Here is a 115,343-nt window from a genome sequence, read left to right as displayed (position 1 = left end):
AAGTTGGCCGATGGGTTGAGTTCGATAAAATGGGGCGAATTTTACCCAAATTTTAGGTCAATTTTGTAGCAACAAACTACTGTGAGCCGTTCAATACAGATGGAATGATATTTGTCAAGAGAGGAGTGAATCTTTCACTCTCTCTCTCATCTGGCGACTGAATTTAAAAAGCTGGATGAACACCAGCCAATTTTCTTCCCATTTGTTTAGCGCTCTATTTTATCGGCTTGACTGGTATCCCATCTACAGGGAATCGATTTCTGATATTTTTCTTGTATTTTTTCCGCCCAGGGTTTTAGTCGAGTTTTTGAATTTGACAGAAGCCAAGAAACGTTTATGATTAAGACCCGAGTCCTGTTAAAAGAGTGACTTATTCCCCAAAGAGCGCTAACTCCAGGAACCCTTCCTAGGAGGGAAACGCAGCGAAAGGGTAGTTTTGATGAGAGAATCTGTAGTGATTTTTATCCGGAAAAAAACTGATAGAGCGAATCTACCCCTGTTCGCTCATTGCTGTAGGGTCTATCCCCCCAAGGGGTTACTCCCTCCCCTCTTGATCTAAAGGATTTAGAGGGACTATATCATAGAAAGAGCAGATCAATCGGAACGGAATAATCCTTAAAAACCAAAATTAGGATTAAGTTATCTCGCCTTGGCATTCCTCCTGGCCCAAATGGAGAGATTATTATCCAACCCGAGAAAATTCCCGGTCTGTTTATCCCCGATCGCCTGTGGTGGAATCCAGGTGAGTAGGTGATCTGGAACCCTCCTGAATTCCTAAAAAGAGAGGGTCTTTTATCGGTACAATAAGAACCGAATCTGTGAAGCGAAGTTGCCCCGGATCAAATTGGGGGATCAGGGATAGGGCGTTACTGCGTCAGGACAAAAAGTAGGTAACAAGGGGATTAGGAGTCCAACCCAAACCGATGAATCAGGGAATAGGAAAATAGGCATAAGATAGTTTGGGGTGGTCACTATGGTATTGATTTGGCTTTTGAATAGCGCACAACGACAAAAGTTATGACTGATCTCGATCCACCCATTGAATGTTCCCTCTATAATGAGCGTTCCTTACAGACGTTGGTCCGTGCGATCGCCCTATCTCAAGGAAATTTTTCCTTAATTTTAGTCCGGTGCAACTATGTAACATTGCAGCAGACGATGGTCCAACGTCTCGAATCTCTCTGTCAAAACCTATTCGAGGAAGGACATTCTGTACAGTCTCTGGTTCTCCCGAAAACGGTCAGCACCCTGTACAGCACCTTGGTTGACGCTCTGAATCAGCAGCAACCCCTGGCGGCGGTGATGATTTTTGGGTTGGATTGCACCAATGGCTTGGAACAGTTGCTGGTGTCGGCCAATCAGGTGCGCGATGAATTTCGCAACAGTTTTCCCTTTCCCCTGATTTGGTGGGTGACTGAAGAAGTGCTCGCTTCTTTGATTCGGTTTGCACCGGATTTGAAAAGTTGGGCCGCTACCTCCATTAAATTTGAGATGGAAACCGATAGCTTGCTGGACTTGCTGCACCAAGAGGCCGGAAGTCTGGTTCCGCAGCTCCTCGCCGGAGGAAGGAATGAAGGCGGATATGACTGGTGCATCCCCCATCCCCTAGAGTCGAACCGACGCAAAGAACTGGAATCGGCAATTAAAGATTGCTTCAATCGCGGCGTGACCTTGGATCTGGACCTCTGTGCCAGCGTCCAGTTTGTCCTCGGTCGCGATGAGTTTTGCCACGATCGCCTCGACAGAGCGATCGCCCATTATCACGAATGTTTGACCTTATGGCAGCATCTTGGTCCCGGTTCCCCCCTCACGGAGGCCATTTCCTCAGCGGATGTCGAACGCCTGGGTCTGTTGTGGTTTCATTTAGGATTGTTATATTGCCGCAAGGCCGAACTCTACCAGGCTCAAAGTCAGCAATACCTGATAGAAGCCGAATCCTATCTCGATCGCGCCTTGACCCTGTTTGAGTCCAGTTCCCGCTTAGATGTTGTCGCCCAATTTAGCCCCCTGTTATCCGAGGTCCTAGCAAAGTTACAGCGCTGGGACCGCTTGCTCGAACAAGTGGAAAAAACCCTAGATCTCCATCAAAACCACCCCGTGCAATTGGCTCGGGATTATGGATTTATGGCAGAAATCGCCCTGGCGCGCTTCCAGTGGGAACAGTCGAAAGAGTACGCCCAAAAGGCGATCGCCGCGATCGCCTTGAATCCGGTTACCGATCGCCAAGAACAGGGATTATATTTGTACTTACTCGCCCGGGCCACAGTTCCTGAATTGAGCCTTCAGGACGCCACCTCCGCCCCCAGGACCTTAAATGATGGAGCCCCTTCCTGGTATCAACAGTCCCAATCCGCAATCGAAATTCTCAATTTTGCCCAACAAGTCACCAAACCGGAACGAGACCCCCAGCTTTATATTTCCATCTTAAAACTGTTGCGATCGCTCTATTTTGAGCATCAAGAATATGTCGAAGCCTTTCGCCTCAAACAAGAACAACGCTCCATTGAAACCCTCTATGGATTCCGGGCTTTTGTCGGTGCCGGATTGCTGCAACCGCACACCAAAAATCCTACACCCCTCCTCAACCCAACGGCCGATCGCCCCTTAGATCCAAAGCATTCCGACTTTTTCGGTCTTCCCCAAGAAATCGCCGCCGCAGGCCGCCAAAGCCATATTGAATGTTTGCTCGAACGCATGACTCGCGCCGATAAAAAACTCACCATTCTCTATGGAGAATCCGGGGTGGGCAAATCCTCCTTAGTGAATGCCGGATTCGTTCCCGCATTAGCCGGACGGGCGATCGGCGATCGCCTAGCATTGCCCGTCGTCCTCCGGTCCTATACCGACTGGATGGCCACCCTCTCCAAACGCCTCAATGAAACCATCAGCCAAACCCTGGGAATCCCCCCAGAGCCCGCTATGGAGTGGGCCGAACTCAATGGAGACCAACAGCCGGATAAAAGCCCGACTGCACAAAAGTCGGCGGACTCAACCCCCCCAGAAGCCGCCTTATCCATGCTGCGGTCCAATGTCAATCGCAATCTGTTAACCGTGATTGTTTTTGACCAATTTGAAGAATTTTTCTTTGTTCATAAAACCCAGGAAAGCCGACAAGAATTCTATCGCTTTTTACAAATCTGCCTAGATATCCCTTTTGTTAAAATCATCCTATCCCTGAGAACCGATTTCTTACATTATTTATTAGACTGCGAACGATTATGCTATCTCGATGCCATTAATAACGATATTCTCAGTAAAGAAATCCGCTATCAACTCAGTGATTTTTCCGCAGCCCAGGCCGTAGAAGTGATTCAGCGCTTAACGGCCCGCTCCCAATTTTACTTGGAAGCGGAACTGATTGAGGCATTAGTTCGGGATTTGGCCAATGAAACAGGTCAAGTGCGCCCGATTGAATTGCAACTGGTGGGCGCTCAACTGCAAGATGATGAAGAAAAAATCACCACCTTAGCGCAGTATCAAAAGCTAGGCGATCGCCCCAAAGAAATCCTCATTGCCCGATCGCTCGTCCAAGTCATTCGCGACTGTGGACCGGATAATGAAAAACCGGCTTGGTCCGTCCTCTACCGTCTGACCAATCAAAACAATACCCGACCCCTGCGTACCCAAGACGAATTAAAAGCAGACGCCGAAATCACCCCGGCACAACTTGACTTAATTTTAAAAATTCTCGAAGGCGCAGGTTTAGTCTTTATTCACCGAGAAGAATCCGGCGATCGCTATCAACTCGTCCATGACTATCTCGTTCACCCCGTCCGCCAAAAATACGAAACCGATTTTGGTCCCGAGGCGCAGTTAGTCCAGGCCGAAGAAGCCAAAAAAATGACCCAGGCGCAACTGGAAAAAAGCAATAAAACCCTCAAATGTCAACGGGGATTTTTAGGCTTCTTAGCTGGTTTATTAGCCTTTGCCAGTGTATTCGCCCTCGCCCAAAAAGAACAAGCCTCCATCGGCGTGGAAAATGCTCAAATTACCGCCATTAGTGCCTCCAGTGAAGCCCTCTATGTCGCCGATCGCGAATTTGATGCCTTAGTCGAAAGTTTAAGAGCATGGAGAAAACTCTCGTTGGCTAAAAACCCAGACTCCGAAACGAAACTGCGGGTGGCAACCGCCTTGCAACAAGCAGTCTATGGAGTGCGAGAACGCAACCGCTTAGAAGAACATGGTGCAGAAGTCTGGAGTGTCGCCTTCTCTCCTGATGGTCAATTGTTGGCCTCCGGAAGCAATGACACTCAGGTATTGCTGTGGAATCGCAACGGCAGTCTCCATAAAAAATTGGTAGATTATAGCCTCGATGTGACAGGAGTCAGTCATGCCGATGCCGTCACCAGCGTCGCCTTTTCTCCCGATGGGAATTTAATTGCCTCCGCCTCCAAAGACAGGACGGTTAAACTCTGGAAGCGCGATGGCAGTCTCCATAAAACACTCACCGGCCATACTCTGAGCATTTATAGTGCTACTTTTTCCCCGGATAGTCAATTTGTCGCCACCGCAAGTCATGATCAAACCCTCAAATTATGGCGGGTCTCCGATGGCAGTTTAGTCAGAACCTTGACAGGTCATACCGATTCCGTGAATTGGGTCACCTTCAGTCCCGATGGTCAAACCCTCGCCTCCGCTTCCGATGACAAAACCGTTAAACTCTGGAGTCTGGAGGGTACCTTGGAAAAGACGTTTAGGGTTCATACGGATTGGGTGACGGCATTGGCGTTTAGTCCCGATGGTCGTCATCTGGTTTCCGCTGGGGTGGACCATACCATTTCCGTGACGAACCTGACTCAGAACTCCACCCAAACCTGGAAAGCACATGATGATATTGTCTTTAGCCTGAGTTTTAGTCCCGATGGTCGCTGGTTTGCATCCGCAGGGGATGATAATGCCATTAAAATTTGGAAATTAGATGGGACGCCGATTAAAACCCTTAAGGGTCATAGTGGCCGAGTCACCAGTGTGAATTTTAGTCCCGATGGCATGACTTTAGCTTCCGCCAGTTGGGATAAAACCATTCGCCTGTGGACTCTGAAAGATACGTTTTTGAAAGTGTTAGCTGGGGAGGTGGGTCATAAGGGGAGAGTGTCCAGTATCAGCTTGTCTCCTACGGGAAAACAGTTAGCATCGGCGAGTTGGGATAATACCGTGAAAATTTGGAGTCTGGAACCGGGTCGGACGACAGAAGCGGTGACCACGTTACAGGCTCCCGATGGACATGGCGATCGCGTGTTTGGGGTGAGTTTTTCTCATGATGGTCGGGCGATCGCCTCGGTCTCTCAAGATTGTACGGTCAAAATTTGGAATGCTGCCAAGGGTACCCTGCTCAAAACTTTAGTAGACCCGAATTTGACCGCCGACCCTGACAAACATTCCGATTGTCCCGTGGCTCGTAGTCACAGCGATCGCGCTTATGCGGTCAGTTTCTCTCCCGATGGTCAATTAATTGCCTCCGGTTCTCGGGATAAAACCGTCAAAATTTGGCGGATTGATGGCACGTTATTGAAAGTTTTGGAAGGACACTCGGAACGGGTGAATAGTGTCGCCTTTTCCCCCGATGGTCGTCTGATTGCCTCCGGTTCCGATGATAAAATGGTCAAACTCTGGACCAAGGACGGTGAACTCCTCCAAACCCTCGCCGGTCGCTATCCTCATCAGTCTTATGTCACCAGCGTCACCTTCTCTCCCGATGGTCAACGGGTTGCTTCCGCCAGTTGGGATAATACCGTGAAAATTTGGAATCTCGATGGAACCTTGGAAAAAACCCTGTTGCAAGGGTATAGCGATAGTGTGGAAAGTGTGCGCTTTTCCCCGGATGGTCGGCTGTTGGTTTCCGCCAGTTGGGATGGCACGGTTAAGCTTTGGAGTCTCAAAGATGGGACGTTATTAAAAACCCTGCAAGGTCATACGTCCGGGGTTTTAGATGTGGAATTCAGTCCCGATGGTGAAATTATTGCCTCGGCGGGCGATGATAATACGGTGATTTTGTGGAATTTGGATTTGGATGATTTAACTCGCCGTGCTTGTACTTGGCTCCATGATTATTTCAAGTATTCCAAAAATATCAGCGAGGGCGATCGGGCGCTTTGCCAGGAAGCGATTAAGGAACAACGATTTCCTAAATCTAGCCTTCCCTCTGTACAACGGTTGAGCCGGTCTCGATAAGTAAAAACCCCGCTGCCGCAGGCTAAAGCCTGGGACACTCGCGGACGAAGCCCCAGAAGCGCGGGCTAATACAGAAAATCGACTTTTAACAACCGGATTAGGTATGAACTCCTGATTACACGGATTTTCAGGGATTGGGGAGGATTATGATATGATTTTTTTGAAGTAATCCGGTTATTTATTTTCGGTCTTTCAAGGTTTATGTCTGAATTACCTCCCCTCAATTTTGATACGATTTGGGATATTCTCAATGATAAGATTGATGATTTAACGGTTAATCGCTTGGTTTGGCATTCTTTAGGGTATCGTTATGAGGAAATGACTCAAGTTTGGAATACGGATGCTGTTGATCCGCTGTGGCGGGACGAGTATCCAGAACCCCCGGATTTTATCGCCAGCCGACCGGCAACTGTTAAACTCACTCGTTCTATTCCTAAAGAAAATAAGCAACTGCTGAAGGAAAAGTTGGGGTTTTCGGGTTACAAGGTGGGTGAGTTGGTTCCCCGCTTAACCCGTCGCGCTACGATGGCGAATTGGTTATTAAGTTATTTAGAATCTCAGCCCTGATTGGGGGCGTCAAGTCTTTCTCTGGCTATTTTGGTTAACCCGTTGATTTAGGATTGATGATTAGTAAGGGGCCATTCCTCCCTCAATCTAGCCGGATTGAGGTTTTATAATTTTAATCCAAAAATTGCAAGTTGTCAATCTGTTTAATTATAAAATTAAACCGGAGGTAAATCTGCTGGAATTCTGATTGACGGCATTGGGTCGAGATGCTTAATATTAAGGGAAGGTAAAAACTGTAAACAAATATTAAGTTTATGAATGGCTCGGGGGTGGAGCCTGCTGTGATGGCACCCTGGTTGGATGAAAGAATGAAAACTCCTATAGAGACTGCAATGCAATCAACATTTCCGAAAAGACTTCTAATATCTGTCGCTGCCTTTTTCGTCGCTGTATCAGTTTGGGCGATCGCCCCGATTCCGGCTCAAGCTTATGACAATCCTGAGTTACTGCCGGAGATCCAAACCCCCATTATTGACCTCGCCAACTCCCTGACGAGCGTCCAGGAAGAGAACTTAGTCCAAGAGTTAGAGAATTTTGAAGCGGAAACCGGCTGGAAACTGAGGGTCCTGACCCAATACGATCGCACCCCGGGTCGGGCGGTTAAGGATTATTGGGACCTCAACGATAAGAGCGTCCTGCTGATTGCGGACCCTCGGGGGGGCAACCTCTTGGGATTCAATGTGGGGGATGAGCTCTACCCCTTACTCCCGAGAACCTTCTGGATCGAATTACAAACCCGGTACGGCAATCAATTTTTCGTGCGGGAGAATGGAGAGGACCAAGCAATTCTGAGCGCATTAAATAGCGTGGAAAATTGTCTGCGCCAAGGGGGATGCCTGGTGGTCCCCGGGTTGCCGAGGGAGCAATGGATCCTGACCCTGATTACCTCAACGTTGGGAGGCGTCATCTTTGGATTTGCCGCACATCCGAGGAAAGATCGACAAGCGTTTTCCTGGCAATGGGCCTTAATGTTTTCACCCCTATGGGGAATTTTATTTATTGCCTTTGGTTTGGGACCAGTGATCTCGCGGACCAGTGATTTTTTACCCTTACTGCGGAATATCCTCGGGTTTCTACTCGGTGCACTGGTTGCTTATTTAACGCCGATTATCAATGGGTCCTCGACTTCTGAAACTTAGGAAGTGGGTAGAGTTTTAGATCCGCAGCAGAAGAAACCGGGTTTCATCCCCCTGGCTTTGTTGGTACTCAGCACAGAGTGGGTCAAGACACCCGGTTTCTGCTCACTACGGTAGCGCCAGAACCTAGAATCAGTAAGGACTCGGCTGATTTGTCGGGTAATTTATTGCCATTGTCTGGGTTCTTCCCAACCGGGTTGGTAGTGACGCAATAAGCTGGTATCCAGGTTGGGTCCCTCGGAGTCGATCGCGAAGGTAATGGTGGGGTCTGGATGACCCGTCAGGGTTCGCAACAGATCGCCGGTGTCCACATTCCAGAGTTTAATGGTTTTTTCCAGGCTGCCACTGGCGAGGGTTTTGCCATCGTGACTGAGGGTGACGCCGCGAACGATGCCGGAATGAGCGGCGATCGCCCGAATCAAACAGCCGGATTCTAAATTCCAAATTTTAATGGTCCCATCCTGAGAACCACTGATTAACAATTGACCGTTGGGACTAATCGCCAGAGAAATTGCCACATCGGTATCAATATTAAAGGAGCGAATTAAAGCCCCAGTTTGGAGATTCCACAGATTAAGCTTTTTATCAATGCCTCCGGTGGCGAGTATGGTCCCATCAGGACTGAGGGAAATCGGGCGAACGGTTCCAGAATGACCACTGAGGGTCCGCAACCGTTGCCCTTGGAGGAGGTCCCAAATCTCGATAGTCCCATCGTAGCCGCCACTGACCAAAATTTTGCTATCTTCACTAATGGCAATGGCACTGACTCCGCTGGTATGTCCAGCTAGGGTGCGAATAAAATCCCCGCGACCCCGTTGCCACAGATTCAATTTTTTTTCTGTACTGCCACTGGCGAGAGATTGTCCCGCTTGACCCCCAGCGATGGGATAAAAGGACCAAGAATGTCCACAGAGGGCTTGAGTAATTTCGCGATCGCGCAGTTTCCAGAGTTTAATCGTACCATCGTAACTGCTGCTGGCAACGAGACCCCCATCGGCACTGATGGCAACGGGATAGACATAGTTGGAGGTGCCCGTGAGGATGCGTAACCATTCCGTAGAAACCGGGATAGAGCTCAGGGATTCCAGATAGAGATTCAGTCCACCCATATAAAAGAGGTCATTGAGGCAGAGGCGGGCGCGACCCTCGCTCATGGCGATTAAATGGGTGGGTAAAAATCCAGCTAAAATCGGGTGATATTCGGACTGGGACGGGGGAATCGGTTCGGGAATCAGGACAAAAATGATGGCCGATTGGTGCTTAATTTGGGAGAGTTCCAGATCCCAGACTAAGGGGGAAGTGGAACCCCAAATGGCCTGAACGGAAAGGGTGATCGCGGGATTCGCTTTGAGGGTAAAATCGCCCGGACTTGGGGATTGGGGCGGCTGATCTGGGTCAATTCGAGTCACCCGGTGATCTAAATAGGTGGCGACAGCTTCGACCCCTAGCTGATGGCGGAGGCGATCGCGAAACCGTTCCGAGATGGGGGTCGGGGATTGAGTCCAAGACAGTCTCTGTTCACAGGCGGAAAGAATTGCCCGGAAGCGTTCACCGGCGATCGTCACCTGTTCGCCATGCAAACCCGGAGACTGGCAATGCAGCAGTTCGGCACTCTGGTGATTGAGCCGTTTAATAAAATCCGCCTGTTGAAATTTTAGGGGGGTTGTCCAGTCCATTGGTTGCTGTTATCGTTCTTCCCAAGATTGTACATGGATTGTCTGAGTGGACCTGTGGCGACGGCCTAATCGGCGATCGCTTCGGAAACAAAGCACCCTAGAAATATGAACCCACAATCACCCACAGTCGATCTGTAACGGATAACTTCCTCGCTTACATCCAATCTAAACTATAAAATCTATACCAAAAAACCGGGTTTCTGGCTCCAATCTTCGATCTTAACCGAGATGAGTGTCAAGAAACCCGATTTTGAGAAACGGTGTTTCCTAGAATCAAACACCGCAAATTTTCCGGGGAGTCCCTAATCTAAATGTTCTTCATCCATCTCCTCTAGGGCGAGGGGTTCATTCCCTGGAGAACGGAGATTCTCCAACATTGTTTGGATTTCTAGGGGCGGGGGCGGCGTCAGGCGAGAGACAATCAAAGTCACCGCAAAATTAATGATCATGCCAATGGTCCCGATGCCTTCAGCGGAAATGCCAAATAACCAGGGTTCCATCCCGTAGAAATTCACCGCGATAATATAGTAGGCCGTGAACGCCAAGCCCGCAACCATCCCAGCAATGGCTCCTTCTCGATTGGTTCGGCCATCAAAGATGCCTAAAATAATCACGGGGAAAAAGCTGGCGGCGGCTAACCCAAAGGCAAACGCCACCACCTGGGCCACAAATCCTGGCGGGTTGATCCCGAAGTATCCGGCAATGGCAATGGCAAATCCCACCATAATCCGTCCCACCATCACCCGCTTGGTTTCCGAGGCGCGGGGATTGATTAGGCGGTAATAAATATCATGGGCAACGGAACTAGAAATTACCAACAATAAACCGGATGCGGTAGACAAGGCAGCGGCTAATCCTCCGGCAGCAACGAGGCCCACAACCCAGGGGGCCAGACTCGCAACTTCGGGAGTGGATAAGACGATGATATCCCGGTCAATGTTAATTTCATTCGTGTCCGGGTCTGGGGTCAGTTCCAAGACTCCATCAGCGTTTTTATCCTCAAAGGTTAACAGTCCGGTGTTTTCCCATTTGGTCGCCCAATCGAGTTGGCGGACCTGTTCGATGGTTTGCCCGTTTAAGTTGTTAATTAAGTTATAGCGGGCAAAGGTGGATAAGGCGGGGGCGGTGGTATAGAGAATGGCGATAAACAATAGGGCCCACCCTGCGGAGTAACGGGCGGCGCGAATATTGGTGACAGTATAAAATCTGACGATGACATGGGGCAACCCAGCGGTTCCCACCATCAGGGCGATGGTGATGAACAGGACATCCAGCATGGACTTTTCGGTAAAGGGTTGGGTATATTCGGCAAATCCGAGGTCTAGCTGAATTTGGTTGAGTTGGGGAACGATATCGCTGAAGGTAAAGGCAAGTTGGGGGATGGGGTTGCCGGTGAGTTGAAAGGACAGGGCGATCGCCGGGATCAAGTAGGCGACAATTAATACGGTATATTGGGCGACTTGGGTCCAGGTAATCCCTTTCATGCCTCCCAAGACGGCAAAAAAGCCGACAATAATCATGCCGATGATCACGCCTTGGTTGATATCGACTTGCAGGAATCGGCTGAAGACGATGCCGACGCCGCGCATCTGTCCGGCAACATAAGTGAGGGAAATGAAGATGGCGGCGACGACGGCGACTAGGCGGGCGGTGGTGGAGTAGTAGCGATCGCCCACAAAATCCGGGACGGTGTATTTTCCAAATTTCCGCAGATAGGGGGCTAAAAGCAGGGCGAGGAGAACATACCCTCCGGTCCATCCCATCAGATAAATGGATCCGTCATACCCAAGGACGGAGATCAGTCCTGCCATTGAGATAAAGGAGGCGGCAGACATCCAGTCGGCAGCGGTGGCGGCCCCATTGGCGACTGCGGGAATCCCCTGTCCGGCAACGAAGAATCCTTTACTATCTCGCACCCGCGATCGCCAGCCGATATAGGTGTACATAATAAAGGAGAGAATGACCAGGATCGTTGTCCATGCTTCTACTGACATCAGTTAGTCTCTCCGATTGCTGTCGTTGTATTTGCGATCGAGTTTATCCATTTGAATGGCATAGATAAAAATCAGGACCACGAAAATATAAATGGATCCTTGCTGGGCCATCCAAAAGCCGAAAGGTAACCCTCCAATCCGAATCAGGTTGAGGGGTTGCACGAATAAAATGCTGCACCCAATGGAGACAACCCCCCAGACAATCAGCAGATTGCGGATTAAAGCTTTGTTGGCCCGCCAATAAGCGTGACGATCTTCGTTGTTCATGATTTTTTATCCATGAGAGTTTTGGGAAAGAAGTTTAATCAGCATACAGTGGGATGCTTTGGCTACGCTAGAGGGAAAGATATTTTTCCCTGGGCAAAAAATAGCGTCCCTTTAGCGATCGCCTCTTGAGTAGAAGTGTGAGATATTATTGCTACAGATACCGATACAAATTTTTTATGGGGATCGCTGATCCCAAGTGAGGGGAAATCCTGGCGATCGCCTCACTCTGAGTCATTTTCGGCTGAGGCGCTACATAGGCCGATTCTTGATCCCCAGGGTTAAATCACGATGGTAATTTCTTTTTTAGGGTTCTACATCAGGGCCGGGTTTCGCAACTATTCTTGTCCTGTGCTCGTCCGGTGAAATTCCCCCCAAGAGAGAATTTTTTTCGGCTTTTTGTGGGTGAGTCCCCTGCATCTGTGCCGATTGAGGTAGAGTAGGAGGAGTCGTTGGTTAATCCGCTATTCCTATCAGGGGAGATTGTCCGCTTGTGATTTGTATCACACCTATGGTCAGAACTCAAACGCTATAAACCTTAGAGGACAGTCATTTAAAAATTTATTACGGAAGCCGTCCAAAAGTTTATGAAGAAATATTGCAGTTGCTTGATTTAACTGTTAAAGTATGCTCAAGGGCGACTTAAGTCCATACTCGTATCTAGGAGGCCAGCCCACCATGTACAAGAACCCAACGGATACAGTTCGGGACTAAGAATTAGGACCGAGGGGGAAATGGAACCGTGCTACCGCGTACCATTCAACATCAAAATGCGCGAAGGCGGATTGTCAATTTCAATCATCCTTGTGGATTGGGTTTCCCAAGCAGAATTGGCATCTGAGGCGTTGACTCCATCACCCTGATTAGGCTTTGAAGTATTTTCACCCGGCATTTTGTGGAAGGGGTCAGCAATTGTATAACATACCCATTCTGAACCCCCTACATTGAAATCGCTGATGCTACTGACTGCATTTAACTTATCCTTCTGATCGCCAAAACGGGTGACTCTGTGAAGTGCCGAAAAATATCAACAGACTTGGCATGGAATGGGTAGAGGGATAAGACCTCAACTATGGAGGCTTCATTTATGAACATTCAAGACAAGACGGCACTCATTACTGGCGCGTCCCGTGGAATTGGGCGGGCGATCGCCCTGGAGTTGGCACATCAAGGCATGAAACGGATCATAATCGTGGCCCGCGATCGCGACAAATTGGCGGAAGTGGAGGCGGAGATTGCTGCGATTGGAGTAGAGGTCGTGAGTCTCCCTTTAGATCTCACGCGACCTGTGGAAGTAGACATCGCGATCGCCAAAGCGTGGAAGCATCAGGGTCCAATTCACCTCTTGGTCAATTGTGCGGGGGTCGCACATCAGACCCCATTCTTGCAATCGAAATTTCCAAAAATTCAGGAAGAACTTTCCCTGAATATTATGGGAATGTATGAAATCACGCGCATGGTTGCCAAACGGATGGCAGCAAGGCAGGAAGGCACAATCGTCAACGTTTCCAGCTTAATGGGCAAAGTGGCCGCACCCACGATGTCCACCTATTCGGCAACGAAGTTCGCCATCCTCGGCTTCACCCAAGCCTTGCGGGGGGAACTCGCGGAACATAATATCAAAGTGGTCGCACTTCTGCCCACTTTGACCGATACCGACATGGCGAAAAACTTAGAATTGTTTCGCTGGGTTGTGCCGATGACACCGCAGCAGGTAGCAAAGGCACTGGTATCGGGACTCAACAAAGACTCCTCGGAGATCTTAGTGGGATGGCAAAGTCATTTAGCGGTTTTGTGCCAACGGATTGCACCCTGGCTATTGGATAAAATGCTATTGATGGCTTCCCCTTTATCTGGGGATTTGGTCAAGCGCAATGATCGCCGGAATCAAGCCAGCGATCGCCTTCTTAGGGAAGCTGCTGCCGCATCCCGTTAAGGGGTTTGTGAAAAACTAGGTTAGCACTATCGAGTAGGGGCGAGAAAGCGAATCGCCCCTACATTTGGCGTGAATTCTCAAAATGCTTAAGTCCTGTTCGGGAAACAGGGGCTAATCAAGTTTAGCATAATCGATTCAATCCGACGCATCTTACCAAAGGCATAAAAGAGCGAGTTTGGCCGCCCCGTGGCACTCTAGCCGCCCCCAAATTGCTCCCTGTCTTGATTCCGTGGCTTGTTGACCCGGGACACCTGGGAATTTTATGTCCGTAAATTTATAAAAAATGAATTCATTGATACAATAATCCGACGACTCATGCTAGACTCATACCAATTGGAGAATAAATTCACCGGGTAACCGAGTCAAAAGCATCAGCCAACTGTTTCGGCTGACCCGGGATCCAAATGCTCTATGCTGGGGCAATTATTTTTTTACGTTTCCAATTTCCAATATCTTCATTCCAGAAGAATTTAATTTTTTTGGAATGATTGTAATGACCGCTCATCATCTGTACAATACAAACCCAATAAACATTATTCGTCTAGCGGCGAGGAGGTTGATCCCATGTTAAATGCACAACACAATTCTAAGGGAAACTTCATGGTGGTTGATTTGGCTGAGGGAGTTTTAGTTGGTTCTCTCATGCCGAAAGATAACCTCCCCGCATTGCGATCAGGATTTGCTGGCTATCCGGCAAACCCCCGATGGAATGTGATTAAATATCGGGCCTGGAAAATGGGACGGCAGTTGCGGCAGTCTCTGGATGAAGGGGATTTGGTGGTCCGTTCCACGGATTTCATGTTAGTTCCGGCGCAAGAGAGTTCGGCAACTCAAATTGGGAAGGCGAAGCAACAAAGCGATCGCTTTCTAACAACTCCAATGGTCCTGGCTTAAGCTAAATTCATGAATTCAGAATCTTTCCCTAGAAGGAGCGATCGCTGTTCAGGCGATCGCTCCTTCTCATTTTATCCCAGCTTTTAACCCTGGGCTGTAATGCGATCGATTAAGGTTTGTTTTACCTGTTCCGCATTTTCATTCTCAACTTGACAAGTGCCTGCATTGGCATGACCCCCACCGCCATATTCCAACATCAATGCACCAATATTTAGATTCGAGGTGCGGTTCAAAATCGACTTACCCACGGCAAACACCGTATTTTGTTGTTTGAGTCCCCAGAGAACGTGCATGGAGATATTGCAGTCTGGATAAAGGGCATAGATGGTAAACCGATTCCCCGCATAAATGGTCTCTTCATCGCGCAAATCCAGAACCACTAGATTGCTATAAACCGTGGCACAGTCTTTCAGTTGCTGATTAAATTTATCTTGGTGTTCAAAGTACAGGTCAGACCGTTCTTTGACATCAGGAAGCTGCAAAATTTCCTCAATGCTATGATTTCTACAGTAATCAATTAATTCCATCATTAATTGATAGTTAGAAATGCGGAACTCTTTAAATCTTCCTAAGCCGGTTCGCGCATCCATCAGAAAGCTTAAGAGGACCCATCCTTGGGGGTCTAAAATTTCAGAACGCTCAAATTGAGCCGAATCTGACTTATCCACCGCTTCCATCATTTCGGTGGAAATGGTGGGAAATTTTTCCGGTCCGCCAAAGTAGTTGTACACGACTCGGGCGGCAGAGGGAGCCTTGGGATCGATAATATAGTTATCGTGAGCGTCTTGATTGCGGATGGTTTCGCTTTCGTGGTGATCGAAGACTAAATGAGCGGTTTTGACGTAAGGTAAATTGGTGGTAATATCCCGATCGCTGATTTCAATTTTGCCATCCTGCATATCTTTCGGATGGACGAATTTAATCTCATCGATGAGATTCAGTTCCTTTAACAGAACAGCACAGACCAACCCATCAAAATCACTACGGGTTACTAATCGGTACTTGTGGTCGTTACTTGACATATTTTCCCCAGTTGAAGCAGTATCGGTTTATTTTCGCTATGTTTCTCTATTGAAACCGATCTGTTCTCTGCTGTCTAGGATGCAGGGACTTCATGGGTTAGAAACCGGGTTTCTTATCCCAATTTTTGCCAATTATCACCCATTTGGGTCAGAAACCCGGTTTCTTGTCCCCTAGACTGTCTGAGGCGATCGCATCTTCATTCCGACCCATGCCACCCCGCCACAAGTTGACCATCCGGTCTAATCCGCCAGTCGCGAGGGTCAGTCCATCAGGATACCAGGCGATCGCCTGCGCCCAATCTGAGTCGGAGGAAATAAACCCCATCACCTCTCCTGTTTGCAGATTCCAGAAGCGAATTCCATCCCGAGATGCACTGGCAAACAGTTGACCATTCGGGTTAATTTTCAGCGACTTAATCCAACTGGGATGATCCACCAGGGTGTAAAGCAGTTCTCGGTCAACTAAATCCCAACATTTAATCGTGGCATCAAAACTACCGGAAATTAAACGATTGCCATCGGGGGTAAAATCTAAGGTGGTAATTCCGCGATCGTGTTGAAATGAAGTCGGGAGGGGATTGCCGACAATGGCGGTTCCTTTACCAGGAATTACCGGCCATAAAATAATATTACCCTGATGAGTTCCTGCGGCAATTAATTGTCCATCTCCGCGAAAAGCTACGGAATAAATGGGTTGTAAATTTAATAAGACCTGGATCAGTTGGCGATTTTCCAAATCCCAGAAGCGAATTCCATCTAAACCCCCACTGACTAAATTTCGGCCATCAGGGGAAATTGCCAAGGAGAGTACATTACTTCTATGTTCTAAAAATTGATGTAATAATTCACCTTTTTGGACATCCCAGACTTCGATCGCCCCGCCATCTGCGGAACTCACGAGGGTATTTCCATCAGGAGAAAAAGTCAGGGCAAGAACTCTATTTTGATAGGTTTTCCAGTGGCGAATCCGTTTTTCTTGTTGTAAATCCCAGATTTCAATTCTCGGATCATTTCTGCCTCCGCCTAGGGCAATAAAGCGGCCATCGGGACTAAAGGCCAGGGATTGAATCGTGGCGGATTCCCCTTCGATCGCCAACAATAATTCTGGATTGGTCCAAGTCGGGGCGATGGGGCGATCGCCTTGTCCTTGAAACGCTGAATTAGACCCTGTACCCTGGGATAATGGGGATTCTACAGCAAGGTCAGATATCCGGGGTTGAGGCGTCGCCAGAGTGACTTCCCCTAGGGAAAACAGGGCAGTTCCCAGCAGCAAGGGGAGGGTAGGAAGATAGGCAAGTAACCCAGCAATTAAACCCCGGGTTAGGACCGGGTTCTTTAATCTGAATCTCTCCATTCAGTTCACCAATAATCGATTCAGAACTTATAACTTAACCGTATTAATTAAAACACTACCCCGGTCATCGGATCCCAGATTTAGACTAGAAATCAGTCCTGATGATGATGACAGTCTGGCTGAAGATTAGGGCAAATCGTATGAGCAACTTGGTCCTCTGTGGGGTGTTCTTGCCATCCCTTAAGGATGCCTTTCAACTCGGAACGCAGAGTTTCTAAAGACCGAATTTGTTCATCAATAGCCGCAACTTTGGCCTCTAAATGCTGCCGAACTTCTCCACAAGGCAACTCGCCGCGATCGTGAACCTGCAAAATCTCTTTGATTTCCGTCAGACTTAATCCCAAAGATTGCGATCGCTTAATAAAGGCCAGCCGATTGAGAACCGTAGAATCAAAGATTCGATAACCCGAATCTGCCCGTTCTACGGTGGGTTCTAACAGACCAATTTCTTCATAGTAGCGAATCGTCTTCACTGGCAATCCCGAAGTTGCAGACACTTCGCCAATTTTTAGGGATTTTTCACCTACCAAAGTTTCCATCATCTTGCGGTTGAGGGGAACAGGATCACGGCCCCCGAAGGGTTATTGCGGGGGATATTTTTTAGAAGTCATCAATAAGGGGAGGGGTTGACGAGAAGAAGCCGGGGGGAGATAATGTTCCGGCACTCGTTCGAGATCTAAAGGCTGACTGCGCTGGAGTTGCCACCATCGTAAAGCCAAGGCCACGCTGACCAGGACGATGCCAAAACTAAACAGCGAAACGCTTTGGTCAATTCCTCCGAGGGCTGCATCGACGGCACCCACGATCACGATAAAGCTAGTAATAGGTTCTTGACGGTAGGCCGACTTTAGAAATCTAATCAATCCAGGATTCATCATAGTTACTGTTTTTTCTGCGCGGGTAATTTTTCTTTATGGTTAAGATTTAAAGTTGACCCCCAAGTTTAGGGCGAGGGCAATCCTCCCTCCCCTTGTTATTGTAACGTTTCAAGGGTTCATTGTACTCTACCGTTTAGAGGGTTTTGCTCAAAAAGGCGATCGCCTCTAAAAGCAATCGGTGGGTGGAATGGTCAGTCCAATGGGGTCAATCTACCTACAGATGGTTTCTGCCCCTAGGGAGCCAATTCCGGAGTTCTTTCAATTCCCCTGGGAGGTTTTAAACCCCAGTCGATTCCCCACTTGGAAGTCCCGGGGACGGGTGAGAATTGCCCACCCGCCCGCTTTCAGGAGATGACCTAATTGAGGCCCAACCAGGACAGCAGACCTTGTCCCGTGAGGTATTCGATCAGCAGAGTCAGGGCAAAACCAATCATCGCCGCCCGACCATTCAAGCGTTCAGCATACTTATTGAAGCCAAATTTTGGTTCTTCCAGCTTCGGGGTAACGGTAGGTCCGATAGGTTGGGGTTCTGTCATGGTGAGTCGGTTAATTTACAATTCTTAACGATTTATCATCTTCTATTGTAGGGACGCGGACTCATTCGTCAACAACAATCCTTCTAAAATTTCCTAAATTAAGGTATCACAACAGAACCACAAGAGGTTATTCATGGAAATTGGCGTCCCAAAAGAAACAAAAGATCGGGAATATCGGGTGGGGTTGAGTCCGAGTAGCGTCAGAGTCCTTACGGAACAGGGACATTCCGTGTTTATCGAAACCCATGCCGGGGTCGGTTCAGGATTCAGCGATCAAGAGTATCTGCATAGTGGGGGAAAAATTGTCCCCACGGCGAAAGAGGCATGGAGTCGGGAATTGGTGGTGAAGGTGAAAGAACCCTTACCGGGGGAATATGGGTATTTGCACAAAGAGCAACTGCTGTTTACCTACCTCCATTTAGCCGCCGATCGCCAATTAACCGAGACTCTGATGGAATCGGGCGTCTGTGCGATCGCCTATGAAACCGTCGAACTTCCAGATAAACGACTCCCCCTACTTACCCCCATGAGCATTATCGCCGGTCGTCTCTCCGTGCAGTTTGGCGCGAGATACCTCGAACGGCAACAAGGGGGACGGGGAGTGCTGTTGGGAGGCGTTCCTGGGGTCAAACCGGGTCATGTGGTCATCTTAGGCGGGGGTATTGTCGGGACAGAAGCAGCAAGGATGGCAGTCGGAATGGGCGCGCGAGTGCAAATTTTGGATATCAACGTCGATCGCCTCGCCTATCTGGAAACCTTGTTTGGGTCCCGGGTCGAACTGCTGTATAGTGAGTCCTTACAAATCGAGGCAGCCGTTCCCAATGCCGACTTACTGATTGGTGCCGTCCTCGTTCCCGGACGTCGTGCGCCGATTTTAGTCCCGCGTCAGTTGGTGGAAACCATGCGTCCCGGGTCAGTGATTATTGATGTGGCAGTGGATCAAGGCGGTTGTGTGGAAACCATGCGTCCCACTTCCCATACAAATCCTACTTATATTGAAGCCGGAGTTGTGCATTATGGCGTACCCAATATGCCCGGGGCCGTCCCTTGGACTGCCACGCAAGCCCTTAACAATAGTACCTTACCTTATGTGGTGAAATTAGCCAATAATGGCGTAAAAGCCTTAACATTTGATGCAGCTTTATCTAAGGGTCTGAACGTGAAAAACCATCAACTGTTGCATCCTGATGTTCAGCGTGATTTCCCCGATTTAGTGCCTTAGAAATCATCCCAGGACTGAGGTCATTTTTAATATTAGACCCTAAATGTAGAGGCGATGTGCGAATCGCCTCTACATTTAGCTTAGATTTTAAAATTTGTGGAAGTCTTAATCAGAAAAATCTGGATGATTTGTAGGGAGTCCTTTAGCAAAGAGGGTGAGAACCTTTAAATACGGTAGAAACCATGAAAACTTTTCTCGAAACTGACCGTTTAATCCTGCGTTATTTTAATGATAGTGATGTTAATCACCTTTTAGAATTAGACAGTGACCCGGCGGTGATGCGCTACATTAATGGCGGAATTCCCAGTAATTTAGCGGACATTGAAGCAGGGTTAGGCAAAATTTTAGACTATTATGAAAATTATGAAAACTTTGGGTTTTGGGCGACTCATGAGAAAGCTACCGGCGAATTTATTGGCTGGTTTCACTTTTACCCTGCCATCACCAGTTCCTTTGGGGTAGCGGCGAATCTCGTTCGAGAGGGGGAGATTACCCTGGGATATCGCTTGCGGCAGTCAAGTTGGGGGAAAGGATATGGCACTGAAGGGGGGCGATCGCTTCGAGATAAAGGGTTTAATGAGTGGGGGGTAACCAGAATCATTGCTTGGGCATTACAAGCCAATCAAGCCTCGATTCGAGTCATGGAAAAAGTTGGGTTACAATTTGAATGTGATTATCACTTGAAGCCTGAGCAGTTACCAGCCTTAAAACAACCCGAGGAACGGCTGATTCTCAAGTATGGGTGTGATAACCTTTAAGTTTGACTGAGAAAATAACCCAAATTTAGCTAAATTTAAGGCATTATTATACCCAAGGCAGTATGGCGCAGGGGAAGGATAATTTCAAAGGTCGTGCTAACTCCCGGTTCTGAATGACAACTTAGAGTACCGTGATGCTTTTGGACAATCATTTCATAACTAATATATAGCCCTAATCCGGTCCCTTGACCTACAGGTTTTGTGGTAAAAAATGGGTCAAAAATTTTAGTTTGAACTTCCGGAGGAATACCCCCGCCATTATCGGTAATCGCAATCCGAATTTTCTGGTCTTCGACTTCACTGGTCTGGATGTGAAGCCTTCCAGAATCAGCCGGTGCATGGGCTTCGATCGCATCAATCGCATTGGTGAGGAGATTCATAAACACTTGATTGAGTTCCCCCGCCAAACATTCTACTGGAGGGAGTTGACTATAGTCTTTGATGACTTCAATCCGGGGTGGTGAAGATTCAGAACCCTGGATGCGATGTTGGAGAATCAGCAGGGTACTTTCCAATCCTTCGTGAATATCGACCGCTTTCAACTGAGCTTCATCTAAGCGGGAAAAATTCCGGAGACTCAAGACAATCCGCTGGATGCGATCGGCCCCTGATTTCATAGAATTCAGGAGTTTAAATAAATCTTTTTTAACAAAGGGTAAATCAATCTGAGTTTCCAGTTCTACAATCTCAGGGTCGGGTTCTTGATATTTTTCCTGATAGAGGGATAATAAGTCTAAGATATCTTGAAAGTAGTCTGTAGCGGGAGAGAGATTGCTATAAATAAAACTGACAGGATTATTGATTTCATGGGCAATGCCTGCGACTAACTGCCCCAAACTAATCATTTTTTCATTGTGAATCAATTGGCCTTGGGTTTGCTTGACTTGACGTAAGGCATTGGAGAGAGACTCGGCTTTTTCTGTTAAATGAATCTCTTGGCGCATGAGTTGTTCGTTCGCTTGGGAGAGTTGCTGGGTGCGTTCGATGACCCTATATTCTAGTTCGGCTTTGGCTTGTTTTAAGCCTTCTAAAGCGTGGCGACGTTCTTGGAGGACGGCAATGAGAACCAGAGTGGTGACTGAGATGACGCCAATAAAGGATTCTAAGAAGAGGAGAGAGGCGTTGAGATTATCTCGGACAAAGGAACTGCGATTGAGAATGGTTCCGGCGATCGCCATTAATCCCGTCAAGGCGATCGCTAACGTGGTCCAGCGTTCCGAAAAGCGAAATGCCGCCCAACCTAACAAGGGAATCATTAAATATTCTACGGGATATGCGTACCAAAAGGCTAAACTAACCACGCCATCAAAGAGGAAAAACCAGCTCAAACTTTCGAGACGTAGAGAGTGCAATTCCTGTCCCACAATTTTTCGCAAGTGAGAAAAAATTCGAGTTTCCTTTCTCTGTTGCCAAATTGGACTTAAAAAGTGATGCCAACTCAACAAAACCGGGGTAAAAATGAGCACACCGGCCAGATTAGACACCCACCAAGTCACCCAAGACTGTGCAAAATTCGACCAATCTACCCATTGCGCCACACAAAGGGCCAAAATGCCCAGGGTGGCACTGATGGTTTGAGCGGCGATCGCCCCACAACCGACAAAAATAAACACCTCATTGACGCGATGAAACGGATAGCGGGTGTGAGTTAAGCGGCGAATTAAACCCGCCCCCCATAGAGGCGTCAGGGTATTTCCCACCGCAGTGACTGCCGCGATTGCCAGACTAACTAAGGAGGGGTCCACCACCACTGAAATGCCAAAAGAACCCAAAGTAATACTGGGCCAAATCCGGTTTCCCCAGATCAGAACTGCCGCCAAACCCACCCCTGCGGGAATCCAAACCGCTGTAACACCTCCGGGGAGAACCGCTAACTTGAGTCCCAGGATGCCTAAAACACAGTAAACAAAGGCGATCGCACCAATTAATCCGACATTTTGCCGCAACTGAACCTGGCCTAAACTTCTCTTCATCTGACACTCCGTAGGGGATTTTATCATCAAAGAATCATTACTAAACGCCTATTCTTTTGACCATTTCTGATAGTGCTAAGTCTGAATTAGCCGGAAATTACCTGGAGTTTTCTGCCCTAGTTCTTGAGTCTAGTTCAAGGGTGACCTCTTCATACACTTCAGCAAACGACCCGGTTAAATTTAAACTTTTAAGCGTAAATGTTGCTGTAGTGGAAGTATAAGTTTGAAATAGCCATCCCCCTTCCTCAGTTTTTCGGAAAACTTCCACTCGTTGATGTTTTGTATTGACCAAAACATACTCTTCCAGACTGCTTATGGTTTGGTAATCGTTGAATTTGTCCCCTCGGTCAAAAGCTTCGGTACTCGGAGAAAGCACTTCGATAATCAATTTAGGAAAGCGTTTATAGGTAGAAGTTTCTCGGTCTATAGGATCACAAGTAACCATTAAATCAGGATAATAAAAGCAATTACGTGGTTCGATATAAACTTTAACATCCGCAATATACAAGCGGCAACCTGTACCTCGAAGGTGGCTACGAATGAGCGCAAACAAATTTCCAGCGATCGTATTATGGGTGTCTGTTGTGCCTGCCATTGCTAGAACTTTTCCATCGATATATTCATGTTTGATGGGGCTTTTAATTTCCCGTTCTAGGTATTGTTCTGGGCTGATAAAATCAGCAAATTCAGAAAGAGCTATCATGTTTAGGGTTCCTCAAAATCACGTTATTGTCGAAGCGGATTTGGAACGAGTCACGCTAAAACTGGCAATAGTCCAATCCGCAGCTAACCGGCTATTTGGATCATAACAGGGGAGCGGCGGTAATCAAACAGGGGATTCATCAAACTGATCCGTCCTGTTTCTGAGGGGATAAGTTATGGTAAATGCCTGGTTTTGTTCTCTTGGTGCAATTATCCCGAGGCATTGAGGAGTGATCCTGGGCTTGTGGTGAAACCCTCGGGTTTGATAACGGACCGGATTGAGGGACTTGTTCTGAACCCTGAGTTTTCTGTTATCCTCGATTAAAACTTCCTGAAAACTGCCTACGGAATTCAAGTCAAATCCAGAAACAGTTTCCTCGCGAAAATTCTGATCTAACCCATTCGGTGCGATCGCCTAAATTTCCTGACTCGCAAAATGTTAAGTTTTGGTAATTTTAGGGCCAGCTCAGTGAATTAGCCTGAACTGGATTGTATGATTAGAGATAGGCCATTTCAATTTGGCTTTGTCCCTTAACCGCATAAAGGTTAAGTCAAATAAAAGGGGGTTTACCAGGCTTATACGTTAAACCAAACACTTGCAAATGATGGACAAAAAACATCTTGAAACCATAAAGATTAAAGAGTTTTCCCTGGGGAAACAGTCTTTTCAAGAAGGTCAAGAAAGCGTTGCGAGGCTCCCGGTTCGACGTTATCGGAGTCCTAAATCAGTTCGGGTAGGGATCCATTTTCAAATTTTTGTAGTGCCGCAGATCGTTAGCCATGCCGCAGGTTTTGCGCCTTGCTCCCTGGCTGTGTTACCAATCATTTAGGATACTTCGCTCTCGAAATCCCTATCGGATCTAATAGAGTTCTTGCTATTTTCCTCCCGATTCTCATTGAGCTTTCATATCCTGAATTTATACCTATAAAAACTCATAACTAAAGAACCATTAAAATCATGAAGATACTCGACACTTTACCCGGCTATCAAATTTATGAAACCTTGTATAAAGGTACAAAAACCCTAGTGTATCGGGGGATCAGGCTTAGTGATCAACAACCCGTTGTGATCAAAGTTTTACGAAATGAACACCCCAATTTCTATGAAGTGGTTCAGTTTCGGAATCAATATATTATTGCCAAAAACCTTAACTATCCTGGGATTATTAAACCTCTTTCCCTAGAAGTCTATCGAAATAGCTATGCTTTAGTGATGGAAGACTTTGGGGGGGTGTCTTTAGCTCATTATTTCCACCGAGCCAACGAGAACAATACCTTATCTCAACCTTTAACTTTATTAGAAATTGTCAAGATTGCTCTTAAAGTCACAGAAGTGATTCATAATTTACATCAAAATCAAGTTATTCATAAAGACATTAAACCCGCTAATATTTTAATTAATCGAAAAACCCAAGAAGTTAAATTGATTGATTTTAGCATTTCTTCGCTGTTGCCTAGAGAAATCCAGCAAATCGAAAACAGCAATGAGTTAGAAGGAACCCTCGCCTATCTATCGCCGGAACAAACGGGCAGAATGAATCGAGGGATAGACTATCGGAGTGACTTTTATTCTTGGGGAGTCACCTGTTATGAACTCTTCACCGGACAATTACCCTTTATTTCAGAAGATGCGATCGAGTTGGTCCATTGTCATCTAGCGAAACCCCCAATTCCCATCCATAAAATTAATCCAAGCATTCCTCTACCTTTATCTAAAATTGTCATGAAGATGATGGAGAAAAATGCAGAAGACCGATATCAGAGTGCATTAGGAATCAAGCATGATTTAGAGATTTGTTTAGCGCAATTAGAACAAACGGGTCAGATTCAGGATTTTGAAATTGGCGAGCAAGACATCAGCGATCGCTTTATGATTCCCGAAAAACTCTACGGCAGAGAAGCCGAAGTCACTCAACTTTTAAATGCCTTTGAGAGAGCCAGCCAGGGGGCCAGCGAAATGATGCTCGTCGCTGGATTTTCGGGGATAGGCAAAACCGCAGTCATTCATGAAGTTCATAAACCCATTGTTCGGAAACGGGGTTATTTTATCCAGGGAAAATATGAGCAATTTAACCGCAACATTCCGTTTGGGGCTTTTGTGCAAGCCTTTCAAGACTTAATTGAGCAGTTGCTATCGGAATCCGATACTCAACTGCAAACCTGGAAAACAAAACTGCTGGAAGCCGTGGGGGAAAATGGCCAAGTTTTAATTGAGGTAATTCCGGAGTTAGAAAACATCATCGGCAAACAGCGATCGGCCCCAGAATTATCAGGAACTGCCGCCCAAAATCGTTTTAATCTGCTCTTTCAAAAATTTGTCCAAGTCTTCACCCATCAAGACCATCCGCTCGTGATATTTTTAGATGACTTGCAATGGGCGGATTCTGCCTCGATTAATTTGCTAAAAATCTTGATGCAAGAGGGTGGATATTTATTAGTCTTGGGGGCTTACCGGGATAATGAGGTGTCTCCCATCCATCCTTTTATCTTAGCGGTGGATGAAATGGTGAAAAATGGAGACCAGGTCAATACAATTACCTTGTCCGCCTTAAGCCAAAATCACCTCAATCAGTTGGTATCAGAAACCTTAAATTCCCCGTTATCTATAACGGAATCTTTAACCGAATTAATTTATCAAAAAACTCAAGGTAATCCTTTCTTTGCCACGCGGTTCCTCAATGCCTTGTATGAAGATAATCTGATTACCTTGAAGCGCCATCACTCTCCCCTGAATTCAGGAAAAATTCAAGGGGGGTGGCAGTGCGATATGGCCCAAGTCAAAGCCCTAGCTATTACGGATGACGTGGTAGAGTTTATGGCATTGCAATTACAAAAGTTGCCGAGAGAAACCCAGGAAATTCTCAAACTAGCGGCTTGTATTGGAGCAGAGTTTGATTTGAATACCTTAGCCATTGTCAGTGAAAACTCCCAGGGGATGACGGCAACGGCTTTATGGCAAGCCTTGCAGAAAGGGTTGGTAATTCCCACCACAAAAATTTATAAGTTGTTTACTGAATCTGAGACTGAGGAAGTGGTCCAGGCTTCAGCCAATCCCACTTATCGATTTTTACATGATCGGGTTCAACAAGCCAGCTATTCCCTGATTCCTGAACCGCAAAAAAAGCAGATCCATTATCAGATTGGTAAACTCCTGCAACAAAACTTGTCGGAGGTAGAAAAAGAGGAGAACCTGTTTGATATTGTCGGGCATTTTAATTTAGGCCAAGAGTTAATCACTCTACCCCAGGAACGGGAAGGGTTAGTCCGCCTTAACTTGGCCGCTGCCCAAAAAGCTAGAAATTCCACAGCCTATTCCGCCGCAAAAACTTTTGTGCAAATTGGATTAGACTTGCTGGATGATAACTGTTGGCAAAGTCAGTATGAATTAACTCTAATCTGTTATGTAAATGCGGCAGAAATCGCTTATCTAAATGCGAATTTTGATGAGCTGGATTATTTTGGAGAACAGGTTTTAAAATGCGCGAGAACTTTACTCGATCAGGTGAAGATTTATCAAATTCAAATCAGCGCTAGGACTACCCAGAATCGGATGTTAGAGGCGATCGCGATCGGTCAAAAGGCGCTCAAACAATTGGGGGTGGAGTTCTCCTCTGAACCGGATCAAGCCTTGACCGACGAAGCGCTCAAAACCTTAGCGGTGCAACTTCAGGATACCCAGATTGAGGAGTTGGTTAATCTGCCGGTGATCAAGGATCCTCAGACGATCGCCGCAATGGAACTGTTAGCCTTATTATTTCCGCCGGTTTATCAAGCCAGTCCCGGGTTACAACCGCTGTTATGTTCCACCATTGTGAGTCTATCCCTAAAATTTGGAAATGCACCTGCATCAACCATTGGCTATGCCAGTTATGGCATGGTGCTCTGTGCTTTTTTGGGCGAGGTAGAAACAGGCTATCGATTTGGGTGTCTAGCACTAAGTTTACTGGAGCGGTTAAATGTGCGGGAATTCAAGCCGATGACTTTACTATGGTTTGGATTTTTTATCCAACATCGTTATGAAAATTTAAGAGCCACTCTCCCCAAGGTGAAAGAAGGTTATTTGGCGGGTATGGAAATCGGCGATTTTTTGACGGGTGGTTATAATATTGCAGTTTATTTTTATAATAATTTCTTCGCGGGGGTCGGACTGGAAAATTTGGAGGCAGAAATAGAGAATTACTGTGGGGTTTTAACTAAAGCCAAGCAGAATTCTCCCGTACTTTACCTCAAGATGACCCAACAGATGCTTCATAATTTGATGGGAACCGCCCCGCAAAAAGAGCTATTAATTGGAAACTTCTACAATGAGACCGTGATGATTAGCCAGTATCAGAAAGATAATGAAATCTCAGGCTTGGCTTATCTCTATACCTACAAGCTCATTCTGGATTATCTATTTCATCAGCCACAAAATGCCCTCACCTATATGGCCGAAGCTAACCAAGCTTTGCAAGCGGTTTTCGGCTCAATTCACACCCCTATTTTCCATTTTTATGCGGCGCTCATCTATTTAGCAGTAAGCAATACTCAGTCCGGAACTGAGCAAGCTAATACGCTCAAACTCTTAGCCAATCATCAAACCATTCTTGAGGAATGGGCGCATTATGCCCCCATGAATTACGGCCATAAGCTTAGTTTAGTCGAGGCAGAAAAATGTCGAGTATTAGGGAAAAAGTCCGAAGCGATAGACCTGTATGATCAGGCAATTGCTGGGGCTAAACAACATGAATATCTCCAAGAAGAAGCTTTAGCTAATGAACTGGCTGCTGAATTTTACCTAGGGTGGGGTAAAGAAAAAGTGGCCGCAAGTTATATTCAAGAAGCTTACTATTGTTATGCTCAATGGAGAGCTACAGCCAAGGTGGCTGATTTAGCACAACGTTATCCTGAATTCCTCTCGCCGCTTTTAGAACAACCGCACCAGACTGGCTTTGTGCCAGAACCCACTAAGGCAGAAATTATTCTATCTCAACATACCTCTAGCCGGATATCGGAGGCCCTAGATTTGGCAACCTTAGTCAAAGCCTCTCAAGCCATTTCTAGTGAAATGCAACTGGATAAACTTTTAACCGTTATCTTAGAAATTATCATTGCCAATGCGGGGGCAAATAAGGGGGTTCTGCTTCTTAAACAAGACCTGGATTTACAGGTAAGAGCTTTGATAGAATTTGGAAAATCTCCTGAAATTCTCTCTTCAATTCCTCTGGAATGCAGTTTAGATGTTCCGATTACTTTAGTGAATAGGGTCAAGCGGACTTTAAAACCTTTGGTCCTGGCCGATGCCCGCATTAATCCTCGGTTTATGGCGGATAGTTATATTCAAAAATACCAGCCGAAAAGTGTGCTTTGTAGTCCGCTGATTAATCAAGGACAGTTGTTTGGAGTTTTATATCTGGAAAATCATCTGACGGTGGGTGCATTTACGAGCGATCGCGTCGAAGTCCTCAGTCTAATTTGTGCTCAAGCTGCTATTTCTTTAGAAAATGCCCGTCTCTATCAAACCGCCCAACAAGCCTTAACTGAACTGAAAGAAGCACAACTCCAAATTGTCCAAAGCGAAAAAATGTCAGCCCTAGGAAACCTCGTTTCCGGCATCGCCCACGAAATCAATAATCCTGTTAACTTCTTAAGCGGAAATATTAATCCAGCCTTAGATTACATTACTGATTTATTCGATTTGCTCGCGTTATTTCAAGAAAAATATCCCAACTTAGACCCAGAACTTCAAAATAAAATAGAAGAAATTGAGCTAGATTATATTCAAGAAGACTTACCAAAATTAATCGATTCTATGCAGGAAGGCGTCAAGCGGATTAACGATATTAGTAATAGCCTGAGAACCTTCTCTCGTGCTGATACCGATCGCCCCGTAGCCTGCAATATTCACCACGGACTCGATAGTACCATTATGCTGCTCAAACATCGCCTTAAATCTAATGAAAATCGCCCGGAAATTAAAATCATCAAAGACTATAGTGATTTGCCGATGATCGAATGCTATGCGGGCCAACTCAATCAAGTTTTTATGAATCTTTTGAGCAATGCGATCGATGCCTTGGAAGAATCCAATCAAGGATGTGAGTATGGAGAAATTAATAATCAAATTATTGTCAAAACCGAGCTCTCCCGTGACCAACAACAGGTGATTATTCGGATTCAAGACAATGGAGTGGGAATGAGTGAAACGTTGCAAGCCAAAATTTTTGAGCATCTATTTACGACCAAAGAGGTGGGGAAAGGGACCGGATTAGGATTGGCGATCGCCCGCCAGATTATCGTAGAAAAACACTCCGGTTCCCTAGAGGTCCATTCAACTTTAGGCCAAGGAACAGAATTTACAATTTCCCTTCCCTATTCTCCTCAATCTAAGCAATAGTAAGGTTAAATTCGAGGACAAACTGCTCCTAAACCCATGAAAAACCGCAATTGAATTCAAAACAAAACCTGAAATCAACTCTCTTCTAAATCTGACTCAACCTTCACATCTTCCGATGAAAACTCAACTCTATCATACAAATCAAGCAGTTGTAAAGAGAAGTCAAAGGATTGAAATGAGACCGTTGCTTCTAAACCATCATACTCGCGGAACAACCAAGCCTGACCTTCAGTTTTGGTGTAATGTTCAATATGGGCGGTGTATTGGTCAATCAACAAATACTCGCTAAAACTGGGGATACTCCGATAAGCTGCAAATTTGTCATCTTTATCGTAACTGCGAGTGGACTGGGATAAAACTTCGGCAATGACAATCGGATTGGTCACCGTATCTTTGCGCCCTTCCTGCAATTCTACCGGCTGACCCCCAACCATCACATCCGGATAAGTATAAATTCGCCGGTCCGGAATCCATAGGCGTTGATCCGCGATAAAGACCCTATAGGGTTGGCGTCGCAAGGCAAAATTTAAGGACCCCGCTAAATTCAAGGTAATTTGATTGTGATTGGGAGTACCACCGGGCATCAGAACAAGTTCTCCATTGCGATATTCATGACGGTCCTGGGAGGCAATTTCTTGGGTTAAATATTCATCAACCGTATAGGTGCGTTGGCTGAGGGTGGAAGTCATAGCAACTCGCAGGTTAAGTTTGGTTTTATTCTAACCCAAATTATTCAAGGTTAGAGTTGGGGAGGAATTGAGAGTTAGCTGTAACAGGTTTTGCGTTTTCCTCCTCCCTGATCTGAGGATCAGCCTTCGGTTTTTTTCTGGGAGGCGATGTGCCCTCGAACTCGTTCTCTAAATCTTCGTTCTGCCTCCATTTCATCCTGCTGGGCTTGTTCTAAGAATTCATATAAATACTCTTTTTCAACCCAGGTAAAGGTAGGAGAGCGATCGCATTCCTGATAAATGCCTTCAATCAATTGATAAATTTTCAATTCCCGGCCATTGTAGCGCCAAAATTCCGGCACTCCCATCGCAGCATAAAGCCGATTTTTGTCGATATCCGTATGGGTTATATCGACTTCTACCACCAAATCGGGGGGTGGATCGGCGGTAAAATCTACGGTCCGCCCTGCGACTTGAGATTGATGTTGAATATAATAGGCACAATCGGGTTCTGAACCGCGATCTAACTCTTCTCGATCCATCGTGGTAGACCCCATTGTTTTAATCTTCAGCCCCATCTCAAAGATGAGAATAATGATAAAGCGTTCAATCAGTCGGAGGGCAAATTCGTGACTTTCTAAAGGCATAGTAATTTCTAAAATACCGCGATCATAAGTCAGACGGGCGGAACGACTTTGGGGTAAAGCATGAAGAATCTGCTGATAAGCTTGCCAAGTTAAGCCTCGCAGGGAGACGCGCTTTTCCCCGAGCAAATTGCGATAATTTTGAGGTGCTGTGACAATCATCTTAATTAAGGGTCAGATTGATTTTTGGTGTTTCTATATTTTATAGGGGCGTAATTAACCCGAATTAAACAAAAGGGCGCGTTATCTCATCGGCAACGCACCCCTCACTCATGGTTTAACTCTTTTTCTTCGCGGTGGAAGTTGTGGTTTTCTTCTTGGTTGTCCCGGTTTTAGATTTGGTACTACTGGTGGTTTTGGATTTGCTGCTAGTCTTACTCTTACTCTTAGAGGTGGATGCTTTTGCAGCCAGGAGTTCAACCGCTTGTGCCAGGGTGACATCTTCTACGGTGGTGCCTTCGGGTACCGAGGCATTGGTTTTCCCATGTTTGACGTAGGGTCCGTAGGGTCCGTCGTAAACGTTCACGGGTTCGTCATCTGCTGGATGTTTGCCGAGTTCGCGCAGGGGTTCTTTGGCTTTGCTGGTTTTGCTACTGCGTCCCTTTTTCGGTTCGGCGAGTAACTCTAAGGCGCGAGGGAGGGTGATGCTGAGAACATCATCTCCGGCTTTCAAGGACCGATATTCTTTGCCCTCTTCTTTCCCCCGATCGCAGACCACATAAGGTCCAAATCGCCCTAAACTCGCTTGGATTTTACCGCCGTTTTCGGGATGCACTCCCAAGGTTCGCGGCAACGCTAACAGTCCCACTGCTTGTTCTACAGTCAAGTTTTCCGCTGTCACCCCTTTGGGGAAAGAAGCCCGTTTCGGTTTTTTATTCTCTTCCGTAGCCTCTCCCAGTTGGACATAAGGGCCATATTTGCCAATCAGGATATAAATCGGCAGTCCGGTATTGGGGTCGGTACCGAGTTGGTCCGGTCCTTCGGTTTTTTGCTTGAGAATCAGTTGGACTTGTTCCGGGTCCAGGTCCGAGGGGGTAAGGTCCTTGGGAATGGAGGCGGTGACGACCCCGCTACCATTGTCGGCTTCGATATAGGGTCCATAGCGCCCGATGCGAACTTTGGCATCGAGGTTCTCCAATTCGACGCTACGGGCTTGGTTGGGGTCGATCGCACTTTCCTGTTGTTTGACTTGGGTTTCCAGTCCCGTTTCCCCGAGATAAAATTTCTGGAGATAGGGTAACCAGGCCGCTTCTCCGGTGGAAATATCATCCAGAGTGCGTTCCATTTTGGCCGTAAACCCGGGGTCTACCAATTCGGGGAAGTATTTTTCCAACAAATCGGTGACGGCAAAGGCGGTAAAGGTGGGGACTAGGGCATTCCCTTTGAGGATGGAATAGCCGCGATCAATAATGGTACTGATGATGCTGGCGTAGGTACTCGGACGGCCAATGCCTTCGCTTTCTAGGGTTTTGACTAGGGAGGCTTCCGTATATCGGGCCGGGGGTTGGGTTTCATGGCCCACTGCCTCGATGTTTTGGCAGTTGGGGCGATCGCCGACTTTCAACGCCGGTAAAATCACCTCTTGGTCCTCTAACGCCGCATCGGGATCATCCGACCCCTCCACATAAGCGCGTAAAAATCCGGGGAAATCAATCCGCTTGCCACTGGACCGAAATCCAGCATTCTCCACCTGCAAATCCACCGCTACGATGGTTTGACGGGCATCGGCCATTTGACTGGCAACCGTGCGTTTCCAAATCAAATCATAGAGTTGCAATTCCCGTCCCGAGAGGGGGGTTTGTTGGGGAGTGCGGAAGCTGCTTCCCGCCGGACGAATGGCTTCGTGAGCTTCCTGGGCCCCTTTGCTCTTGGTGGCATATTGCCTGGGTTTGGGACTGAGATACTCTTTCCCGTACATTTCTGCCACACAGGTCCGGGCTGCGGTGAGGGCCTGTTCTGACAGATGCACCGAGTCGGTTCTCATGTAGGTGATGTACCCATTTTCGTAGAGACTTTGGGCAATTTTCATCGTATCCCTGGCGGATAACCGCAGTTTGCGGTTGGCCTCCTGTTGGAGGGTGGAGGTGGTAAAGGGAGGGGAAGGTTTCCGGGTGGTGGGACGTTCCTCAACTTTGGCGACTTGCCAAGGTTTGCCCGTGAGTTGGGTGACCAAGGCCCTAGCTTGTTCTTCGTTGAGGAGAACGACGTTGCGACCGGCGATAATTTGGCCGGTGGATTCATCAAAGTCGCTGCCGGTGGCAACTTTGCGATCGCCCAGAGTCACCAGTTTGGTCTCAAAGGGGGTTTTGGCCTGGACTAAGCGGGCTTTTAAATCCCAATAAGACCCTTGACGGAAGGCGCGCCGCTGCCGTTCGCGTTGGACCAACAGGCGCACCGCCACGGACTGCACCCGACCGGCAGAGAGTCCCGAAGCGATTTTTTTCCACAATAGGGGCGAGAGGGTATAACCGACCAAGCGGTCTAAAATCCGCCTGGTTTCTTGGGCATGGACCAGTTGATAATCAATCGTGCGGCAATTGTTGAGGGCATCACGAATCGCCTCCCGGGTGATTTCGTGAAACACCATGCGCTTGATGGGCACCTTGGGTTTAAGCACTTCTTGCAGATGCCAACTAATACTTTCTCCTTCCCGGTCTTCGTCCGTTGCCAGAATCAGCTCATCGGCCTGTTTGAGGGCATCTTTGAGGGTTTTGACGACTTTTTGCTTGGTTTTGGGGATGACGTAGAGGGGCTCAAAATCGGCTTCTACATTGACCCCAAGCTGCGCCCATTTTTCCCCTTTGACTTGTTCGGGAATTTCATCGGCAGAGGAGGGCAGATCGCGCACGTGACCCATCGATGCCTCTACGCGATAATCGTTCGGCAGGAAGTTCCGAATCGTGCGGGCTTTGGTTGGAGATTCGACGATGACGAGGGTTGACATGGCACCTTTTGGGGATAGCAGCTTTGTAGAACGTCAGCTTTAGAGCTTTTTGAGGGAGATGTCAAGGGCGATCGGGAAAGGGGGCATCAGTCTAACTGGAGTCTAACGGCCCCGTTTTTGCAGTTGAGCGCTGCTGGTCGATCCGTGCCAATCTCTAGTTATATCTGATTTCGCTAACCCGACGGGGTTGCGGGATCAGGGGATGGGCGGTTCGGTGTTGGGGGCTTGAGGCTGAACGCTGAGACTGACTTCTACCCAGAGGACAGGAAAAAGCGGCGATCGCCTCGGTTCTGGATCGCCAGGGTTCCCGATCTCCTTTATATCTATATGGGGGTAATCAAGGGCGACTTAACATCCCACTCGGATCAGAGTTTTTTCCCTCTGAGGTCCATAGCATTGGGGAGAAGCTCCTTAAATTGACCCTAACACAAGCAGAGGAAACCGGAGGCAAAAATGGGGAAGGGGGTGAGCAAGTCTCGGATTGGACTTCCAGTTTTTCCCCGTTGACAATAGGTTTTAGGCGTTACTCTGAACGGAAACCCGTGGGTTGAGATCAATAACTGGGACCGGGGATCACCGAGTTTCCCTTAGAGGAGTCGAGGCGATTCGAGGGGTTCGGGCGGATATCAAGGTAAGATGCAAGATGTAAAGAATTGCTAATGCACACCCTGCACCAACTTGATGCTGGTGATTGTATTGTATCTGCCCACAACTTCCTATGAACTTTGCTAATCTTGCCGCCCAGTTAAATGCTGGAATAATTTTGCCAGAGGGAATTGTGATCATTACCCTCCTGGTGGTCCTGGTTTATGACCTGATCGTCGGACGGGAGTCGCTGAAGGTGACCCCCTACATGGCGATCGCGGGTCTACTGGCGTCCCTGGTGGCGCTGGTTTATCAATGGGGGGCCAGTGACCCGATTTCGTTCCTCGGTGGGTTCAATGGGGACTCCATGAGTGTGATCTTTCGCGGCATTATCGCCCTGTCTGCGGTGGTGACTGTTTTGATGTCGATCCGCTATGTGGAAAACTCTGGCACCGCAATGGGCGAGTTTCTGATGATTTTGCTCACCGCCACTCTGGGAGGAATGTTCCTCTCTGGCGCAGATGAGTTGGTGATGATTTTTGTCTCCCTGGAAACCCTGAGTATTTCATCGTATCTGCTCACGGGTTACATGAAGCTGGATCCTCGTTCCAATGAGGCGGCTTTAAAATATCTGCTGATTGGCGCTGCCTCTTCGGCAGTGTTTCTCTATGGAATGTCGTTGCTGTATGGACTTTCGGGAGGAGAAACTCGCTTAAGTGCGATCGCCTCCGGCATCACTGCTTCGGGCACAGGCCCCTCGATTGGTCTGGTGATTTCCCTGGTGTTTGTGATTGCCGGTATTTCGTTCAAAATCTCCGCAGTTCCCTTCCACCAATGGACTCCCGACGTTTACGAAGGTTCTCCCACCCCAGTGGTGGCGTTCCTCTCGGTGGGTTCTAAAGCAGCAGGGTTTGCCCTAGCAATCCGTCTGCTGACGACGGCATTCCCCATCGTCCAAGAAGAGTGGCATTTTGTGTTTACCGCCCTCGCCATCCTCAGTATGGTCCTGGGTAATGTGGTGGCCCTAGCTCAAACCAGTCTCAAACGGATGCTTGCCTATTCCTCCATCGGACAAGCGGGGTTTGTGATGATTGGTTTAATTGCCAATACCGATGCCGGATATGCCAGTATGATTTTCTATCTGCTGGTTTATCTGTTCATGAACTTAGGTGCATTCACCTGTTTGATTCTCTTCACCCTGCGCACGGGAACGGATCAAATTAGCGAATATGCGGGTCTGTATCAAAAAGACCCGTTGTTAACCTTGGGGTTAAGTATTTGTTTGCTTTCTCTGGGTGGAATTCCTCCCCTGGCTGGATTTTTTGGAAAGATTTATCTGTTCTGGGCCGGTTGGCAAGCGGGTCTTTATGGCTTAGTATTGCTGGGCTTATTAACCAGTGTGGTTTCCATTTACTACTACATCCGCGTCGTCAAGATGATGGTAGTCAAGGAACCGCAGGAAATGTCCGAGGCAGTCAGAAATTATCCAGAAATTCGCTGGAATTTGCGCGGAATGCGATCGCTGCAAGTGGGTTTAATCCTGACGGTGATTGCGACTTCCCTCGCTGGGATTCTGTCTAATCCTCTGTTTACCTTAGCGAATAATTCTGTTTCTCGGACCTCTATGTTGCAAGCTTCGATGGGGAAAACTGTCCCTGTTGCGACTTTAACCAGTCCAGCAGACTTAGACGCTTCCAAAACCCCTTAATAAAAGCCGGTTCAATCATCAACGGTAATATTTTGTAGAGGCAATCCCCGTGGGGTTGCCTCTCTCCTATTTTAGGGGTCTGCTCAAACCCCATTAAGGATCAATTTGGGTTAAGTCCAAATTAATTCCAGTAACCGAATCACCAGCCAAGTTAGTAATCCATAGACGGCGATCGCAATCAAAGCGTTGATTTCAAAAGCAGAATTTCCAAAAGTTGGCGTTGTAAACAGGGTTTCAAACGGCGTGACAAAGGGAGAGGATAAAGCATAAATAAATCCAGCAAACTGGTTGGCTGGATTTGCGCCTAAAAGTCGCAACACGGCTCTCAAAACCAACAAGACGCCCAATGCTCCCATCAGATAGTAAATCACTTGATTGGTCTTGCTTAAAGCCAGTCTGCGCCTAACTTCAGCAATGCGCCGTTCCTCTTCTTCTAATTGGATGCCTTCAATTCGGCGGTGGATATGTTCTTCTTGTTGTCGTAATTCCTGAATCTGTCGGCTTAATCGCGCCTCTTCTTGTCGTAGTTCCCCAAGGTTTTGAAGGTGACGTTCCTGTTCCCGTCGCAGGTCATCAATGGCCGGGTTCCGGGATTGTTCAGAGGGACTATAGGGGCGATCGCCTCTGGGAATGCCCGGATTTGGGGGTGTTAACGGTTGTTCTGGGATTCGGGCGGGGTATTCTTCCTCGGAATCCCAGGATGGGGGTTGGTTTGCGTTTTCGCGATCGGGTCGGCTATTATCTGGGTTCATCTTTATCCCTTCCTCAAAGATAGTATTATTCCTTATGCTATCAATCGGTTTATCTACTCAGAGCGATCGCCCGTAAAATCGCCGCCGATTTCAGCCTGGGGAAATTACGGGAAATCCGGAAGTGATACCGCCCTTATTTCTCACATTATTTCATATAGAGGCGATTCGCTTTCTCCCCTGTCAAGGTGATAAATTTCCTGACGCAAAAGCGTGATGGAATGTAGAGGCGATTCGCGAATCGCCCCTACAAATAAACCTTGACAAGGATAGGGATGAAGGCACACTGAGCAAATGGGGATGTCCCCCAACCGCCTCGGCGGGTTTACCTCAATTTGCTCTTATTTGCGACGAATGGCGACACCATGCATATCACTATGTTCCTTGCCTTGATATTCATGAGATCCGGCAAGGGCGGCGATCGCACTATCCGCTACATTAGAACTCCGCAGGACCGAGACCAAGCGACCCGATGCCCCATTTTCCGTGAGTTCAACCACACCGACCCCCGGACAACTCCCTTGGGAAGAGTGTCCCACAGAAACCGGAAGCGGTCCCCGGAAAGCGACAAACAAATACTTGCCATCAGGACTCGCTTCCATTAAGTCAGGCGCGGGATCATTAGTGGGTAAGTTAGAATCATCGGTGATAGAAGCAGCCGCACAAGCTCCTACACCATTCCCTTTCCCATCGGCTGAAGTGAGGTCATAGTCAGTCTGTTCTAAGGTTTGGCTGTTAAACACCTGAATCTGGTTCTGAATCCGGTCCGTGGTGTGGATATAAGTTCGAGAAACCGTAGCAGCCATGCCATGACTGTCATGACGAGTCGTCATCCCCGGGAACTGTCCTGTGGTATTCGTCGCCTCTCCACTTGTGTTACCATTTGTAGCCGTGTTGCTGGAGTCTTTATACACCACAACCGGGGCCGGACTGTTGGGCGGATTGGGACGATTACTAAATGCCCGATCATTGATAGTGTATAGACTAAAGGTGGACTGGGTTGCTCCTGCATCAGAGGCAGATACCCCAGCATTTAACCAGATGTTGCCGTCTACTTCGACCCCCCCACAACCGGCACCGTTAATGAGTTCCGAGCTATATTCCCCGATAATACTCATGGGAGTGGTTTTGGTATTAGCGACTAACAGACCCCCTGCGCCGAGGGTAATGTAGGCATGATCTAAGCTAGAGATAATGGGACAAATAATGAGGTTATTGGGTCGTCCCCCTTGGCTGGCGTTTTTCTCAGCAGTGCAGCCATTTTCTTTGCATTGACCACTGGGAGTCAAATCAGCGAGGGCTGTGGGGTTATAGTTGCCCACAACTTTTCCTAGTAAATCATGATTGTGGGCGTTTTTGCCCCGATACACTTTGGCGGAGTCGAGGACTTCCATTCCTTTCCCCACACCCAACGAGGCGGTTTTGTCGTAAATCGCATCAATAATTTTGCCTTCTCGATCGCGGACGATATCAATGCGTTCTAATAATTTACCGTTTAAGTTGGCTAGTAATAGAGCGCTGCCGTCAGAGTTCCAAAAGGACATATGCACCGAACGTTCTGGGCCACTGCCGTTAGTGGCAGTGGCACGGAATAGGGCGATCGCCTCTTTGGTTTCGCCATCGATAATGCCGACATAACCGCCCCCTGGCGCGAATAAGTTCACATTGAGATATTTATTTTGAGGGTCAGTTAACATCCCATGTAAACGACCAAAGCCCGGTAAGTCCCCTAGGGTTTTCCCTGTCGGGCGGTTTTGGTCGTATTCAGCCAAGTTGCGCGGAAAAACGACATTCAGATCACAAGGGCCATCTCCGGGGCGATTTTGGCCATCACAACCTAAAGGTTGAGCAGCAACCCCTGATTCAATTTGTTGTTCTAGGTCTTGACTATCCCAAATCCAAACTAATCCCCCTTGCAAGCCGAAATTTTCCACATTAGGGACTGAGTTGGACTGATCGGACCCCCAGATTTCATAATGGTTTTCATCGGGGGTGAAGGCTTGAGAAACGGTCATCTGAGAGATGACAAATAGGGTAGATGCGACCCCGATTAACACCAAATTAATCGGCTTTCGCAACCATTTCATTAGATTGAGCATGGGTGGGTTTGCAGAAAGAGTATAAATCACTGTAGCGGAAAACGGACTCTATTAAAATCTTTTATTTCTACTCACCAAGCTCATTTTCTCATCCCACTCCCTGAACTACCTTGATGACTCCTCCCCGGACCTCTTTTTGAGCAAAACTACGGGTTATGACTAGATTTAGGAGCAATCCTGCGATCGCTGGGATTTCCTGATTCCCTAGCGGCTGGGTTTTCTCTGGGGTACGCTGTTGTCTCTTTCATCTGCATCATAACCCGGACACAGGGGGACCACCGTTTATGAATCTGTTCGCGGGAGAAGGTTTGGCCCCTATGCCCCTCTCTCCTCTGGGATTCAATCCACCCCCTAATCCTCCATCCCGTTGTAAACCGTCAGTTTTCTCTCCAAATCGTCAAATTCCTAATAGAGTCGCTATAGAATCGTTGACAAAATTTTGCCAATTTATTGAGGTTCCAATTCAGTAAAAAGCGGGGATTGAAATCCCCGCTTTTATTTTAAGTCTCCCTTGTCAGTTCCTCAATTCGTTCCCGAGTTAACCCCGTTACGTTGATAATTTGTGCCCCTGGCATTCCACTGCGGAACAGATTCATGGCAACTTGTTCAAAACCTTGTTGACGACCCTGTTCGATACCCTTTTCTAACCCTTCGTCTAAAATGGATTGATACATGGACGACTCGCCCATGAGGTCCCTACTTAAAATCCGTTGAATGGATTCTTGATCCAATATTAACTCAGCCAGAATCGAGGAAGCGGCAGCAATATTAGCCTGTTCTTCTGGGTCCTCGATTTGTTCCACAGACTGCGCCACTTGCATTAACACCGCCAGGGGGTTATCGGTACGACTTAAGGCGGCAAAGGGGAGTAAACCCGGTGAATTTAAGAACAGTTCTGTCGGTTGTTCCCATAACCGAACCACCTCAAATTCATGGTGGAATTTATCCAAATTAAACTGATTTTGATAGACTAAGGGAGAGTCAGTGGGTTTGAGGTAAATCACCACCTGTCTCATTTCTTTTTCAGGGAAGCATCCGTAAACCCTCACACGATAGTCTGCCATCCGAAAGGGAATCTGGGGGTCCGGGTTGGTTGGGAATTCTAGGTGGAGAATAAAGTTTTCCGCTTGCAGTAAAATCAGGGAATCGTCGCGAATCGGTTCTAGGGAGAGTTCCCTAAGACTGAGTTCGGTTAATTCAATGGCTTGTCCCACAAACCATCGGGCAAAATCTAGGCTAAAATGTTCCGCTAGGAACTTACAGATGTTATCATACATGGTGACAGTTTATTTTGATGATGAATTGTTGATTTTTATTCATGTCTAAAATAACACAAAGCCCGCACTGGTGCGGGCTTTTTCCTAAGTAGTTGTCCCGATTAGGGTGAAGGGTTACACGGTGGCAGCGCGTTTATAGGCTTCATCCAGGACTTCGGAAAGAGTGGGGTGGGTATGGACGCTAAAGGCTAATTCATTGACGGATTCACGATTGGCGATCGCATTGGCAGCTTCTTGAATTAAATCAGCGGCATGATAGCCAAAAATATGGACGCCGAGAATTTCTCCGGTATCTTTGCGATAAATGACTTTAGCAATCCCATCGGTTTCTCCCTCGGCGATCGCCTTGGAATTACCTTTGAAATAAGTCCGCACTGCGGCAACTTCAAATCCCTCTTCTTTGCCTAATTCTTCGGCAGCGGGTTCGGTTAATCCCACAAAACTCATTTCGGGATGGGTAAAGGCAGCAGCAGGAATACTCCGATAATCAATGGTTCGTGGACGTCCACAAATATTTTCAATCACGGCAACCCCTTGTGCAGATGCAGCGTGTGCCAACATCATTTTACCCATTGCATCGCCGATCGCCCAAACATGAGGAACAGGTTCACCCCCAGCTAACAATTGCATCGCATCATTCACCGGCAGGAACCCTCGGCGATCGGTTTCTGCACCCACGGATTCCAATCCTAAGTTTTTAGTCGCCGGAATTCGTCCCGTTGCCACTAAACAGGCATCCACTTCTAAGACTTCTACAACTTCCTTAGTTTTGGGGTCCATTAATTCAATCACCACCGGAGCACCGGGAGTGACTTTTGCCGCTAAAACTCCCACGCGAGTTTCAATGTCCCGAGGTGCAATTAACACTCGTTGCGCTTGTTTGGCAATATCCGGATCGAAGGTTGGCATCAGTCTATCCAACGCTTCAATCATGGTGACTTCCGAACCCAAGGCAGTGTAAATATCAGCAAATTCTAACCCGATATAACCACTGCCAATAATGGCAATCCATTGGGGTAACCAGTCCAATTTAATCGCATGATCACTGGTAAAAACGGTTTTGCCATCGACTTCAATCCCAGGGGGAACCCAAGGCACGGAACCGGGTGCTAACATGATATCTTTAGCCGTAATTGTCTTTTCACCGTTAGCGGTTTCGACGACAACTTTTTGATTTCCGGCGAGTTTTCCCCACCCTTCAATCACATCCACATTCAGGCGTTTGAGACTATTGACCAATTCGCCACGCAATTTAGAAACGGTATTATCGGCATGATTGGCGATGGTTTCGCGATCGAAGGAGATGCCACCGAGTTGGATGCCGAGGGTCTTCAAGTGATGAGCATCCCGCAACTCTCGCACTCGTCCCGAGGCTGCAAGCAGGGCTTTTGAGGGAATACAGCCACGATTGACGCAGGTGCCTCCCATCACCCCAGCTTCGACGATCGCCGTTTTTAGGCCACATTTTACGGCGTGTAAGGCGGCACCATGTCCCCCCACTCCTGCGCCAATAATCACTAAATCGTAATCAAATCCTTGACTCACCGAAATTTCTCCTGATCCGCGTTGTTGATTGTTCTCATTGTTAAATGGCGGGGGGATATGAGGCAAGATTTTGGGGAGATGGGAAAGTTTGTAATACTGACATCTTGGACCCGTGGCACCAACCGGCGGGGGATAAATCCCCCGCCTAACAACTTAAGTCGGTTGAAACCGACTGAAAGTCTTATCCCGTGGGTTTTTTAGTCGGTTTTTAACCGACTTTAGCTATGAGGCGGGGGTTTGAACCCCCGCCGGAGTTGAGAATGGTGCTTTCCTCCCCATCTCCCGCCTCTCCCCTAACACCAAATCTCCACCACCCGTCCTGTAATCTCTCGTTCTAACCAAGGGGTGTTACTTGACAGGGATTTCAGACTCTCTCCCGTAACCCGCCAAGACTGTTGAGGGTCAAATAAAGTTAAGTCTGCCGCTGTACCGGGTGCGATCGCCACTGGGGTTTGTTGCAGGCATTTGGCAGGATTGCTACTCAACCCCCGCCATAATTCCACCGGCGATAACTTCTCTGTGGTTACTAAATGCTGCCACAATAACGGTAATGCCAATTCTAGTCCGATCGCACCGGGAGGGGATTCGGCAAAGGCGACGGTTTTTTCTTCGTAGCTGTAAGGGGTATGATCAACGGCGATCGCATCAATCACCCCAGATTTGACTCCGGCAATCAATGCCTGTTGGTCCTGGGGATTCCCAATAGGCGGTTCTAAGTGCAGACTGGGACAGTAGGGAGTAAAAATCTCTGGATTGTTAATCTGTGCAGCATTCACCAGCAAGTGCATCCAGGAGGTACTCGCAGTGATGGGTAATCCTTGCGCCTTGGCAGATTCAATCAGTTGCACACCGCGTTGGGTAGATACCCGCATGATATGAACCGGCGTTCCCGTTGCTGCAACAATTTCCAGCAATGCTGCTAATGCCGAGGTTTCTGCGATCGCTGGATTCCCTGGCAATCCCAAGCGAATCGAGGCAGTCCCTTCCCGCACTACCCCATCTCCTGCTAACTTACGACTACAAGCCCACAGTGCCACAGGTTTACCCAAGGGTTGCAAATATTCCAGAATCCGCCTCAGCAGTGCTAAATCAGCAATGGGTTGACCATCGGCAAATCCCACAATGCCAGATGCCTCTAATTCGGCTAATTCTGTCATTTGTTCTCCCTTCACCCCCAGGGTTAATGCACCCCAAAAATGCAGATTTGGCAGAGAAGGAGTGGGGAGAGGCAACAAGTCATTCAAGGTTTTAATCCCTTGGACTTTTTGTTGCAAAAATGCTAATCCCCCAGGATTGTCTACGGGTGGATGAGTATCTGGCAAAATTGCCACCTGAGTAAAGCCTCCACTTCTTGCCGATTGCATCAATGAAGTTAAGGTTTCGCGTTCCTCAAATCCGGGTTCGCCACTGTGACTATACAGATCCACTAAACCGGGACCTAAGATTAATCCCTGGCAATTCCGTACTTGAGTATCACTCCCCCAGTCAGCAATTTCTGGCGCTATTTGCGCGATCGCACCGTTGGCAATCCACACATCGGCGATCGTATCCTCTCCCGAAACCGGGTTAATTATCCGAACTTGTTGCAGCAGTTCATTCACAGTCAACACTCAACAGCAAACACTATCAATCTTTTCCTCTCCTGTTCCCTCCCCGGTGCATTGGGGAGGGATTGAAAACCCTAGATTGGTCCAAATTTAATCCAAGTTTTAGGATTACAATGCACCTGCCGCTGTCTTGTCCAAAATTCCACCAAAGTGCGTCGTAATATTAATCGCTTCTAACACTGGCGGGTGATCCGGTCCTAGGGTGTAGTCAATCACTGTAATTGCACCATTCCCTTGTTTAAAGTTCCAAAAATGCTCAGGACCCAGACCAAAGAAATGGCATAACAGCGCTTTATTAATCGCATCATGAGCAACGACTAATCCCGTTGTTCCAGGTTTAGCAGCTTTGACGATCGCATTCCATGCCTGAATACTCCGTTCCCACACCTGTTCCAAATTTTCCCCTTCCGGCATCTGCACCGATTCCGGGTTATCTTTCCATTGGTCTAACATTCCGGGAAAGTCGGTTTCGATTTCGGATTCAAACTTTCCTTCCCAAAGTCCATGACTGATTTCTCGCAACAAATCATCCACTTTTAATTCAACGTTGGGATGGTTTTGCAAGATAATTTCCGCTGTTTCTTTGGGACGCAACATGGAACTACTCACAGCAAAATCGATTTGCACATCTTGCAAATAGTCAGCGGCACATTTAGACTGGTCTCTACCATTATCATTCAGAGGAACATCAATTTGACCCTGGAAACGCTGTTGCCGGTTCCACTCGGTTTCCCCATGTCGAACTAATAACAGTCGGGGTCCAATATGTCCAGGTCTGGGTTTGGGCATTTTTTCCCCAACATGACTCGTTAAATTCATCGATTCGAGTTGGACGGGGAGTTTTCCTTTTGAGGAGGGTTTTGGGGTTCCAAAATTTAGGATACTAATCCCACAATTGGACTGTTGAATCGAATGATACCGTTCGGGAGAAATTCCCAAGGCGGTACTCAACAAACAGCGATTAATTCCATTATGACCCACGACTAAAATCGTTTGATTGGGATGGCGAGATAAGACTTCCTCCCAGAATTCTTTCGCCTGTTCATGCAGTGCTAAAACCGGAAAATGTTCCACAGTTCCGGTTTCTGTGGGAACATTCATCGAAAATTCATGGGGTCTTTCTTGCCAACAGCGATAATCTTCGGCAAACTTCTGCTGGACCTCTTCTCTGAGCATCCCTTCCCACAACCGCAAGTCCACTTCCATGAGTTTATCGTTGGGTTGGGGTGCGGGGGGTTTGGAGTCTCCCGCCAAATCAGCAACGATCGCCTCGGCGGTTTCTTTCGCCCGTTTCAGGGGACTACAGTAGACGGCATCAAAGGAAATGCCACTGAGGGCTGCCGCAACTTGACTCGCCGTCTCGCGACCCTTTTCGGTGAGGACGGATTGATCAAGGCGACCTTGGATTCGCCGTTCTTTGTTAAACGTGCTTTGACCATGACGGACAATAATTACGCGAGTAGTCAGGGTTCTATCCTCCAACAGAAATGGTGCAGACTCCCAAGGCGAGTGAAGCGCAGGGGCAGAATCGATCGCATTTTACCGCTTATCGGTATCCAGTTAAACCAGGCGATCGCAATTTTATTCTCCCCTTGACGCCTATTCCCTCCCTCTCAACCAGACCCCTGATTTAAGGCTGTTGGGGGCATTTCTTTCGGAATTAGGCCAAAAGTTTATTCTCTAACTGACCCGTAATCTTTGATGATTCACTTTTTGAATATCTTTAAATATACCAGTTTTTATCAATAAATGTTTCAGGCAAAACGGCTAATTTTAAATTAAATTAACTCCAGTCATTTCAATGATTAATATAGCCTTAATTCTACAAAATTCAATATCAAATCCCAATGTAGAGGCGATTCGCGAATCGCCTCTACATTGAGATTTGATGCTCAAAATATGCGTAATGTCTGTTCAATTCTTATCCCTTTTCCAAACAGCCAGACGTTTAGACTCCGAATGTAGAGGCGATTCGCGAATCGCCTCTACATGATTTAGGTGATTTTTCCAAATATGCGTAATTCCTGTTCACCTCTTATCCATTTCCCAGACAGCCAGACGTTTAGACTCCGATCCAAGGTAAACTGGCAACAGAGTGACTATCGAATCTTAATTAAACCTTACCGGATCCAGAGGAAGCAAAAACAGACAATGGATGCAATCAAGCTAATCAAACGAGTGGTTTTAACCGCACTAACCCTGCTAGCAGTTTTCCTAGTCGGAACATCCTTGGTGCAAAGTTTCAATCAACCCCAGGTTCAAAGCCGTCTGGAACTTTATCAAACCAATCTGCTGCTTCATGTGGCAGAGTACCAAGGCGAGTCTGACAATGATCCGGCACTGCAAATTGTGCAGGCTTTGGCGGGAGAAGAACCTTTAGCGGCAGCATTGAAACAGTATCAAGAAGCAGTCACCTCCACGGAAGAAGCGATCGCCACCCAACGCAGTCGTCTCTCCTCAACGGTCATCCTCCCACCGGAGGAATCTTCCAATCCGCCTCTGATTGAAGGCGTCAATCCCCCTGAACTGGCGGAACTCAAAATCAAAGAGCAAATTTCAACTCAGGAATCCCTGAGAGATGAACTCCTGTTAAGATTGGGAATTTTACAAGCAAATCAAGGTAATATAGACCAAGCCATAGAAACTTGGACTCCCTTAACGGCACGTTCTAGTCCTCATCTTCAACCCACCTCAAATACAGCGCAAATTCTGTTATTCCTCTGGAAAGAGTCACCCACTTCTGTCTCGAATACCGAAGAACTGATTAACCAAAATTTAGACGGATGGTTTCGCTATCAAGCTTTACAAAAACTTTATCAAATCCAGGAGAGAAATGAAGCATTAACTCGCCTGAATCTGGAAGAACAAGAAATAGCAGCAGAATCCCTCGGAAAGTTGGCAACAGTTACCGGCATTCCCGCATTCGGATTTGTTGTCGGCGTCGGTTTACTCATCTTTCTCGGGATTCAATGGGTCCTGAAACGCCAAGATTCCCTCTTGGTTCAAAATGGCGATCGCACTTGGGAAACCCCTTGGGATTGGGAAACCATCTGGCAAGTTTTCATTGTCGGATTCTTCTTCCTCGGACAAGTTTTAGTCCCCATCGTTGTTCAACTCTTCGGCGTCCAATCTGCCATGCTAGATGTTCGCAGTCGTGCCTTCTATATCTTGGCAACTTATATCGCGATCGCCATTGGTGGACTATTAGTCCTCTTTTTCTCCATCCGTTCCTTCTTCCCCCTGGCGAAAGACTGGTTTCGCTTTAATGTCCTACAAGGAACCTGGATTTCTTGGGGACTTGGCGGTTATTTCGTTGCCTTACCTTTAGTCATTCTCATCTCCATCATTAACCAACAATTTTGGCAGGGACGCGGTGGCAGCAACCCCATTTTATCCATCGCTTTAGAAAACCGAGATACCGTAGCGCTAACAATCTTTTTCATCACCGCTTCTGTGGCAGCGCCTATTTTTGAAGAAATCATGTTTCGCGGATTTCTCTTACCCTCCCTAACTCGTTATTTCTCCGTTACCAATGCGATCGTCCTCAGCAGTTTATTATTTGCCTTAGCGCATCTCAACCTCTCCGAAGTCCTACCACTGGCAACCTTGGGAATGGTCTTGGGATTCGTCTATACGCGATCGCGCAATCTCCTCTCCTCCATCCTCCTCCACAGCCTTTGGAATAGCGGCACACTCTTTAGTCTGTTCGTTCTCGGCAGTGGCGGCAGTTAGACACCAAACCTCATGGGCAATCCTCGGTTGTCAACCTGTAATATATTAGAACTGTGGATAAAATAAGGTTTAGAAACCGGGTTTCTTGTCCAAATTTCTGCCAATTTTCAACCAATTTGGAGCAGAAACCCGGTTTCTTGTCCTAATGTCACAAGTTTTAACCCGGGGGAAAACGGCGATCGCGAACCTCCTCCCCATAAGCCTGTACCGCATGAGTAATCGTCTCCTGCAAATTGGCGTAGCGTTTTGCAAAAGGCGGTACTCGCTCAGTCAGACCCAACAAATCATGAGTCACCAAAACCTGTCCATCACAATGCACCCCGGCACCAATGCCAATCGTCGGAATCACCAAAGTTTTAGAAATGTCTGCGGCTAATTGACTCGGAATATGCTCCAAAACCACCGCAAATGCACCCGCATCCTGCAAAGCGACTGCCTCCTTCAAAATGCGATCGCCCGTTTCCGGAGTTTTCCCCTGCTTCCGATAGCCTAACTGATGCACCGATTGCGGCGTTAACCCCACATGACCCAACACCGGAATTCCTGCCAACACCAATCGCCGCACCGTTTCCGCAATTTCCGGATACCCCCCCTCCAACTTCACCGCCTGAGCACCCGTTTCCTTCAAAATTCTTCCCGCAGAATGCATCGCCTGTTGGGGACTTTCTTGATAAGTTAAAAACGGTAAATCCACCACCATCAAAGCTTTTTCGATACCCCGTCGCACCGCTTTCGCATGATGAATCATCTCATCTAACGTCAACGGCAGAGTGGTTTCATATCCCAACACCACCATCCCTAACGAATCGCCAACTAACAGCAAATCTACCCCAGCGCGATCGAGCAATTTCGCCGAGACATAATCATAAGCCGTCAGCGCCACGATCGCAATTCCTTGTTGTTTTCTTTCGATTAATTGTTGAGGGGTGATGGGCATAGCTGGGTAAATTAAAGTCCTGACAATCCACTGACAAGGTTAGTAAGCGGCAGTCACATCATTAATATAGAGAGGGATTGCCTTTCCAATCTTATCAGATACCCAGCAGCGATCGGTGATTCCCCCTATCCCTAGAATCCCAGCAACTCCTAACCTAACTGCCAGGAAGATTACACAAGTTGGGTTATTTGTCAAGAGGCGGTGTTTGGGGGGTGAAAAAAATTGGTGAGAGATGAGGAGATGTTGGAGGCGATCGGACCTAAAAGTTGGCCCCACCGACAACGGTATCATCAGGGTTAGCGGTAAAAAATTGTCGCAAAATCCAGCAACTTTAGGAACAAAGCAAACTGCTCCACTGAAAATACACCTTACCATAATTTGGCAGATTATCAAAAAATGCCTGGAACCCTTGTCACTTCGTTGGTAATATGGCTATTGAATTTAGGGCAAAAACTGGGAAAGGGTTGAATCATTGAATAGGTCAACCGTAATACTATCAGTCTAACTTATCAATCCAAAACCGACACTGCTAGAGGGACCTTAAAATCCTCGCCGGTTGTTGCTTGTGCCTGTTCTGGCAATTAGAATAGAATAACCGCAAGCACAAACTGAGGCTAACTGGGTGATGCCTGAAATCGTTGAAATTCCCCTGGGATTAGCAAATTTTACCCAAGTCCCAATGCTCATAAATTTTTCTCCCACATTCAACGTCCCGATTATTTTAATTCTCATATCGCAGCAAAAGTTCTATAATTAAGTACCTCTGTTAAGATGATTTTCTAATTTTTTATCAAAAGTAAAAATAGATTCTTGATAAACTTTACAATATGACACTAAAAGACACTCTACAAAATCAAACTTTGTTTGACTATACACCTCTAAAGCTTGGAGCAATAATTCAGGCTTTTCCAGCCCCACTAAATCCTCTTCAATTAAGTGACTTAATGCTTCTTGAATTTTCTCTCTTTCAACCTGATAAACTTTTTGAAGAACAAATACCACCTCGCAAGCCACTTCAATCGGTAAACTTACCCTATTATTTTCAATAATCTCCGCTGCTTTGGCTGATAATATTTCATGGTCATTCAGGATGTAGCGAAGAATAATATTTGCATCAGCGATCGGCATACTTTTCCCCCGTTGCATTTTCCCAAGCAGTAGATTCTAAAGAGATTAAATCCGGTTTAGCATAACTTTGTAAGACGCCTTTTAAGCTTTTTCTTTGAACCGGATTAGGTTTTTTCGTGAACACAACAATCTCGACCTGTTGCCCGGAAAGTTCGGGAGGCAGGTCTAATACAATCTGACCATTTTTCACGGTTTGTACTGTGCGGATAACTTCCATCAATTAAGCCACTCCATTAATGATGTCAAAAGGAGATAAGGGTTTAACTCAGCATACCGGAGGAATGGCTCGGGGCCGATCGCCACCCTCACCTGATTCAGCATAAGGCATTACCTCGTCCCTCTGCTAAAAACAGCCGGAGTTGTGTGAGGGAGAGGATAGGGGCAATGCGATCGCTAGGGGTTGCTTCCACCCGCTTAGGTTGACCGGAATCCGGATCATTACTGTCGATAACGGGTTGAGGTTTGCTCTAGTTCCAGAGGGAATAAAGGGGCCTGAGCAACTGGAATTTTTATCCTGACTCCAGCTACGTTCAACACGAGTGCGCCAGAATCATCAATGACCAAAATTCCCTTAGAATAATCACAGGGTTGAGGAGATGACTATGGATGTAGGGCGATCGCTCGTAAAATTAATCGTCGGTGGTAGCTGCGTCTTGGGTGGCGTGGCATTTCCCCCCTTACTCGCCGGAGAAGGGATTGTTTGGGGGACAGTCTTGGCAACTGCCCTAGGGAGTGTGGCTGCGGGCAATACTGCCAATGTCATTGATGCGTTACTCGATGGAAGAGAGGGGGGAGTCTCCCTAGAAAATCAGGATTTAACCAAAGCCGTGGGAAAAGCCATAGCCGCCGTCATCACCCTCGCCGCCAAACAACACCCCGGCAAAACCCGCCAATATTTAGAAAAAATTGCTGCCCAAGCCAAGGATAACTGGCTGCACATCGCCCAACAGGAACTCACCCCGCAACGTTACCCCGAACTGCGAGAAGCCAAACTCGACCAATTTCTCACCCCGGAAGAATACCAACTCACCCCAGAGGATTTCTGAGTTATAAAGGTAATAAATACCGAGGGATTTAGTAAAAAACTAACCTGTAGGGCGTTATGCCAGACTCAATTCAATTCTATAAGCTGCTCTAAGTAGTTATGAGAAAAATCATACCCTCCCTGCCTGTCCTAATGACCACAACACTCAATGGCATCATGTGTTGGGGGATTAACCAACTGCCAGATAAATATGACTTAGGGGTTCCGTCAGAAATAATTATTGGTCTAACACTCTGTTCTGTATTGGGAATTGTTTTTTTTAGTTCTCAACCCAGTGAATCTCAGAACAGTTCGGAAACGACTAGCGTCTCTTCAATGTGGATACTTGGGTTACTTCCTGCTCTTGGTAGTATTATCCTTTTCTTGTTGATCAAAGATGGTCATGTGCCAAGTGAATTCAGCAAGGCAGCCGGTTATGCGTCTTTGTTTTTGTTTATAGCCGGAACATTGCTACCAGGAATAATAGCTTTCTGGAAGGTTCAGCAACCCATCCTAGTTGCATCAGCATTTGGTAATAGTTTAAATGATCCTGATGCTCGTCAAGCTGCTCGGCGTGCTGCTCGCGAAAGTGTCTTGAAAGATATGTCTACTCAAGTCCAAGCACGTTTAACCCACTCTATCCACCGAGAGGCGTTGCGGCTGAATTTGGGCAAGGAACAGCAACCCCAGCAGGTGCAACGTCCTTGGGATATGTCCGTGAAGGTGGGGGAACAGCGCAGCGTTCAGTTACCTGCCCAAACGACGATTCTGGATGTGTTTGATAATCCCACAATTTCCGGCAAGTTCCTGATTTTGGGCAAACCGGGGGGCGGCAAAACCACGACCTTATTAGAGTTAGCGGAAGCCTTGATTGAGCGGGCAGAAGGGGATAGCGATGCCCCGATTCCGGTGATTTTGGAGCTTTCGAGTTGGCAGGACGTGACAAAACGGGAGTTTCCCAAAGTCTGGGAACAGAAAAAATATGACCCTTCGATTAAGGAGTGGGTTCTGTCTCAGCTTATGAGTAAGGGGGTGAGTCAGGAGATGGGGGAACAGTGGCTTCGGGAGAAGGAGTTAGTGCTGTTGTTGGATGGGTTGGATGAATTGCGATCGGAACGTCAGAGGAAGTGTGTCCAGGCAATTAATCAGTTTTTAAGCAGTGAGTTTTCGCCGTTACATTTGGTGGTGTGCAGTCGCAAGGAGGAATATGAAGTCTATGAGGAGATGTTGCACTTAAATGGGGCGATTTGCTTGGAGGATTTGACAAATGAGCAAATTCGGCATTATTTTACATCGGTCAATTTAGGGGAATTTTGGGAGAGTATCAAGGGTTCGGAGAAGATTGTCGATTTCATTCGTCAACCGTTGTTTTTGGCGGTTACAAGTCTTGCTTATCAGCAGATTGATGTTGAGGAGTGGCGGAATTGCAACACTGAAGAGAGGGCGATCGATTATTTGCTCGGTGTTTATCAGGTTACGATGCTCAAATTTTATGCCACCAATCAACGGTACTCATCTGCCTTAAACATTCAAAGTTATCTTTCATTATTATCTAAATATTTAGATGAGAGTGAAAGTGTTATAGTTTACTTTCTTTCTCCCAGAAAAATTTTTAATTTAATATTTGGCAAAGAAATAACCGAAGTTTTTGAATTTTTTTTATTATGTATTTGTTGGATTCCGTGTCTGTTATTATTGATTTATTTGTCTTATGAAACGCTGAATGTAAGCAACAATTTGTATTGGGATTTTTATGGATTTTTAAATATAATTAGAAGTATCCTGAGTGTGGCTTCTCATCTATTAGTAGGACTATTTTTAATTACTCTTTATGCCATAGTTATTGTACCTATTTATGTTGTTTTATTGGTGCCTTTAATTATTACCAGTAACCTAGATGAGATATGGGTCTGGACTGGAGAGCAAAGGATAGAGCAAGATTCTTTAGAATTTTCTATTTTCCTGTCTAAGATCCTATTCATACTATTTTTCTTTGGTTACTCCTTTGCCACATCTGCGGGGACTGATGGGTTTTTCATGATTATATTTTTGGTTTTATTTCTGGGGGTTTCAATCTTTCCAATATCTTGGTTTTATCTCTCCATTTTTCTATTTTTAAAAAATATTTATTATGTATCAAGGGTATTTTTAAATATGATTTTCACAAGTTTATTTTGCTTCGCTTATACATTTTTACTTAAATTTACTTTATCCTGGATATATCCACCAGCAGCTAATTTGACCCCAGCTAATTTGACTCATTTGACCCCCTTAATGTTTTCGCTTTATGTTGGAATTGTTTGGGCTGGGGGGCTTGACTTAATCAAATATTATCTATTTCGCCTGATCCTTGGCTTAACAGGTCAAATGCCCTGGAATATCACCCGCTTCCTCGACTACTGTACAGAACGCCTCATCCTGCAAAGAGTCGGCAACCGCTACCGCTTCATCCATCGTCTGGTGCAAGAACACTTCGCCAAATTGGAAATCCAGAAAGAGTAAAGCGCATCGAAGAAAATCCTTTCTTAATACGCCGTCAAAAAATTACTGGATTATCAACCCCATAAAACCATGAACCCAACTCAATATCAACTTTCCCTCAGCTTTGAACAAGTTTTGAGCCTAGTCAAACAACTTCCAGAGGCTGACAAATTAAAACTCAGTGAAGCGTTATCCAAAGAATTGCTAGATAGCAAACTGACTCATCTTCTAGAAATTTTCAAGACTGATGAAATCTCCTTAGAAGAAATCACCCAAGAAGTCGAAGTCGTCAGAACAGAAATTTATGACCAGCAAATCGGCCATTCTTGTACATCCCCAGATACATAGAACCCCGGTTTCTGAAAACTTGGCTATAATCGGATCAACCCTTACCCTGTTCTCAACATGACATTCACCACAGATACTCCTGTAACCTGGCAATACCTAGAAATTGATACTCAAAATCAGGCAACAATTGTCAATAGTCGCGTTTCAGTTGCCCAACTGATTCAAGAAAAACACGCCCACGGGTGGAGTCCAGAAGAACTGCACTTTCAACACCCAGAAATCCCCCTTGCTGCCATTTATTCAGCCCTCAGTTATTACTACACCTATCAACCCCAGATTGATGCTCAAATTGCTCAAGAACAGGAAGAAATCCAGAACCTGCAAGCTGATTTAGTTACAATGGGAGTCGGTCATCATACCGCCGATTTTAAACAGGCACTTCAGCAAAAACGGCAGCAGCAGGGATAAAAAATGGCAATCTCCTACTATTTCGATGCTCCAGTCCATCGAGCGATTAAAATTGGTTTACAACTGAGAGGGGTTGAGGTTATGACCGCTCAAGAAGACAATAATAGTAGTGCTATTGATGAAATAATTTTGAGTCGTTCTTTGCAACTCAAGCGTCCTCTTGTAACCACAGATCACGATTTTTTAGTTTTAGCTAAAAATTGTGTTGCTCAAGGTGAAGCGTTTACAGGGATTTTCTTTTTAAGTCCTAAAGTTTCCATTGGTTATGCGATAGAAGAGTTAGAGGTTTACGCCAAAATTGGAGAATTAGAAGATTTCGCCAATCAAGTAATTTTTGTTTGATGTTGAACTGCTGCCGCTTTATCGATTAGAGTCAAACCAATGAACTTTGTTGTTTGCATCAAAAACACAGACTATGCCGCTTCCCTAGAAGTTCGCAAGATTTATCAAGTCTTACCGGACTCAACAGCGAATAGTCATCAAATGCTGCGGATAATTGATGAATCAGGGGAAGATTATCTCTATCCTAACGCCTATTTTATGCCTATTGAACTATCCCCTCCTCTGCAACAAGTTCTGGAAATGTCTTAGGTTGAGTGGAATCAAAGAAACCGGGTTTCTGTCAGGGTTTCTGTATCCTAACCGAGATATCCATAGAAACCCGGTTTCTCAGCATTTAGCTACAATGGGATGAGTTAGCGTAAATCCGGGAGAATTAGACATCAAGCACAAATCAGAAAGACTCATGCTGAACATACAACTAGACCCCGAAACCGAAGCCCGTTTAGTGGAAATTTTAGCCAGGGAAAAAACGACTAGCGATGAATTGATTAAACGCTTGGTTCAAGAACGCTGGTTGAGTTTACAACCCCGCCAAACCATTGTCGAAAGACGTGGGGGACATCCTGAACATCTGTTAGAAGATGCGCCGCCTGATTTGTCCGAAAGGGCTAATCGCAAAAAGGCGATCGCTGATTATTTGCAAAAGAAACATCCTCAATACGATTTGCAATACCCAAGCTACAACTGTGATTCTAATCAGATTACCAATATCCTTTAGTAGTTGCACAACAAGCTGGAACGATAGAAGGCGACATTGCCTTCCTCGCCGACGAAACCCTAGAAGGGCCATTAAAAGGCTTTCCCCCAATCAACCGAATCTGATATCCGCCCTTGAAAGCGGGTTAGAGGAGATTTAAGGTTTAATTATCGTCCGGTCGAAAGCGCAAACTATTAAGGCTTGTCACCCTTGCAATTGTCTCAAAATCACGGTCATTATGAATTAAAATTAACTGATGTTCTATGGCAAGTTGAGCAATACAACAATCGATACTACTTCTAACCGTTAACCCCTGTCGTTGCAAATCGTAATAAATTCGGGCAGCCGCAACCCAAGTATGAGGAGTGGGTTCGATGTAGTCTTGGTCTTGCAGATAGGTTTCTAACAGCCTCCACTCTCGTTCATCTCGGCAACCTTGCAACAGTTCCATCTGAGTGAATCGGCTCAAAAAAATGGATTGCTCATTAATCAGTGCTGACAAAGATTGACGGACGGCATCAGTCCTGTCTCGGAAAACCGCAATCCAAACCGATGTATCAATCAGAAACATTTCGGTTTTCCCGTAAGGATTTATAGTCGTAATTTGTGGAGAATTGAATCTGTCCGCTCAACTCTAGTAAATTGCGTTTTTTGCGGTTACGGATTAACTCTGCCAAAGCAAAATTAATTAATTCTTGTTCTGTTTGAATATTGGTTAATCGCAATGCTTCTTCGACCAATTCTTCATTAAGTTCGATGGGATTTTTCATAGTTAATAATTCAGTGAAATTTCTGATTAATTAGAGCCTAGCCTAACTCATGTTAACATTTTTTGGCTCAATGCCCCCTAGGAACCAAGACCCTCAGCGAACTCATCTGGGCCACCATCTGTCCCGAGGAAGACTCACCGGCATCCGCTACCCTAGCCTAACAGCGCTGGCACCAAAGCCCCCTAAAACCTCTTACCCTATCGTCCCTACGAAACCGACCCCAGAACTCATTGCTTTTTGCCAAAAACTGACCCGGGAAATAGCCGTAGCCTTCCTCACCGAGGAACCCCTAGAAGCGCCCTTAAAAGGCTTTCCTCCCAATCAACCGAATCTGATATCAGCCATTGAAACCGGGTTAAAGGAGATTTGAGCAGCCAAGAAACGGGGTTTCTGAACCCTCACCCCAAATCCCCAAATTCGCTACAATATCAGCAAACCCTAGCCTTCAGCTAAAACATGGAATCAATTGTTAAATTTATTGTTTCTACTCCTCTAGGGTTCACAGTCCGCACCAACGAAAACTACTGGCAAACATTGCTCATCAAACATCCAGATATTGCCCATTATGAAACTGAAATTCAGCAAACCCTTAATCAACCCGAGGCCATTTACCAAAGTCAGCGCGATATTAATGTCTTGCTATTTTATCGCACCCTCAAGGCAAAATGGAGAGGGTTATTTGATTATAGTTTACCAAACTGATGCAATTAAAACAAGAACAAAATTATGGTCCAAATAAAAGTATTTTACGAACCTGAAACCGAACTATTAACCATTTTTTGGCAATCCCCCCGTCCTAACCAAATTGCTACGGAACTGGGGAATGATATTATCCTTTTCAAAGATGGAGATACCCATGAACCCATTGGTATCGAAGTATTATCCTATCGCCCTGGAGACGATCGCATTAGTGGCATTTCTCTAGAACTCGGCCAACAAAACCTAGTTAAAACCTGAAAAATCACTAATATCACTCCCGGAGTAATTCATAATGATTCGCATTCCCACTCATCGCCCCCCGACTCATCCTGGCGAGATGCTTTTAGAAGAGTTTCTGAAGCCGATGGAACTGGCCCAACGAGACTTAGCTGATGCTATTTATGTGCCTTATCAGAGAGTCAATGAGATTATCAACGGGCGGCGAGGAATCACTACCAGTACCGCTCTACGGTTGGCTAAATTTTTTGATATGGCACCGGATTTTTGGCTGAATCTCCAACTGCGTTGGGATTTATATCATACCCAACAGGAAGAGCAAGAGATTCTGAAGCAAATTTCCTCTGGGGGCAATCTGCTAAAATTTGAGTAGTCCCATTTTGTGAACCTCAGTATCCACAATTAACCGAAGAGGAGAAGCGTCTTTTTCTTCGGCTTAGAAGGGTTTTCCACCCCAACGAAACCGCCACAATAACTCATCGCCTTTTGTCAAAAACTGACCAGGGAAATAGCCGTAGCCTTTCTCACCAAACTGCCGATGAATGTTACAACTTGCTCAAGATTGACCCGTCTCATCCGTCCCTCCATTTCAAAAAACTGGGGAAAAAATATTGATTCGACTTATCAATACAGAATTATGCAGATTTGTCAAGAGGCGGTGTGAGTGGGCGAAAAAAAACTGGTCACGCGGGAGAAAATCTGGGAGGCGATCGCACCCCAACCTTGGCCCCATCGACAACGGTATCATCAGGGTTGGGGGCGAAAAATTGTGGCAAAATCTAGCAATTTTATAAACAAGCAAAACTGCTCCGCTGATAATACAGTTTACCATAATTCGTCAGATTGTCAAAAACTGCCCAAAACCCTTGTCAATTCGTTGGTGATGCGGGTATTAAATTTAAGGGAAAAACTGGGCAGGGTTTAAATACTTGCATCAGTGACAAGGTTTTAAATTGATTCGACTTATCAATACAGAGTTATGCTAGTTTGTCAAGATGGGGCACTCGGGGGCGAAAAAAACTGGTAACGCGGGAGGAAGCCAAGGTATTTATAGATATTCACTAGGAAACTTGAGTTGAGACTGTACCATAAAATCTCTATCGGGGATTACAAACTGAATTTGTTAATCAAATTTAAATATCCTATGCAGAAATGCTTTTATCAACCTGGCTTCTAAGTAGTGGTGCCGATGGTTTTCTACTGAGGCGATCGCCTCAGACCACTTTTTATTGCCCTTATGGAATCCCTGGGTGAGGAGATATCATCAACGGGAAAACAAACCTAGTCTTAGAAACTGGGTTTTTTTCCTAAATCTGGGTGGTGAAAAAGAGAGACTCCCCAAAACTGGTTTTATTGACATCTAACATGAGTTCAAATGAGATTGATCGGACCGAGCCTACAGATCTGTCCATGTGTTAAACTAACCTACAGTTCAAACCTGATTGAAGGTGACATCATGGCTAACGGGGAACACTTGCCAGCAACCTTGGATGAAGTCTCACTGCCTCAAGTCCTACCACCTATTCTGCTTCCCGCCTTCACCCGCGCCGATTTGCTCAGGCAAGTCCTCGATGGCCTCGCCCAACAATCTCTGCGTCCCCCGGTGATTATTGCTGTTGTCGATGGGCCGAGAAATGAGCGAGAACAGGCTTTAGTTGAGGAAACTGTGCAACTTCTTAAGGATTTCTCAGCTATTATTCCCGTTGAGCTAGTGCGGCGATCGCACAACTTAGGCTGTGATAAAAACATCGTTACTGCCTTCAACGAGACATTCCAAACCCATGACTCCCTCGTTTACCTAGAGGATGACATTGTTCCGAATCCTTGTTTTTATGACCGAATGTGTCGCCTATTAGCGGCCTATAAAAACCAAAAACAGGTTTTCTCGATTAGTGCTTATTCCTCAATTGCAGGCAACACCAAAGACCAAATCAAAGCCGATTTTTTTACCTCCCATCGGGTCTTTTCTTGGGGGTATGCCACCTGGGCAGATCGTTGGCAGGACATTGCTATGAGCGAAGATAAACTCTACTCTAACCCCTTTGGTGTATTTTATAAAATACCCCCGACAATAGAAACTCAGGCTACAATCATCAATCAATTTTGGCTGGAAAAACAACACACAACCGACTGGGTGATCACTATGACCCTGGAGGCACTCCATCAAAATAGAATACATATCATCCCGAAAGTGTCTTTTGTGTATAACATCGGCTTTGGCCACCCCGAGTCTAAAACCTATCGTGGCAAAGAACCAGCCTGGGTTAATGCTGGCTATGATCCCGAGGCTTGCCCGAATACATTACCGCCCAGTCTGGAACTGTTAGATTGCCTCCAGGCTCCCTTAACTGGCTCCCAGCTCATCCAGCGCCTGGGCAGACAGAAAGGGTTATGGCTCAGTCCCTCAGCCGTACTTTACTTATTGCGACACTATCCGGGTTGGTCCAGTTGGGGGTCTTGTCTCAAACTCTTTACCACTCGAATGCCAGTTCTCTTAAAACGTTGGCGCAGTGGGCAACTAATTTAAGACTTAGCCTTTAACCCTGGAACTTTCCTTGACGATAATCCTGTTTAAACTGCTCCAAGGCTTCCTCTAAGCGCGTCATTAGTCTCTCTAGACAGACATCACTACTCAGACAAGGAGTTGCTGTCTTAGCCAACTCCGAGAGCTCCTGAGCCGCTTTCCGTTGTCGCCACCAATCGCGCACCTGTTTTGCCGGAGATACTACCCAATCTACGACCGAGGCGGAAGCGTCTCCTGTCGCCCAGCCTCCCTGGGATGAGCGGGGGTGATAGAGATACCCCAGGGTCTGAGGATGATATTCTAATCCCACCGAAGCACACCAATCTTGCCACTTGAGCTCCAAAATAGCCGGGTGAGTTTTGGCGGCAATCCAAGGAACTCGTAACGCATCAGCGACAATTGCCCCGTGCATGGCTTCGGAAATTAGAACCTCGGTTTCGCGAATGCTGGTGATTACTTTGGCCCGATCCCAGGCCGGACTAATATAGCCGAAACCCTGTTGATCGCAGGCATTTTGCCAGCCATCGCCAGCAAAATCATAATGAGGCATATAGGAAAATTTATATTTCTTAGGCAGGGGATTGAGATCAATCAGTTTACGCAGTAAAAGGGCACCATCGGTGATCGCTAGGCCGGGGTCAACCCCTAAAAGTTGGGCAGAGATCGGTCCTCGTAAACAGTAAATGTGATAGGATTCATCTAAACTTAAGGCTTGCTTCTCATAGCCAGCCCCAGTGCTAAAAATAATTCTTTGCTTTGCCTTTGAGGTTCTTGATGCCAGGGCATTATTGAGTAAGGTGCCAATTCCGACAAAGACTGAACTGGGATCTTCATCTAAGATCCCATCAAGCAACTGCTCCCAAAGCCAGACGTTTAAGGCATCTCCAAAATTTTGCCGTCCCTCTGGGTACTTACAATAATAAAGTTTCATCGCTGCTGATCTATGTTGGAAATACAGTTAGGGGAATCAGTTCTACAGTAGCACGATCGCCGTTGCTGTAACCATTCCGGGGGGTGTGGCTGTAGACTGGTTGACTGACAAAAGTTTAAGCGATCGCCGTAGGCTAAGGAGTCAGGTAAAAATAACTTGACCCCTTATACCGATACTCGGGGCTTTATTATAGGGAACTCCAAAAAATAAAATATCCAAAAATCCCGGACCCTTCAGGGTGGGGAAAAAAGCGGACGAAGCCCCAGAAGCGCGGGCTAATCGAGTAGTGTTAGGCCCTTAACCCTCGGATTTGGATGATTTATTTGTTGGAATACCCAGAGTGCGTCGAAACTCAAGAATTTTATCTAGCTAATTACTAATACTGACCATGAGGTTTTCCCCTCGACATGACTAATATTGTTCGATTCAGGAGTGTGAATAGCTTCTTTCATCGGCTTGGACTGCTTCCAGTAGACCCGATGGGTTTGAATCTGGACATTGCCGATAACTCGGCTTTCCTAGACCACTCGCCGATTTGGGCAATGCGACAAGACAACGCTTGACCTGAAACTGTACAAAAAAGGGCGGATGAATGCTACAACTTGCTCAAGGCTGATCCGTCTCATCCATCCATCCCTCTCAAAAAACTGGGCCAAAAGTATTAGTCTGTTAGCGTCGGGTTAAATTATCCTGCTTTGGGTGTTGAAGAAGAGAACGGCATTTCTTGGTTTTGGATGGGAACATAGCCGAGTATGACCGATTGATTACCAAATAGCCGTCACTCCACTCTCGCCTCAGCCTCCGGAACTCGGGTTTTTCACCCCCCTGTGACCTATTATTATGTTAAGAAATATGCGAGTAACACATCGATTGGAAAGGGGGGCATTTTATCCGGGCAAAATGGGTCTTTTTACATCTTAGGGTCTTTGTAATTACGGTCGATCGCGGTTGGAGGTTTGCTCCTGCTCCCAATTGAGGAAAGGGGCCTGAGCAACTTCTGAGAGGTTGATGGATTCTAGGAGCGCATTCCATTTTGGCCGTAAGATGGGGTCGTTGGGGTTGTCCTGGAGGAGTTGGGCGAGGGTGCCGATCGCGTCAAACCACAGGATTTCCCGCTCGTAAACGGCAATGCGATCGCGGGATGTGAGTTGTTCTAGTTCCTGGGTCAACGTCGGTGAGGGTTCCACCCGTTCTATCCAACCTCCCAGGGATAAAATCGAGGGGTCTGATGCTTTCGGATTGCAAATCAGTGAGAAGTACCAACTATAAAGTTGATTGACTTGCAAGGGGGGGAGATTCTCATCATCGGGTAGGGTCAGGGCGATGGTTCCCCCGCCAGCGGGTAAAGGAACTCTGTGCTGATAAATTTCTTGCACGTTTTCAGGGTCCGATTCATCCACTAGGAGAAATTCCATCTCAATGGGCCCGGAACTCGCTTCCTCAATTTTAGGGACGTAAAACAAGAAGGTGGGGGTATCCGAGAGGGTCAGTCCTAGGTTATTCTCTGGAACTAGGGCAATCATGCCGGATGCACTCTTCGGACAGTTCCCCCGAGTTCCGCCACCAATTCGTCGTCCGGGTGCGCCTTCGGGGGTTTCAAATACGTTCCAATCCGTGGGTAACTCATTTTGGGCGATCGCCCTGTGAGCAGCACCAGGGTGCACGGGGTTAGTCAAACCGGCACTCCCACCGAATGCCACAGAGAATGCCATCGAGAGGGAAATTAAGGCGAAAGAAGACTTGCTCAACATCATCATAAGAGGGGCCTTGTGGTGAATTTAGACAGTAAAAGCAGGCAGGATAACGAGATGGACCAGTCCGGCTTCAGAGGGAACCGCTCTCTCTGAACACATTGAATCCCACTAAAATTGCTAAATTAGCAACCGTGCACCCCAAACCGTAGCGCTCGCGGGGTTTTTTAACCCCCACTCCTGCGGTTTCCCAAGGATCTGCACCCTTCAACAGACATCACCCTGCTCTTAGATGGGGTGGCGATCGCGGATTCATACCGATCGCCGGTTTAAACCTTTCGATAAGTGTTTAAATCCATCATAACCGCTCTGAGCCCAAGGGCAAACTTTCTGTCTCTTCCGGGAGACAAGTTAAGGAAGACTTGAGAAAGCCATTGCCATCACTCTACCTGTAGTTATCCCTTGATCTCCTATCCCTTTTAGCACCCTTAGATTAGTTTTCTATGAGCTTTGATTCACCTGTTCTCTCCCATCAAATTGACCCCTGGTTACGCACGATTAGACCTTATGGCGTCTATGAGCTGCACTCTATGGCGTTTGTCGGTGATGCACTGATTGCCATTGATTCCGCCCGGGGCTATCTCCTAGAAATTGACTGTACCAACGACAACACCAAAATTCTCAATCCCTATCATGCTTCGGAATTTGTTGATACCACGGGCCTTTGCTTCTGGGAAGATACCCTCTGGCTAACCCGGGAAAACAGCGTTTATTTTTGTGAAAATGCTCGGTCCGGTTTGGGAATTCAAGAACTCAATCCTCAACATTTCGTCACCTTGCCCTATCCTGCCAATGGGGTAGCGGTTTGGGGTTCTACAGTTTATGTCAGTTCTCAAAAAACCGGCTACATTTTGATTTTTAACCGCAAAACTGGGGAGGAAATTACCCGGTTTTACGCCCCAGGAATTGGGGTGGAAAGTTTAACGGTCCAGGCAGAATACCTCTGGGTTTCCGATTCTGAGGAACAAACGGTTTACTGTCTCGATCGCGCCACGGGTACTGTCCTTTTTAGCGTCCTGACTCCCTTTGAACATCCCTCCGGTTTGGCCTTTCATCGCCATCCAGAAACCGGGGAAGAAATTCTCTATGTGGCTTATGCTTCGGAAGAAATCTATATTCGGGATGACCCGAATTCCGCCGATCCGCACCAATTGGCCTTTCGCGATCGCACGTTTATTCATCCGTTGCATTTTCATTACCATGAAGATGAGTATTTTGCTTTATCCAACGGCTATCTCATGGAAATTTCCTACGTTGAGGAACTCTCTCCCCTGGATGAGTTGGACCTCACCGGTTTGGAATGGCGGATTGCCTTTCCGGCAGAAACTCCCCGGCAAAAATTGAAGAAAATTGAGGCGATCGGACTGCCTTTTCAAGAAGAAATTCTCGATGGACAGCGAATTGCTGTATTTAAATTCGACAGTCTCAAACCTCATGAGGCGCGAGTCTTTGGGTGGAAAGCTTTGTTAGAGGTTCGGAGTATCAAGTACCGTCTTTCCCCTCGGGATGTGGAAAATCTGCCCGAACTGCCGCCAGAATTTGCCGATCGCTATTTAGTCGATAATGACAATCTGGCAATGGAGACGGAAATTGTTCGCAAGGCAGCAGTCGAGGCGATCGGGACCGAAACCAATCTCCTGCGAAAAGTCCTAAGTATTCGCGATTATGTCTACGAAAAACTCGACTACGGCATCAAACCCCACATTGATACCCCCGATATCGTCCTCGAACGCGGTATCGGTTCCTGTGGCGAATATGTGGGTTTAATGTTGGCCCTGTTGCGGTTAAATGGGATTGCCTGTCGCACCGTGGGACGTTACAAATGCCCCCCACACCCCGATCGCCAAGGGGTTCCCATGCAACCGGACTACAATCACGTCTGGTTGGAGTTCTACATTCCCGGATTGGGTTGGATCCCAATGGAATCCAATCCCGATGATAATCAAGATAGCGGCCCTAACCCCATGCGGTTTTTTATGGGATTAGCTTGGTATCATGTGGAATTGGGCAAAGGGATCCGGTTTGAAAGTCTCAAACTCAAGGGAGTCCCCTTACATAAAAGCGAGATCCGTCTGGGGGATTTGGCAATCAATCACGTCCGATTCACGATTTTAGGTGAACTGCCACCACCTAACTAAAATAGCCCCCTCAGCGGCCCTCTGTTCAGGTGACTTCCCACGAGATGACTGCCGTCCCTTAAACTCGGACTTTGTTAACACTGATTTTTGATTGGGGAGGACTTGTGGACACGACTATCTATACTGTTCTAGCAACCGGAACCCTCGGGTTGATGGTCCTGGTAACGGGAGGAATTATCTATCTCACCGCAGCAGAATGGCGCGATCGCCGCCGTCAGGAAAAGGAGAAACGCTCTCGTTAAGTTCTCAGAAACTAGGACATCGGTCTAGTATTGAGATCAATCTGAGATCTTGCACCCGTTGCAACAACCGGCGGGGGATCAATCGATTGGCGGCCTCATAGCTCAAGTCGGTTAAATCTGACATCTTGCACCACTCTCAACAACCGGCGGGGGATAAATCCCCCGCCTAATAGCTAAAGTCGGTTAAAAACCGACTGCAAGTCTTATCCCGTGGTGTTTTCAGTCGGTTTCAACCGACTGCAAGTCTTATCCCGTGGTGTTTTCAGTCGGTTTCAACCGACTTTAGCTATTAGGCGGGGGATTTATCCCCCGCCGTAGAGGCGCTTTTATAAGCGCCTCTACAGGCTAAAAGGTTTTAACCCCCGTCGGGTGTTGCTTTAGCTATGAGATCGCCAACGTTTGAACCCCCGTCGCTTGTTGCTTTTACCGGGTTTTCGGCCCTTGGTTCTCATACTGGACCCATACTCTAGGAATTCCTCCAGGAGTCACCCTCTCATCCCGGACTCTGGAAGGAAGCGGGGAATTAAACCCCCCGCCTCCTACTGGAAGTATTGACGCGGTTGAATTTATAACTACTTCATCCCTAAAGACTTGGCCGAAAAACTCGCTTTTTATTTAGACGATACCCAAACCCGGGCTGGAAAATGGATTAACCTCTTTTTGACCAGTCTGGTTTTATTATCTTCGGCTATATTTGTTATTGAAACCTATAAAATTCCGATTCAGATTGCCTTGATTTTAGATAATCTGAATACTTTAATTTTAGTGGTATTTTTCATTGAATATGTTTTGCGCTTCTGGGCTGCACCCCATAAAATAACTTACTTTTTTAGCCTTTATTCTCTTATAGATTTAATCGTTATTCTACCCTTATTTATCGGGAACTTCGGGATTAGCTATTTGCGGCTATTGCGATGGTTTAGGATTTTGCGGTTGCTGCGCTTTGTGGAAAGTCAAGTTTTTTTTGACAGTACCGAGGGGGAAGACCAATTAATTATTCGCCGGATTATCTTTACTTTATTTACCATTGTTTTTGTTTACTCCGGGTTAATTTATCAAGTCGAACATCCCACAAATCCCCAGGCATTTCGTACCTTTATCGATGCGGTCTATTTTTGTGTCGTGACGATGACAACCGTGGGATTTGGGGATGTGACGCCCTTATCTCAAGGGGGGCGATTGCTAACAATTTTGATGATTATTTCGGGAATTGCGCTGATTCCGGGACAACTCGGGGCGTTAATTAAAGAATTAGTGAGAAATGCTAACCGGGTGGAAACCCCTTGCGGAGGATGTGGGTTGTCTCGTCACGATCGCGATGCTCTGTTTTGCAAGGTTTGTGGCACTTCGTTACAGTCGTCCCCTTTGAATCCGGCGCGATCGCCAGATGCTCAAAAGTAAGGCGGTGGGTGGATACGTTGCCCAGTTTGGGTGAGCAAATGGCTCAATTTGTAGGAACAGAGGGAAGGATTGATTGAGACCCTTTCCGGGGATTTTGCCTACATTACCACAGGGGCGATCGCCGATAGACTGGAGCGATTCTGAACCATTCCTGATAAGAACATAGGTTGTCTCAATTGTCAAGGTTTTACAAATGTTAAAATTTAGGTGAAAATATGCTACAAATTGTTAAGGATTTTGGCTAAAATGGCAAAAAAATAACGCCGCCAGAAACTACCGCTGAACCAAAATAGACTAACGACTCATCAGGAAGGTTAAAAGGGAGGAACTCGATCTGGACATTCGAGGGCCATGCTTTCGACTTGCATCTATCTCTCAATTTGGAATGGGTTCGGCGAATGGTCGGGGTTTGCATCACTCTTTCCAGGCGGCACTCTCATTCGGATCCGTGGGATCCGAGGACCCTAGTCCAACTCGGTGTTCGGTGCGATCGCAGTGCGGAACTTTTGAAACTGGAAAAAGACCAGGCAAAAACCGGACCTCGGCGATCGCATGAGGGGACTCCACTCCACAACTCCGGAAACCCGATCTGCATTCCCTACCAGGAGGATTCCCACCATGCAACAGATTTCAGTTCATCACTCCCTCAAGGTGCAACCCAACCCCACCCTGAATGGCAATCCCAAAACCAGCCGATCGCCATCCTTGAAGCACTCACCGACTCTCCCCCAAAGCGAAGGCATCTTATCCCAATTTGTGGAATATGTTCCGGCAGCGGTGGCAATGGTCGATCGCCAGATGCGCTATTTGGCCTGGTCGCGACGGTGGGACCGTGAATATAGTTCCAGCGATCGCACCTGTGCCATTGGGCGATCGCATTATGAACTCTTTCCCCATCTGTGCGAATCCTGGCAACAGCGCTATCAACATTGTATAGAAACTGGAGAACCCTTGTGCCATGAGGATTGTCTCATTAAACCCAATGGCCAACTCGAATGGGTGAAATGGGAGATTCAACCCTGGATCGCCGCTGATGGCGAAATTGGCGGGTTGATGTTGTCTGCCGAACTCCTGACTGAGCGCAAACAACTCGCCGACGCCTTACAACTCACTCAATTTGCAATGGATAAAGCCGCAGATGCCGTCCTCTGGATGACCCCGGATGCTCACTTGAGCTATGTTAATGAAGCCGCCTGTCAGTTACTCGGCTATACTCCCGAAGAGTTACGAGCCCTCACCGTTTCTCAAATTGACCCCGCCTTTTCTCCCCCGATTTGGACCGAACATTGGCGAGCGATTAAACAGTTTCAAACCTTTACCTTTGAATCCAATTACTTCACTAAACAAAATCAGTCCATTCCCGTAGAAGTCCGGGTCAATTATTTAACCTTTAATGATCAAGAATATCACTGTGCCTTCGTCCGAGATATTAGTGAACGCAAACAAGCCGAATCCGACCTACAGAATGCCAATGAGCAACTCCAAGCCGTCTTGGATGCCGTTCCCGGTTTAGTCTCTTGGGTCAGTTCGGATTTACGCTATTTGGGGGTGAATCGCCATTTAGCCGCAGCCTTCCAAATGCCTGCGGATAGCTTTGCCGATCGCCCCGTGGGATTCTTACAAACCAGTCCCAAATTCTCCGAGATGGTTCAGGACTTTTTTGCCCGTCCTGAACGCACCCAATCCACGGAAATTACCTTAGAGTCCCAGGGCGAAACCCGCAGCTATTTAGTAGTTTCTCAGAAATATCAAAAAGGAACCAAAGCGGTTTTTATCGGCATTGATATCAGCGATCGCAAACAAATGGAGGTCGCTTTACGGCGGAGTGAAACCCTCTATCGCACCCTGGCGAAAAACTTTCCCAATGGGACCGTTTGTCTCTTTGATCAAGACCTGCATCACACCCTAGCCGAAGGCACCGAACTCCCCAAAGTTGGCTTATCTAAAGAATTAATCGAAGGCAAAACTTTAGCAGAAGCTTTCCCCTCAGACATTGCGACCCGCTACGAACCCCTCTATCGCGATGCTCTAGCGGGCAAGGAAAGCGTGACTGAAGTTCCCTTTGGAAGCCGTCTTTATCTCACCCATACCTTACCCTTGAAAAACGAACAGGGAGAAGCCATTGCGGGGATGATTATGACCCAAAATATTACCGAACGCAAACAAGCAGAAGATGCCTTGCGCCGTTCCGAAGAACGCTTCCGACAAAAAGCTGAAGAACTCAAACATACCTTACAGGAATTAAGACAAACTCAAACTCAACTGATTCAAACCGAAAAAATGTCGAGTCTCGGCCAATTGGTGGCTGGGGTGGCTCACGAAATTAACAATCCCGTAAGCTTTATTTATGGCAATATCGCTCATGCTCGCCAATATGTCCGGGACCTTTTAGAGCTAGTGGAACTGTATGGAAAAGAATATCAAAAACCTACCCCGAAAATTCAAGAGCATATCGAAGGAATTGGCCTCAATTTTTTGATGGAAGATTTTCCTAAACTGATGTCTTCCATGCAGGTAGGAGCCGATCGCATCCGGGAAGTGGTGCTGTCTTTGCGGAACTTTTCCCGTTTGGATCAAGCTCAGAAAAAGTCAGTGAATATTCATGAAGGGATTGATAGTACCTTACTGATTTTACAAAATCGTCTCAAGGCAAAAGCCGGAATGCCCAGCATTGAGGTGATTAAAGAATATGGGGAACTTCCCAACATCGAATGTTATGCCGGACAACTGAATCAGGTGTTTATGAATTTACTGGGAAATGCGATCGATGTTTTAGAGGAAGAGGGGCACAAACAGCTCAAAATGTGCGCCCGAGTTCCGAACCTGACGGGGAATGCTCCCGGAACCTTTACCCCCAGGATTTGCATTCACACTGAACGGGTAGGGGACTGCGCGTTGATCCGTATTTCAGATAATGGGCGAGGAATGAATGCCGATACCCAACAACATATTTTTGAGCCGTTTTTTACCACCAAAAACCCGGGGAAAGGCACGGGGTTGGGTTTATCGATTAGCTATCAAATTGTCGTGGAAAAACATGGAGGCAAAATTGACTGTAAGTCAAATCCGGGATTGGGAACGGAATTTATGATTACCTTACCCATTCCCTAACTTGGATTTGAGGAGGGAAACAGGCTGCATTTTCAATCAGCCAGTAACCGTCTGTTTCCGTGTACCTACGGTTGACAAGATGTTCTGAGTTGAGTTAATCCCTGGGTGAAGGTTTGAATCAGGGGGGTTCAGAGTCCACAAAATGACTTTCTTTGTCCCATCCAGATTGAGGGGTTTTAATTTTTTTTAAGTTTTTATAAAAAAAATTAGAGTGCGCCCTTATTCTGATATCTTTTATTAAAACCCTGGCCACAGGGAGGAGTGAAGGAGTTACAAATATTCACAATAACTCAGAACTACCTCAAACAAAAGTTAGACCCATTTTCGGGAACTTTTGTGTCGGAGCAAACAACGGTTAATCGGAAACAAGTCCTAAACTAGAAATGTGACGGGTGGGGAATGGGGTAAACATGAAGACTCAGAGGGGGCAGAAAATTAGCAGGGCAGGATTGGCTCTGGGAGGGTTGGCGATCGCCGGGGCTTTGCTGGGACTGGACCAACCGGGGGACGGATGGCCTGGTTCAGGGCAACCCCACCTAGGGTTGGGGACCGTCTCAGTGGCGGCGATCGCAGCAACTCCCCTTGGCTTCTCCCGGGTTCCGAGTCGTCCAGATTCTCTCTGGGGTCAGAATAGGGGCGCGACTGTACAGCCCTTAAACACAGGCGGGTCTATCACTCCAGAGGATGACTACCCCAAGGAATTTACATTAATAAAAAAGCCCGTATTTTTCGACATAAACCCTTTAAAATTAAGGGAAATACTCCAAATTTTAACTTACTTTTTGCGGCCAGATTATGCATCAATTCCCGGGGAATTAATAGAGACTGCTGCAACGGCTCCTGCCCATTCCCACTCTCCCCCTTCTCAAGAGGCTTCTGAATCCTCCTTTCTAGTGGCAATTAACCCCTGGGGGACGGCCCAGAACCCCTATCAAATTGCCCTGTTGCTCTTCCTAAATACCACCGGAACTGTCCTGATGCTGCACTATATGAGTCTGAGAATGCAAACCCAGTTCAAAGCCCATATCACCGAGAAGGAAGCATTGCCAGTCGCCCCAGACGGATGGATGAGTCTACTCGATACCAACCCAGCCTTTAACTGTGCCATCAAACCCAATGGCACAGTTTTCTTTATGAACCAAGCCATGTTAACGCGAGTCGGTTATATTCGGGCGGAAGCATTGGGAATGAATTATATTAATACATTTATCCCCCCATCGGACCGGCCCTTGGTCTCGCAAACCTTGGAGCAACTCACCCAGGAAACCCAACCCCAACGAATCCAAACCCGTCTCCTCACAAAGGAGGGAGAAGAAATCTGGGTGGAGTGGTGTGTTCGGTCCGTGTACACAGGCGATCGCCCGAGGTTAGACTATTGGATCGCCACCGGAATCGAGATTGAAGACCCGAGTCGCGTCGAAGCCCACACTCGTCTATGGGAGAACATGACTCAGGCGGTGAGTGCAGCGCCAGATTTTGAATCCGCCTTAAAAGTCGCACTATGTAGCATGGGAGAAACCCTAGGATACTCTGCCGGGGAAGCCTGGGTTGTCAACCCCGAGGGAACCGCTTTAGACTGTTCTGGACTGTACTATGCTGCACCGGGAATCTCTTACTCCGCCCCTGGTAGTTGCTTGCGCTTAGAACTCAATCAGGGGTTACCCGGACGAGTCATGGCATCGGGAGAACTGGAATGGATTGCCGATCTCGCCGCAGAAGCCGAGACAGGGTTTCCTCGCTCTCACAGGGCGATCGCCTGTGGTTTCACCAGTGCCTTGGGAATTCCGATTTTGGCCGATCGCCTGGTCCTGGCGGTGTTGGTGTTTTTTCAGTCAAACCCAGGGAAACTGGATCGGCGAATGCTGCCGCGCATCTCCTCAATGGCGCTTCAAGTGGGGTCTGTCTTACATCGGTTACAGACCTTAAAGGCACTCCAGCAAGCCGAAGCCAACTATCGCAGTATTGTAGAAAATGCCGTAGAAGGAATTTTTCAGACCACCCCCGATGGACGGTATATGAGTGCGAATCCAGCTTTGGCAGCGCTCTATGGGTATGCTTCCCTCCCGGAATTGATGGCGGCGCTGTGCGATCGCTCCCATCAAATCTACGTTGATCCCCGCTGTCCAGAGGAGTTTATTCGCCTGTTACAGCAACAAGATGTGGTTACCGGATTTGAAGCCCAGGTTTATCGCGCTGATGGTAGTATGATTTGGATTTCTCAAAATGCTCGTGCGGTGCGCGATGCTCGGGATCAATTGATGTATTATGAAGGGTCCGTGGTGAATATAACCGATCGCAAATGGACAGAGGCGCAACTGAGATACAATGCGTCTCACGATGCACTCACCGGGTTGTGGAACCGAGGCTTTTTTATGGATCGGTTGGTCAAAGCCGTCTCCCGCGCTCAGAGTGAAGCGGATTATGAGTTTGCGGTCCTGTTCATGGATTTGGATGACTTCAAATTGGTGAATGATAGTTTAGGTCATTCCGTAGGCGATCGCCTGTTGATGGCGATCGCCGGACGACTGGAACAATGTTTAGGTCCTAACGATACCCTCGCCCGGTTTGGCGGGGATGAATTTACTTTATTGTTGGAAGATATTCCTCGGGTGGAAGATGCGATCGCCGTGGCGCACCAAGTCCACGAAACCTTGGGTCAGCCTTTTAATGCCGGAAGTTACGAGGTGTTTGCCTCAATCAGTATTGGCATCGTTCATAGTACCGCAGGCGATCGGCGTCAGCCTGATTTTTTGCGGGATGCGGATATCGCCATGTATCGCGCCAAAGCCCGGGAAAAAGGCGGATATGTGGTATTTGATGCTACCATGCGTGAGGAAGCTATCTTACGATTGGAGTTGGAAACCGATCTGCGCTGGGCGATCGAACGCGGCGAGTTTCAGATGTTTTATCAGCCCATTGTGAGGCTCACTACGGGAGAGATTAGTGGATTTGAAGCCTTGATTCGATGGCATCATCCCCGCAAAGGGTGGATTTCTCCCAATGTATTTATACCTGTGGCCGAGGAAACCGGCGCGATCGAACGCATCGGCGAATGGGCGCTGATTCAATCCTGTAACCAATTAAAAAGCTGGAAAAAGCAATTTCCCACCTATCCTTCCCTGAAAATGAGTGTGAATCTTTCTGGGAAGCAACTGACTCAGAAGTTGAGCGATCGCGTTGAGGAAATTCTCCAGGAAACCGGGGTCGATGGCTGGGATTTGAAATTAGAAATTACCGAAACAGCCCTAGTGGAAGACCCAGAAGGGGCGATCGCCATCCTCGATCGCCTAAAAGCCCTCGATATTCAGTTATGCATTGATGATTTTGGCACAGGTTACTCCTCTTTGAGTTATCTCCATCGCTTCCCTGTGGATGTTTTAAAAATAGACCGCTCTTTTGTCCATCAAATGTCCCACCTCAATGACGATTCAGAAATTGTCAGAACCATTGTCACCCTGGCGCATACCCTAGGACTGGATGTGATTGCAGAAGGCATTGAAACCCTAGATTCCATGCACGAACTCCAAATCCTCCGCTGTAAATATGGTCAGGGTTACTTTTTTTCTGAACCCGTTAACGGTGAGGCGGCGGCACTCTTATTAACCCAAGGTCAAGTGAGTGACCTAGAGGTGAGTTAATACCTAGGCGGGGGTTTGCACCCTCGGCTAGGCTTTTCACAAGTGCTTGGGACGCAGATTGAACCCGATACCCAGATCCACTTCAACATTAAACTCTTTGCCCTCAAGCTTTTCAGACATCGGCCAATTCCGAAGTTTTTTGGTTACAATAAATGCGAGCCTTTAGGGGAAATCTACGCAAGCGCGATCGCGCTTTTACTTGGGTGACATTCAATCTGATCACCCCCTCAAAAAAAAGCGAATTTAGCGAATAGTAACTTTTCCATGAAACTAACATTTTTCCATTTAAGCTCACCATTCAATTCTTTCATTTCCAGGAAACGCTTTTGGTATATTGTGCCTTTTTTATGTTCTTTGGGAATCGCATTATTCCCCTCAGTGACTGCCGCTAGGGATGCTCAGTTTTCTATCGTTCCCTCCGGGATATCCTTATCCCATCAGGTCACTCAATTACAGGATAAAAAACCTGCCATCAGCCAAGGAAGTTCCCCGAGTGATTTTGCCCAATCTGTTACAGCAATTGAGCAACAATGGGAAACTGTATTTGAAGATTATTTTGGCAGAAATTTATCGGAAGTTACCCTAAGTGGGGCAGAAATTGGCGAAGCGTTGGCTGGCGTCGAACAAAAAACGGGTCAAAAGTCGGCGGTAATTTACATGATTCCCCGTGAGGATAAACTTGAACTGTTGTTAGTCACTGCGGATGGAGGAGTGACGGGTCGGACGATCGCTGAAACCAATCAGGAGATGCTGATAGAAACGGCACAACAATTACGGCAGCGCATGACTAGCCCTAGCCGAAGAAGTACCCGGTCCTATCTGCCTCAAGCGCAACAGATTTATACTTGGACGATCGCCCCTTTGCGTGATGAATTGCAGTCCCGAGGAATCGAAAATCTGTTGTTATGTGTCGGGCCCGGGTTGCGATCGGTCCCCTTTGCTGCCTTACATGATGGGGAAAAATTTTTGGTGGAACAATACAGTCTCGCCCTAATTCCCGCCTTTAATATGATTGACTTGAATCCCAGTGAACTGGCGAATACAGAAGTTTTGGCAATGGGGGCGTCCCTATTTAAAAACCTCTCTCCCCTGCCTGCGGTCCCGGTGGAACTCTCTCAAATTGCCCGTTATCTGTGGCCGGGAGAGGTTTTTCTCAATGAAGATTTTACCCAGGAAAACTTGCACTTGCAATTGCAAGAATCCCGCTATGGAATCGTTCACCTCGCCACTCACGCTGATTTTAAGGAGGGAAACCCGGCTCAATCTTATATTCAATTGTGGGATAGTCAACTCACTTTGGATGATATACAACAGTTGGAACTCGATCAAGCAGCGATCGGATTATTGGTGTTGAGTGCTTGTAAGACGGCTGTCGGCAGCCAAGATGCCGAAAAGGGATTTGCCGGATTAGCGATTCAAAGCGGCGTCCCTTCTGCCTTAGCGAGTTTATGGTATGTGAGTGACCTCGGGACTCTAGCACTGATGTCCGAGTTTTACAATACGTTCAAAACCGACGACGCCAACTCGCGATCGCTCCTCAAGGCAGAAGCGCTGCGAGAGGCACAACTGGCGATGTTGCGAGGAGAAGTGCGCCTAGAAGACGGCAACCTCGTCAGCGATCGCGGGGTGCTTCCTCTCCCCGGAGAATTAGGGGAATTGACGGGGGAAAATTTAGCTCACCCTTACTTTTGGGCCGGGTTTACCTTAATTGGCAGTCCCTGGTAAGAAGCTGTTGCCGCTGGCGATCGCTTTTCTGGAGAAGGATAAAACTCAAGAAAGGCGATCGCGGCTTCAGTTGATTTCACTGATCCCTTGACAGGAACACCCAACCCAGAAACATCGAGCAACTGTTGAAGCGATCGGCGGCTCTTTTAAATTCTGACCCATTGAATTTCCGAATATAATCGCTGTAAATTTATGAGTCCATCTGGGCGATCGGTGTAATTTTATTGGATTGCAATCACGCAATCAATAGGCGTTGAAGGTAGGCTTAGACTGACCCATTAGAAATCATATACCGAACCTGACTTTAATCCGGTTCATTCCATCAGGGGTCATCAATTTTGCCAAACCCCATCCAAACATCCTACAATTATCCCATTGCCAGTGATTTTTATAACTCGGGTTTTGCATCCCATCCAAAAAATCGATGAAAATGTTTATTCCAGGTCGTCTTTGTTTATTTGGAGAACACAGTGATTGGGCCGGGGGGTACCGAAGTATCAATCCTGCTCTCCACAAAGGATACACCCTCAGCGTCGGCACCAATCAAGGTCTTTATGCCCAAGTCAAACCCCATCCCACCCATCTGATTCTTCACTCCTGTCTCACCGATGGCACTCGTAAAGAATTGTTACAAATTCCGATGGAACGAGAACAATTGCTGGCCGAAGCCAAAAAGGGTGGGTTTTTTAGTTACGCCGCAGGAGTCGCCTATCAAGCCTTGACACTTTATCAGGTCCAAGGCATAGAAATTGATAACTATAAAACCGATTTACCCATTCAAAAAGGATTAGCCTCAAGTGCAGCTATCTCCGTCCTCGTCGCTCGTTGTTTCAATCAGTTGTACCAATTAAAATTAACCCTTCGCGGTGAAATGGAGTTAGCCTATCACGGGGAAATTACCACCCCATCTCGCTGTGGTCGCCTCGACCAAAGTTGTGCCTACGGAAACCGGCCCGTGATGATGATGTTTGATGGACAACATATTAATATTATAGAACTGAAAACTGACAAAAACTTATTTTTTGTAGTCGTGGATTTAGCCGCTTCCAAAAATACCCATGAAATTCTCAGTATTCTCAATCAATGCTATCCTTTTGCCACCAATGAAATTAAGCAAAGCGTTCATAAATATTTAGGAGAGATTAGCGCCAGAATTACCCAGGAAGCCGCCACAGCCCTAGAACAGGGTGATGCCGAATCCCTCGGGGCCTTAATGAAGCAAGCCCAAACCGAATTTGACCGCTATTTAATTCGGGCCTGTCCCTCCCAATTAACCGCCCCGGTCCTGCATTCGCTTCTCAAACATCCTCCCCTGCAACCCTTAATTTTGGGCGGAAAAGGCGTCGGTTCTCAAGGAGATGGTACGGCACAATTTATTGTGAAAAATCAAGAAAATCAACAGCGCGTGATTGAACTAATTAAACGAGATTTCCCGCAAATGCAATGTCTAAAACTGATGATTTCATCCTCGGCTGCTGAAATCACAGAATAAGAGACTGATGGCCTTTTTTCCACCTTTTTAATATGAAAAACTCAACTCATCCCCTTCGCAAAGCAATTATTCCAGCCGCAGGATTTGGCACACGCCTGTTTCCAGCCACCAAAGCTGTCAAAAAAGAATTATTACCCATTATCGATCGCCAAGGTCGAGTTAAACCCACGATTTTAGCCATTGTAGAAGAAGCTATCACTGCCGGAATCGAAGAGGTGGCTATTATCATCCAACCGGGGGATGCTCCAATTTTTGAAAGTTTTTTTAAAACCCCTTTAAACCCAATTCATTATAACAAACTTTCCCCAGAGAATCAAGCCTATAGTCATTATTTACAAGACTTAGGCCAGAAAATTACCCTGTTAATTCAGGAAGTTCAGGAAGGCTATGGTCATGCGGTATCTTGCGCCAAAGACTGGGTAAATCAGGAACCGTTCCTGCTATTTTTAGGGGATCATGTTTATTTATCGGATACCGATGTTTCTTGTGCCCACCAACTGGTGGAGGTTTACAACCGCCTCGGAAAAAGTACCGTTGCCCTCACCGTCACCCCTGGGGAAGAAATTTATCACTGTGGTTGCGTGACGGGAAATTGGCAAGATAACGAGGAAATTTTGTCCCTCACCGAAGTCTGCGAAAAGCCGGATTTAGACTATGCCAGGAAATACTTAAAGGTAGCAGGATTAACAGGCGATCGCTTCTTAACCGTTTTCGGAATTTACGCCCTGACCCCCACAATATTTGACTATCTCGAAGCCAATATCCGCAATAATCTCCGAGAAAAAGGAGAATATCAGCTTACCACCTGCCTAGAACAAGTGCGTCAATCTGAAGGAATGTATGGCTATCAAATCAAGGGACGGTGTTTCGATACCGGAATGCCCGATGCCTATTATCAAACATTCATCGATTTTCGCCAGGGATAAAACGAGTGCTGAATCAACCTCAGCCTGATTGACATTTGATACCATAGAGGCGAACCCTAGCAAAATTGACAAAACTCCCATGAGAAAACTTGGCTTTGGATTGATATGGATTGGACTAATTATTTATGCATTTGGATTTGCACCCCCGGATAACCCCACCGCCACCTTTAACTTAATTAAAAACCTAGTAACTGGAGAATGGGAGGGAATCAACCCTCTGATTATTGCCCTGTTTAATATCATGGGAGTATGGCCATTCATCTATAGCGCCGTGCTATTTTTAGATGGAAAAGGTCAAAAAGTTCCGGCATGGCCGTTTGTCACTTTTTCCTTTGGAGTCGGCGCATTTGCCTTGTTACCCTATCTCGCCTTGCGCCAGCCTAACCCCACCTTTTCCGGGGAGAAAAATTGGTTTTTAAAAGCAATAGACTCGCGAATTTTCGGGGCGATCGCCGCCTTATCCGCCCTCATTTTAGTTGGATATGGCATCACCCAGGGAAATTGGACCGATTACTTTTACCAATGGCAAACCAGCCGATTTATTCACGTCATGACCTTAGACTTTTGCCTGCTGTGCCTCCTCTTTCCCACCATCCTCGGGGACGACATGGCGCGACGCGGTTTAAACAGTCCCGTGATATTTTGGATAGTCGCCTTAATTCCTCTATTAGGACCGGCATTTTATTTAGCCTTACGTCCCCCCATCCGAGTTAGTGGGGAAGGGGTCCCGATGAATACTCCTGTCACTCAGGAATAGTACAGTAGGGGCAGAATCAATTCGGCCGCGATTCCAGGCGATCGCCTCCCAAAAAACACAAAAGGCGCGATCGCCGCGCCTCCTGTTACTTATCCCAATTAGGACTCCCAGTCGGGACAGTCTCCATCGGCTTCCCAGCCATAGGGATGCATCCCACAAACCAGTACATTGCCCCCGTAAACCTGTCCGTGATAGTTTTTACAGCCGATACAGGCTGAATATTTTTCCGCTGTGGGTTCCACGGATGACACAAACCCATCCATGTCCGTTGGAAATTCATCTAGTCCTAAATACAGGTCAAAAAATGGATCAACTAACTCTTCAAAATATTGGTCGAATTCGGTGAAAATCGTCGTTTGTAATTCTTCTGCGAATTCTTCAGACAGTTCCATAATATCTGAAGAAACCCTTCCCAAAATATCGACGAATTCCTCGACCTCTTCCGTCACTTCTTGAACAAAGCGATCCACTTCTTGTCCCGCTGTCTCTAACATTTTGAAAAATTCTTTCGGCCAATCTTCCATAACCCTTTGCCTAATGATTTCCGGAAGCAATCTCTATTCGTTCTGGAGTCGCCGTAGTTCATCCTGTAACGATTGTACCTGATCGCGCAGGTTATTCACCTCCGGAGGTTTCTCCGGGGTGGGTTCTTCATCGTCTTCTAAGATTTCAATGCGACGGGGTTCTCGTGGCGTTGTCGGTTCAGATTGGGGCTGCTTGATTTGCTGCTGGCCCTGTTTCATCATGTCTTCGACGAAGCGACGCGCTTCTTCGGTGCTCATTTCGCCCCGCGCGACCATTTCATCGGCCAGTTTTTGGGCTTTTTCACGCACTTCGGCTAGTCTTCCGGTGGCTTGTTCGCCTGCATAAGATGCGATTCCCACTCCCAGATAAAATGCCTTTTGTACTATATCACCGAAACCAGGCATAGGCAGTATTGCTCCTTAGTCGCTGAGGTTACTGCTTCTAGGATAAGGCTAATAGAGGCGGAGTGACCACCAAAAAGCGGGACTAAAAAAAGTGACCCGGATACCACGCCTGTCACAAGCATCCCGTATTGCTGCTACCTTCCGGTCCTGACAAGATTTGGGCGTTATGACCGCATGGGTCCAGGTCATTTACAACTATATCATTGTGGTCCGACTCTTGTCTAGGGGGTGGCAGAATATTTTTAAAACTTCTGGTTTCGGCGCGTTATTCCACGACAATACACCACTCATAGAGGTCGTACTTGACGCAGCCATGTTTTACGAGAGGGTCAGAAGCGACGATCTGCTGGGCTTCCTCCATTGACTCGGCTTCAAACAGTAGCATTCCGCCTCCGCGTCGTTGCCAATAGCCGGTTTTGGCATGATGTCCTTTGGCAATTAAATCTTCGACGTAGGCTTTATGGGCAGGAACGTGGCGATCGAAGGTGGGTTTATCGACGGTTCCTTCTTCTATTTTGACAAACCAGGGCATTGGAGGTCGCTGTCAGGGGTTAGGGGTTAAATGGGATTGGCCTGGGACTCGTAAGAGTGCAGGTCTTCGCAAATTTTAGCATCAAATGGGCTACTGGTTCGGGTTGCCTTAAGAACAGGGGTTGAGGAGGGTGGGAGTTATGGAATGGGGGATTGACCGATCGCCCAATAACTGGCAACCCTGACGCACTAAATCATCCAGTTCCAGGTTCCAAACGATCGCCGTCCCATCGTCACTGGTGGAGGCTAATTCTCCCCCTTCTGAAGACCAAGATACATGGGTGATGGCTTGTTGATGTCCGCGTAAGGGCGTAAGGAAGCTGCCGTCTCGGTTCCAGAGGTTAATCTTCCCATCAGCAGTTCCCGTGGCAAGGGTTTGAGAATCGGGGTGGAAATTGAGGCTGGTGACGGAACTGGAATGGTGGAGAATACTTAATAATTTACCATCGCTTTCTCGCCAGAGTCTGACGGTGCCATCATCACTGGCGGAGGCTAATAATTGACCATCGGGACTGAAGCGAATGGCAACGACGCGATCGCCATGTCCTTCTAAGATATGAATCAATTTACCATCCCTAATTCTGCGGAGGAATATCCGGCGATCGCCACTGGCAGAGGCGAGGGTTTTGCCGTTGGGTGAAAACCTCACGGATAAAACTTGATCCTGATGTCCTCTCCAAGTTTGCAGCAATTTTCCATCTTTGACCCGCCAAATTTTCACGGTCTTTTCTTCTGCGGTGGCGATCGCCTCTGCTTTGGGACTAAAACTCACATCGGTGATGGGACTGGAATGAGGGAGGGTCAGGGGTAATTTTTCCCCGGTTGTTGTCCAGAATTGCAGGGGATGATGACGGGTTGCCACTGCGATGATTTGGCGGTTAGGACTGATAGCAATGCGGTGAATTGGACCCGGAATATCGGGTAAATTCCGGGCGAGGGTGCGATCGCCATTCCACAGGGTAACAGTATGAGGGGTAGCCGTGACCAGACCCTGACTGTTGGGGGTAAATTCCAGGGCGATCGCTGGGTGAGGATGGAGGAGGCGATCGGGTTCCACTAAACCATAGATCGCCTGATGCAGTCCTAGGGCTACCCGGAACTGAGTTGCTGAGTTGACCCCAATGAATGCCTTGAGTTGTTGGGCGGCTTCCAGGCTTTCTATCAGGGCCAATTCCCGTTGATTTTCAGCAATTAGGGCTTGAGAGAGTAAAGCCATGCCGTTGAGTTTAGTATGGGTTTCGTCAATGGATTTGTTGACCCAAAACACGCCAATGAGAAAGGCAAAAATTGCAATCAATGCGCCGCCCGTCCCTGTCATACGTCGGGCTAGATTTTCCTGATATTGTCGGAGTTTTGCTTCGCTGATTTTGCGACGATTTTGTTCTTGGGTGAGTTCTTCTAATAATTCTTTTTCTCGGTAAAGTTGCTGAATTTGGGCTTGAGTTTGTTCGGCATTTTTGCGAAATTCGGTTAATTCAGATTCTTGACTGGCGGCTAAGAATTGATAATCGCGATCGCTCAAATTTTTCCCTTTGGCCCAGTCTCGGGCATCTTGTAGGGCTTTTCCTCGGAGTAAGCGGGAAGTATCCTGGCAGTCGGACCCTAACCAGGCTTCTAAGGCTTCAGCATAAGGACGCAAATCAAACAGGCATTTTTCCACCCAATTGGGATTAAAAATGGCGGCATAAATGGGATTGCTAACGATTAATTTTCCATCTTTGAATCGGACTAACCCAGAGAGGCGTAATTCGGTTTGTTCGGGACTATCATCGGCGGGAATTGCTTCTAATTGTAAGAGTTGTTGATAGCATCCTAGTAAACGGCTGGCCCGTTGGGGGTTTCTCAGGAGGCGATCGCGAACGGTTCGCAGATGTGCCGGTTCGTCCCGAGATTCCCAATTGTGAATGATTTCGGTTTTAATGAACCGTTCCATCCATTCGGTTTCATTCCCTAACTGGGGTAAAAATTCGGGGCTAATTTTTCCGGTTTCCCGGACCAATTGACATAATTTTTGAGTTAAAAAGGGTTGTCCTCCGGTCCAATGGAGAATCTGGTGGAGGACCTCTTGGGGATTAGCCACGGTATCAGTTAATCCAGCGACTAGCGGCTGGATTTCATCGTGTTGAAAGCCCGATAAATCAATCCCATGACCGATATTAAAGGGGGTACGAGTGCGATCGCTAATTAAATCCGAGGGGGTGGCAACTCCCAAGAGGGCAAAAGTCAGGCGATCGTAATTGGGATTCTGCGATCGCTTATTATAACAAGACCGAATCAAGGCAAAAAAGTCTTCCAAAGATTCATTAACACTCAAAACACTATCAATTTCATCAATAAAAATGACAATCCGTTGAGAAACTTGCCGCAATAAAACCGTTTCAATCAGTTCCCCCAAGCGATGAACTGGAGAAATAGACTCTCGGTCCTGCCACCAGGTCATAAACTCCAACGCATCTAATAAATTAAAATTGCTAGTGAGTTTATAGGCCACGCCTCCATACCATTGTTCGAGAGAAATCTGTTTGCTGCCAATATCAGAAATATCAATCGTGGCACAGGCAACTCCGTCAGCAGTTAGACGATGTACCGTTCGCACCAGCAAGCTAGATTTTCCCATTTGGCGAGAATTAAGAATGTAACAAAACTCGCTAGATTTTAATTTTTCATATAATTCATGGTCTGCTTTTCGCATCACATAAGTGGGGGAAAATTCCGGTAGGCTTCCTCCCACTTGATACTGATAGGCTGTATGGGTCATAGTAATTAGGCTGGGGGTAAGTTGAGGTTAACGTCAAAGCACTATAAGTTTACTAAGTGGTTCTGCTCCTAATTCCACCTATTCTACCTTAGCTTTTGAACTCATGAATAAAATTGCTTGACTTTGCCATTACTTTAGTCGAATAGGGCTAACTCAAAAAATCAGTTTTTCAGAGAGTAACTCGGCTTATTCAAGCAGAACATTCGGTTTGAGGCTAATCAGGGTCAATTTTGAATCTCTACAGGATTTGAAGAAATAGGGGTTGAATGCCTTCTCTTTATTTCCATCCCCTCCGGACATTGAAACTGATCTTCTTCAAAGATAGGCTGAAATCCGGGTTCCAGAATGTGTGGGTAAGTGCTTCTACACAAAACAGAGTGAAGAATGAGATCCGTCTCGTCCTCATCGGGATCTGTACTTGGATTTGGTACAGTCCAAAGCATCCCTAAATAGCTGGGGAAAGCGTATTGTTTGGGAGAGGGAGAGAAAATACGGTCAAGAAATCCTCCTCTTAATGCCATTTTATCAGGTTGAAGAGAGATAGCATAGTGAAATACAGACTGCTCGGCAAGTTGAATAGAATAACGATAGTTATTTAGGCCTGAAGGAATGCGAATGTTTAACTGCTCTAAAGACCTGGCAAAGGTGTTGTTTCTCAGAAAATAAGATTCTTGCTTCCAGTTGATTTCTTGTATTATATGTAAAGAAGGCGCTCTTTTAGCGTTGTCGGCAACGGAAAAGAAAGAGGGCGATGCGATTATTGCCAAAACCAATAAAACACTAAAAATTATAATTATATCCACATAATAAAAATAGAATATTTTGTGTTTACGCTTATTTCTTTTGTTCATTATTAAGCCTCCATATTTTTAATCTGGTAACCAATAAGCGAATTACAGTTTTGGGATTTATAAAAGTCAGACATTCTAATAATGTAGCTCCAAATACTCAAGAATTCTCAGGTAAACTGGGTTAATTTCCGGGATAGAAGGGAAGCGTTAAAAGGCTCACTTCCATCGAGGTGAAACCTTTTAAATCAATGGCGATCGCCTAGTTAAACCCGGGTTTTAACCTCCTCTATGAACGGGTCAAGACAAGTGCTTGACTTTGCCGTTACTCTGTTGGGAGACGAGCGATCGCACGCCGAGGTGGCAGGGATATGAGGCGGGTCTGGGATGATTTCCTTGCCCTCTCTACCCGTTTTTAGGGCCATAGTCAGATAGGTTTGAGTGAGTAAAACAGGACTTATCCGATTCCTGGGTTAATTCAATTGGACCATGCCATCGGGACATTGAAAATCACCGTTATGAGAACGAGGCTGGAAACCTTCTTTGAGCAAATAGGGATAGGTGCTTTGACACAAGATAGAAACCGTTAGCCATTGGCTTTGAGGTTTGTCAGAATCAGCATTTTGATTATGTTTTACCCAAACAATACCTAAGTAGCTAGGTATCCCATATTCTTTGCCTCGGCGAGGTAAAATTCCCCAAATTTTGGGTTTGGGTTGAAATACCTCCGGGTGAAGAGATATCCCATAGTGAAAGGCAGCATTATCTAACCCTTTGATAGAATAGCGATAGTTTTGTGTTTCAGGACGAATCGAAATTCCTAAATCATTTACAGATTCTCCAAAATTATTATGCTCCAAAAAGTAAGCTTGTTGACCCCGATTCATCGCCCCTAAGTTATTGCGAGATTCGACAGATTTGGCTCGATTCACATGAAAAGGATCCGGAGAGCCGGGAGTATTTAAGGAAATTCCGATGAATGCCAACAGGATTAATAATCCCAATCCTTTACCCCATTTTAAATCATTCTTTTTAGACATCTGTTCACTCACTCATGATTGGGTCTCAGGAAATTGCAAAATTCAGATAAAAAAAGGAAAATAGGTCAGAGAATTAGGGGTGAATTGGCCCCTAATTATACTGAATTTAACCCAGGTTTTGGACTTGTCAAGACAAGTGCTTAACTTTGCCGTTACTCTGTTGGGAAACGAGCGATCGCACGCCGTCTAAAGTGGCTGGAATATTACGCGGGTCGGTGATAATTCCCTTGCCTTCTCCCCCCATTTTGAGGGACATATCCAGATAGGTTTGAGCGAGTAAAAATTGCATTGCTTCGGTGGCGTAGGGGTCAAATTCCAGGGTTTTGGCGAGGGTGGAGATTGCTTCAGCAGTGCCTTTAGCATTCAGCACTTGTTGCTGTTGTTGCGCTTCCGCTTGCAAAAGTGCTGCTTGCTGTCTTGCTTTTGCTTGTAAAATCCGGGCCTCTGCTTCCCCTTTGGCATTATTAATCGCGGCTTCTCGTTGTCCTTCAGAGGTGAGAATTGCGGCTTGTTTTTTCCGTTCCGATGACATCTGCAATTCCATCGCTTCTCGCACGGATAGGGATGGAATGATATCCCGCAATTCAACTCGGGTTACTTTGATTCCCCAGGGTTCTGTGGCAATATCGAGTTGCTGTAATAGCAATTCATTGACTTCAGTGCGGGCCATGAAGGTCTGTTCTAGTTTTAATTTGCTGATTTCTGACCGAATTAGAGTAGTGACCAAAGTTACCACAGCAGACTGGAGATTTTTGACTTTGTAATAGGCTTTTTCAATGTTTAATATCCGCCAATAGACGACTGCATCTACACTAATGGAAACGTTATCGCGGGTCATGCAGGTTTGAGGAGGAATATTCAGAAATTGTTCGCGAGTGGTTTCTTGATAGGCAACTTGATCCAGGAACGGAACCATAAAATTGAGTCCGGGTTGGAGTTTCTTGCCGTCATATTTGCCAAGGGTTTCCACTAAGGCTTCATCCCCTTGTTTGATAATTTTGACGCTACCGGCTAAGGAGATTCCGGTTACCGCGAGAAAGGTTAAAAATAAGGATTCGTACATGATAAAACTCCTGATAGGGTGGGTGAACTGAACAGAGAAATGGAATGTATAGAACCTAAGAGTGAAAAAGCTGGTGGGGAACGACGATGAGGGTGTTGCCTTCGCAGCGTAAGACGTACACTTTTTGATTGGCTGCGATCGCCAAGTCAGGATCATCACATTGTGCGGACCAGGAACTGCCTTCATAGATCACGCGCCCGACTTCCCCGGGTAAGATAGCGGATAAGGTTTTGGCTTCGGTTGCATCCTGGACGGCGATCGCGCCTCTACTTTTCACGAATATGGGACGCAACCACAGAACCGAAACCAGTGACAATCCCACCCAATAGGCAATTTGCCAATCCAACTCCGGTACCATCATCGAATGCCATACGATCGCCCCCATAATCAGGGCTGTAATTCCCATGATTAAGGAGATCGCCTTATATTTATGACCGAAATATTTTCGGACTAACACCTCGATCGCACAAAAACTCACTCCCGTTCCCCCCCAGAATAGGGGCATCCACCAGGTAGGCGGACTCACAGGCATCGGCAACAAGGAATAGACGCTAGTCATTGCAGTCTGTATCGGCATGGTTAGGAATGCGACTACAGAAAAATCGGTTACCACTGGAACTACCTCCCAACTCGATTTGCTTTCTTTCTCATTACATCCTGGGACGGACTGAGATCCAGACTGAGTTGTTTGAGTTCCCTTCGAGTTTCTGGCGATCGTCAGCTTATGCTCAATCATCAGGAAACTCAATCGCTTCTGTGCTGTCAGCATTACATCTGACTGAGTTCGATTCCACGATGGGTTCGGCTAGTCGAATGGCACCGGGAGAGTTGGCAATGCAGACAACTGACTTTAAAAACTCGAAACCTTCTACTGCTTCTCCATCATTATCTGAACTAAAGGTCGGAGAAAAATAGACTCCGGCTATATAGCTTTTAGTTCTCTCGTTAGGCGCAATTGCATAACTAATAACTCGGTCTGAATACCCTTGCATTTCATAAATATAATTGGTCTCCGGTAATGGTAAACGATACCATTCAAAATATTCTGAGAGTTCTCTTATGGACTCTGGAAATCTTTTATGCTCTTCATAATAAAAATGAGAAGAGCTATTTAACCAAAACAGATAGGATTTACTGGTTCTCTCTTGCCATGACTCAACATTTCTCATGTGAAAATATTCAGAAGTGGGAAGCCAGCAAATCAAAATCAACAAAGATGGAATCAAGAAACTTGTTATTTTGGCAATTTTGTAATTTTGATTATTTTTAATCTTTTTAAAAATATGCCGATTGCTACTCCTAAAACTCATAAATAATAAAGTGAATAATATCAAATTGAACGTCATAAAACCTAGAAATGGAGGGCCATAATTATCTGGATTTTTAAGCATTTGCCAACTCCAACTCAGGCTGAAGCTAAAAAAAGCGTTTGTCAGTATTAAAGCCGACGATGAAACTGAGCGAGTTACTGCAAAAACTCCCAACGCAAATAAGATAGCCGCAACAGCAATGAACGTAACGAGATCGTTAAACATTTTTCATCCTTGAGATAATTACCTGGACAGTCAAAACTTTTGGTATCTAATTGTAGAGAATCCTTCCACATAGGGGCATCCACCAGGTGGGCGGACTCACAGGCATCGGCAACAAGGAATAGACGCTAGTCATTGCAGTCTGTATCGGCATGGTTAGTAATGCGACTACAGAAAAATCGGTTACCATCGGAACTTCCTCCTAACTCGATTTGCTTTCTTTCTCATTACATCCTGGGACGGACTGAGATCCAGACTGAGTTGTTTGAGTTCCCTTAGAGTTTCTATCGACTTAAGTTTTATCTTAAACTCACAAATCCCGCTTTCCGAATTAATTCTTGACCCTGTTCGGTTAACAAAAATTTGGCATAAGTCTCCCCCGCTTGTTGGTCAATTTGGCCATTTTCTTTAACCACAACCACCAATCGCCGACTCCAGGGATATTCCCCACTTCTAAATACCTCTAAATTCACTTCATTGCGCCTTTGAGGACATTCCGACAGGGGAACAAAGGGCAATTTATAAGGTGCAACAAAATTATTAGAAGTCCGTCCCACGGCTAAGGGTTTTACCATGCACTGAGACACAAGTAAGGGTGCAGAAGCCCAATAAATTCCCCCAGGATTTGAGCCAACTCCCCTTAATGCTTCGGTGGTTGTGGAGGTTAAAATGACACTCGGGTGAGAATCTCGGTCGATTTTGCCGTAGGGTTGAATTCTCAAATCCGGTCCGCCCACTTGATTCCAATTAGTAATTTTTCCCGCATAAATCGCATCAAATTGATCCATCGTGATTCCGGGAATATCTAAAGAGGGATGGACCACGATCGCAATCCCATCAATGGCGACGGGAATTTCTTTCAGGCTAAACCCTCTATCCCTCGCTTTTTGATATTCGGCATCGGAAACTGGTCTCGCCGACATCGCAAAGGTGAGTTGATTATCTAATAACATTTGAATCCCGGTTCCTGAACTCGGTGCACCTCTAGCTGGGTCAGTATAGCGGAGTTGAAACTGCGGCCAAACGGTTTGAATGGCCGGGTCTACGGCGACCCGAATTGATACCCAAGTGCTACTCCCCCCGTGACTAAATAATCCCCTCGGAACATTCTGAACTTCGGCTAAAGTTTCGGGGTTAGAGTCCCCTCCAGGATTAACGATTCCCTCGGACGGGGGGGGATTTTCTGAGTCCGTCAATAATCTTCGGGCCCCGTCTAACTCTTCCCTCAGCCACCAGACAGAGGCACCCATCAAACCTAGGGCAATTACTAGGGCTATAATTAGTGTGGTTGTTTCTTTTTTTGCAGACATTGATTCCTAATCCACCCATTTTTTTTGGTTTATTATATCAGAAAAACCCGGGATAATTGACCCCTGTATGTTTAAATTTCGTTAAGATTTTATCCCAGGAGGTCGGAATCACCGTCTAGCATAGAGCGAGAAATGACTTTAATTGTCACCTTGAACACCGGATCCCGACTGACTTTATGATTGGTTGAATACATTCTGCTGGGGTAAGCCTAGAAAAGCTCGAATTAAATTGGCGGTTTCTTGATGAGATTGCCAACTGGAACTCACTCCATCTAAAGCGAGAAATCTCCCATTTTTTAAAAATAAAACAATCTGAAAGTCTAGGGGAATATCTCCGTCCCAACTGCGAGATTCGATTAAAACATCCCGGATTTCTGCGAGGGAATATTCGATCCGTTGAGAAGAAATCGCCCGATGGTACTTGAGAATGAGGCGATCGCACTGTTTATCCAAGGTACAAGTGACCACGGGTCCCCAGCAAACTAGCGCAAAATTTCCAATCCCGATCGCCAACAATAACAATAACGGTATCCACCACAGATGAAAAATCCAGGTTAACAAAGAACCGACTGCCAACAACAGAAACGGCAGTCCGAGGATCAAACTACTGGCAATCAGCCAGACGAAATAAGGGCGATGTCGGAGTTTGAGTTGTGTGGGGGTTTTTTCAACAACAATCATCGGATTAACTTGTGCTTTCATCTCCCAGAGGGCAATATCCTCCCGGGGTTTACATTCTTCCATTCTAGGGATTCCCTCTCCGAGTACCTGACTGAGTTATTTGACACTTCATCGAATTCTCATCGACTTTGGGAACGCTGCCGTTTAAAATCAGGATGGTGTCTTCCGGTTTTCGCCATTATGCCCCGATCGCTTAAAGTCCGTCCTTCTTGTATTTCTACCCTCAAATCTTCGTTATTACGGCATGGGTTTCCCAGTCAAAAAATCCTGGCGGAAGAGTTGGGGTTTGCCCAATCTACGGTGAGTAATTTCCTGAATGGTAAACCTGTAGATTTTGCCAATTTTATAGAAATCTGTCGGGTTTTGGCGCGAGAATGGCGGGATATTGCCGATTTTGAGGAGAACCCTTTACCCTCGACCGAATCCCCGCAGTCTTGGAAAATTTTAATCAGCGATCGCACCCCTTCTTCCTCCCTCTCTCTCCAATTTTACCAGGCTTTGAGTACGGCAGGTCATGAGGTGATTCTACCCCAAGCGACCCTGAACACAACCTCTTCCCTGCAAGACTATACACTCCCCCTTGACTCCTTTGATTATTTACTTTTACTCTTATCTCCTAACCGATTAGAAAGCGAATTAGTCTGGGAACAAGTCCGACAAGGGAGGGAGTTGCAGAGGATGACGCCGCCAAAACTGGCAATATTACCGATTTATATTAACCTAAAATCTACCCCAGCGATTCCCTTTGAATTGCAGCATTTATTAGAGGGAATTCAGCCCTGGCAGTGGCGGCATGACGGGGATACAAACGCGATGGTTTCTGACTTAATTGAATTATTAGCCGAAGGGCGCATCGCTTTGGGTTCTGGCTATCCTTGGGCGGTTCAAGGATTACCTCTCACTCAGAATCGGTCATCCGAGGCAACTCCGGAGATTCCGCTTCCTATTGCCCCTCCGGAATTGCCCGAAGGACAGGTAGAAATTGCGTCTCAGTTTTATATTGAACGTCCTCCGATTGAATCCCGCTGTTATGAAACCATCACCCAACCGGGGGCATTAATCCGCATTAAAGCCCCGCGACAGATGGGCAAAACATCTTTAATGGCCCGGATTCTCCATCATGCAGAACGAGAGGGTTCGCAAGCTGTGGCGGTGAGTTTGCAGCTTGCCGATCGCCGGGTATTTAGCAGTTTAAATACATTCTTACAGTGGTTTTATGCCAGCGTTAGCTTGGAGTTGGACCGATTAGATTTAGACCGATTGGCAAAGTATTCTCAGTTAGCGGATGCGATCGGCAGTAACCAAAGTTGCAAAGCCTATTTTGAGCAATATTTACTCCCGGAACTCAACGGTCCTTTGACCCTGGGATTAGATGAAGTCGATCGCCTGTTTGAATTTCCCGAGATTGCCGATGACTTTTTTGGCTTATTGCGATCGCTACATGAAGAAGCGAAACGGCGGGATATTTGGAAACAGTTCCGCTTGATTGTCGTATATTCCAGCGAAGTGTACATTCCCTTAGATGTCAACAAATCCCCCTTTAATGTCGGATTGCCGATTGAATTACCCGAATTTACTCCCGCCCAAGTCACGGAATTAGCCCAACGACATCATCTGAATTGGCATAGCAATCAGGTGGAGAAATTAATGGAATTAGTCGGAGGACATCCCTATTTAGTGCGATTAGCCCTTTATCATATTGCCCGGGAAGATGTCACCCTGACTCAATTGGTGCAAGAATCCCCGACGGAAACAGGATTGTATGGCGATCACTTACGTCGGCATTTGTGGAATTTAGAAAAATATCCGCCTCTCACCCAAGCCATGAAAGCAGTGGTTTCCCAGGTGGATCCGGTCCGGTTGCCTGCGGAACAGGGGTTTAAATTACAGAGTATGGGATTAGTTAAAATGACCGGCAATGATTGCACTCCCAGATGTCGGTTATATGCCGAGTATTTTGGCGATCGCCTTAAAGATTAGAACTTATTGGGAATCTGGGAAAACGGGGACGGCGATCGGCTATTCTGGATGCCAACGCTTTCAGTTAAACCGCCCATGTCTTTTTCTTACTCTCGCACAATTCGCTTTGGAGATACCGATGCTGCTGGGGTCGTCTATTTTGCCAATCTTCTCTCCATCTGCCATGAAGCGTATGAGGCATCCCTGATGGCGACGGGGATAGAGTTGCGAACTTTTTTTAATAACCCCGAGGCTGCTATTCCGATTGTTCATGCCAGTATTGACTTTTTTCGGCCCCTGTTTTGTGGGGATGAAGTGGCGATCGCCCTCACGCCTCACGCCCTCAGTGGCGATCGCTTTGAAATTACCTACTTGATCCGGGCTGTCTCAATGCCTACAGAACGCCCCCTGGCAAAAGCGCGAACTGAGCACGTTTCCATTGATCCCCAACTCCGAACCCGCCAACCCCTGCCTCCAGAAATGATTCACTGGATCGAGAGTTGGTCCGACTGAGGGGAAAATTTTCAAAATTTTACAAAAATTTGTAAATCTTAATACTGTTTTAATCAAAGTTTAATATTATAACTATATCACAATAACAACACCGTGGACTCGACAGAGCGCCCACGATACTTTCCTGACTTTCCTTGTAGAACACTTAGCAATCAATAATGAAACTAGAACAGGAACTTTACGAACAGATTCGGCAATTAGGCTATTGGGACCGGACCGATCGCATTAACGAAAGCAACGAGAGTCAGCCCTTAGCAAGGGCCTGGTCAAATCCAAATACCACCGCTGCCCCAGAAACGATGTTTCAAATTGTCTGGTTACTCAGTTCGAGTAAAAGACGGCAACGACTCAACCCGATTGATGTGCGAATTTTAGATCGGGCGGCGGCTGATTTGGCCTACGATCGCCGAATTGTGCCCTCCAATCAGTCTTATGTAAAATATCTTTGGGAACAGGTCTATCACATGGAATTTCCCCATGTGATGCGGGAAGGTTAAGACAATTCCATTAATTCAAGTGACAATTCAATCTCCCTAGGCAACCCAAATATTGACTTTAAAATGAGGTTACTTTTACGGTGTTACCTGATGTTTGAGTTGAATTAAAACCATTTCTTGAACGATACGGCGGGAGATTTTTCCACGATTGTTCCGAGGCAACCTGTCTATTTGTACCCAATATTTCGGACGCTTAAAGGGTGATAAGGTATCCGTGAGTAACGAGGCGATCGCCTCAGACTCGACTAGGCCCTTGGGAACGTAAACCGCTGTCACGACTTGACCCCAATCGCGATCCGGTACGGCGATCGCACAGACATCTTCAACCAAACCCGTCCCCAAAATCGCCGCCTCCACTTCTGCCGGATAAATATTTTCACCTCCACTAATAATTTTATCGCTGTGGCGTCCCACCACGGTTAAATACCCGCCTTCATCGATAAACCCCAAATCATCAGATTGAAACCTGTTTAAAGTAAAGGCTAAATTTTCCCCAGGATAATACCCTTTTGCCAGAGAATCGGCTTCAATAGTAATTATCCCCGTTTTACCGACTGCCAACACTTCTCCTTCAGGATTCATAATGCTAATTTTGGCATGAGGCAACAGTTGGCCACAACTCTGATTTCCTGCTAGAAAATCCGCAGGTTTGAGAGTGACAATTTGGGAGGCGGTTTCCGTCATGCCGTAGGTGAGAGAGAGGCGAATATGGTACTGTTTCGCCCGTTGCAATAATTCCGGCCATGCCGGTGCACCCCCCAATAAAATGGTCTGAAACCGGGCTAAATAATTGGCGGATTCGGGAGTTTCTAGGAGTCGGTTTAATTGAGTTGGAACCAGAGAAATAAAAAACTCTTCCGGGTTGATTTTGAAAGCCGTTTGCTCTACAATTGTTTTATAAGAGGGAAAATTTACAAACTTTCCTCCCGTGGTCAAAGACCGTAGAAATTGCATCAAACCGCTGACATGAAATAGGGGTAACACACAGCAGGAGTTAACCGCAGAGAGTTGGAAATACTGTGTAAATCCAGCCACTGATGCCATTAAAGTTTTCCAAGTATGAATGGCAAAGCGCAGTTGACCCGAGGAACCCCCTGTGGGAATCATAATTCCCGAGGGGATAGTATCCGATGGATTTTGACAAGCCTTTCCGGGAAAGTCCTGTCCCTGATGCCATATTCGGTCCGGTTGAATTAGTTCGATAGCCGATCGCCATTCGTGATCAACCCAGTTGGGATTGCCTAAAAACAGGGGACAATCTGCGGCAACCGCTGCAATAAAACCGGCTAAAAATTTGACTGGATCGCCTTCTGCCAATAACAGAGTTGGGGGAACTTTTTGCGGAATTAATTGGGAAAATAATTGCAACGCAGTCGTCCCTAAAGGTCCCGTTTCTGCCTCCATCCAGGCTATCAAATCCGATTTTTGCCAACCCGGGCAGGGGGGCTGGTTTGGGATAGCTGCCCGGTTAATTTTGGAGAATGTTTCCGAAAAACCCTCTACCATAAGAGTTCTAAATCCTTCTCGGCTTCCAGTAAATGATCCACGCCAAACCCGATGGCGCGAGGGCAGTAATTTTGAATGGTCGCCGCCAATTTTAAAACCGATTTCCTGCCAATTTCCGTTTCAAATACCGAAGAAAAAACCGCATCAATTTTGTTTAAATTGCAAAATTGTCGCAATTCCGAAGGAGAACCGGCGATACAGGGTTTAATCACATAAATTCCCCGCCACCCTTGGCGATAGACGGATTGCATTTGTGGCAAAGTGGCGACGGATTCATCTAAAGCGATCGCCGTGGAAAAGCGAGTTCCCAACTCCATCATCGCCTCCAATTCCGTCACCGACAAAGGTTGTTCCAGATATTCAATGATTCCCCCGAGTTGATCACAGATTTGCAGCCATTCTTCAGCCTCCGCCAAACTGAGTCCCCCATTGGCATCCAGGCGGAGGAAAACAGATTGATCACCAGTCGCTTCCTGCAAGGCGAGAACCAGTTCCTGCAAAATCCTGACTTCTCGCTGGAATGGCAAGACGCCAATTTTCCATTTAAACGTCCGATATCCTTGCATCCAGAGGATTTGACGCCCGAGTAAAGCCCCTTCTCCCCCGGGTAACAATCCGCTATAATTGGATTTGGCTGTAGCAGTTTTGTCTTCAGCAAAAGCCGATTTGAACTGTGTTTTTAATGTAGCAGATTCCCAGGCTGATTCTAAGCCAAATTGACAAGCGGGTAAGTTAGGGGGAATCGAAAAAATCGTGCGATCGCTAATCACATCAGGCAGGTTCTGACAATAGTCTAAAGCTTCTAAGAACGTTTCTGAACCAAACCAGCCGATGGGTGCAATTTCACCCAACCCGATCTTGCCATTATCAGCAGTTAGGCGCAGAATAATTCCCTCCCGAATTTCCCAAGTCCCATGACTGGTTTGCAGAGGGCGTTTAAACTTACGTTGATAGGGACGAAACTCGAATTTATAATTCATAATATGATGCGGTTGCCATGAAAGAGGGAGGAAATTATCAGCCAGTGGGGGACAGCCATCCCATCCGTTTCACCGAACCCCTCCTCATGAAGGGGTGATCACCCTAACCTGAAAAGAAGTTTATCACTGATTTGAGATAGGCAGAAGGATTTTCCCAATGGATAGTATGCCCACTATTGGGAATAATTTCCAGTTGGGCAACAGGACAGACTTGGGTAATTTGGTGATTAATTTCCTGAAATTTGCTATCCCATTCTCCCACCAGTAACAGGAGGGGAACCGGATGAGACGGCAGCAGTTCCCAGAGAGAGGGTTGACTGCCGCTTCCCATCTGTCGAAGGGAAGTTGCTAAAGTTTTGGGCTGATTTTGCAAGCGATTCTGGAAGAGGCGATCGAAGTTAGGATGATGGCGAACTGAATCAAACAAGGGTTGCTGATACCACTGGCTTAAAAATGAGTAAAAATCCTCTGTTTCCAACTGTTGGGCGAGAATTTCATCTCGATGACGACGTTGCGATCGCCCTTCCGCAGAAGACAACCCCGGGGAAGCGGATTCTAAAATTACTTTTTCAAAACGTTCCGGGAAATGCAGGGTTAAATACAATGCCAATCGCCCTCCCATCGAATATCCCAGCAAATAACACCATCCAATTCCTAACTCATTCAATAACTCTATTAACCCTTGGGCTGTATGGGACATTTGATAACATTCATTTCCACCCAAAATTCGTGTTTTCCCATGTCCAGGTAAATCCACCGTCACACAGCAAAATTTATCTGATAGGGTCTCAATGATTTCCCAAAAGTTATCCCCCCGCCCCATAAAACCATGCAAAAATAGAATACAAGGGTTTTGGATTTTCCCCACAATTTTACAATTAAAATCATACAAACTGGACATTTTTATCATAATGAAGGGAACGGAAAAACCGTCCCCCACCCCTATTTAAAAATTGGATAGCCGGGAAATACCTTTACAGAATAAATCCCAGTCCTAACAATAAACCACTCCAAAAATGAACGGCGATCGCAATAAATTTGCAGTTACTCACTTTTTCCGGACTGTCATGATAACTGGCAACATGACGGCAGAGTTTCAGACTTGCAGGCAACCCCGCAAAACTGAGTAATGTCCAAACCGGGAAGCTACCCAGGGCAACCAAAACCCCTGTAATCGCGAAAATACTCCCACAAAACCAGGGTAAGAGTTGAGCACCCCGAAGAGTCCCCATGCGAACCAAAGGCGATCGCTTCCCTGCTGCTAAATCATCTTCCACTTGATGAAAATGGGAACAAAATAACACCAAAGTTGTAGAAATTCCCACCAAAACCGAAGCCAATAAACTCAGATTTGACCAACTCTGCGTTTGACTATAATAAGCCGCCGAAACTCCCAAAGGACCAAAGGCAAAAAAACAGAGAAATTCCCCCAATCCTTGATATCCCAGTCTAAACGGGGGACCCTGATACATATAGCCCAAGAAACAACAAAGCAGAATCAAACCCAGAACTGTTAAATCTTGTTGCCACCAACAGATTGCCCCAATTCCTAAAATACCAAGGGCTAAACACAAGTTGCCCGCCCAAAAAATCAAAGATTTATTTCCGGTTAAATTGACCAAAGAGTGATGCTTTTTTTTGTCAATTCCCGTATCTGAATCGAACACATCATTGCTAAGATTTTCCCAAGCCAAAATTAAAATTGCCGAACTGATAAAGGTAGAAAATATTGACCAGTTCAGGGAATGATGCTCATACCAAGCTACAGCAGTTCCCACCCAAATCGGCATGATTGCCACACTATACATGGGAGGTTTAATAGCAGCTAACCATAACTTGTAATTCGAGGGCTGAATGGTCTGAGTTGTCATTGATTATTCCTATTATTCTTCCAACCAGCCCCATCATTTTACGATGGCGGATAGAAAAGTCTCAGAGGATGAAATAAAAATTAAGAATTAATACGCAATCCGGTGGTCTCATACGGAATCCGGTTGTCAAAGAAAACCCGCACCCTCAAGGGTGGGGCTACACAAACGAAGCCCGCCTGCGCGGGCTCATCCAGGAAATGGGCTTTTAACAACCCGATTTGGTATCATGTCTGTTTTCTCTCTTATAGCCTGCGTAGGCAGGCTTTGTCCGTGTAGCCCCAGGCTTCAGCCTGTGGGTTTTCACAGTACCCGATTTGGTCCTACCGCATCGCTGCGGACAAAACAGCCGATCGCCGCTGTTTCACCACCAATTGAAAATTAGCCGAGGGGACAAAGGTAATCCCACGACGGTGAGGACGAATCGGACCCCGATCACACAGGGCCAATTCATACCGGGAGAGGACCGTTGCCAGGACCAACTTCATCTCATACATCGCTAGGGCCATGCCGATACAACTGCGACTCCCCCCGCCAAAGGGAAAATACTCGTAGGGTGAAAACTTGCGATCGCAAAACCGCTGAGGCTTAAAGGTCAAGGGTTCCGGATACACCTCCGGACGCCGATGGGCTAAATAAATGCAAGGAACCAACACCGTCCCCGGTGCAAATTCATACCCCTGAATTTCCACCGCTTCTTTCACCACCCGAGGTTGCGAAATCAAGGCGATCGGATACAGACGTAACGCCTCTTGGCAAACCGCTTGTAAAAACGGCAATTGCGCCACTGCCATCGGGTTGGGGTGACTCCCGAGACTATCCAGTTCCGCCACCAACTGCGATCGCACCTCGGAATCCTGATGAATCCAATAAAACGCCCAAGTTAGGGCCGATGCCGTCGTATCATGACCCAATAACAGCAGGGTAATCAACTGATCGCGCAATTCTGCCTCACCCATCCCCTTTCCTGCTTCATCTTGTGCCGACATCAGCATGGAAAGGACATCACTACCATCAGTTTGACCCCGGCGATCGCGAATTTCAGCATAAATTAACTCGTCAATTTGCTGCTGTTGGCGCAGAAATTTCCCCCAAGGACTCCAGGGACCCAAATCTTGCTGTAACGGATTCCAAAAAAATTGCACCGAGTTGAGGGTAGAGTTCACCGACTCTAAAAACGGTTCAATCAGGAGTTCGAGTTGGTGAGCTCGTTCCCCGGGGTTCATGCCAAACACCACCCGCAAAATTGTTTTTAGGGAAATCGACGACAGGGCCTGACGCAGATTGAGAGGGGTATCCGGTTGCCAATGGGCGATCGCCTCCGCAGTGATATCACAAATCTGGTTCCCATAGCTTTGCAACCGTTCCCCATGTAAAGGTGGCATCAAAAGCTGGCGCGTCCCTTGATGCTTGGCCCCATCCTGCATAATTAGGGATTGGGACCCGGTGAGAGGGCGAAAGGGGTCGGTGATTTTGCCTAACTCAAACGCCCCTGCCGCCGAGGTAAAAATCTGTTGAATCCCCTCTGGATGACTCAAAAACACCACCGGGGGAGAGTTTCCCCCTAATAAATGCAGGGTGAAAGGGTCACCATAGCGACTGGCATTCCGTTCCAGATAGGCGATCGGATTGGCAATCATTTGTAGCGCTTGCAGAAAAAACGGTACCCTAGGGCCTGCTGGCAACTTCATCGAACCCCCTGTAAATCCCTCAGTGACATACAATGCTGAGAATGCGGGATCTATTGTACCGGGTAGATGTCCCCATCAAGTGCGCGTGTCCGTGGGAACCGTGCGATGGTTAGATAGATAGGAGGTACTTTTGAGGGTACCCGCCGTAAACCGGGGGCGATTTCCCCCAACCAGCCCAAGAAGCCATCCTTTCCTCCATGCTAGTTGTACCGTCTGATACCAACATGAAGCCAGACCGCAAGGATCTTTATCAGTTCCTTGTCGCTTGTCAGCAGGTATCCGTTGAGAAAGAATGCCCCCAGATTGCCACCCTATCCCTGGAACTTCCCCCTCTGGACCCCCTAGCGGTTTTACAGGCGATCGCCCAACCCGAGGACCCACATTTTTATTTTGAAAATGGCAATAAAGGGGAAGCGATCGCGGCGATCGGGGCGGCAATCACCTTTCATGTCCCCTCGGGTTCCGCAAGATTTGTCAAAGCGCAAACCTTTATCCAATCCTGTTTGGCGAATACCATTACCACCGGGGCCACGGACCTCCCCTTTGCCGGACCCCACTTTTTTTGTAACTTTACCTTTTTTGACGACCTACGCCCCCCAGAATCGGCCTTTCCTTGCGCCACGGTGTTATTACCCCGGTGGCAAGTCGCCCGATGTCACAACCGTTCGGTGTTCGTCGCCAACTTTTCCCTATCCGCCCGGGATAATATTAAAGCCTTACATCAAGATTTATGTAATAAACTGACCCAGATTCGCTGGGCCAATTCTCGCTGGCTAGACGCAGTAAATTTTCCCAACCCATCTTTCCAAAAACACGACTTTAAACCCACTGCTAATTTTAGAAAATCCGTTTATTCCGCCCTAAACCGGATTAACAACAAAACTTTAAATAAAATCGTTTTAGCCGATGCCATTGATTTAAACTTTCCCTTTCCCATCAACCTCGTTAAATCGCTCAATAATTTACGCCGCCTCTACCCCGATTGCTACACCTTTGCCACGGGAAACGGTGGCGGGACCAATTTTATCGGGGCCAGTCCGGAACGCTTGCTGGCGATTTATAATCATCAATTAACCACTGATGCCTTAGCCGGTTCTGCCCCCCGAGGTAAAACGTCAGGAGAAGATGCAGAATTAGCCAAACTGCTGTTATCTAGTGAAAAAGAAATTCATGAACATCGAGTGGTGATTGATTTTATCTGCGATCGCCTCACCCGTTTAGGGTTAAATCCGAACGTCCCCCCGCAATTGTTATTACTACAATTGTCCAATATTCAACATCTCTGGACCCCAATTCAAGCCACCTTACCCCCCGGAATCCATCCCTTAGACATTTTAGCGGACCTCCATCCCACTCCCGCAGTAGCTGGGGTTCCCCGGGATACCGCTTGTCAAGAAATTCGCCGTTATGAAGCCTTCGATCGCGGCTTATATGCGGCCCCATTAGGCTGGATTGATGGCTATGGTAATTGTGAATTTATTGTCGGCATTCGGTCCGCTTTAATTGAAGGCGATCGCGCCCGATTGTATGCGGGGGCTGGAATTGTCGCCGGGTCCGACCCAGACAAAGAATTAGCCGAAGTGCAACTCAAACTCAAAACCCTGTTAAAAGCCTTAGTTTAACCTTAATCAACGGGACCATTCGGATTCCTTCTCCCCTTAAGAATGCCAATAGATTTCCGCAATACTAACACCGTTTGGGCTTCTATTTTAGTCGAGACATTCCAACGCCTGGGATTAACCACGGCAGTGATTTGTCCCGGTTCCCGTTCCACCCCGTTAACCGTTGCCTTTGCCAGCCATCCTCAGATTGAAGCTATCCCCATTTTAGATGAGCGATCGGCCAGTTTTTTTGCCCTAGGACAAGCCAAACAAACCGGCAAACCTGTTGTTTTAGTCTGTACCTCGGGAACCGCTGGGGCAAATTTTTATCCGGCGATAATTGAAGCAAAAGAAAGCCGCGTTCCCTTATTAATTTTAACCGCAGACCGACCCCCAGAACTGCGGGATTGCCATTCTGGTCAAACCATCGACCAAGTTAAACTCTATGGACATTATCCCACCTGGCAAACGGAATTAGCCACGCCATCTTTAGAACTAAAACAACTAAGCTACCTCCGCCAAACCCTGATTCACGCTTGGGAAAAAACCTTATTTCCAGTCCCCGGTCCCGTCCATTTGAATCTCCCCTTTCGCGATCCATTAGCCCCTTTACCAGAACCCAAAGCCACCGATTTAGCAACAACCTTCCAACCCGAAGAATTCTTTACCCATCTCCCCTCATCCCTCATCCTTCATCCTTCATCCTTCATCCCCCATCCCCCATCCCCTCTACAACAATGGCAAAACTGCCAACGGGGAATCATCATTGCTGGAGTCGCCCAACCCCAAAATCCGAGAGACTATTGTCAGGCGATCGCCCATCTCTCTAAAACCTTAAATTGGCCGGTTCTTGCAGAAGGATTATCCCCCCTCCGCAATTATGCCGACCTCAATCCGTATTTAATTTCCACTTATGATTTCATCCTCAGAAATCCCAGACTTGCCGATAAAATTACCCCAGAAATAGCGATTCAAATTGGGGAATTGCCCACCAGTAAAACCCTTCGGAGTTGGCTAGAAACTACCCAACCTTTAACTTTTTTAGTCACCGAAAGCGATCGCAACCTCGACCCCCTACATGGCCGCACGATTCCTCTGCGGATGGCGATCGCCTCCCTTGCCGCCACCTTAAATCCCATCCCGGCAACTCCTTCCCCCACCGCCTATCTACAACAGTGGTGTGACACTGAACGCCAAACCCGCCAGAAAATCGATACCACCCTCTCATCCATTCCCGACCTAATTGAACCCAAAGTGGCATGGCTGATTTCTCAACAGTTACCCCCAGAAACTCCCCTATTTATTGCTAATAGTATGCCTGTCCGAGATATCGAATATTTCTGGAAGCCAGGGAACCGCCATATCCAACCCTTCGTGAACCGAGGTGCAAATGGCATTGATGGAACATTATCCACCGCATTAGGCATCGCCCATCGCCATCAAAGTAGCGTCATGTTAACGGGAGATTTAGCCCTTTTACATGACACCAATGGATTTTTAATCCGCCAATATTTTCAAGGTCATTTAACCATAATTTTAATCAACAATAACGGCGGTGGCATTTTTGGAATGTTACCCATTGCCAAATTTGACCCACCGTTTACCGAGTTTTTTGCGACTCCGCAAAACATCAATTTTGCCCGATTATGTGCAGGCTATGATATCGAACATCAGCGGATTGAGTCTTGGCAGCAATTAGAATCGCTGTTAAATCCTTTACCGACTTCGGGCATTCGAGTCTTAGAGATAAAAAGCGATCGCAATCTTGATGTCAAATGGCGACAAGACCAGTTTCAACAGTTTGCAGAAGCGATCCAATCAACCTTATAGAAGGTTTAGGTTGAATCACTTGAGTACCTGCTTCAACACTCCCGCCAACTGTTGATACTGCTCGAAATTATTGTAAATCTGAGCCGAAATTCGGATCACCCGTTGGGGAAATTTCGGCCAAGGCATCACCTGTAATTCAATCTGATGGCGATCGAAGAGTTCATCATGTAATTCGTCTGCGGATCCATCCGGAATTGGAATACAAGCCATTGATCCAATCATTTCTGAGGGGGCCGGAATTTCGACTCCCAGGGTGTCGCAAAGCATCTGCCTTGCGGACAAAACAAGCTTATGGTTTCTGGACATTAATTCGGACCACCCCCCAGGCAGGAGGGACCCCATAAACTGAATGGCAGCAGGGACAGATAAATAAGCCGAGGGGTCCCCGGTTCCGGTCCAATCAAATTCCAGTTGGAAGCGAGATTTATCAGTCCGGGAGGAGTTGGCCCCATGACTAATGGTCAGGGGTCGAATTTGCTGCTGGCGATCGCCTCTAACATACAAAAATGCAGCCCCTTTGGGTGCAGACAACCATTTATGACAGTTGCCGCTATAATAAGTCGCCCCGATTTTGGGTAAGTTCAGGGGTAGCATCCCGGGGGCGTGTGCGCCATCAATCAGAGTCTCAATCCCATATTGGGAAAGCTGCTGAATAATTTCCTCAATGGGAAAAATTAATCCGGTTTGGCTACTAATATGGTCTAAGAGAACGAGTTTGGTTTTTTCGCTGACCCGTCCCATGACTGCATCGACAATCTGCTGCTTGGAGGCGATCGGGAAGGGAACGGGGGCCACAACAATTCGGGCATCAGCGCGATCGGCCACAAATTCTAAGGCGTTGCGACTAGCGTTGTACTCATGGTCCGTGGTCAGTAACTCGTCTCCCGGGTTAAACCGCAGCGATCGCAGCACAGAATTCACCCCGGTAGTGGCATTGGGCACAAAAACCAAGTCCCGCGCATCCACCCCGACGAACTGGGCTAACTGTTCCACCGCTTGATCCAGAAGTGGCTCAAATTCGCGCACGAAAAACCTTACAGGTTCCTGTTCTAGCTGCTGCCGCACCCGTTCTTGGGCTTCTAACACCGGGAAGGGACAGGCCCCAAAAGAACCGTGATTCAAAAAAGTAATCTGCGGGTCGAGGGACCAATAGGCGGAAAATTCGGTCGGGCTGTGCCCTTCTAAATCGGTGTTTTTCAACATAATCTTGTCTATTTTTAAACCATGAATAGGAAGAGATTAGATTGAAATTCAATCTAATCTCTTCCATCCAAAGTCTAAAATTAATCAACTCCCCGGGTAGGATTCGAACCTACGACCAATCGGTTAACAGCCGACCGCTCTACCACTGAGCTACCGAGGAACGTTTCGGGTTGCTTGGCTCACCGTTATTAATAATACACATACCTTTCTAGTTTTGGCAACCCCTTTTTCAAAAATTTTTTAATTTTTTTTTGAAGGCTGGGATGGGTTCGGATTCGGTATGGGTGGCGATCGCCTCTCAAGTCACAAAAATCAAGCGTCCTGACCGGCTACAAACCCCGTCGCAACTGCGCCAGTCGCTGTTGCGCTTCCGCATCCAGTCCCGAAACCAGAAACCGACTAGAGGGCTTATTGCGGGTTTTCTGTTTACTCCGGCAGCGGCGTTCCGTCGCTTCGATCGCTTGGGCGAACTGAAGCGCGGACATCCATTCCGCCCCATATCCTAAAACCGTTTGCTGCTGAGCACGGTCTGAGGTCGCCACAATTAACCGGCGATGGAGATTTCCCAAGTTTCGCCGAAAAGTGGCACAGGTCTTTTCAATATAGGTGTCTGCGGTTTGCCCAAATTCGGTGTAGCAGACGGATAAACTTGTCGATATGACTTCGGTGTAGGTTGGCTCATGGCGAGAATGAGCATCAAAAACCACCAGAGTGTCTAATCCTTCAAAAGCGCTGTAGTTGATCAGCGACTCGATTAGTTCTCGGCGGGATGCTTCTAACCCGTCAAAGTCTCGCTTGGTTTTGAGCTTGGACCATAGTCCTATGATGTTGTATCCATCCACGAGCAATAAAGGTCGCGCTGAGGAGCGTGGCATGGCTTTTCTTTACATTTGTTTACAATTTACTCAGAATCAGACCAGGCGCTTTGCATTATATCATTTTTTATCCTAATCAAAACTTAAATTTAGTTTAAAAATTCAAAACTAAACTTTCACCAATCATAACAATATCTTTTCAAGGGGAAAGGGCCGCGACTACGGAAAATAGCAGTCGCGGCCCTGGGGATCACTCTAAATCCTCAGATTCCATCAACCGTTGGATCAGGGGCTGCGGATTCCCCGAATCGACCATGCGCCCCCGTTCCAGGAGGAAAGCTCCATCGCAATAGGCTAATTCCTCAAACCGATGGGTGACCCAGAGTGCCGTTAACCCTCGGCTTTTAACCAACCGCTGGACTTGAGCCACGAGGTCTAATTGACTATCTGGGTCCAATAAAGCGGTGGGCTCATCTAATAACAGAACCTCGCAATGGCGGGCGATCGCCCCAGCAATAGCAACCCGCTGCTTTTGACCTCCACTCAGCGCATAAATCGGACGTCGTTGCAGGGCGAGTAAGTTGACCGCTGTTAGGGCTTCTTCCACCCGATGCCGAGTTTGAGCGAGGGTGAGATTTTCCTCCACCAACCCAAACGCAACATCGGCTCCAACTGTAGGCATCACTAACTGATGATCCGGGTTTTGGAACACAAACCCCACGGGACGAGAAATGGAAATTTGACCGTCCCGTGGGGTAAGCAAACCCGCCAGTAACCGGAGTAACGTGGATTTTCCACTGCCATTGGTCCCCAAGAGCATCCAAAATTCGCCTTGGGGAACTTCCAAGGAGCAGGACTTTAACACCCCTGCTCCCGAGGGCCAGTTAAAGCAGAGGTCCTGTACCACGATCGCCTTGGGGCGATCGTCACCGGAAGGCGTCGGGTTCATTGACTCAGGGATTCCACCAACGAGGCAAATCCAGGGGCTTTGCCTGCTGCCGCCGCACCAGACTTCTCAGAGATTTGTACCGCTGTGAGTTGATTAATAAAGACGGCGATTTTTTTCTCAGGCATCTTCTCGCAGGTGAGTTCCAAAATCTCAGAACTCCCTGAGCGCATCGCTCCGACCACCTCCTGGTAGAGGGTCTGGGCATCTTCTAGGGTCTTCCGTTGCACCGACAGGGGTAAAGGCGTGTGTTTTAAGGTTAAGTCAATCGTAAACATGATTTGTGGCAAAGTTCATTGGACCGCACCTTTCTAGTATCCCAAAATCTCAGCATTCCGGGGATGTCTGGAAATCAACGACCTAAATTAAGCGGCGATCGCCCTCCTATCTATCCCTGTTTTCTGCTCCCGGTGGCCCTCTTCCAGGCCCCTCCCCATGACTCAAGTTTGCTCCTGGCATCACCGGCGCTGTAGAGAAATCCGTTCCATGAGTCCCACCCCTAACGCCACTCCTTTGAGCTACTCTTCAGAAAATTTTTAGATGAGGGGGTTTAAAAATTTTCAGGTTTCCGCCTATAATGAGAAACATAGTAAAGAAACGTAAACTCTTGAAGCGCAATCGCCCATTTTCTGCTATGGCTGGCAGAAACCCCGGTCGAAAACGCTCAGAAAGAGTTAACCGTAGCCATATTAATTTGGAGATTTTGCGTTATGACGATTGCAGTCGGACGCGCCCAGGCAGAGCGGGGATGGTTTGACGTCCTCGACGACTGGCTCAAGCGCGATCGCTTCGTATTTATCGGTTGGTCTGGCCTATTACTCTTCCCCTGCGCTTACCTCGCAGTGGGAGGCTGGCTGACCGGCACCACCTTCGTCACCTCTTGGTACACCCACGGACTCGCTTCCTCCTATTTAGAAGGTTGCAACTTCCTCACCGTGGCTGTTTCAACTCCCCCGAACAGTCTGGGACATTCCCTCCTGTTCCTCTGGGGTCCTGAAGCCCAAGGTGACTTCACCCGGTGGTGTCAACTCGGCGGTCTGTGGACCTTCGTCGCCCTGCATGGGGCCTTTGGTCTGATTGGCTTCTGCCTGCGTCAGTTGGAAATTGCCCGCCTCTTAGGGATTCGTCCTTACAACGGACTCGCCTTTACCGGACCCATTGCGGTGTTCGTTAGCGTGTTCTTGATGTATCCCTTGGGTCAATCCGGCTGGTTCTTTGCTCCTAGCTTTGGCGTTGCTGCTATCTTCCGCTTCCTGTTGTTCTTCCAAGGGTTCCATAACTGGACCCTCAACCCCTTCCACATGATGGGAGTGGCCGGTATCCTGGGCGGTGCGCTACTGTGCGCCATTCATGGAGCCACCGTGGAAAACACCTTGTTTGAAGATGGTGAAGGTTCCAACACCTTCCGCGCCTTTGAACCGACTCAGGCGGAAGAAACCTACTCGATGGTTACCGCTAACCGTTTTTGGTCCCAAATCTTTGGGGTGGCTTTCTCCAACAAGCGCTGGTTACACTTCTTTATGTTGTTCGTGCCAGTCACCGGCTTGTGGATGAGCGCGATCGGGGTCGTGGGCTTAGGTTTAAACCTGCGCGCTTATGACTTCGTGTCTCAAGAACTGCGGGCTGCGGAAGACCCGGAATTTGAAACCTTCTATACCAAGAATATCCTTCTGAATGAAGGGATTCGGGCTTGGATGGCTCCGGTTGACCAGCCTCATGAAAACTTCGAGTTCCCTGAAGAAGTTCTACCTCGCGGTAACGCTCTGTAGAAATTCCTAGCAACCTAACTCAGTTTCGAGGTGGGTTTAGTCAAAACCCCTCCCAGATGGGAGGGGTTTTGTTTTAAATAGTAGGGGTCACTCCCCCTAAATCTCTTCATTCCAGGCTTTTCCGACGAGTTTGGAGGCCCCGGCAGTCCCCAGAAAAAAATTAGCCAGATAAAAAAGCGCAAGGTTGGGAAATTTCCAATTCGGTGTGTTATGCTAGGTTACATAAAGTTTATTGAAATAAAACCCGCTTAGGGTAAACAGGAGGTGATGCCTATGCCAGATAGTAGTAAATGCATGGGTCATCAGATTGGAGTAAATCGGCTGTGGGCCGGGGCTGTTCTCTAACAACTCGCTTTAGTCCCTTTCGGATTAAAGAAAATCCTTGAGAACTAGGCTGGTTGGGAGTTCCTCCCGGCAGTCAGGTTCCAATCTGAAGACCAACTAGACCGCTTTCACCCTCAGCGTCATAGTGAAAACTAAGCGCTCCCGGTGAGAGCGGATAGTTTTTTTAAGCCGTAGTTAAATGTTTTCGGCAATTTATAGAGAAAAATGATGGTGATTAGGAAACCCTATTCAGGGAAGAAATTCGGTTAACCATCTTACTTATATGGAAGTCAACAGGGAGAATCAGATGGCTCAGTTGTTAACAGAAACGGAGATTCAGGAGCGGTTGATTCAGATTGGGGGCTGGACCCGAGACGGAAAAATTTTGCACTGTGAAAGAAAATTTAAAGATTTTATCGAGGCGATCGCCTTTGTTAATCAATTAGTAGATCCAGCCGAAATCGCCGGACATCACCCAGACCTAGAAATTTCTTATAACAAAGTCACCATTAGTTTAACCACTCATGATGCGGGGGGCTTAACCGAAAAAGACTTTCAGATGGCCCAGACCATCTCCGAGTTGAAATGAGTTCCCCTTCCTAAGAGAGTGGGTTGAGACGGATTAAATTCTCCTAACAAAATTTTTGTGATAAACTGTGCGAATCAGTAAACTACAGATGTAGCATGAGTCCAGGCTGGAGTTGTTATAAGTAGGGGAACGAAGTGATGGGACTTTCGACTTCCTAGGGGCTTCCTTTGGGTGACCCAACAGGTCCATCGTTAGAAGACCTCCATTTGAAACCCTCAAAAGGCAGGTCTCAACTCAGGGAAACCGTTTCGGACAAAGCCTGGAGCGAACTCATCTCTTAAAAAAGAGGGTCCTTTTTGGGGAGATTTCCCCCGTAACAGGCTTAGCTTAAACCTCGAACTACAGGTGCTAAACAGCGAACCCTGTCAACTGCGGTTACTTGAGGATAGGGAAATCTTATTGTGTTCGTCTGTCACTAATGCGCGGTTAGGTAGACTTAACCATTGAAAGAGTGCTGGTTTAACGGGGCTACGGCAACACCGCCTTAGGGTTAACGCAGGAGTCTAACAGGATTGAAATTGTATCCGCAGGTAGACAGTTGTTGTTAAGGGCCTCTCGATTGTAGCACAAGATTGACGGGGAATAAAGGGAATAGGGCCGCCTTTCCTCCCGGGTTTAACGAGCCTGGGCTTCCATGCATCCGGTACTTTCATCTGAATTCAGGTAAAGCTGTGAACAGCGATCGGACAGTCAAAAAAAATCACCCGCTTGGGGTCTTGAATACCCCGGAATTAAGCAACGAATATGTAACCAGAGCGGAATTAGTAGAGGAGCTATTAGATATTGGGACAGCGCTTTCGAGTACCTATGACTTGGGCGCGTTGTTGACCCTCATTTTAACCAAGAGCCGAGAACTGACCTGTAGCGATGCAGGAAGCGTTTACCTGGTAGATCACAACGATGAAGAAATACCAAAGTTGTTGTTTAAGGTAGCACAGAACGATTCTCTGCCTCAAATTTCATTTCAGGAATTTGCCATACCCCTGACGCCTAAAAGTTTGGCCGGTTATGTCGCCCTCACTGGAGAAAGCCTAAATCTGGCCGATGCCTACGCCTTGCCACCCACCGTCCCTTATCAGCTAGAGCGCAGCGTTGATCGAGATCTTGACTACTCAACTCGTTCGGTCCTGGTGCTGCCGATGCAAAACCGTCAGGGGGAAATGATCGGCGTCCTACAACTGATTAATCGGAAAACTAAGGCGGATGTGGTGGTCACCCCAGAAAACGTGACTGAAGTCACCCAGCCTTACTCAGAATGGGAAGAGCGAATCGTCAGAAGTTTGGCATCCCAAGCGGCGATTTCCATCGAACGGAATCATCTGCAAGAAAGTATTGAACATCTGTTCGAGGGTTTTGTGACAGCATCGGTGCAAGTCATTGAAGCGCGGGATCCCTGTACCTTTGGACATTCTGAGCGGGTGGCCGAACTGACCGTTCGCCTCAGTCAAGAGGCCAATACGGTGACGACTGGACCCATGCGCGATGTCAAGTTTAGTGTTCGTCAAATCCAAGAAGTCCGCTATGCGGCTTTGTTGCATGATTTTGGCAAAGTTGGGGTCCCTGAAGCGATTTTAGTTAAGCAGAAAAAGCTCTACCCATCACAACTAGAGGTGATCCGCCATCGCTTTGCTTTAGCCGAGCGAACGATGGAAATGGAATGCGCCCAAAACAAGTTTAGGTATTTGATTGAGCATCCCTCACACCTTCATCGGGACCCGGAAAATGCTTGTTCTCATTGTCAGGAGCTACAGGAACTCGACCGTCAACTCCAAGAGAAGATAGAGCAACTCAATACTTACTGGAAGCTCTTGTTAGAGGCCAACGAACCGCGCATTCTCGCGGAAGAACCCCTCGCTCGCCTCCGAGAACTTTCTCAACAGATCTATAGAGATGTAGATGGTCAATTAAAGCCCTTGATCGATCCCGACGAAATCACTCAACTGCTGATCCCCAAAGGGAATCTGACCCCAGAAGAACGCTTGTCTATTGAATATCATGTGACTCATACCTATGAGTTTTTGAAGCGAATTCCCTGGACCCGGGATCTGAAAGATGTACCAAAGATCGCCTTCGGCCATCATGAAAAGATCGATGGATCGGGGTACCCAAGGGGATTGAAAGGAAATGAAATTCCGATCCAGGCCCAGATTATGACCATTGCCGATATTTATGATGCGCTCACGGCAGGCGATCGCCCCTACAAGAGAGGATTGCCTGTAGAAGCGGCCCTCCGAATTCTCCGAGAAGAAGCTATTCATAACAAAATCAACGCGGACCTGTTGGAGTTATTCGAGCATCGCCAAGTTTTTTCAGTCCTGGGTCACTCCCAACAGGTCGTTACCTTAGAGAGCGCCTAATCCCAACTCCCTCATCACAGCTAATGGCGAGCAGCCTTCTTAAAACCTCTTGATTCAGGCGATCGGGGAACTCAAAAACCTTAACCCTAGTCATCCCTGGGAGCCTATTGCATCAAATCGAGCATCGGCTGGCCCTGAACCGAAAATTTTCAGTAAACATAGGGTTTATTTGCCCTTGAAGTAGAAAAAAAACACCATAGAACTGGACCGTTCAAGGGTTACCATCGTTCGCAAGAAACAACAAAGACTTGCAAATCTCCGGTTCCAATCGAAGTAAATCTGTTAATCTATAACAGAAGTAAGCAGCCACTATCTCGCTGACTATATAATGAGTCGAGAGTTTGTTAGAAGCAATAGGCCCTCCAGCCAACTCCGAAGCCTGCTTGATCAGGTTACGAAAAACCTGGGCAGAAAACCGATCCGTCCGGTTGAGGGTTCTACATCCTCATCTTTGATGGGGCTAGTTTTTCCATCGGGGACATCAATGATTGGAGGGGATGCCGCTGATTCTAGGCTCTGCCGTAGCACCCCCACTCTAGGTAGTGGGGACCCATAACTGTTCCGGCTAAAAATCTATAATCGGTGCAGTTGAGAAGTGGATATAACCTGTCAAGGGGTTAAGAGCTATGAAATAGCTCTGGATTTCCTTCTTTTGGCTTGTCATCTCCTGTCTGAAAGATTGAGGGGAGACGTGAGTCAAATCGTTTAGATAATTAAAGGTGTGAGGAGAAGAGGGAAAATGTCTAAAGTATTGTGGAATTCTCTGTTGGTTAGTCCAGCAGTTTTAACATCGGCGTTAGTTGGAGCGGCCTTAGCGTCCGTTGTGGGCGCACCTGAAGCGATCGCCTCTGAAACCCAAACCGAGTCTATGCCAGTGGCTCAGGCGAATCAGTTTGCCGCACCCACTGCATTTTCTTCAGCAGGGGGATTTAACCTAATCGCCCAAGTCCAAGAGGACGCACCGTCGGCCACCGAAACCGCCAACGTTTTACAACAACTCAATCAATACAGCCGTGAAGGGGCGGGCACCAACAACATTGCCCAAGTTACCTCCGTGTCTCAACTGCGGGACGTGCAACCCACTGACTGGGCTTTCCAAGCGCTCCAATCCCTGGTTGAGCGCTATCGCTGTATCGCAGGTTATCCCGATGGGACCTTCCGTGGAAACCGCGCCCTGACTCGTTATGAATTTGCCGCCGGTTTAAACGCTTGTTTAGAACGCATTAACGAAATTATTGCGGCCCAGTTGGAAGGGATTCTCAACAGAGACGATTTGTTAACCCTACAACGCTTAACTGAAGAGTTTGCTGCGGAACTGGCAACCTTGCGCGGTCGGGTAGACGCCCTCGAAGTGCGCGTCGCCGAAATTGAAGCCAATCAATTCTCCACCACCACCAAACTCTTTGGCGAATCTATCTTCGCCTTATCCTTGTCCGAAGGTGGAAACAGTGTCGGCGGCGAAACCGATAGCGGTGTTCAATTTGGGACCCGCACTCGGTTGAACTTCGATACCAGCTTCACTGGCCGAGATCTACTCAGAACTCGACTGGAAATCAACAATCTGGATGCCTTCTCTGGCACTAACACCTTCACTCCCGAAGGGGATCTGAAATTTGCGGTTGACGACCCTTACCAAGCTGGAGATACCACGGTCCGCTTAGACAGCTTGCTCTATAGCACGAGTGTTGGCCCTGCTAATGTTGTCTTTATAGCAAATGGAGGGGACGCCGATGACTTCGCTAGCACCATCACCCCCCTGGACGGCGATGGTGGCAGTGGTGCTCTCTCTCGCTTCGGGACCCGCGCTCCGATTTACAACATGGTTCGGGGTGCGGGGATTGGTTTGACCTTCGATGCAGGCCCTGCCGAAGTTAGCCTCGGCTACTTAGCAGAAAATGCCGCAACTCCCACCCGCCGCAACGGGCTGACCGATGGTCCTTACGGAGCTTTAGCCCAATTGGTGTTTAAACCTGTTACGGGTCTCCAACTCGGTCTGACTTACGTCAATGCCTACCGTAGCGATATGCGTACAGGTAGCCAACTGGCCACTCCTGTATCTTCTCTAGCCCCACCGGAGGGGTTAACCACCATCAGTAACGCCTATGGTGTTCAACTCGGCTATGATACGGGAGCGTTTGCCTTCGGAGGCTGGGCCGGTTACACCAACGCTCGCATCCTCGACCAAGGTCTTAAAGGTGACCTAGGCATCTGGAACTGGGCCGTTAACTTAGCGGTTAACGCTGGACCTCCGGGTAGCCAATTTGGTCTGATTGTGGGCATGGAACCCCAGGTCAACTCCGATGATTTTAATGGGGCCCTCGAAGACCCAGATCGTTCTTTACACGTTGAAGGGTTCTATCAATATCAGCTCACGGAGAATATTGCTATTACTCCCGGCTTTATCTGGTTGACGGCTCCAGATCATAACGATCTCAACGATGATGTGGTAATTGGAACCATCCGCACCACGTTCCGATTCTAAAACCAGCAATTGGGATCAACCCCCGGGCTAAACCGAGGGAATTTAATTCTGGATGCTACCTTGGTTTTAAGCTTTTGAAAATTGAGTAGCAGTGATATTTAAAACCCCCTAATCAATTAGGGGGTTTTCTTTTTAATCGCTTTGTCGAAGGAAAATTCGATGAATTTCTACCCTGATTATCAAGTTAGTTTAGAACTGTAAGACTGACATTCTTGCGCCGAGTGTAACTTTCAAAGGGTTCTCAAATATAGAGGATTTTGGCCTGAGACTGTGGTTTCTTTTAAAAGAGAGCGAGTTAGTATTGGAATGGGTGATGGGGTAGCGGGGGAAAGCGCGATCGCCTTGAATCTCCGGGCTGTTTCCATAACAGGAGATGGTTTAATCTGCCCAGCATTTAATTCGGTTAGGTTAGCAAAACTTACAGTAAGTACACCCCTTACAGTCTGCGCCTTAAGCGAAGCGATGCCGCAGGCTTTACGCCCGAATAGCACTGTTGGGGAGTTCCCTTCCCAATTTAAGTGCCGAACAAATTAGAATTTGTTGTGAAAAAGTAAATGGGTAAAAAATACATTAATTTTTTTCTAATTTTTCTATTGTATAGCCAGTCTAAATCAGTTTGGCAATGGATCCAAGCCTTTTAGTCTTGTAGTGCGAGCATCTGGCTCGCTATCTTTATGCCAGAATGATTTAGGTTCGCTATATAATTTTCACTCTATCAGGATTAATAACTCAATTAACTGGAATTTCTTAATAAACCTATAGGAAATATCAGTGATTTGGACCAATCTTGCCGGTCTGAGAGACCCAGACTCTAGGGGTAATTACTAAATAATTTGCTGCTAAACGAAACATCTGGGCGCACTCTCTTGACGAGTAGCTTGGGGTGACGAAATCATCTTTTAATTCCCTAAATATTATTGGAGGTTAAAATAAATTTTTTAAAGCATTTTTAACAATTTATTAGGATTGATTGCCAATAAATGACCGTAAGAGAAAAAATTCTTTTTTTAGTGCAGTGATGGGCTATAACGAAGGACCCAAATGAAAGATCTCAATGATTTAGACGCACTATACTTGAGGGAAATGAACACCAATAATTCCACGAGTTGCTTTGGCCTAATGGGTGGTTCCGGTTTGACCCTCTCCCTCTCAATCGATCCAATCTTTAATTCCGGTATTAGCAAAATTTATAATTCAACTTATGGCCTAGACAAAATTCAGGTTATAATCCACAAACAGGGGAAACTTTACCCATCGACATACCTCATAACGCTACTTGTAGGAAGGGAAAAAGCCAAGAGTAATTGGTAACAAATGCTACCAGAGAGAATTAATAGATAAAAGTTCTTGACCGAACTACAGTTTTAGGCCATGATAAAGGCACTCACAACAGGGGTACAGTAGGGCCCTACTTTGCGAGCTGATTGATGCCAAAGCTCCCAGAGTGACTGCGGGGGGTGACGGAGAAAAGCCCATATCCGTCCAGGGCAAAGTGAACTTCTGCCCGCAAATTGGGGAAAGCCTGTATAATCACTCTGCTGTTGGTTTTGATTTCCCCAATGTAGTCCAGGGGAAAGTATTCCATCGAACTCTAAATTGGTGTGAGGAGAAGAGGGAAAATGTCTAAAGTATTGTGGAATTCGCTGTTGGTCAGTCCAGCAGTATTAGCTTCGGCGTTAGTCGGAGCGGCTTTAGGGTCCGGAGTGGGTGCATCCGAGGCGATCGCCTCCGAAATCCCAGCCGACTGGATGCCAACGGCTCAGGCGAATCAACTCGCCCAACCTACTGAATTTTCGGCAACTGGGGTTGACCTCAGCGGGGCGATCGCCCAAGTCCAAGATCAAGATGCACCGTCGGCCACAGAAACCGCCAACATCTTAAAACAACTCACTGAATACGGATCCGAAGCAGATAGTAACCTGCTCACCCAAGTCACCTCCGTCTCTCAGTTGCGGGACGTGCAACCCACGGACTGGGCGTTCCAAGCCCTCCAATCCCTGGTTGAGCGCTATCGCTGTATCGCCGGTTATCCCGATGGGACCTTTCGCGGGAACCGGGCGCTGACTCGTTATGAATTTGCTGCCGGTTTAAACGCCTGTTTAGAGCGCATCAACGAAATCATTGCCGCTCAAATCGAAGGGGTCCTAGGCAGCGACGACTTGATCACCCTGCAACGGTTAGTTGAAGAGTTTGGGGCTGAACTCGCCACCTTACGGGGTCGGGTGGATGCCCTTGAAGTGCGGGTCACGGAACTTGAAGCCAATCAGTTCTCCACCACCACCAAACTCTTTGGCGAATCCATCTTTGCCTTATCCTTGTCCGAAGGTGGAAATAGCGTCGGAGGCGAAACCGACAGTGGCGTTCAATTTGGAACCCGTACTCGGTTGGCATTTGTGACCAGCTTTACTGGGAACGACTCCCTGTATACCCGACTCCAAATCAACAATCTCGATGCCTTTTCCGGAACGAATACCTTCACCCCGGAAGGCGACCTCAAGTTTGGAGTGGGCCCTTACCAATCAGGCAGCAATAACGTCGAGCTAGATTGGTTAGCGTATGAAACCAATATTGGCAACGCCCGCGTTGTCTTTATTCCTGTAGGCGGTATTGTCCCTGACTTTGCCAGCACTATCACCCCCTTGGATGGAGATGGTGGCAGCGGTGCTCTGTCTCGTTTCGGGACCCGCGCTCCCATTTACAACATGGTTGAAGGTTCGGGGATTGGCTTGAATTTTGATGCAGGTCCCGCAGAAGTCAGCCTGGGGTATTTAGCTCAAAATGCTGGAACCCCGACCCGTCGCAACGGTTTATTTGATGGCGCTTATGGAGCCTTAGCCCAACTGGTCTTTAAGCCCGTTACGGGTCTGCAACTGGGTCTGACTTATGTCAATGCCTATCGTACCGATATGCTCACAGGTAGCCAGCTTGCCACCCCCGTCAGCTCCCTAGCACCCCCGGATGGCTTAACTACCATCAGCAACGCTTATGGGGTTCAACTCGGGTATGATACGGGAACCTTTGCCTTCGGAGGTTGGGCCGGTTACACCAATGCTCGCATCCTCGACCAAGGTCTCAAAGGGGACCTGGGCATCTGGAACTGGGCGGTCAACTTAGCGGTTAACGCTGGACCTCCGGGTAGCCAATTTGGGCTAGTGGTAGGTATGGAACCCCAGGTTAACAGAGATGATTTTAATGGAGCTCTCGAAGATCCAGATCGTTCTTTACACGTTGAAGGGTTTTACCAATATCAGCTCACGGAGAATATCGCCATTACTCCGGGCTTTATCTGGTTGACGGCTCCGGATCATAACGATCTCAATGATGATGTGGTGATTGGAACCATCCGTACCACTTTCCGATTCTAAAATCTGAGCGATTTCAAGATAAGGGGGGTTCAAACTCCCCGGATTTTCTAATTCAGCATCACAAATACTGAAGCCTTCTAAAGGTTAAGAATTTTAGAGGTTTTCTTTTCAGACTTTGCCATGCACGGTGCATGGCTTTTTTAGTGTTTATGGCTCAGGTTTAAAAGACGAACATGAATTAATAAGAGCAGAGTCTTGCATTGGGGAGAGACCCGATTAATTTCCCCGAGGGTTCTGAATTGGCTTTAAATGTAATACATAATATCACCCTGCTGCTTGGCATTCCGTAGTTCGCAGACATCTTTCAGTGTGTATTTTTGCAACACAGATTTAGAGGCTTCCTGAGCCTCTTTCCACACATCTCGAATGACTTCATTCTCTAGGGTTTTCGGGGTTGAATCATTTTCCGAGAGTCCCGCATCCAATCCTTCTATGCAGGTAACCACATCTAAGAGGGTAATTTTCCAAGGTTCCCGAGCCAAAAGATAACCGCCTTTTGCCCCCCGTTGACTGCGAACCAGACCACAGCGCCGTAAGGAGGCTAAAAGTTGCTCTAAGTAACGGTCAGGAATATTTTGTTGAGCAGCTATCTGTCGAATTTGTAGCGGCTCTCCTTTATCATATTGGCTTGCTAACTCTAAGAGGGCTAACAGCGCGTATTCACTTTTACAGGAAAGTTCCACTGTTTAAAATACAAGATACGTTTAAGGGCTAAGTTGCAAAAATTAGCGACTGTGGTCTATTATACTGCGGTTTTACCGATATTCTTAGATTCGGATCTTGGCCCTTCTACAAAAATTGCCATTCTTAAGCTGGCTCTATCTGAGGTGAGTTCGTTAAGGCTCCAAATAGTTCTAAACTTTTTTAACCCGGAACGAACGGTCATAGAGAAAGCCTACATTCTCCAAGGAGTGTAGGCTTTTCTAAGGTTCAAAGCTTAGACAGCTTTGATTTGATTAGGACGCAGATCCCCCGAAATAGGGACCTAACTAACGGGTCTGAAAGAACTTTAGGAGTTCTCTTAACTTCGGTGCAGAAGGGATTGGCGCAACGACAATCCCTTCTGAAAATCACCGTTGATTAACCCGAAGCGTTAGACCGGAGGATTCTATCGACCCGGGATCTGATTTCCAAAGTCTTCTAGGATTAAGTCGAAGTTGAGCTGTGGAATGAACTGGTTATCAAAGCTTTGGAAACGGATTCCGGTATCTTTCCAAACCAGATACTCTCCAAAGGTGATGCTACCGTACCGGCCAAATTGGGCGGATTCAAGGGCAGAAAGGAGTGAACCAGCCAGGTTGCTGCGATCAAGACGGGTGACCATAAATTGCAATCTTGCCGTGGTTAGGCGATCGAAGATGGCCACTGCATCCCCTGGGTTGGTAGTCCGTGCCACCACACTGGCTAAACTGATGCTGTTATAGCCCTCTAACAATCCAATTCCAGCTCGGGCAAAAGCAGCTTCTGCTGCATTCAGAATGGCTAGGGTGTTAGGCTTGGTGAGCGCAGCCTGGACCAGAGGAGTATTAATCAATCGACCTAAAGGAATCCCCAGCCGGTTAGCAAGACCTTGCAGGAAGCTTAAGACATCAGCGGGAATATTTGTTGTAGGCGGCGGCGGCGGCTGGACCGGAGGCGTCGGCGGCGGTTGGACCGGAGGCGTCGGCGGCGGCTGGACCGGAGGCGTCGGCG

At 47.0% G+C, this 115,343-nt stretch carries 93 protein-coding genes, 1 tRNA gene, 1 other RNA gene and 1 pseudogene; 44 read left to right on the top strand and 52 right to left on the bottom strand.

What is annotated here, in order from left to right; all coding sequences use genetic code 11:
• Positions 1 to 1,017: 1,017 nt before the first annotated feature.
• The 3 genes from NG795_RS06555 (at position 1,018) to NG795_RS06545 (ending at position 7,877) form a co-directional block, all read left to right on the top strand.
• Positions 1,018 to 6,171 (top strand): WD40 domain-containing protein, encoded by a 5,154-nt coding sequence (locus tag NG795_RS06555; protein WP_367287855.1) that lies wholly within the window; start codon positions 1,018 to 1,020, stop codon positions 6,169 to 6,171.
• Positions 6,172 to 6,372: 201 nt separating this feature from the next.
• A complete protein-coding gene (locus NG795_RS06550; RefSeq protein WP_367287854.1) occupies positions 6,373 to 6,738 on the top strand; it encodes a DUF1823 family protein in 366 nt (121 codons plus the stop codon).
• A gap of 332 nt (positions 6,739 to 7,070) precedes the next feature.
• Entirely contained in the window at positions 7,071 to 7,877 is an 807-nt protein-coding gene (locus NG795_RS06545; protein WP_367287853.1) for a TPM domain-containing protein, read from the top strand.
• 161 nt (positions 7,878 to 8,038) lie between these two features.
• Here NG795_RS06545 and NG795_RS06540 read toward each other — a convergent pair whose 3' ends face one another.
• The 3 genes from NG795_RS06540 to NG795_RS06530 all read right to left on the bottom strand — a co-directional run bounded on the left by NG795_RS06540 (position 8,039) and on the right by NG795_RS06530 (position 11,811).
• Complete coding sequence (locus NG795_RS06540) at positions 8,039 to 9,550, bottom strand: WD40 repeat domain-containing protein (protein WP_367287852.1); 1,512 nt, start codon at positions 9,548 to 9,550, stop codon at positions 8,039 to 8,041.
• A gap of 302 nt (positions 9,551 to 9,852) precedes the next feature.
• Positions 9,853 to 11,544: a sodium:solute symporter family protein gene (locus tag NG795_RS06535; RefSeq protein WP_367287851.1), complete on the bottom strand. Its 1,692-nt coding sequence runs from the start codon at positions 11,542 to 11,544 to the stop codon at positions 9,853 to 9,855.
• A gap of 3 nt (positions 11,545 to 11,547) precedes the next feature.
• A complete protein-coding gene (locus NG795_RS06530; RefSeq protein ID WP_367287850.1) occupies positions 11,548 to 11,811 on the bottom strand; it encodes a DUF4212 domain-containing protein in 264 nt (87 codons plus the stop codon).
• Between the two features lie 1,084 nt (positions 11,812 to 12,895).
• Here NG795_RS06530 and NG795_RS06525 point away from each other — a divergent pair.
• Both NG795_RS06525 and NG795_RS06520 read left to right on the top strand, forming a co-directional pair.
• A complete protein-coding gene (locus tag NG795_RS06525) occupies positions 12,896 to 13,744 on the top strand; it encodes an SDR family NAD(P)-dependent oxidoreductase (RefSeq protein ID WP_367287849.1) in 849 nt (282 codons plus the stop codon).
• Positions 13,745 to 14,308: 564 nt separating this feature from the next.
• Entirely contained in the window at positions 14,309 to 14,638 is a 330-nt protein-coding gene (locus NG795_RS06520; protein ID WP_367287848.1) for a hypothetical protein, read from the top strand.
• A gap of 83 nt (positions 14,639 to 14,721) precedes the next feature.
• On the opposite strand, the gene NG795_RS06515 is transcribed toward NG795_RS06520, so the two are convergent.
• The 5 genes from NG795_RS06515 to NG795_RS06495 form a co-directional block, all read right to left on the bottom strand.
• Entirely contained in the window at positions 14,722 to 15,660 is a 939-nt protein-coding gene (locus tag NG795_RS06515) for an exopolyphosphatase (RefSeq protein WP_367287847.1), read from the bottom strand.
• Positions 15,661 to 15,808: 148 nt separating this feature from the next.
• Positions 15,809 to 17,014, bottom strand: coding sequence for a WD40 repeat domain-containing protein (locus NG795_RS06510; protein ID WP_367287846.1), 1,206 nt, complete (start codon positions 17,012 to 17,014; stop codon positions 15,809 to 15,811).
• A gap of 92 nt (positions 17,015 to 17,106) precedes the next feature.
• Positions 17,107 to 17,556, bottom strand: coding sequence for a heavy metal-responsive transcriptional regulator (locus NG795_RS06505; RefSeq protein WP_367287845.1), 450 nt, complete (start codon positions 17,554 to 17,556; stop codon positions 17,107 to 17,109).
• A 39-nt stretch (positions 17,557 to 17,595) separates the two neighbouring features.
• On the bottom strand, positions 17,596 to 17,892 hold the full coding sequence (locus NG795_RS06500; RefSeq protein ID WP_435388801.1) for a hypothetical protein: 297 nt from the start codon (positions 17,890 to 17,892) through the stop codon (positions 17,596 to 17,598).
• Positions 17,893 to 18,248: 356 nt separating this feature from the next.
• Positions 18,249 to 18,428, bottom strand: a complete 180-nt coding sequence (locus NG795_RS06495) for a CAB/ELIP/HLIP family chlorophyll-binding protein (protein WP_367287844.1) — start codon at positions 18,426 to 18,428, stop codon at positions 18,249 to 18,251.
• A 133-nt stretch (positions 18,429 to 18,561) separates the two neighbouring features.
• On the opposite strand from NG795_RS06495, the gene ald reads away from it, so the two are divergent.
• Together ald and NG795_RS06485 are read left to right on the top strand one after the other, a co-directional pair.
• Positions 18,562 to 19,650 carry an alanine dehydrogenase gene (ald, locus tag NG795_RS06490; RefSeq protein ID WP_367287843.1) on the top strand — a complete coding sequence of 363 codons (1,089 nt, stop codon included), beginning with the start codon at positions 18,562 to 18,564 and terminating at the stop codon, positions 19,648 to 19,650.
• Between the two features lie 182 nt (positions 19,651 to 19,832).
• A complete protein-coding gene (locus NG795_RS06485; RefSeq protein ID WP_367287842.1) occupies positions 19,833 to 20,408 on the top strand; it encodes a GNAT family N-acetyltransferase in 576 nt (191 codons plus the stop codon).
• 35 nt (positions 20,409 to 20,443) lie between these two features.
• Here the strand turns inward: NG795_RS06485 and NG795_RS06480 are convergent, their stop codons facing one another.
• Positions 20,444 to 22,381, bottom strand: a complete 1,938-nt coding sequence (locus NG795_RS06480) for a sensor histidine kinase (protein WP_367287841.1) — start codon at positions 22,379 to 22,381, stop codon at positions 20,444 to 20,446.
• A 97-nt stretch (positions 22,382 to 22,478) separates the two neighbouring features.
• Positions 22,479 to 23,084 carry a Uma2 family endonuclease gene (locus tag NG795_RS06475; protein ID WP_367287840.1) on the bottom strand — a complete coding sequence of 202 codons (606 nt, stop codon included), beginning with the start codon at positions 23,082 to 23,084 and terminating at the stop codon, positions 22,479 to 22,481.
• A 957-nt stretch (positions 23,085 to 24,041) separates the two neighbouring features.
• On the opposite strand from NG795_RS06475, the gene NG795_RS06470 reads away from it, so the two are divergent.
• The gene (locus NG795_RS06470; protein WP_367287839.1) at positions 24,042 to 29,459 is read left to right on the top strand and encodes a trifunctional serine/threonine-protein kinase/ATP-binding protein/sensor histidine kinase; all 5,418 of its coding nucleotides are present in this window, start codon (positions 24,042 to 24,044) and stop codon (positions 29,457 to 29,459) included.
• 74 nt (positions 29,460 to 29,533) lie between these two features.
• Here the strand turns inward: NG795_RS06470 and NG795_RS06465 are convergent, their stop codons facing one another.
• The 3 genes from NG795_RS06465 to topA all read right to left on the bottom strand — a co-directional run bounded on the left by NG795_RS06465 (position 29,534) and on the right by topA (position 33,715).
• On the bottom strand, positions 29,534 to 30,148 hold the full coding sequence (locus NG795_RS06465; protein WP_367287838.1) for a Uma2 family endonuclease: 615 nt from the start codon (positions 30,146 to 30,148) through the stop codon (positions 29,534 to 29,536).
• A gap of 119 nt (positions 30,149 to 30,267) precedes the next feature.
• Positions 30,268 to 30,933 (bottom strand): Uma2 family endonuclease, encoded by a 666-nt coding sequence (locus NG795_RS06460; protein WP_367287837.1) that lies wholly within the window; start codon positions 30,931 to 30,933, stop codon positions 30,268 to 30,270.
• Positions 30,934 to 31,048: 115 nt separating this feature from the next.
• Positions 31,049 to 33,715 carry a type I DNA topoisomerase gene (gene topA / locus NG795_RS06455; protein WP_367287836.1) on the bottom strand — a complete coding sequence of 889 codons (2,667 nt, stop codon included), beginning with the start codon at positions 33,713 to 33,715 and terminating at the stop codon, positions 31,049 to 31,051.
• A 718-nt stretch (positions 33,716 to 34,433) separates the two neighbouring features.
• On the opposite strand from topA, the gene NG795_RS06450 reads away from it, so the two are divergent.
• Entirely contained in the window at positions 34,434 to 36,008 is a 1,575-nt protein-coding gene (locus NG795_RS06450) for an NAD(P)H-quinone oxidoreductase subunit N (protein WP_367287835.1), read from the top strand.
• Between the two features lie 110 nt (positions 36,009 to 36,118).
• Here NG795_RS06450 and NG795_RS06445 read toward each other — a convergent pair whose 3' ends face one another.
• The 6 genes from NG795_RS06445 to NG795_RS06420 form a co-directional block, all read right to left on the bottom strand.
• On the bottom strand, positions 36,119 to 36,760 hold the full coding sequence (locus NG795_RS06445; RefSeq protein WP_367287834.1) for a YggT family protein: 642 nt from the start codon (positions 36,758 to 36,760) through the stop codon (positions 36,119 to 36,121).
• Between the two features lie 338 nt (positions 36,761 to 37,098).
• A complete protein-coding gene (locus NG795_RS06440; protein WP_367287833.1) occupies positions 37,099 to 38,856 on the bottom strand; it encodes a hypothetical protein in 1,758 nt (585 codons plus the stop codon).
• Positions 38,857 to 39,356: 500 nt separating this feature from the next.
• Entirely contained in the window at positions 39,357 to 40,133 is a 777-nt protein-coding gene (locus NG795_RS06435) for an Rpn family recombination-promoting nuclease/putative transposase (protein WP_367287832.1), read from the bottom strand.
• A gap of 114 nt (positions 40,134 to 40,247) precedes the next feature.
• Positions 40,248 to 41,678, bottom strand: coding sequence for a dihydrolipoyl dehydrogenase (gene lpdA, locus NG795_RS06430; RefSeq protein ID WP_367287831.1), 1,431 nt, complete (start codon positions 41,676 to 41,678; stop codon positions 40,248 to 40,250).
• A 293-nt stretch (positions 41,679 to 41,971) separates the two neighbouring features.
• Entirely contained in the window at positions 41,972 to 43,279 is a 1,308-nt protein-coding gene (locus NG795_RS06425) for a dihydroorotase (protein WP_367287830.1), read from the bottom strand.
• 114 nt (positions 43,280 to 43,393) lie between these two features.
• The gene (locus NG795_RS06420; protein ID WP_367287910.1) at positions 43,394 to 44,752 is read right to left on the bottom strand and encodes a histidine phosphatase family protein; all 1,359 of its coding nucleotides are present in this window, start codon (positions 44,750 to 44,752) and stop codon (positions 43,394 to 43,396) included.
• Positions 44,753 to 44,772: 20 nt separating this feature from the next.
• Here NG795_RS06420 and NG795_RS06415 point away from each other — a divergent pair, with 20 nt between their 5' ends.
• Both NG795_RS06415 and NG795_RS06410 read left to right on the top strand, forming a co-directional pair.
• Positions 44,773 to 44,919: a hypothetical protein gene (locus NG795_RS06415; RefSeq protein WP_367287829.1), complete on the top strand. Its 147-nt coding sequence runs from the start codon at positions 44,773 to 44,775 to the stop codon at positions 44,917 to 44,919.
• Between the two features lie 517 nt (positions 44,920 to 45,436).
• Positions 45,437 to 47,017 (top strand): CPBP family glutamic-type intramembrane protease, encoded by a 1,581-nt coding sequence (locus NG795_RS06410; protein ID WP_367287828.1) that lies wholly within the window; start codon positions 45,437 to 45,439, stop codon positions 47,015 to 47,017.
• A gap of 157 nt (positions 47,018 to 47,174) precedes the next feature.
• Here the strand turns inward: NG795_RS06410 and panB are convergent, their stop codons facing one another.
• From panB to NG795_RS06395, 3 genes are all read right to left on the bottom strand, one after another.
• Positions 47,175 to 47,954 (bottom strand): 3-methyl-2-oxobutanoate hydroxymethyltransferase, encoded by a 780-nt coding sequence (gene panB, locus NG795_RS06405; RefSeq protein ID WP_367287827.1) that lies wholly within the window; start codon positions 47,952 to 47,954, stop codon positions 47,175 to 47,177.
• Between the two features lie 753 nt (positions 47,955 to 48,707).
• Positions 48,708 to 49,082, bottom strand: a complete 375-nt coding sequence (locus tag NG795_RS06400; protein ID WP_367287826.1) for a type II toxin-antitoxin system VapC family toxin — start codon at positions 49,080 to 49,082, stop codon at positions 48,708 to 48,710.
• Positions 49,069 to 49,299 (bottom strand): hypothetical protein, encoded by a 231-nt coding sequence (locus NG795_RS06395; RefSeq protein ID WP_367287825.1) that lies wholly within the window; start codon positions 49,297 to 49,299, stop codon positions 49,069 to 49,071. The genes NG795_RS06400 and NG795_RS06395 overlap by 14 nt, the downstream gene beginning before the upstream one ends.
• A gap of 379 nt (positions 49,300 to 49,678) precedes the next feature.
• Between NG795_RS06395 and NG795_RS06390 the strand changes: the two genes are divergently transcribed.
• The 7 genes and pseudogenes from NG795_RS06390 (at position 49,679) to NG795_RS06360 (ending at position 54,403) form a co-directional block, all read left to right on the top strand.
• Complete coding sequence (locus NG795_RS06390; RefSeq protein ID WP_367287824.1) at positions 49,679 to 50,128, top strand: hypothetical protein; 450 nt, start codon at positions 49,679 to 49,681, stop codon at positions 50,126 to 50,128.
• Positions 50,129 to 50,706: 578 nt separating this feature from the next.
• A pseudogene (locus NG795_RS06385) lies at positions 50,707 to 52,608 on the top strand (NACHT domain-containing protein); the annotation flags it as partial.
• 69 nt (positions 52,609 to 52,677) lie between these two features.
• A complete protein-coding gene (vap15, locus tag NG795_RS06380) occupies positions 52,678 to 52,935 on the top strand; it encodes a type II toxin-antitoxin system VapB15 family antitoxin (protein ID WP_367287822.1) in 258 nt (85 codons plus the stop codon).
• A 57-nt stretch (positions 52,936 to 52,992) separates the two neighbouring features.
• A complete protein-coding gene (locus NG795_RS06375; RefSeq protein ID WP_367287821.1) occupies positions 52,993 to 53,343 on the top strand; it encodes a DUF433 domain-containing protein in 351 nt (116 codons plus the stop codon).
• A gap of 3 nt (positions 53,344 to 53,346) precedes the next feature.
• Positions 53,347 to 53,685 carry a DUF5615 family PIN-like protein gene (locus NG795_RS06370; RefSeq protein WP_367287820.1) on the top strand — a complete coding sequence of 113 codons (339 nt, stop codon included), beginning with the start codon at positions 53,347 to 53,349 and terminating at the stop codon, positions 53,683 to 53,685.
• A gap of 39 nt (positions 53,686 to 53,724) precedes the next feature.
• Positions 53,725 to 53,934, top strand: coding sequence for a hypothetical protein (locus NG795_RS06365; protein WP_367287819.1), 210 nt, complete (start codon positions 53,725 to 53,727; stop codon positions 53,932 to 53,934).
• A 154-nt stretch (positions 53,935 to 54,088) separates the two neighbouring features.
• Positions 54,089 to 54,403 (top strand): hypothetical protein, encoded by a 315-nt coding sequence (locus NG795_RS06360; RefSeq protein ID WP_367287818.1) that lies wholly within the window; start codon positions 54,089 to 54,091, stop codon positions 54,401 to 54,403.
• Positions 54,404 to 54,545: 142 nt separating this feature from the next.
• Here the strand turns inward: NG795_RS06360 and vapC are convergent, their stop codons facing one another.
• Positions 54,546 to 54,953, bottom strand: coding sequence for a type II toxin-antitoxin system VapC family toxin (vapC, locus tag NG795_RS06355; protein ID WP_367287817.1), 408 nt, complete (start codon positions 54,951 to 54,953; stop codon positions 54,546 to 54,548).
• Positions 54,940 to 55,152, bottom strand: a complete 213-nt coding sequence (locus NG795_RS06350) for a type II toxin-antitoxin system VapB family antitoxin (RefSeq protein WP_367287816.1) — start codon at positions 55,150 to 55,152, stop codon at positions 54,940 to 54,942. Before NG795_RS06350 ends, vapC begins: the two co-directional genes overlap by 14 nt.
• 118 nt (positions 55,153 to 55,270) lie before the next feature.
• Here NG795_RS06350 and NG795_RS28435 point away from each other — a divergent pair, with 118 nt between their 5' ends.
• The 6 genes from NG795_RS28435 (at position 55,271) to NG795_RS06325 (ending at position 58,615) form a co-directional block, all read left to right on the top strand.
• A complete protein-coding gene (locus NG795_RS28435; RefSeq protein ID WP_436836037.1) occupies positions 55,271 to 55,522 on the top strand; it encodes an NACHT C-terminal alpha/beta 1 domain-containing protein in 252 nt (83 codons plus the stop codon).
• An 86-nt stretch (positions 55,523 to 55,608) separates the two neighbouring features.
• Positions 55,609 to 55,854 carry a hypothetical protein gene (locus NG795_RS06345; RefSeq protein ID WP_367287815.1) on the top strand — a complete coding sequence of 82 codons (246 nt, stop codon included), beginning with the start codon at positions 55,609 to 55,611 and terminating at the stop codon, positions 55,852 to 55,854.
• Between the two features lie 24 nt (positions 55,855 to 55,878).
• Positions 55,879 to 56,109, top strand: a complete 231-nt coding sequence (locus NG795_RS06340) for a hypothetical protein (protein WP_367287814.1) — start codon at positions 55,879 to 55,881, stop codon at positions 56,107 to 56,109.
• A gap of 34 nt (positions 56,110 to 56,143) precedes the next feature.
• Complete coding sequence (locus NG795_RS06335) at positions 56,144 to 56,461, top strand: HigA family addiction module antitoxin (protein WP_367287813.1); 318 nt, start codon at positions 56,144 to 56,146, stop codon at positions 56,459 to 56,461.
• A 291-nt stretch (positions 56,462 to 56,752) separates the two neighbouring features.
• Positions 56,753 to 57,013 (top strand): hypothetical protein, encoded by a 261-nt coding sequence (locus tag NG795_RS06330; RefSeq protein ID WP_367287812.1) that lies wholly within the window; start codon positions 56,753 to 56,755, stop codon positions 57,011 to 57,013.
• Positions 57,014 to 57,544: 531 nt separating this feature from the next.
• Positions 57,545 to 58,615, top strand: coding sequence for a glycosyltransferase (locus tag NG795_RS06325; protein WP_367287811.1), 1,071 nt, complete (start codon positions 57,545 to 57,547; stop codon positions 58,613 to 58,615).
• A 10-nt stretch (positions 58,616 to 58,625) separates the two neighbouring features.
• Here the strand turns inward: NG795_RS06325 and NG795_RS06320 are convergent, their stop codons facing one another.
• Together NG795_RS06320 and NG795_RS06315 are read right to left on the bottom strand one after the other, a co-directional pair.
• Positions 58,626 to 59,543 carry a polysaccharide pyruvyl transferase family protein gene (locus tag NG795_RS06320; protein ID WP_367287810.1) on the bottom strand — a complete coding sequence of 306 codons (918 nt, stop codon included), beginning with the start codon at positions 59,541 to 59,543 and terminating at the stop codon, positions 58,626 to 58,628.
• 932 nt (positions 59,544 to 60,475) lie between these two features.
• Positions 60,476 to 61,300: a DUF928 domain-containing protein gene (locus NG795_RS06315; RefSeq protein WP_367287809.1), complete on the bottom strand. Its 825-nt coding sequence runs from the start codon at positions 61,298 to 61,300 to the stop codon at positions 60,476 to 60,478.
• A 437-nt stretch (positions 61,301 to 61,737) separates the two neighbouring features.
• On the opposite strand from NG795_RS06315, the gene NG795_RS06310 reads away from it, so the two are divergent.
• From NG795_RS06310 to NG795_RS06300, 3 genes are all read left to right on the top strand, one after another.
• The gene (locus NG795_RS06310; protein ID WP_367287808.1) at positions 61,738 to 63,432 is read left to right on the top strand and encodes a transglutaminase domain-containing protein; all 1,695 of its coding nucleotides are present in this window, start codon (positions 61,738 to 61,740) and stop codon (positions 63,430 to 63,432) included.
• Between the two features lie 104 nt (positions 63,433 to 63,536).
• The gene (locus tag NG795_RS06305) at positions 63,537 to 63,674 is read left to right on the top strand and encodes a hypothetical protein (RefSeq protein ID WP_015148176.1); all 138 of its coding nucleotides are present in this window, start codon (positions 63,537 to 63,539) and stop codon (positions 63,672 to 63,674) included.
• A gap of 591 nt (positions 63,675 to 64,265) precedes the next feature.
• The gene (locus NG795_RS06300) at positions 64,266 to 65,075 is read left to right on the top strand and encodes an ion transporter (RefSeq protein WP_367287807.1); all 810 of its coding nucleotides are present in this window, start codon (positions 64,266 to 64,268) and stop codon (positions 65,073 to 65,075) included.
• A gap of 414 nt (positions 65,076 to 65,489) precedes the next feature.
• Here the strand turns inward: NG795_RS06300 and NG795_RS06295 are convergent, their stop codons facing one another.
• A complete protein-coding gene (locus NG795_RS06295) occupies positions 65,490 to 65,642 on the bottom strand; it encodes a hypothetical protein (RefSeq protein ID WP_367287806.1) in 153 nt (50 codons plus the stop codon).
• A gap of 51 nt (positions 65,643 to 65,693) precedes the next feature.
• Here NG795_RS06295 and NG795_RS06290 point away from each other — a divergent pair, with 51 nt between their 5' ends.
• The 6 genes from NG795_RS06290 (at position 65,694) to NG795_RS06265 (ending at position 76,724) form a co-directional block, all read left to right on the top strand.
• Positions 65,694 to 68,186: a PAS domain-containing sensor histidine kinase gene (locus NG795_RS06290; protein WP_367287805.1), complete on the top strand. Its 2,493-nt coding sequence runs from the start codon at positions 65,694 to 65,696 to the stop codon at positions 68,184 to 68,186.
• Between the two features lie 410 nt (positions 68,187 to 68,596).
• Positions 68,597 to 71,824 (top strand): sensor domain-containing protein, encoded by a 3,228-nt coding sequence (locus NG795_RS06285; RefSeq protein WP_367287804.1) that lies wholly within the window; start codon positions 68,597 to 68,599, stop codon positions 71,822 to 71,824.
• A 264-nt stretch (positions 71,825 to 72,088) separates the two neighbouring features.
• Complete coding sequence (locus NG795_RS06280; protein ID WP_367287803.1) at positions 72,089 to 73,549, top strand: CHAT domain-containing protein; 1,461 nt, start codon at positions 72,089 to 72,091, stop codon at positions 73,547 to 73,549.
• Positions 73,550 to 73,973: 424 nt separating this feature from the next.
• Positions 73,974 to 75,041 (top strand): mevalonate kinase family protein, encoded by a 1,068-nt coding sequence (locus tag NG795_RS06275; protein ID WP_367287802.1) that lies wholly within the window; start codon positions 73,974 to 73,976, stop codon positions 75,039 to 75,041.
• 32 nt (positions 75,042 to 75,073) lie between these two features.
• Positions 75,074 to 75,967, top strand: coding sequence for a sugar phosphate nucleotidyltransferase (locus NG795_RS06270; protein ID WP_367287801.1), 894 nt, complete (start codon positions 75,074 to 75,076; stop codon positions 75,965 to 75,967).
• A gap of 79 nt (positions 75,968 to 76,046) precedes the next feature.
• Positions 76,047 to 76,724 carry a DUF2834 domain-containing protein gene (locus NG795_RS06265; RefSeq protein WP_367287800.1) on the top strand — a complete coding sequence of 226 codons (678 nt, stop codon included), beginning with the start codon at positions 76,047 to 76,049 and terminating at the stop codon, positions 76,722 to 76,724.
• 98 nt (positions 76,725 to 76,822) lie between these two features.
• Here NG795_RS06265 and NG795_RS06260 read toward each other — a convergent pair whose 3' ends face one another.
• The 13 genes from NG795_RS06260 to NG795_RS06200 all read right to left on the bottom strand — a co-directional run bounded on the left by NG795_RS06260 (position 76,823) and on the right by NG795_RS06200 (position 87,419).
• On the bottom strand, positions 76,823 to 77,248 hold the full coding sequence (locus NG795_RS06260) for a hypothetical protein (protein WP_367287799.1): 426 nt from the start codon (positions 77,246 to 77,248) through the stop codon (positions 76,823 to 76,825).
• A gap of 33 nt (positions 77,249 to 77,281) precedes the next feature.
• On the bottom strand, positions 77,282 to 77,653 hold the full coding sequence (locus NG795_RS06255; RefSeq protein WP_367287798.1) for a phasin family protein: 372 nt from the start codon (positions 77,651 to 77,653) through the stop codon (positions 77,282 to 77,284).
• A gap of 90 nt (positions 77,654 to 77,743) precedes the next feature.
• Positions 77,744 to 77,840: signal recognition particle sRNA small type (gene ffs / locus NG795_RS06250), an RNA gene on the bottom strand.
• A 78-nt stretch (positions 77,841 to 77,918) separates the two neighbouring features.
• Complete coding sequence (locus tag NG795_RS06245) at positions 77,919 to 78,185, bottom strand: YciI family protein (protein WP_367287797.1); 267 nt, start codon at positions 78,183 to 78,185, stop codon at positions 77,919 to 77,921.
• A gap of 108 nt (positions 78,186 to 78,293) precedes the next feature.
• Complete coding sequence (locus NG795_RS06240) at positions 78,294 to 80,942, bottom strand: AAA-like domain-containing protein (protein ID WP_367287796.1); 2,649 nt, start codon at positions 80,940 to 80,942, stop codon at positions 78,294 to 78,296.
• Positions 80,943 to 81,166: 224 nt separating this feature from the next.
• On the bottom strand, positions 81,167 to 81,793 hold the full coding sequence (locus NG795_RS06235) for a type IV pilin-like G/H family protein (protein WP_367287795.1): 627 nt from the start codon (positions 81,791 to 81,793) through the stop codon (positions 81,167 to 81,169).
• Positions 81,794 to 82,203: 410 nt separating this feature from the next.
• Complete coding sequence (locus tag NG795_RS06230; RefSeq protein ID WP_367287794.1) at positions 82,204 to 82,770, bottom strand: type IV pilin-like G/H family protein; 567 nt, start codon at positions 82,768 to 82,770, stop codon at positions 82,204 to 82,206.
• A 127-nt stretch (positions 82,771 to 82,897) separates the two neighbouring features.
• On the bottom strand, positions 82,898 to 83,833 hold the full coding sequence (locus NG795_RS06225; protein WP_367287793.1) for an SPFH domain-containing protein: 936 nt from the start codon (positions 83,831 to 83,833) through the stop codon (positions 82,898 to 82,900).
• Between the two features lie 55 nt (positions 83,834 to 83,888).
• Positions 83,889 to 84,446, bottom strand: coding sequence for an NfeD family protein (locus tag NG795_RS06220; RefSeq protein ID WP_367287792.1), 558 nt, complete (start codon positions 84,444 to 84,446; stop codon positions 83,889 to 83,891).
• Positions 84,447 to 84,561: 115 nt separating this feature from the next.
• Complete coding sequence (locus NG795_RS06215; RefSeq protein WP_367287791.1) at positions 84,562 to 85,368, bottom strand: type IV pilin-like G/H family protein; 807 nt, start codon at positions 85,366 to 85,368, stop codon at positions 84,562 to 84,564.
• Between the two features lie 46 nt (positions 85,369 to 85,414).
• Positions 85,415 to 85,555 carry a hypothetical protein gene (locus NG795_RS06210; RefSeq protein WP_367287790.1) on the bottom strand — a complete coding sequence of 47 codons (141 nt, stop codon included), beginning with the start codon at positions 85,553 to 85,555 and terminating at the stop codon, positions 85,415 to 85,417.
• Between the two features lie 109 nt (positions 85,556 to 85,664).
• A complete protein-coding gene (locus NG795_RS06205) occupies positions 85,665 to 86,675 on the bottom strand; it encodes a PstS family phosphate ABC transporter substrate-binding protein (protein ID WP_367287789.1) in 1,011 nt (336 codons plus the stop codon).
• Positions 86,676 to 86,849: 174 nt separating this feature from the next.
• Complete coding sequence (locus NG795_RS06200) at positions 86,850 to 87,419, bottom strand: hypothetical protein (RefSeq protein WP_367287788.1); 570 nt, start codon at positions 87,417 to 87,419, stop codon at positions 86,850 to 86,852.
• A 117-nt stretch (positions 87,420 to 87,536) separates the two neighbouring features.
• Between NG795_RS06200 and NG795_RS06195 the strand changes: the two genes are divergently transcribed.
• The 3 genes from NG795_RS06195 to NG795_RS06185 all read left to right on the top strand — a co-directional run bounded on the left by NG795_RS06195 (position 87,537) and on the right by NG795_RS06185 (position 90,325).
• Entirely contained in the window at positions 87,537 to 89,336 is a 1,800-nt protein-coding gene (locus NG795_RS06195; RefSeq protein WP_367287787.1) for an AAA-like domain-containing protein, read from the top strand.
• Between the two features lie 75 nt (positions 89,337 to 89,411).
• On the top strand, positions 89,412 to 89,828 hold the full coding sequence (locus NG795_RS06190) for an acyl-CoA thioesterase (RefSeq protein ID WP_367287786.1): 417 nt from the start codon (positions 89,412 to 89,414) through the stop codon (positions 89,826 to 89,828).
• 158 nt (positions 89,829 to 89,986) lie between these two features.
• A complete protein-coding gene (locus NG795_RS06185; RefSeq protein WP_367287785.1) occupies positions 89,987 to 90,325 on the top strand; it encodes a hypothetical protein in 339 nt (112 codons plus the stop codon).
• Between the two features lie 75 nt (positions 90,326 to 90,400).
• Here NG795_RS06185 and NG795_RS06180 read toward each other — a convergent pair whose 3' ends face one another.
• The 5 genes from NG795_RS06180 to NG795_RS06160 form a co-directional block, all read right to left on the bottom strand.
• On the bottom strand, positions 90,401 to 91,729 hold the full coding sequence (locus tag NG795_RS06180; RefSeq protein WP_367287784.1) for a 2-succinylbenzoate--CoA ligase: 1,329 nt from the start codon (positions 91,727 to 91,729) through the stop codon (positions 90,401 to 90,403).
• A 95-nt stretch (positions 91,730 to 91,824) separates the two neighbouring features.
• The gene (locus NG795_RS06175; protein ID WP_367287783.1) at positions 91,825 to 92,811 is read right to left on the bottom strand and encodes an o-succinylbenzoate synthase; all 987 of its coding nucleotides are present in this window, start codon (positions 92,809 to 92,811) and stop codon (positions 91,825 to 91,827) included.
• Positions 92,812 to 92,914: 103 nt separating this feature from the next.
• On the bottom strand, positions 92,915 to 93,712 hold the full coding sequence (menH, locus tag NG795_RS06170) for a 2-succinyl-6-hydroxy-2,4-cyclohexadiene-1-carboxylate synthase (RefSeq protein ID WP_367287782.1): 798 nt from the start codon (positions 93,710 to 93,712) through the stop codon (positions 92,915 to 92,917).
• Between the two features lie 73 nt (positions 93,713 to 93,785).
• On the bottom strand, positions 93,786 to 94,682 hold the full coding sequence (gene menA, locus NG795_RS06165; RefSeq protein ID WP_367287781.1) for a 2-carboxy-1,4-naphthoquinone phytyltransferase: 897 nt from the start codon (positions 94,680 to 94,682) through the stop codon (positions 93,786 to 93,788).
• A 320-nt stretch (positions 94,683 to 95,002) separates the two neighbouring features.
• Positions 95,003 to 96,370, bottom strand: coding sequence for a cytochrome P450 (locus tag NG795_RS06160; RefSeq protein WP_367287780.1), 1,368 nt, complete (start codon positions 96,368 to 96,370; stop codon positions 95,003 to 95,005).
• Between the two features lie 197 nt (positions 96,371 to 96,567).
• Between NG795_RS06160 and NG795_RS06155 the strand changes: the two genes are divergently transcribed.
• Complete coding sequence (locus tag NG795_RS06155) at positions 96,568 to 97,992, top strand: isochorismate synthase (protein ID WP_367287779.1); 1,425 nt, start codon at positions 96,568 to 96,570, stop codon at positions 97,990 to 97,992.
• A 42-nt stretch (positions 97,993 to 98,034) separates the two neighbouring features.
• A complete protein-coding gene (gene menD / locus NG795_RS06150) occupies positions 98,035 to 99,801 on the top strand; it encodes a 2-succinyl-5-enolpyruvyl-6-hydroxy-3-cyclohexene-1-carboxylic-acid synthase (protein WP_367287778.1) in 1,767 nt (588 codons plus the stop codon).
• A 15-nt stretch (positions 99,802 to 99,816) separates the two neighbouring features.
• Here the strand turns inward: menD and NG795_RS06145 are convergent, their stop codons facing one another.
• From NG795_RS06145 to NG795_RS06125, 5 genes are all read right to left on the bottom strand, one after another.
• The gene (locus tag NG795_RS06145) at positions 99,817 to 101,004 is read right to left on the bottom strand and encodes an aminotransferase class V-fold PLP-dependent enzyme (RefSeq protein ID WP_367287777.1); all 1,188 of its coding nucleotides are present in this window, start codon (positions 101,002 to 101,004) and stop codon (positions 99,817 to 99,819) included.
• An 88-nt stretch (positions 101,005 to 101,092) separates the two neighbouring features.
• Positions 101,093 to 101,164: transfer RNA gene (locus NG795_RS06140), tRNA-Asn, on the bottom strand.
• Positions 101,165 to 101,333: 169 nt separating this feature from the next.
• Positions 101,334 to 101,879: an NYN domain-containing protein gene (locus NG795_RS06135; protein WP_367287776.1), complete on the bottom strand. Its 546-nt coding sequence runs from the start codon at positions 101,877 to 101,879 to the stop codon at positions 101,334 to 101,336.
• A gap of 190 nt (positions 101,880 to 102,069) precedes the next feature.
• Positions 102,070 to 102,768, bottom strand: coding sequence for an energy-coupling factor ABC transporter ATP-binding protein (locus NG795_RS06130; RefSeq protein WP_367287775.1), 699 nt, complete (start codon positions 102,766 to 102,768; stop codon positions 102,070 to 102,072).
• Positions 102,765 to 103,043 carry a UPF0367 protein family gene (locus tag NG795_RS06125; RefSeq protein WP_367287774.1) on the bottom strand — a complete coding sequence of 93 codons (279 nt, stop codon included), beginning with the start codon at positions 103,041 to 103,043 and terminating at the stop codon, positions 102,765 to 102,767. Before NG795_RS06125 ends, NG795_RS06130 begins: the two co-directional genes overlap by 4 nt.
• Before the next feature lie 63 nt (positions 103,044 to 103,106).
• On the opposite strand from NG795_RS06125, the gene NG795_RS06120 reads away from it, so the two are divergent.
• From NG795_RS06120 to NG795_RS06095, 6 genes are all read left to right on the top strand, one after another.
• The gene (locus NG795_RS06120; protein WP_367287773.1) at positions 103,107 to 103,238 is read left to right on the top strand and encodes a hypothetical protein; all 132 of its coding nucleotides are present in this window, start codon (positions 103,107 to 103,109) and stop codon (positions 103,236 to 103,238) included.
• A gap of 237 nt (positions 103,239 to 103,475) precedes the next feature.
• Positions 103,476 to 104,534 (top strand): photosystem II D2 protein (photosystem q(a) protein), encoded by a 1,059-nt coding sequence (gene psbD, locus NG795_RS06115; protein ID WP_254565233.1) that lies wholly within the window; start codon positions 103,476 to 103,478, stop codon positions 104,532 to 104,534.
• Between the two features lie 631 nt (positions 104,535 to 105,165).
• Entirely contained in the window at positions 105,166 to 105,447 is a 282-nt protein-coding gene (locus NG795_RS06110) for a 4a-hydroxytetrahydrobiopterin dehydratase (RefSeq protein ID WP_367287772.1), read from the top strand.
• Between the two features lie 716 nt (positions 105,448 to 106,163).
• Entirely contained in the window at positions 106,164 to 107,804 is a 1,641-nt protein-coding gene (locus tag NG795_RS06105) for an HD domain-containing phosphohydrolase (protein WP_367287909.1), read from the top strand.
• Positions 107,805 to 108,543: 739 nt separating this feature from the next.
• On the top strand, positions 108,544 to 110,286 hold the full coding sequence (locus NG795_RS06100; protein WP_367287771.1) for an iron uptake porin: 1,743 nt from the start codon (positions 108,544 to 108,546) through the stop codon (positions 110,284 to 110,286).
• Positions 110,287 to 111,905: 1,619 nt separating this feature from the next.
• The gene (locus NG795_RS06095; RefSeq protein ID WP_367287770.1) at positions 111,906 to 113,651 is read left to right on the top strand and encodes an iron uptake porin; all 1,746 of its coding nucleotides are present in this window, start codon (positions 111,906 to 111,908) and stop codon (positions 113,649 to 113,651) included.
• A gap of 245 nt (positions 113,652 to 113,896) precedes the next feature.
• Here the strand turns inward: NG795_RS06095 and NG795_RS06090 are convergent, their stop codons facing one another.
• The gene (locus NG795_RS06090; protein WP_367287769.1) at positions 113,897 to 114,334 is read right to left on the bottom strand and encodes an RrF2 family transcriptional regulator; all 438 of its coding nucleotides are present in this window, start codon (positions 114,332 to 114,334) and stop codon (positions 113,897 to 113,899) included.
• Positions 114,335 to 114,759: 425 nt separating this feature from the next.
• On the bottom strand, positions 114,760 to 115,343 hold a 584-nt coding region (locus NG795_RS06085; protein WP_367287768.1), incomplete at its 5' end, for a hypothetical protein.

The sequence above is a fragment of the Laspinema palackyanum D2c genome (assembly GCF_025370875.1).
GTDB classification, from domain to species: Bacteria; Cyanobacteriota; Cyanobacteriia; order Cyanobacteriales; family Laspinemataceae; genus Laspinema; species Laspinema palackyanum.
Note: the sequence above shows the minus strand (reverse complement) of the source record. Positions and strands in the feature narration are given on the sequence as shown.

Excerpts from the sequence above, each read along its gene's own strand:
- NG795_RS06365 (WP_367287819.1), top strand. The coding sequence starts at position 53,725 with ATGAACTTTGTTGTTTGCATCAAAAACACAGACTATGCCGCTTCCCTA.
- menA (WP_367287781.1), bottom strand. The coding sequence starts at position 94,682 with ATGACAACTCAGACCATTCAGCCCTCGAATTACAAGTTATGGTTAGCT.
- NG795_RS06320 (WP_367287810.1), bottom strand. The coding sequence starts at position 59,543 with ATGAAACTTTATTATTGTAAGTACCCAGAGGGACGGCAAAATTTTGGA.
- NG795_RS06410 (WP_367287828.1), top strand. The coding sequence starts at position 45,437 with ATGGATGCAATCAAGCTAATCAAACGAGTGGTTTTAACCGCACTAACC.
- menH (WP_367287782.1), bottom strand. The coding sequence starts at position 93,712 with ATGTCCAGTTTGTATGATTTTAATTGTAAAATTGTGGGGAAAATCCAA.
- NG795_RS06485 (WP_367287842.1), top strand. The coding sequence starts at position 19,833 with ATGAAAACTTTTCTCGAAACTGACCGTTTAATCCTGCGTTATTTTAAT.
- NG795_RS06255 (WP_367287798.1), bottom strand. The coding sequence starts at position 77,653 with ATGCCTGGTTTCGGTGATATAGTACAAAAGGCATTTTATCTGGGAGTG.
- NG795_RS06215 (WP_367287791.1), bottom strand. The coding sequence starts at position 85,368 with ATGTTTAACGATCTCGTTACGTTCATTGCTGTTGCGGCTATCTTATTT.
- NG795_RS06205 (WP_367287789.1), bottom strand. The coding sequence starts at position 86,675 with ATGTCTGCAAAAAAAGAAACAACCACACTAATTATAGCCCTAGTAATT.
- panB (WP_367287827.1), bottom strand. The coding sequence starts at position 47,954 with ATGCCCATCACCCCTCAACAATTAATCGAAAGAAAACAACAAGGAATT.
- NG795_RS06195 (WP_367287787.1), top strand. The coding sequence starts at position 87,537 with ATGCCCCGATCGCTTAAAGTCCGTCCTTCTTGTATTTCTACCCTCAAA.
- menD (WP_367287778.1), top strand. The coding sequence starts at position 98,035 with ATGCCAATAGATTTCCGCAATACTAACACCGTTTGGGCTTCTATTTTA.
- NG795_RS06550 (WP_367287854.1), top strand. The coding sequence starts at position 6,373 with ATGTCTGAATTACCTCCCCTCAATTTTGATACGATTTGGGATATTCTC.
- NG795_RS06155 (WP_367287779.1), top strand. The coding sequence starts at position 96,568 with ATGCTAGTTGTACCGTCTGATACCAACATGAAGCCAGACCGCAAGGAT.
- NG795_RS06520 (WP_367287848.1), top strand. The coding sequence starts at position 14,309 with ATGTTAAATGCACAACACAATTCTAAGGGAAACTTCATGGTGGTTGAT.
- NG795_RS06375 (WP_367287821.1), top strand. The coding sequence starts at position 52,993 with ATGACATTCACCACAGATACTCCTGTAACCTGGCAATACCTAGAAATT.
- NG795_RS06340 (WP_367287814.1), top strand. The coding sequence starts at position 55,879 with ATGGTCCAAATAAAAGTATTTTACGAACCTGAAACCGAACTATTAACC.
- NG795_RS06395 (WP_367287825.1), bottom strand. The coding sequence starts at position 49,299 with ATGGAAGTTATCCGCACAGTACAAACCGTGAAAAATGGTCAGATTGTA.
- ald (WP_367287843.1), top strand. The coding sequence starts at position 18,562 with ATGGAAATTGGCGTCCCAAAAGAAACAAAAGATCGGGAATATCGGGTG.
- NG795_RS06415 (WP_367287829.1), top strand. The coding sequence starts at position 44,773 with ATGGTGCAGACTCCCAAGGCGAGTGAAGCGCAGGGGCAGAATCGATCG.
- NG795_RS06260 (WP_367287799.1), bottom strand. The coding sequence starts at position 77,248 with ATGGAAGATTGGCCGAAAGAATTTTTCAAAATGTTAGAGACAGCGGGA.
- topA (WP_367287836.1), bottom strand. The coding sequence starts at position 33,715 with ATGTCAACCCTCGTCATCGTCGAATCTCCAACCAAAGCCCGCACGATT.
- NG795_RS06310 (WP_367287808.1), top strand. The coding sequence starts at position 61,738 with ATGAGCTTTGATTCACCTGTTCTCTCCCATCAAATTGACCCCTGGTTA.
- NG795_RS06120 (WP_367287773.1), top strand. The coding sequence starts at position 103,107 with ATGTCTGGAAATCAACGACCTAAATTAAGCGGCGATCGCCCTCCTATC.
- NG795_RS06210 (WP_367287790.1), bottom strand. The coding sequence starts at position 85,555 with ATGGTAACCGATTTTTCTGTAGTCGCATTACTAACCATGCCGATACAG.
- NG795_RS06325 (WP_367287811.1), top strand. The coding sequence starts at position 57,545 with ATGGCTAACGGGGAACACTTGCCAGCAACCTTGGATGAAGTCTCACTG.
- NG795_RS06095 (WP_367287770.1), top strand. The coding sequence starts at position 111,906 with ATGTCTAAAGTATTGTGGAATTCGCTGTTGGTCAGTCCAGCAGTATTA.
- vapC (WP_367287817.1), bottom strand. The coding sequence starts at position 54,953 with ATGTTTCTGATTGATACATCGGTTTGGATTGCGGTTTTCCGAGACAGG.
- NG795_RS06435 (WP_367287832.1), bottom strand. The coding sequence starts at position 40,133 with ATGTATGATAACATCTGTAAGTTCCTAGCGGAACATTTTAGCCTAGAT.
- NG795_RS06200 (WP_367287788.1), bottom strand. The coding sequence starts at position 87,419 with ATGGAAGAATGTAAACCCCGGGAGGATATTGCCCTCTGGGAGATGAAA.
- NG795_RS06335 (WP_367287813.1), top strand. The coding sequence starts at position 56,144 with ATGATTCGCATTCCCACTCATCGCCCCCCGACTCATCCTGGCGAGATG.
- psbD (WP_254565233.1), top strand. The coding sequence starts at position 103,476 with ATGACGATTGCAGTCGGACGCGCCCAGGCAGAGCGGGGATGGTTTGAC.
- NG795_RS06135 (WP_367287776.1), bottom strand. The coding sequence starts at position 101,879 with ATGCCACGCTCCTCAGCGCGACCTTTATTGCTCGTGGATGGATACAAC.
- NG795_RS06100 (WP_367287771.1), top strand. The coding sequence starts at position 108,544 with ATGTCTAAAGTATTGTGGAATTCTCTGTTGGTTAGTCCAGCAGTTTTA.
- NG795_RS06480 (WP_367287841.1), bottom strand. The coding sequence starts at position 22,381 with ATGAAGAGAAGTTTAGGCCAGGTTCAGTTGCGGCAAAATGTCGGATTA.
- NG795_RS06495 (WP_367287844.1), bottom strand. The coding sequence starts at position 18,428 with ATGACAGAACCCCAACCTATCGGACCTACCGTTACCCCGAAGCTGGAA.
- NG795_RS06475 (WP_367287840.1), bottom strand. The coding sequence starts at position 23,084 with ATGATAGCTCTTTCTGAATTTGCTGATTTTATCAGCCCAGAACAATAC.
- NG795_RS06440 (WP_367287833.1), bottom strand. The coding sequence starts at position 38,856 with ATGCTCAATCTAATGAAATGGTTGCGAAAGCCGATTAATTTGGTGTTA.
- NG795_RS06270 (WP_367287801.1), top strand. The coding sequence starts at position 75,074 with ATGAAAAACTCAACTCATCCCCTTCGCAAAGCAATTATTCCAGCCGCA.
- NG795_RS06450 (WP_367287835.1), top strand. The coding sequence starts at position 34,434 with ATGAACTTTGCTAATCTTGCCGCCCAGTTAAATGCTGGAATAATTTTG.
- NG795_RS06315 (WP_367287809.1), bottom strand. The coding sequence starts at position 61,300 with ATGATGATGTTGAGCAAGTCTTCTTTCGCCTTAATTTCCCTCTCGATG.
- NG795_RS06280 (WP_367287803.1), top strand. The coding sequence starts at position 72,089 with ATGAAACTAACATTTTTCCATTTAAGCTCACCATTCAATTCTTTCATT.
- NG795_RS06185 (WP_367287785.1), top strand. The coding sequence starts at position 89,987 with ATGAAACTAGAACAGGAACTTTACGAACAGATTCGGCAATTAGGCTAT.
- NG795_RS06370 (WP_367287820.1), top strand. The coding sequence starts at position 53,347 with ATGGCAATCTCCTACTATTTCGATGCTCCAGTCCATCGAGCGATTAAA.
- NG795_RS06545 (WP_367287853.1), top strand. The coding sequence starts at position 7,071 with ATGCAATCAACATTTCCGAAAAGACTTCTAATATCTGTCGCTGCCTTT.
- NG795_RS06190 (WP_367287786.1), top strand. The coding sequence starts at position 89,412 with ATGTCTTTTTCTTACTCTCGCACAATTCGCTTTGGAGATACCGATGCT.
- NG795_RS06465 (WP_367287838.1), bottom strand. The coding sequence starts at position 30,148 with ATGACTTCCACCCTCAGCCAACGCACCTATACGGTTGATGAATATTTA.
- NG795_RS06175 (WP_367287783.1), bottom strand. The coding sequence starts at position 92,811 with ATGAATTATAAATTCGAGTTTCGTCCCTATCAACGTAAGTTTAAACGC.
- NG795_RS06230 (WP_367287794.1), bottom strand. The coding sequence starts at position 82,770 with ATGTCTAAAAAGAATGATTTAAAATGGGGTAAAGGATTGGGATTATTA.
- NG795_RS06555 (WP_367287855.1), top strand. The coding sequence starts at position 1,018 with ATGACTGATCTCGATCCACCCATTGAATGTTCCCTCTATAATGAGCGT.
- NG795_RS06470 (WP_367287839.1), top strand. The coding sequence starts at position 24,042 with ATGAAGATACTCGACACTTTACCCGGCTATCAAATTTATGAAACCTTG.
- NG795_RS06360 (WP_367287818.1), top strand. The coding sequence starts at position 54,089 with ATGCTGAACATACAACTAGACCCCGAAACCGAAGCCCGTTTAGTGGAA.
- NG795_RS06515 (WP_367287847.1), bottom strand. The coding sequence starts at position 15,660 with ATGTCAAGTAACGACCACAAGTACCGATTAGTAACCCGTAGTGATTTT.
- NG795_RS06225 (WP_367287793.1), bottom strand. The coding sequence starts at position 83,833 with ATGTACGAATCCTTATTTTTAACCTTTCTCGCGGTAACCGGAATCTCC.
- NG795_RS06535 (WP_367287851.1), bottom strand. The coding sequence starts at position 11,544 with ATGTCAGTAGAAGCATGGACAACGATCCTGGTCATTCTCTCCTTTATT.
- NG795_RS06530 (WP_367287850.1), bottom strand. The coding sequence starts at position 11,811 with ATGAACAACGAAGATCGTCACGCTTATTGGCGGGCCAACAAAGCTTTA.
- NG795_RS06290 (WP_367287805.1), top strand. The coding sequence starts at position 65,694 with ATGCAACAGATTTCAGTTCATCACTCCCTCAAGGTGCAACCCAACCCC.
- NG795_RS06125 (WP_367287774.1), bottom strand. The coding sequence starts at position 103,043 with ATGTTTACGATTGACTTAACCTTAAAACACACGCCTTTACCCCTGTCG.
- NG795_RS06345 (WP_367287815.1), top strand. The coding sequence starts at position 55,609 with ATGGAATCAATTGTTAAATTTATTGTTTCTACTCCTCTAGGGTTCACA.
- NG795_RS06275 (WP_367287802.1), top strand. The coding sequence starts at position 73,974 with ATGAAAATGTTTATTCCAGGTCGTCTTTGTTTATTTGGAGAACACAGT.
- NG795_RS06505 (WP_367287845.1), bottom strand. The coding sequence starts at position 17,556 with ATGATGGAAACTTTGGTAGGTGAAAAATCCCTAAAAATTGGCGAAGTG.
- NG795_RS06160 (WP_367287780.1), bottom strand. The coding sequence starts at position 96,370 with ATGAAGTTGCCAGCAGGCCCTAGGGTACCGTTTTTTCTGCAAGCGCTA.
- NG795_RS06130 (WP_367287775.1), bottom strand. The coding sequence starts at position 102,768 with ATGAACCCGACGCCTTCCGGTGACGATCGCCCCAAGGCGATCGTGGTA.
- NG795_RS06245 (WP_367287797.1), bottom strand. The coding sequence starts at position 78,185 with ATGCCCTGGTTTGTCAAAATAGAAGAAGGAACCGTCGATAAACCCACC.
- NG795_RS06510 (WP_367287846.1), bottom strand. The coding sequence starts at position 17,014 with ATGGAGAGATTCAGATTAAAGAACCCGGTCCTAACCCGGGGTTTAATT.
- NG795_RS06460 (WP_367287837.1), bottom strand. The coding sequence starts at position 30,933 with ATGATTGTCACAGCACCTCAAAATTATCGCAATTTGCTCGGGGAAAAG.
- NG795_RS06390 (WP_367287824.1), top strand. The coding sequence starts at position 49,679 with ATGACTATGGATGTAGGGCGATCGCTCGTAAAATTAATCGTCGGTGGT.
- NG795_RS06240 (WP_367287796.1), bottom strand. The coding sequence starts at position 80,942 with ATGACCCATACAGCCTATCAGTATCAAGTGGGAGGAAGCCTACCGGAA.
- NG795_RS06540 (WP_367287852.1), bottom strand. The coding sequence starts at position 9,550 with ATGGACTGGACAACCCCCCTAAAATTTCAACAGGCGGATTTTATTAAA.
- vap15 (WP_367287822.1), top strand. The coding sequence starts at position 52,678 with ATGAACCCAACTCAATATCAACTTTCCCTCAGCTTTGAACAAGTTTTG.
- NG795_RS06145 (WP_367287777.1), bottom strand. The coding sequence starts at position 101,004 with ATGTTGAAAAACACCGATTTAGAAGGGCACAGCCCGACCGAATTTTCC.
- NG795_RS06445 (WP_367287834.1), bottom strand. The coding sequence starts at position 36,760 with ATGAACCCAGATAATAGCCGACCCGATCGCGAAAACGCAAACCAACCC.
- NG795_RS06285 (WP_367287804.1), top strand. The coding sequence starts at position 68,597 with ATGAAGACTCAGAGGGGGCAGAAAATTAGCAGGGCAGGATTGGCTCTG.
- NG795_RS06265 (WP_367287800.1), top strand. The coding sequence starts at position 76,047 with ATGAGAAAACTTGGCTTTGGATTGATATGGATTGGACTAATTATTTAT.
- NG795_RS06110 (WP_367287772.1), top strand. The coding sequence starts at position 105,166 with ATGGCTCAGTTGTTAACAGAAACGGAGATTCAGGAGCGGTTGATTCAG.
- NG795_RS06235 (WP_367287795.1), bottom strand. The coding sequence starts at position 81,793 with ATGAACAAAAGAAATAAGCGTAAACACAAAATATTCTATTTTTATTAT.
- NG795_RS06400 (WP_367287826.1), bottom strand. The coding sequence starts at position 49,082 with ATGCCGATCGCTGATGCAAATATTATTCTTCGCTACATCCTGAATGAC.
- NG795_RS06525 (WP_367287849.1), top strand. The coding sequence starts at position 12,896 with ATGAACATTCAAGACAAGACGGCACTCATTACTGGCGCGTCCCGTGGA.
- NG795_RS06350 (WP_367287816.1), bottom strand. The coding sequence starts at position 55,152 with ATGAAAAATCCCATCGAACTTAATGAAGAATTGGTCGAAGAAGCATTG.
- NG795_RS06500 (WP_435388801.1), bottom strand. The coding sequence starts at position 17,892 with ATGATGAATCCTGGATTGATTAGATTTCTAAAGTCGGCCTACCGTCAA.
- NG795_RS06180 (WP_367287784.1), bottom strand. The coding sequence starts at position 91,729 with ATGGAGGCAGAAACGGGACCTTTAGGGACGACTGCGTTGCAATTATTT.